Consider the following 115,343-nt stretch of genomic DNA (forward strand, 5'->3'; position numbering starts at 1 on the left):
GCTCTCCTGATTGGTTTGCATATCGATTACTTTTTCACGTGCGATTGGTTTATTTCTTGGGTATGATTTTATTTCATCAACTGGATCGATACGTTCGGTAACCTCACTCTTCAAAGCTTCCTGTATGAGAGGCCAAACATCTTTCCTTCTTACAAAATTCCATAAATTTCTTTTCCAACTTTTTGTGTTAAAGATATTTTTAATTTCTTGATGATATTGCGTAGGTAAATTGTTTACCAATAAACGGTAGAGTTCTTGTGGGGTTTGTTTGAAAAGATTTTCCACAATATTCTTCGCATTTAGAGATGACAAACTGGTATCTTTTAATATAGGACGCTGCGTGTTCGTTCTTTGGCTCTGAGAAGAGTTTCGAATAGGTTTCGAAGCATCAGTCCTTCGACGTTGACTCGCTTGTATCCCCCTCTATTCATAGACTGGGGGCGTTCATTTTTTTTCTGTTGTTGCGTACTTCTTTTTTTATTTGAACCACCTATTATATTCTTTATGAAACTAAACCAAGCCAACCCCGCTAAAATAACAATTAAAATTTGAAATAAAATCGGTATGATGACTATGATCAGATTCATTCAGAATCACTTCTATCGTAATTTTGCCCAGAAAGCGAATTACGCATATCAGTATCTGCATTAATATTTTTCATTTTATAGTAATCCATCACACCAATGTTTCCATTACGCAAAGCTTCTGCTAGTGCTAGAGGTACTTTTGCTTCTGCTTCTACAACTTTAGCACGTTGTCTTTGTACTTCAGCAATCATTTCTTGTTCTTCAGCAATCGCAAACGAACGTCTTTCTTCTGCTTTTGCTTGTGCTACACGTTTGTCTGCTTCTGCTTGTTCTGCTTGTAGTTTTGCACCAATATTACGACCTACATCCACATCAGCGATATCAATGGATAGAATTTCAAAAGCAGTACCAGAGTCTAAACCTTTGCGCAAAATCGTGCGAGAGATTGAGTCCGGGTTTTCCATTACTACTGAGTGAGTCGCTGATGAACCAACAGTAGTAACAATCCCTTCACCAACACGGGCGATAATTGTTTCTTCTCCAGCTCCTCCAACTAAACGTTCAATGTTTGCACGTACTGTTACTTTGGCCTTTGCTTTTACTTCGATCCCATTCATCGCAACACCGGCAATAATTGGTGTTTCAATAACTTTAGGATTAACACTTACTTGTACAGCTTCAAAAACATTTCTTCCAGCTAAATCAATTGCTGCTGCTTGCTCAAATTCTAAGTCGATATTAGCTCGTTGTGCCGCAATCAATGCATCGATAACCATATTAATATCCCCACCAGCTAAATAGTGAGCTTCTAATTCATTAATATCAATATTTAAACCTGCTTTTGTTGATTTGATCATGGGTTGAACGATAAAACTTGGTGATACTCTTCTTAAACGCATCCCAATCAAATCTGATATTTTTAGTTTAACACCTGAAAATGATGCCGTAATCCAAAGACCTACTGGTACAAAACGGAAGAATAATGATAGTACTAGTAAGACAATTACTGCAATAACGATAATTCCTATTAATCCTTCTGGTAAAGTATTCATTCTTACAACTCCTTGACTGTTATTTTAATACCTTCTACATTAATCACTTGAACGGAAGCACCTTCTGAGATAATCGGTCCATTACTTACAACATCCAAGTTTTTTCCATTGATATCTGCTTTCCCTGAAGGACGTAGAGTAGTTAATGCTGTCCCTGTTTTCCCTAAAAATAGAGTATAATCTTTTCCTGAAGAATATCCTTTTTGCTTGTTCGTGGAAGAACTCAATACAAGATTAACTTTTCCAGGTAAAAATTTATAACCTTTTTTCAGAAGGATATAAGCTGTTACAACCGCTACAACAATCGCAACGGATAAATCGAAAATACTTTCCCATAAATTTGAATAATTTAAGAAATAACCAAATCCCAGCATGGCGGCTCCGGTAATTCCTATCAGTCCAAACCCGGGTACAAAAACTTCTAAAATCATTAACAAAATTCCCACTAAAAATAATAGAAGAGTAATCCATGTTCCATTTCCCATAATGATAAAATATACGAGAAAACTGAGAACACTCAACCCTCCATATAGATAATAGGTTTTTGTAAATAACATCATGACTAAACAAATAAAACCAAATACTAAAAACAGCATCATTTCTTTTCACCTCCTGAGTGAAAGTGGTTTACTCTTTTATAGAGTACTACCTTCTCACTCTATTTTAACGCAAAATAGTTAATAATAAAAGCAGCACAAGAAGAGTACATCCTTTTTGTGCCACTCTTAACAAAACCTTCATTCTTTACTCATCTGTTTGATGGAATACCACTTTTTGATTATCCATATCTGCTTCTACTATTTGTTTTTCATAAATCGTTCCAGCAATAATTTCACGGGCCAGTTTATTTTCTATTTCATTCGTTATAAACCTTCTTAAGGGCCTTGCTCCATATTGTGGATCATACGCTTGTACTGCAATCCAATCGATGAGAGTTTCTGTTGCAGTAAAATGAATTTGTCGTTCATTCAATCGTCCTTGTAAGTCTTTTAAAATTTTACGGATAATCTGATGAATATCTTTTCTACTTAAAGGTGTAAATAAAACAGTATCATCGATCCGATTTAAAAATTCAGGTTTGAAAGTCATCTTCAACAAGTCCATCACTTGTTGGTTTGCTTCACTTGAAACTTCCCCTTGTTCATCCATACCATCTAGTAAGTATTGAGATCCCAAATTACTAGTCATAATAATAACTGTATTTTTGAAATCTACTGTTCTACCTTTGGAATCAGTCAATCTTCCATCATCCATCACTTGTAGCAGAATATTAAACACATCCGGATGAGCTTTTTCTATTTCATCTAATAGAACAATCGTGTAAGGACTTCTTCTTACAGCTTCAGTAAGTTGACCACCTTCTTCAAAACCAACATACCCCGGTGGAGCTCCTACTAAACGAGAAACAGAAAATTTCTCCATGTATTCACTCATATCAATTCGAACCATATGTTCTTCCGAATCAAACAAATTTTCAGCTAATGCTTTTGCAAGTTCTGTTTTCCCAACTCCTGTTGGTCCTAAAAACAAGAAGCTTCCAATAGGTCGATTTGTAGATTGCAAACCCGCACGGGAACGAAGTACAGCATTTGTGACACTATCTACTGCTTCATCTTGTCCAATCACTCTTTTATGCAAGGTATCCGCAAGTGTCAATAATTTTTCTCTTTCACTTTCTACTAACCTCGTTACAGGAATTCCGGTCAATCGGCCTACTACTACAGCAATTTCATTTTCAGTAACAGATTCTTGCACGAGATGTCCGTCACGCTCTTTGCGTTCCTCATTATCTTTTTCCATTACAGCTAATTCTTTTTCAATTTTTGGTATCGTTCCATGCCTTAAGACAGCAGCTCGTTCTAAATCATAGTCTCCCTCAGCTTCTTCTAATTCTCTTCTTGCCTTGTCTAAGGATTCTCGCTTAGAGCGAATAGTTTCTGCTTCTTCTTTCTCAACTTCCCATTTCATTTTTAATTCATTTGTTTGTTCTCGTAATTCAGAAAGTTCTTCTTGCAGTTGAGAAAGTCTTTTCTTACTTGTTTCATCTGTTTCTTTTTTTAATGCCGCTTCTTCAATTTCTAGTTGCATCAACTTTCGCATAACCTGATCTAACTCTGTTGGCATCGAATTCATTTCAACTTTAATACTAGCACATGCTTCATCCACTAAATCAATTGCTTTATCTGGTAAAAATCGATCTGTGATGTACCGATTAGATAAATTGGCCGCAGCGACTAGAGCATTATCATGAATATTAACGCTATGGTGGATTTCAAATCGTTCTTTCAATCCTCGTAAAATACTAATTGTATCCGCAACAGTTGGTTCATCAACGACTACCTTTTGAAATCTTCGTTCTAACGCTTTGTCCTTTTCAAAATTTTGACGATACTCCTCTAATGTGGTTGCTCCAATACAATGTAATTCTCCACGAGCAAGCATTGGTTTCAGTAAGTTTCCTGCATCCATACTTCCTTCTGTTTTCCCGGCCCCAACAATTGTATGAATCTCATCAATGAAAAGAATGATTCGTCCCTCACTCTTTTTGACTTCTTTTAGTACATTTTTGAGTCGGTCTTCAAAGTCCCCTCGATATTTAGCTCCTGCAATCAATGAGCCCATATCTAAAGAATAAATGGTTTTCCCTTTTAAGTTTTCTGGAACATCTTTTCGTAGGATTCGTTGAGCAAGACCTTCGACAATTGCTGTCTTACCTACACCTGGATCTCCAATTAAGATCGGATTATTCTTTGTTTTTCTAGATAAAATTCGAATAACATCTCGAATTTCTTCATCCCGTCCAATAATAGGATCTTGTTTTCCACTTTTCATTTGTTCTACAAGATCTACACCGTATTTACTTAATGCTTCATATTTATCTTCTTGATCGGGTGACGTCACGCTGTCTCCTCCTCTCATTTCTACAATCTTATTTTCTACTAATTTTTTACTCAATCCATGATCAACTAGAAATTTTGCTAGAGGATGTCGTGGTGAAGAAAATAAACTTAATATGAGTATTTCAGTAGATAAATACTCATCTTGAAATTGATCCATAATTTTTTCACAATCAACAAATAATTGATAGAGACTTTGTCCGAATGTTTCTCCGTATTGGATTCCGCTTCCTCTGACTTCTGATATTTTATCTAATTCTTGATCGATTTTCCCTTCAAAAGACTCTATGGAAACACTCATATTTTGATAGAAGTTGTGTGCAAAAGTATTTGGCTGTACCATCACTTTCCAGACATGAGGAATTTCAATAAATTGATGTTTTCGTATTCTTGCTACATTTTGAGCTTCGGCAACAGTCTCTTGCATCGCGGTTGTCATTTTCTCAAATTTCATAAAGGGTTCCTCCTTTATTGTCCATGTTTTTTTATTCTCTACACTTCCTATTATACGCTTTTGGTCAAATTTGGTCAAAAGAAATCGCCTTTATTTGGTAGATATTTTTATAAAAAAATACCTGTATAGACCATGATTTTCATGTCGTTTACAGGTATTCTCTATTTTTTATTCTATCATAATATTTTTATCTGGAATGAATATTACCGGATTCCTAATGCTATTCGAGCATATCGTGACATACGGTCGGTGCTCCAAGCAGGATACCACACTAATTTCACTTCTATCTCTTTTACTTCCGAAACAGTCTTTAACGCTCGGTGAATATCATCTGTAATGACATCAGCTAGCGGGCATCCCATCGTCGTTAAGGTTAAATTCACTTTACAAAATCCACTTTTATCTAAAATCACTTCATATACTAAACCTAGATTAACAATATCAATTCCTAGTTCTGGATCAATTACTTGTTCTAGGGCTGTTAAAACATTTTCCTTAATCGCTTCTAATTCTTGTTCTGTATATTCTTTATTCTCATTTTCCATTCTCAATCACCTCATGCCAATTTTTTAAAGCATATAAATTAATGACTCCCTAAAAAGTGTGCCATATTTCCAAAAATTTCATAAGGAACTTTATGTCCATGTCCTTCATTATACTCAAATTTAACATTCTCTGCATAATCATGATTTTCAATTCCTGCTACAAATGAATTAATCTGTTCAAAAGGTACACTTTGGTCGTCTGTTCCATGCCAGATGTAGAAAGGTCTCTTTGCAATTTTTTCTGGTTCTGCTTGTAAACTCATTGAATGAAAAGGAATCATCAACTCTGATACTTCTTCTTTTCCTATTGGTTCCATTCCCTCTGCCCAGTGAGAAGATAAAATCCATTCTGTAAAGCCAATCGGATCTGGTGTTCCCATGAGGCACCCCCCTGAATGGATCCAAGGATATTTTGCTAATGCCATGCAGGTTGTAATGGCTCCCATAGACAGACCTGTTACACTAACACGATTAGATGAAGCTTTCCCTTTTGAAACATATTCATCCACTAAGTAAGGGATTTCTTCCAAAGAATGCCAAACAATATTCCAAAAAGCCATTTCTTTACTACCATTATAGGATTCATCTTTTCTTTCTCCATGAAGAAAAGCATCTGGAATGACAACTCTCATTCCTTGAAGTGCCATTTCATAGCCTGGTTCTAGCCCCTTTTCTTTTTGATTTGTAATCCCATGCAGAAAAAGGGTCAGTGGCAATGATTCTTCTTCTCGATTCCGATCTACTATTTCTAAAACCGGAATATTTTGTATTACTTTTCTTTCGACAGTAATCATTTTTATCCCTCTTTATATCATTTCTCTATTCCATTTCATCTACAAATAGTGTACCACACAAGAAATTGTATGGATTCATAAATAGTTTTTATCCCTCTTTATGAATAAGGAAAAGCCCTATAAAGATTTCCTTTATAGAGCCCCATTTTATTCTGTTTCTGTTGGTGGAATTATTTTTTCTAGTTCAGCCATCACATGTTTCGCTACATTAGAGCCAACAATAAGTGTGTCGTAAACCGGACGAACATCTTCTGATGTTTTTGCCATCATTTTCATGATGATTTCGCCATCTCCTGCTAAGAATACAGTAAAATAAAAGGCAATGGTTTGGTTTAACTCATTAATTAATTCCAATACTTTTGCTTTATCATTATAGTTTGTAAGGTAAGCTAAACGCTTGAAACTAATTTGATAATCTACCAAACCTTCTCCATCCACTATAACAACTCCGAAAGGAATTTGTTTGTCTGGACGAATATTAAAAGTTCCTTGATACACATATTGATTATTTGGGATTTCTTGTTTTTTTAACGGTAATTTTTTTCTGCAAATAATTGATCAATTGCTTCTAAAACACTCATTGATATTCCCCTTCCACTCTTTAGTTCTTCTAGTATATCATATAGATTGATCCTTTTTGATATAAATATCACTTTTCCTAATGAGTTACCGTTGGTTTGTTGGAAAAGAAAAATGAGCTAAGACATTGTTGTCCTAACTCATTTTTAAATATTTTGTTTGAAATTTTAACGACGACGCTCTGGAATACGAGCTGCTTTACCATGCAATGCACGTAAGTAGTACAATTTAGCACGACGAACTTTACCGAAACGTGTAACTTCAATTTCTGCAACACGTGGAGTGTGCAATGGGAATGTACGCTCAACACCTATACCGTTTGAAATTTTACGAACTGTATAGCTTTGGCTGATTCCTGTTCCGCGACGTTTGATTACTACGCCTTCGAAAATCTGGATCCGTTCTCTTTCACCTTCTACAATACGTGCGTGTACACGAACTGTATCTCCAGGACGAAATGCCGGGATGTCAGTACGTAATTGTTCTTGAGTAATTTCTTCAATCAGATTAGCCATTTTTTCTTCTCCTTCCAACAAATATTCATACATAGCTTTCTATACAGCGGAATACCGTTTCTTAGAGTGGTTTTCCACTCACTCGTAAAATCTTACCATATAACTAAATATGTGTAAAGTCTTTTCCGTTGACAAGATGTTTTTTTAGAAAGTTTTTTCAAGTAAGGGATTCTTATGAATTTGTTTTAAATTCATCCAACCATTTTTTTTCATTTGTCGTTAACTCTCTATCTTCCAATAGGTCTGGTCGTCGGTTCCACGTTTTTCGAAGGGATTCTTTTTCTTGCCATTCAGCAATTTTAGCATGATTCCCACTGAATAACACTTCTGGAACTTCTTCTCCTCTAAAATCGCGAGGGCGAGTATATTGAGGATGTTCTAAGAGACCTGTTGAAAAAGAATCCGTTTGATTAGATAATTCATTACCTAATGTATCTGGTAGTAAACGAACAACACTATCAATCATTACCATTGCTCCTAGCTCACCACCTGTAAGAATGTAATCACCTATTGACACTTCATCTGTAATATGTGATTTAATCCTCTCGTCAAAACCTTCATAATGACCACAAATGAAGATTAAATGCTCTTCTTCTGCTAATTCTTCTGCCATTTTTTGACTAAATGTTTCTCCGGCTGGATCCATTAATATAATTCTTTTTTTAGTATCTGGCTTATTCGTTTTAATATTCTCTAATGCATCCACAATTGGCTGTGCCCTCAATAACATACCTGCTCCACCGCCAAAAGGATAATCATCAACTGTTTTATGTTTATTATCAGAAAATTCTCGGAAATTTTGAGGATGGATGGAAACAATTCCTTTTTCAACTGCTTTTCCAATAATGGACTCTGACATTGGTCCTTCAAACATAGTGGGAAATAGAGTTAAAATGTCCATTCTCATTCGTCTCGCATTCCTTCCAATAAAGTGACACGAACCATACCACTTTCTAAATCAACTTCTTTTACTACATCTTTAATATAGGGAATCAATAAATCTTTCTGCCCTTTTTTAGTAACAACCCAAACGTCATTAGATCCTAAAGGTAGTATTTCTTTAATTTTCCCCAATTCTTCATCTTGATCAGAAATCACTGATAAGCCAATAATTTCATGATAGTAGTATTCCATTTCTTCTAGTTCATGTTGTTCATCAGCAGAAACTCTTAACGTTCCACCTTTAAATGGTTCTACTTGATTAATATTATGAAATCCTTCAAACATTAGTAAATCAAAATTTTTATGTTTACGATGGCTTTTTATTGTTAATTCAATTGGGCTTTTTTGATCTTGGAAAAGCATTAGAGAATTTCCTTTCTCATACCGCTTCTCAGCAAAATCTGTAAAAGAAATGACACGTACTTCACCTTTTAAGCCTTGTGTATTAACAATTTTCCCTACATCAAAATATTTTTCCAATTTTTCACCTTCTCTTTTTATTTTTTATGAATCTTCAGCCTGATACGCCAGTATTTATTCTCAAGAAATTAATCCAAAAAAAAGGGACCATTTCAACATAAAGTATGAATGTCCGCTTTTTTATATACGATTGTTTTACAGTTCAACTGAAATTTTCACTCGCCATCTTGAATAACAAGACGAACTCGTTTTGATTTCTTTGTCTTTACACTGTATACGATTGTTCGGATTGCCCGAGCAACTCTTCCTTGTTTTCCGATGACACGCCCTACATCTTCTGGATCAATGAACAGATGATATTCAAAGAAGTCATCTGTTTCACGAATATCTAATGATACTTTGTCCTCATGTGTGACAAGGGGTTTTACGATCGCTAGAATCAATTCTGAAATATCAGGCATATAAACCATCCTTTTGGTTGAATTCAATGCTGCTGACGCCAATTCAACAATTATTTTGCTGATTTTGATTCGTGGTATTTTTGCATAATACCTTCTTGTGAAAGTAGGTTTCTAACTGTATCAGACGGTTGTGCACCGTTTGCTAACCATTTCATTATTAACTCTTCATCTAATTTTACTTCAGCTGGTTTCACAACTGGGTTATACGTTCCTACTTTTTCAATGAAACGTCCGTCACGAGGAGCACGGGAGTCAGCTACTACAATTCTGTAAAAAGGATTTCTTTTTGAACCCATACGTTTTAAACGAATTTTTACTGCCATATTTTATTACACCTCCATATTTTTTTCTCAATCTCACAAGAGATATCTTACCAGTTTACTAATCAGTTGTAAAGTGTTTTTTCTTTACAGCTCTATTTCTTTTTCTTTTTCTTCTTCTTACCCATTTTTCTTGCCATTTTCTTCATAGCTAGCTGATTCATTTTCCCTTTAGGACCATTCCCCATCATGCCTTCCATACCGGAGAAGTTTCCTTTGGACATTTTGTTCATCATTTTACGGGATTCATTAAATTGCTTAATCATACGATTTACTTCTGCTAAAGTTTGAGCAGAACCTTTAGCTATACGCTTTCTGCGACTTTGAGATAGGAGTTCTGGATTTTCTCTTTCTTCTGGAGTCATAGAAAGAACAATTGCCTTCATATGAGCCATATCTTTTGGATCCATTTTCACTTGGTCAATACCTGGTACATTACTCATACCTGGAATCATTTTAAGTAAATCCTCTATCGGTCCCATATTAGAAACTTGATCCAACTGAGCGATGAAGTCATTAAAATTAAATGTATTTTCACGAATTTTATCTGCCATCTCTGCAGCTTTTGCTTCATCAAAATCTTCTTGAGCACGCTCAATCAGAGTCATCATGTCTCCCATTCCTAAAATACGGGAAGCCATTCGTTCTGGATAGAAAGGTTCTATATCGTCTAACTTTTCACCTTGTCCAGTAAATTTGATAGGGGTTCCTGTGACTGAACGAATAGAGAGAGCTGATCCACCACGAGTATCTCCATCTAGTTTTGTAAGTACAACTCCGGTAATTCCTAGCTGTTCATTGAACGCTTTTGCCACATTCACAGCATCTTGCCCAGTCATCGCATCTACAGTAAACAGGATTTCATCAGGTTGTACAGCTGCTTTTATATCCTTTAATTCAGTCATTAATACTTCATCCACATGTAGGCGGCCGGCAGTATCAATGATAACCAAATCTCTACCATTCATTTTAGCTTCTTCTATCGCTTCTCTAGCAATTTCAACAGGATCTGCATCTACACCCTTCGCATATACAGGGAAATTTAATTGCTCTCCTATCGTTTGAAGCTGTTCAATGGCTGCTGGACGGTAAACGTCTGCTGCTACCAGTAGAGGACGTTTATGATCTTTTTTCTTTAAATAATTAGCTAATTTCCCAGCAGTCGTCGTTTTACCGGCCCCCTGTAAACCAACCATCATGACTACAGTAGGTGGTTTAGTCGCAAAATGGAACGGTTCTTGTTGCCCTCCCATTAATTCCGTTAATTCTTCATTAACAATTTTTATAACCTGTTGTGCAGGAGAAAGTGACTCTAATACATCAGAGCCAAGAGCACGTTCATTTACTTTTTTTACAAAATCTTTTACAACACGAAAGTTTACGTCAGCCTCTAGTAGTGCTAAGCGGACTTCTCGCATCATTTCTTTTAAATCAGCCTCGGTAATTCTTCCTTTTTTACCGATTTTTGTCATGGCTCCTTGTAGACGTTCTGATAAACCTTCAAATGCCATATTCTTCACATCCTTTTTTCTATTCATCATATTTCTCTACTTTGAGTATCATTTCTAATAACTTTTGGTCATCGGGATACTCTTCTGAAACGTACTCTTTTATTTGATCCAGTATATCTTGTCGTAATCTAAAGTTTTTTGCCATCTGTAATTTTTCTTCATAATCAAGTAAAATTTTTTCAGTTCTTTTAATATTATCATAAATTGCTTGTCTACTTACTCCAAACTCATCAGCAATTTCTCCCAAAGAGTAATCATCCCCATAATAAAGAGAAAGGTAGCCTCTCTGCTTCTTGGTGAGCAAGATATTATAAAACTCAAACAGTGTATTCATATCATTTGTTTTCTCTAGCTCCATGATGATTTCGCCTCCTAGCTGTATGTCAAGGTAAAGACTTTACACCATCATTAAGAGTACCGATTATCTCAAAATTAGTCAATCGTTTTTCTTCTCTCAACAACAAAGAGTTTAGCCGAAAAATTTAAGCTTTCTTCTCAACTAAATCTCTCACAAGACCATAAATGTATTGCTCTGGATCGAAGACTTGTAAATCATCCATTGCTTCACCCAAACCTACAAACTTAACAGGGATATCCATTTCTTGACGAATAGCTAATATCACTCCACCTTTTGCAGTACCATCCAACTTCGTAAGAACAAGACCTGTCACATTTGTAGTTTCTTTAAATTGTTTAGCTTGAATGAGTGCATTTTGACCTGTAGTAGCATCCAATACTAAAAGAGTTTCGGACGTTCCTCCAGGGACTTCCCTTTCAATAATCCGATTAATTTTTTCTAATTCTTTCATCAAATTGACTTTATTTTGTAATCGACCGGCAGTATCGATTAGAAGGTAATCATAATTTTCTTTTTGCCCCTTCTTCAATGCATCAAATACAACACTAGCTGGGTCGGACTTTGCAGGACTGGTAACAATATCAACTCCAACATGATTAGCCCATGAAGCTAATTGTTCAATGGCTCCTGCACGGAATGTGTCTCCTGCGGCTAGTAACACTTTTTTCCCTCTTTGTTTTAAGAGATGACTATACTTTCCAATCGTCGTAGTCTTTCCTACTCCATTAACACCAACAAATAAAATAACGGTTAATCCATTTGGATTTTCATTAATTGTAGGTAAAGAAGTTGCACCTTTTTCATAGACTTCTACCATCTTTTGAACAATTACATTTTTTACTTGTTCTCCGGTACGAACGTTTTTATTTTTTACTTCTTCACGTAAGACATCAGAAATTGCTAGTGTCATTTCAAAGCCTACATCTGCTGAAATAAGTGTTTCTTCTAAGTCATCAAAAAAGTCTTCGTCTACTTCACGGAATCCAGCAAAAAGATCATTTATCTTTTCAGAGAAACTCTTTCTTGTTTTTTCCATTCCCTTATCATATTTTTCAATAACAATACGATTTTCTTCATTTACAGGTTCTTGTGATACATCTTCTCCGGTAAAAGCTCTTTTAATTCGATCAAATAAACCCATTTCTTCACATCCCTGTTAATAGTAATTAATTCTTCTTAAAATATATATTCATTGAAAGCATGTGCTATGCCATCTTCATCATTTGACTTCGATATAAAAGTAGCTTGTTGTTTTACAAAGTCACTCGCATTTTCCATCGCTACAGCTACTCCAGCATATTGTAGCATTGCTAAGTCATTTTCTTCATCTCCACATGCCATTACTTCATCACGAGTGAACCCTAACAATTTACAAAGGGTTTCAATCCCACTGCCTTTGTCTACTTCTGGATGCATAATTTCAAATAAAAGCGGTCGTGACTTCATCATTGAATAGCGACTTTTTACTTCATCTGGAATTTGCTTAATCGCTTGGTCCAAAATAACTGGATCAATACAATATACAACTTTATTAAATTGGTGGTTGACATGAAAACTTTCAATGTTTTTGTTGATAAAAGGTAAGCTAGAACTCATTAGAGAAGGATAAAGTGATTCTCTATTTAACGGATATTCTGGTTCGTACACACTTTCTAAATCAATCATATTCATTGGAATCTGCAATGTTTGGCTGAGCTCATATAATTCTTTAATATGTTGATAGGAGAGTGTCTTTTGAGATAGAATTTCAGAAGTATTATTTTTTTGAACGAGGCCTCCATTATAAGTAATCGCGTAGTCTCCTTCTTCTAATAAACCTAATTCATCTAAATAGCGCTTGATGCCTAGGAGCGGTCTTCCCGTACAAAGAACAATTTTAACACCTTTTTCTTTCGCTCTTTTAATGGCTTTTTTATTTCCTTCACTAATATTTTTATCTGAATTTAGTAAAGTTCCATCTAAGTCTAACGCTACTAATTTAATCATTACTTTTATTCCTCCAATATATTGCAGCTACTTGGATTCCATTATACATTTTCTTTGTCATCAAATCGCACAGATGCTAATCTTGATACTCCAGAATCTTGCATGGTAACTCCGTATAAAACATCTGCTTCTTGCATGGTTCCTTTCCGATGGGTAATAATAATAAATTGAGTTTTCCCTTCAAATGAGGATACATATTTACCAAAGCGAGTTACATTTGCTTCATCAAGCGCTGCTTCTACTTCATCTAAAATACAAAAAGGTACAGACGATACTTCAATTATAGAAAATAGGAGCGCAATAGCTGTAAAAGCCTTCTCTCCACCAGAAAGTAAACTTAATTGTTGTAGTCTTTTTCCAGGTGGTTGTGCTGTAATTTCAATACCTGTTTCCAGTATATTTGTAGGATCTGTTAGCTGAATCGTTGCTTTTCCTCCTCCAAATAGTTTTGGAAAAGTAATTTCAAATTGATTTTTTATTTCATAAAACTTTTTTTCAAAGCGAGTGGAAACTTCTTGATCCATTTCATTCATGGTATTTAAAAGAATTTCCTTTGCCGTTATTAAATCATTTTGTTGTTCCGTAAGAAATTCGTACCTTTTCGAAATTCGTTCGAATTCTTCAATGGATGCTAAATTAACAATCCCTAAATGTTGTATTTCATCTTTTAAACGATGAACAGTAGCTGATGCTTCTTCTGTCGTTAAGGACAAACGGTATTCCTTTCGCGCTAATTCAAAACTTAATCCATACTCTTCACTCAAACGATTTAAATGATGATCAATAGCTACTTCATAACGCCCGGATCTACTTTCTAGCTTAGCTATCTCCGTCCAAGTGTTTTTTAATGAATATGTGAGTTCTTGCAGTTGCTTTCTATTAGACTCAACGGATCGTTCTAGCTCTTTTTTATCATTTCGCATCGTTTTTAACGACTGATTGATTTCTCTTTTTTTCTGATTTTGAATATTGAATGATTGAGTGATTTCATTCCTTGTCTGGATTTGAGAGGATTCTTCCTTCTTATTTTCTTCTAACTCATTTTGAATGCTATCAACAGCTCGTTGCTCTGTTTCAATTATATTTTTAGAGTTTTGAATGTCTATACGTATTTGTTTTTCTCGCTCAAGTAAAACCGCAAGCTTTTGTTGCGCATTCTGAAGTTCTTTTTGTATGGTATATAAGCGATTGATACGTTCTTCTTCGCTCATTGTAGAGGTTTCCATATCCGTTTTTATTTTTATAATTTCATTGGAAATAGTGTTTTTTAACTCTTTTTCTGCTGCAATTTGTTTCTCTACTTCAGATAAATTTTTAATCAGTATTTTTTCTTCATATTCAGAAGAAACTTTTTCTTCTTTTAACAGATTCAGTTTTTCTAGTTCTCTATCTTTTGAATCGTTCATTTTTTCAAGTTGAAAAAGGTATTCCTTCCACTTGGTCTGCCCTTGATCAATTTGGTTTTCAAATTGATGGATCACACGTTCTTTGGAATCAAATTCACTTTTAAGTTCCTTATAAACTTTGCTTTGTTTGTCAATCTCATTTGCTAATTTTTGTATTGTGTTTTTCCTACTGAATACAGAACTATTTTGTTGTTTTTTCGTAGCTCCTCCAGTCATCGATCCACCCGCGTGAATCACATCTCCTTCTAGAGATACGATCCGATAACGATTTTGAACCATTTTACTGATTGAAATACCACTTTGTAAATCACGAGAAATGATAGTTGTTCCTAATAAATGAGAAGCAATCTTTTCATAAGGTTCCTCATATGTTACAAGGGTATTAGCCATTCCAATAAAACCGGATACCATTTCTAAATCTTTTAAAATAGAAGCAGGCATGGACTTCCCTTTAATAACTGATAAAGGGAGAAAGGTAGCTCTTCCTAAACGATGGTTCTTCAGTATTGAAATACAGTTTGATGCGGAAGACGGATCCGATACGACAATATGTTGAATCGCGCTACCTAACGCAGTATCCATCGCTACTGAAAGTTCCTCTGACACTTGAAGTAATTCTCCAATTGGTCCACGAACACCTTTTATCGTTTCTCTTCTTTTAAGAATTTCTTTAACACCTTGATAGTAGTTCGCATAACGATCTTCCAATTCTTGCTGGCTTTCTTTACGAGCCTCTGCTTGTTGCAAATCTCTTGTTATGGTTCGTATTTTTTGTTCCAAAAGGTTTTGTTGCTTTTGTAGGTCCTCTAGTTGCTCTTTATTATTTTTGGTCTTTATTTCCAACTCTTTGATATTCTTTTCATATTCTTCTATTTGAGTTGTTTTTGTTTCAATCTCCAAAGTGCATTCTACTGTTTTTTCTTTTAATGAGAGAGCTCTTGTTTTGATCAAATTCGTTCTTTCATCAATCCGTTCTCGTTCTTTATTCAAATGTAAAAGAGTATTTTTATTTGTAGATTGAAGTTGAAGTTTTTCTATGTAAACTTCTCGTAATTGTTGAATCCATTTATTCTTATCTTCTGATAGCTGTTTTTCTTGTTTTTCAAAATCTTTTATTTGATTTTGTAATTCTACTTTTTCAAAGTGAATTCTTTACTTTTACTTGATAATGTTGTTGCATTTAATTCTTGTTCTTCGATTAATTTTACTTTATCTTGGATAATTTCCTTTTGTTGCTTTTTACTTTTAGTCGAAAAGTCAGCTTTTTGTTCTAAAATATTCTTTTGACCTTCCAATTGTTCCAATTTCTGTATTACTTGAACATGTTCTTCCTGTAATAGATCGATATCATCATTTATCTTTGCTTCTTTATGTTTTAAGATACTTAAATAATTTTGTGCTTCACTTTGATCTGTTTCTAATTTTTTTGTACGTTCTTGATATTGAATCAATTCTTTTTTACTTAATTGCCATTGTTCACTTACAGTTTCAATCTCCACTGCAATGAGTGCAATTTCAATATCGCTTAACTCTTTTTTCTTATTTTGATACTGAAGTGCCGTATTACGCTGTACTTCTAAAGGCGTTAGCTGACTAGTAATTTCATGCAAAATATCTTCTACTCGATTTAGATGTTCTTCTGTACGTTCGAGTTTACGCTCCGCACTAATTTTTCTACTCTTGTATTTCGCAATTCCAGCAGCATCCTCAAAAATACTTCTTCTTTCTTCAGGCTTATTCTGGAAGATTTGTTCTACTTTCCCTTGAGAAATCATAGAAAAAGAATCTTTACCTATTCCTGAATCCATTAACAAATCCGTAATATCTTTTAAACGACATGGTTTTTTATTGATAAAACAATTACTTTCTCCATTTCGATTCATTCGGCGAGTAATACTCACTTGTGAAAAATCGATCGGTAACGTTTGATCTTCATTATTGAACAGTAATGTTACTTCCGCAATATTAACTGGTTTCCGTGATTCTGAACCAGCAAACACAATATCATCCATTTTCTTACCACGAAGGTTTTTTGCAGATTGTTCTCCCAAGACCCAACGAACTGCTTCAGATAAATTGCTTTTTCCACTACCATTTGGGCCCACTACCGCAGTAACACCTTGGTCAAACTCAATTACAGTTTTATCTGCAAATGATTTAAATCCTGTCATTTCAATTTTCTCGAGATGCAAATAAAACATCCTTCCTTAACGAACTTTATAATTATTTAACTCTTTTTTGTAAAGCCATTTTTGCAGCGCTTTGTTCCGCTGCTTTCTTACTACTACCTACACCAGTTCCCATTACTTGATTATCGGCTCGTACTTCCACTTCAAAGTGTTTTGCATGTGAAGGCCCCTCTTCTGTCAAAGTAATGTAACGAATAGCAATATCACCATTCTTTTGAAGTTCCTCTTGCAGTAATGTCTTATAATCCATCGCATGTGAAAAAGCATCCTCTTTAATCTTCGGCATGACAATTTTCATTATAAACCGTCTTGCCTCTTCAATCCCTTGATCCAAGTACACTGCTCCTATAAATGCTTCAAAAAGATCACAGAGTAAAGCAGGACGATTTCGACCGTTCATATTTTCTTCACCTTTTCCAAGACGAATATATTGGTCAAACTCACACTTCTTAGCAAATTCTGCCAGACTAGGTTCACAAACGATTTGTGCTCTCAAACGAGTTAAACGTCCTTCTTGCCATTCGTGATAATAGTGAAACAAATAATCTGAAACAACAATTTCTAAAACAGCATCCCCTAAAAATTCCAATCTTTCATTGTTCTTCCAATTTTTTTGACGATGCTCATTCACATAAGATGAATGGGTAAATGCTTCCCATAGTAATTCTTTATTCTGGAAGGTAATCCCATATTTTTCTTTTACCATCTTTTCTAATTCTTTCATATTCGTTCCTCCTTCCTATAGATATCTTAGGTTCTCTAAGTAGATACTTCCTTATTATACGCTAAAAACATCATTCTTGCATCCCATTCCAAATTGAAAAAAAGGAAGCAAAGTTTTTCAACTTTACTTCCTTTTATCATTCTATTTACTAACGTTTAATTAAACGTTTAGGTTAGTAGAAATACTTAGTATGGTGAGTCTGAAGTTAATTCTACAGCTTCCCATCCATCAGTAGTTCCGTAAGTAATGTCATAATTTTTCACGCGGTTATTAACTGCGAATACTTCACTACGCCATAGAGTTGGAATTACAGGAACATTCTCAAACATGTGCTCTTGCCAATCTCTAAATGCTTGGAACTTGAACTCTGGGTCAAATGATTCTGCAGAGTTAATTTTATCCAATAGTTCTGTATTCTCATCATTTACATAACGAAGATAGTTGTAAGCCGCTGTTTCACCGTAAAGACCTGTTGGGTTTGGATCACTACCAGTTCCCCAAGCTCCTTGATAGATATCAATTTCCTCATTATCAGCTTCAAGCATGTCATAGAATGATTGGAATTCGATTAAACGACCAGTAGATAAGGTTACGTTTAGACCAATTTCGTTCCATTGCTGCATGTAGTATTGAGCGATTGGTTCAGCAGTCGCTCCACCTGACATAGAAGCAAATTTGATTTCAAGTGGATTTCCTTCTGTATCTTCACGGAATCCATCACCATCAACGTCTTCATAACCAGCGTCATCCAAGATTTGCTCTGCTTTTTCTAAATCAAGGTAGAAACCTTCGATATCTTCATTAACAAAGTCAGCAAATACTGGTGGAATCATCGCTTTTGCATTTTCACGTAGCCCTTGATAGAACTCAACAGCAATTTCATTATTATCGATTGCGTAAGCCATAGCTTTACGTAGATTTACGTCAGCCATTTTTGCATCAGGGTTTAAAACGTTACGTGCAGGTGTAACTATATTCCCAGCATCATCTTTTACAGCAGGTTCCCAGTTACCAAGTTTAAATCCAAGGTACGTATATGCTAATTGTTCACGACCAAGAAGAGTTAGGTTGTCTAAATCTTTGTATGTATCATACAAATCTGTAGGCATGGAAGCAACATCATAACGACCGTTCTCTACTTCAGAAACCACTGTTTCTGGTGATACTACGTCAGCTACTACGCCATCTAGTTTAGGAGCGCCTTTCCAGTAATACTCATTTGCTTCATATTCAACAGACTCACCTGGTGTAATTGATTTAACACGGAAAGGTCCTGCGCCAACTGGATTTTTACGTACTTCATCAGAAGCAGCCATATCAGCAATAGCAACATTTTCCAATTGGTGTTTCGGCATTGGATAACTCCAAATTCCTCCACCAGATTGTAGAATAGAAGGATTTACTTCCATATATTCAATACTAATGTTTTGGTCATCGATTACTTTAATTCCAGAAATTGTATCAGAATTTCCAGTATGATAATCTTCCATACCAACAATATTTGTAAAGTCTGCACCGTAACGAACTCCAGTATAATCTGCAGAACCAATTACTTCATAAGAGAATAATACGTCTTCGGTTGTGATAGGCTCGCCGTCAGACCATTTTAAATCATCTTTTAATGTAATATTGATGGTTGCAGCTTCTTGATCAAATTCAAAAGTAGCCATTCCATCTTGAGAAAGCATGAAGTTTTCATCAACGGAGAACATTGCTTCGTGTGTAAAGCCCATCAATTCAGAGTCATAAGCATCTTCATAAAACTCAGGACTAAAAACCCCTTGGAATGGTGAACTTGCTACAAGAGCATAATTTAAGACGCCACCTTCAATAGAATCTTCATCATTACCCATAACTGTATCAAATGTTGGGATTCCTGCTTCTGATCCATTATCTCCTGAAGTAGATTCAGATACACCTGTATCCGTTCCTCCACTCTCTGTTGTTGCATCGTTGTCATTCTGACATGCAGCTAGTGTTAATGTAAGAGCTGCAAAAGAAACCAAACCTAATTTTTTCTTTAACATATTTCTTCCTCCCTTTTCTTTTACCCTAATCTTTGTTTTGAGTCTGCCGCACGCTGCAACGCTTGGCCGACATAGTTTATGCTCAACATCAATACCAAAATCAATAGTGATGCTGGCAGCCAAACCCATGTTTTATTTTCTATGACATCTGGGGATGTCGCATACCCAATGAGAGTACCTAAACTTGGTGTGGATGGAGGTAGACCGAATCCTAAGAAACTTAATCCAGTTTCTATTCCAATATTTCCAGCAAAGTTCAAAGTTGAGTTAACAATAATCAACGAACTTAAGTTTGGCATCACTTCGCGAAACATAATTTTAAAATCACTTGTTCCTAACGTCTTAGACGCATTGACATAATCCCTAGCACTTTCAGATAAGGAACGACTCCGGAAAATCCGGGCTTTCCCTACCCAACTAAAGGCACTCATAATGAGTACAAAAGTGAAACGATTATATGTCGAAACAATTGATACAAAAACAATTATTATCATATTAATTGGTAGGACCATGATGAAGTCAACAATTCTCATAATGATGTTATCAATGATTCCACCATAATATCCAGAAATGATCCCTAAACCAATACCAATGATACCGGTAAGAATCGTAACGCTGAATCCAATAATAATGGAGTTGCGTCCTCCAATAAACAATTGACCCAGAACATCACGTCCACCCTCATCAGCACCAAGGAAATATTCTACTCCAGGTGCTTCATAACGATTGAAGATATGAACTCTCATAACTTCTGCTTGATCAAAAAATAAATAGGAACCAACAAAAATTACTACAAGCATAGTAATCAATAACGTCAAGGAAAACATAGCTAATTTATCTTTTTTAAACTCTCTAGCAATTACTTGGAAGCCAACAACAGCCGCTGCTTCATCATCTGTTTCTGATAGTATATCCAGACTTGAGTCAGTATGGTCCATCTTTTCAATATCAGATGCCACTTCTTCCAATTTTCCAGCTTTTTTTCTTCTTCAGAATTCATTTTAGTTTACCTCCTTTTTCTCGTTTACTCAATACGGATTCGCGGATCGACAATGCTCATGATAATATCAGAAAGCAATGTACCGAAAAGTGCGGTCAGTCCGAAGAGTAAGATTAATGCAGTAATAACACTATAGTCACGGGCTCCTAGTGAATCAATAAACAGTCTTCCCATACCTGGGAAAGAGAATATCCGTTCAATAAAGATTGATCCACCGATAAGTCCGGTAATGTCATATCCTACAAAGGAAGCAATAGGTAAAATGGAATTACGGAAAATATGTTTGGAGTATACTCGTTTTTCAGGAACTCCTTTTGATCGTGCCGTTTTAACATAATCTTCTTGTTTTGCATCGATAACTCCAGTTCGTAAATATTGAATCGTACTAGTAGTCGCTAACAAGGCATAAGAAAGAGCTGGTAAAATCAAGTGGTAGAATCGATCCCAAACATAGGCAAAAGTACCTGATTCAAGTCCACTTTGAACGGTTCCTCTTGTTGGGAACCAATCTAATGTAAAACCAAAAATCCAAATCAATAGTAATGCAAAAACGAAAGTTGGAATAGCGAAACTAAAGTAATTATAGAAACTGATTGCTTTATCTCCCCATGAACCATTGTAACGTCCTGCATACATACCAAGTGGGATTGCAATTAGATAAGTAAAGATAAGCGATACAATGGACAACCAGATTGTATTACCAACTCGTTGACCAATGATCTCAGAAACTTGGATTTTGTATGTATAACTCTTCCCAAAATCACCTTGTAAGGCATTGGTTACCCAATCCCAATATTGAACGTACCATGGATTATTTAATCCAGCAGCTTCTTTTAACGCTTCTATAACAGCAGGATCTGTATCTGGTGTTATGAGACCTGTAAATGGATCTCCAGGCATCGCCTTTGCCATCAAGAATACGAAAAGACTAAGAATGATTATTTGAGGAATCATTAGTAAAACTCGTCTAAGAATTGTTTTCCACATTTTTAATTACCCCCTTTTAATAGATCTGGTCTCGATGCTACTAAATGTGTATTAGACAAAGGGGTTAAATCATGAACCCGACCATTTTTATCGTAATATTTCTCTTGATTCAATTGATATTCTTCTTCTACAGCGATACGTTCTAGCTTATGAGCTTTTCTATTGATTGGATCAATCGTAGGAATAGCAGAAAGCAAACGTTTCGTATAGATGTGTTGCGGATCGTTATAAATATCTTTTTTATTACCATATTCTACAAACCGGCCGCGATACATAATTGCCAAATCATCACACATATGTTTAACCACACCTAAATCATGTGAGATAAATAGATAGGAAACATTATACTCTTCTTGAATTCGTTTCATAAAGTTCAGTACTTGTGCTTGAACAGATAAATCCAATGCTGAGACAGGTTCGTCGGCAATAATTAACTTGGGATTCGTTGCTACAGCACGAGCAACACCAATCCGTTGTCTTTGACCTCCTGAGAATTCATGCGCATATTTATAAAGTGCATCTTCTGGCATCCCAACAATATCTAATAATTCCATTACACGACGCTTTGTTTCATCAGGAGAAAATCTCTCAAAGTTATCCAAAGGCTCTGATATAATATCAATCACTCGTTTACGTGGGTTTAAGCTAGACATGGAATCTTGGAAAATCATTTGTACGTTTCGGTTATAATTTGAAGTACGTTTACGTGCTTTATTTGTAACGTCTTCTCCTTCATAAAAAACTTTCCCTGAAGTAATTCTTTCTAGGCCAACAACTGCTTTACCAACTGTTGATTTTCCTGATCCAGACTCTCCTACAAGACCGTACGTTTTTCCTTCTTCAATCTCTAAATTTACCCCATCAACCGCATAAACATGGTCCGTTACCCGGTTCCAGAAACCACTTCTGATTGGATAGTGTATTTTTAAATCTTTAATTTGCATAAAACTCATTTATTCGTCCTCCCCTTCAAAGTGGAAGTGTTTGTAGCAAGTACACCTTACAAAATGATCGGGTGACACTTCGTGTAAAGTTGGATTTTCTTCATGAGCTTCTGCTGCTGTCCAAGGAATTCGTGCAGCAAAACGACATCCTACTCTAGGTAAATTCTTTAATGAAGGAACGGTTCCTTTAATTACATGTAATTCTTCAAAATCACCATCTAAATCCTCTGATTGAGGAATAGAATGAAGTAAAGATCTTGTGTAAGGATGTTTAGGGTTAGTAAACAATTCCTCAGCAGAAGCCATCTCAACAATTTGACCCGCGTACATTACTGCAACTCGATCTGCTGTTTCAGCAACAACTCCCAAGTCATGTGTTATTAAGATGATTCCTGCTTCTGTTTCATCTTGCAAATCATTCAATAAATCAAGAATTTGTGCTTGTATCGTAACATCTAGTGCCGTTGTTGGTTCATCAGCTATAATAATTGGCGGCTTACAAGATAATGCAATGGCAATAACAATTCTTTGTCTCATACCACCAGATAACTCATGAGGGTATTGTTTCGCTACTCGTTCAGGTTTAGGAATTCCCACTTGATCCAATAGTTCAAATACACGTGCACTTCTTTCTTCACGGGTCATTTTTGTGTGATAAATGAGTGCTTCTTCTATTTGAGCTTCTACAGTCATAAGTGGATTTAATGCAGATAGTGGATCTTGGAAAATCATCCCAATATCATTTCCACGAATTCGATTATATAAAGTTTCATTCAAATCGATTAAGTTTAAATCTTGATAAACTACTTCACCAGTAATTCTCGTATTTGCTTTATTGTGTAATCCTACAATCGTAGTTGCTAAAGTACTTTTCCCACAACCGGATTCTCCAACAATTGCTAATATCTCATTTTTTTCTAATGTTAAGGAAACATCATCCACCGCGTCATAGTAGTGGTCTTTAATACGAAAACCAGTGTGAAGATGGTTAATTTCTAGTAGTGGTTTCCCCGTTGACATGGGATACCCTCCTTCTGTTCATTGCATTATTCGGAAATAACTCAATAATTAGTTTTTTTTCAACATATTTTGGTTAAATAACATTTAATTCTTATCATTAACATAGTGTCGTACTATTGTTAACATTTCTAATTATACTCACTAAAGATTAGAAAGGCAACCTATTATTCATCGTTTTTTAATTTAATTCTACAAAATCTTACACAAAGCTCATATTTGTTTAATAAAAAGCAACATTGTCTATATATTTCAAGGCAATGTTGCTTCCTATACTATTTTTTTGTCTTCTTTTTATTTATCTGAATCGATATAATCGACAGCATCGCCAATTGTTTGAATCTTTTCAGCATCTTCATCGGAAATTTGAACATTAAAAACATCTTCTAATTCCATTATTAATTCAACGACATCTAATGAATCTGCACCTAAATCTTCTTGAAAAGTCAATTCACGAGTTATTTTTTGTTCATCAACACCAAAACGCTCTACAATCATTTTTGAAATTTTATCAAAAGTTACTTGTTCAGCCAAAGAAATACACCTCCAGTGAATTGATATAATAGTCAATCTCATTCAGACAACTGTTTGAAATTACATCTATTATTCTACCGTTCTCTTATTGCTTTGTCCATTACTTTTTTGGTTCTTCTACGACTGCTTTGTCGTCTTCTTTTTCAAAATGAGTAACGAGATCATTAATTACCTGAGAAGAAATAATTTTTCTGATCTGCTTAATCGTATAGTAAACAGCAGTTTTGTCAGCTGAACCATGGGTTTTTACTACCGGTGCTCTTAATCCAAATAAAACAGCCCCGCCATGTTTGGAATAATCTAGAGTATCTTTAACTTCTCCTAAAGCGCCCTTAATCATCATTCCACCAACTTTTGTTTGAATTCCACCATTTAAAATACTGCTCTTCAACATTTTCATTATTCCTAGAGCGGTTCCTTCTATTGTTTTTAAAACAGCATTACCAGTAAAACCATCTGTAATAACTACATCAGCATCACCACTTAGAAGTTCTCTTGCTTCTGTGTTTCCAACAAAATTTATAGAAGAATCTTCTGCTAGAAGCGAATAAGCTTTCTTTGTTAATTCATTTCCTTTTCCTTCTTCTGATCCATTGTTCAACAATGCAACTCTCGGGGATTTAACACCTAATACAAATTCAGAATAATAAGAGCCCAATATACCAAACTGATGTAAGTTTTCTGGTTTTGAATCCGAATTAGCTCCTACATCCATTAAAATAAATTGTTCATCGCCTCTTCCAATAACAGGTAGCACGGGCATCAATCCAGGACGGTCAATCCCTTTAATTCGTCCAATAATTAAAAGACCTGCTGTTAGCAATGCTCCGGTATTCCCTGCAGAGAACAAGGCATCTGCTTCACCGTTTTTAACTGCTCTTGCTGCTAATACCATAGAAGCATTCCGTTTTGAGCGAATGGCTCGAACGGGTTCATCTGTACCGGTAATTTTTTCGTCTGTATGAACCAGATGGATTTTCTCTTTGTTATACCCTTCACCTAAAATTGGGTTGATTAGATTCTCATCTCCATAAAGATTAAATTCTAAATCTGAAAATTCTTTTTGTGCTAATAATATTCCTTCTACAATTGCTTGTGGAGCATTGTCTCCACCCATAGCATCAACTGCTATCCGCATATAAAACCCTCATTTCATTTTGTTGTACTATTATATAATAAATCTGCACTAGATGCTCTTTTTAAGAGTTTTATTGTAACCTAGTTGAGTGTCCACGTTCTTCTTTTAAAAAATGAAGAAGTGGCTGATAAATAGATGAAGATGGGAATCCCTCATCACTCACCATCATAACAGCATCTGTGTGGGCTACTTCTAGGATGTTGGCATTTCGGATGATATCTCCATATTTAAATGCAGGCATCCCTGATTGTTTAATCCCAAATAAGTCTCCCGAACCTCTCAACTCTAAATCCTTTTGACTTAAATAAAAGCCATCCGTTGATTCTGTCATGATTTTCATCCGTTCCTTACCATTATCTGTCTTTGGATTTGCTAATAAAATACAAAAAGACTCTGAGCTTCCTCTTCCTACTCTTCCTCTTAATTGATGAAGTTGGGATAAGCCGAATCGTTCTGCATCTTGGATCACCATCACAGTGGCATTCGGAACATTAAGTCCCACTTCAATAACCGTAGTGGAAACAAGTACTTGATACTCATTATCTTTAAATGCTCTCATCATTTTTTCTTTTTCATCTGCTTTTTGTCTTCCATGTAATAACCCTATTTGCCATTTCCCTTGATAGTACTCCATAACTTTCTGATAGACATCTTCAGCATTTTTTAAATCTAACACCTCAGATTTTTCAATTAATGGAGTAATAATATAAGCTTGCCGATTCATTTCCAATTGTTTACTTATAAAGTCTAGTGAACCTTCTAATTTACTCGATTTACTCCATATCGTTCGAATCGGAATACGCCCTGCAGGTAACTGGTCCAGGATTGAAACATCCATTTCTCCCATTACTGTAATAGCTAAGGTTCGTGGAATTGGGGTTGCTGTCATATATAAAACATTAGGGTTTTCCCCTTTTTCATTTAACGTTTTTCGTTGATTTACTCCAAATCGATGTTGTTCATCAGTAACTACCAACGCAAGATTATGAAATAAGACATCTTCTTGAATTAAAGCGTGCGTTCCGATGACTAGATCTAATTTCCCACTAGCCAATTCTTCTAAAATCGTTTTTCTTACTTTAGGTTTAGTACTACCGGTTAAAAGGGATACTGTAAAAGGAGTTCCTTTAAATAATTGATGAAGGGTCTCATAGTGCTGTTCGGCTAATATTTCTGTTGGAACCATAAAGGCACCTTGATAGCCTTCCAATATCGTCGCCACAAAAGCAATAACGGCAACAATCGTTTTTCCACTCCCCACATCACCTTGTAAGAGCCGATTCATTACATACGGTTCCCTTAGATCACGACATATCTCATTTACAACTCGCTTTTGTCCATCCGTTAGTTCAAAAGGAAGTTTTTGAATAAACTCTTTTAACTGTTCTACATTGTAGGGAATAGAAATTCCTTTTGCTTGATTCTTTCGAGAGTCACGAACTAATTGTAGCTTCATTTGATAAACTAAAAACTCTTGATAAATAACTTGTCGACTCGCCTGTTGAAATTCCGTTTCTGATTTTGGAAAGTGCATCGCTCGAATCGCATCTTTATGACTTTGTAAATGATAGCGAATAGATAACTCCTCTGGAATAATTTCAGGTATCAACGAGTAATATTCCTCTAAAGCAGATTTAATAATCGATACGACTGTTTTTTGTTTGATGTGTTTATTTACATGATAAACAGACTCAAAATCGTTTGCTCCATTATTCTTGGAAGAACCTAATATCTTAAATCCTGCTAAACTCTGACGTAAAGCATCCCATTTACCAAAAACCATGATTTCTTCTTCTAATTGTATTTTATCTTTTAAATACGGCTGATTAAAAAAAGTAATCATAACAATGGCATCTTCAATGGCCATTTTAAAAGACAATCTACTTTTCTTAAAGCCATAATGATGAACGGTTGCAGGAGTTACCACGGTTCCTTTTAAGGTAACTTTATCTTGATCATCGATTTCTTCTAAATTTTTAACCTGAATATCTTCATATCGAAAAGGAAAATGCGTAAGTAAATCATAGACTGTATCAATTCCAAGAGTATGCAATGCTTCTAATCGTTTAGGACCAACTCCAGGTAGTACGTCAATGGAATCATAGATTGATTTTATTTTTTTCATTTTTATTACTTCCCAACTGATTCCATCTCCTATCCCTATTTACAGTTAAAAATATTATTTACTCTTGATAATAAAAATGAAGCTGAAAGGCAAATGCCCCAGCCCCATCATCAATTCCTATTCTACCGATATTAAATAGCTATATACAGGTTGATTTCCAGCTTGTATATCTACTTCAATATCTTTGTATTCTTTAGATAGAACTTCAGAAATTTTTTCACTTTCAGTCTGATTCGTATCTTCTCCAAAAATAAGGGTAATAATTTCACTATCTTCATCAATCATTGCACGAAGTGTATTTAAGACAGTAGTTACTCTATCAGAATGAGAGGTTACAATCTTATCATCCACAATCCCCATGTAATCATCTTTTTTGATAGAAATACCATCAATTGCTGTATCGCGAACTGCGTTTGTTACTTGACCACTCTTCACATTCGCCAATTCATCAGTCATATTATTTTTATTGGTTATCAAATCAAATTGATCATCAAATGCAAGCATCGCTGTCAGTCCTTGAGAAACTGTTTTCGAAGGTACAACTACAACATCTTTTTCAGAAACTTGAGCAGCTTGTTCAGCAGCCATAAATATATTTTTATTATTCGGAAGAATAATGGTTTTATCTGAATTTGATGCTTCAATTGCTTTAAGGATATCTTCTGTACTAGGATTCATCGTTTGTCCACCACTAATAATAGAAGAAACTCCTAGACTTCTAAAGAGATTATGTACTCCTTCTCCCGCTGCAACCGCAATGACACCATAAGGTTTTGTTTCCTCTTTTTTAGGTGTAGAAGTTCCACTACCTTTACCGAGGACCTCATCGTGTTGCATACGCATGTTATCCACTTTTACTTTCACGAGAGAACCAAATTTTTGTCCATAATTCATGACAACTCCTGGTTCTTCTGTATGAACGTGAACTTTTACGATCTCGTCATCTGCTACAACTAACAGTGAATCTCCAATTTCATTGAGGTAGTTACGAAACGTATCATAATCAAATTCATCCGTTACCGTTTTACCTTCACCAATTCGTACCATGATTTCTGTACAATACCCAAACTCAATATCTTGGCTAGTAATGGAATGTGCAATGTTTCCAAAATTTTCTTGATGAGCAATTTCTGTAACATCTGCTTTTTCGATTGTCGTATTTTTTATAGAAACTTTTTTCCAGTCAATGACTCAAGAAATCCTTGGTATATATAGAGAAGACCTTGTCCACCACTATCTACTACCCCTACTTCTTTTAGAACAGCTAAAAGATTTGGTGTATTATCTAAACTAATCTTTGCAGACGATACAACGGTCTCCATAATTTCAATAATATTATCCGTTTCTAATGCTTTTTCTGATGCTGCTTTTGCTGATTCTCTTGCAACTGTCAAAATAGTACCTTCGACAGGCTTCATTACTGCTTTATAGGCAGTCTCCACTCCATTTGAAAAAGCTTCTGCAAATGTCTTTGCATCTAGAGCCACTTTCCCATCCATTGCTTTCGAGAACCCTCTGAAAAGTTGAGATAGAATAACACCCGAATTTCCACGAGCTCCCATCAGTAATCCTTTTGCTAATTCTTTACCTAATTGATCGATATTTGTAGTATCCGCTAGAGATACACGTTCTGTTCCTGAAGAAAAAGATAAGTTCATATTTGTTCCTGTATCACCATCTGGTACTGGAAACACATTTAGAGAGTTCACATATTCTGCATTTTCACTCAAACGCTCTTGTGCGACCTCCACCATCGCTTTAAAATCACTTGCAGTCAGTTCCGTTTTTTTCACCTTAAATATCCTCCTTCACCATGTGGAATGGTGATCTTTCTAGATTAATCATTTAGTACTCGAACACCTTGTACAAAAACATTTACTGTTCCCGCTGCAAACCCGAGCATTGTTTCTAAATTATATTTCACCTGAATTTGAACATTTCGACATATTTCAGAAATTTTTGTTCCGTAAAGGACGATAATGTACACATCAACTGCTACACTTTCTCCTTCTTGTCGAACAATTACACCTTTTGAAAAATTTTCTCTTTTTAAAATCTCGCTAATGTTGTCTCGGATTTGGCTTTTACTAGCCATTCCTACAACACCATAATTATCAGTAGCTGCTCCTCCAACAACAGTTGCAATCACTTCATTGGTTAAGCTAATCTCACCGTATTCTGTTTGGATTTTTACTGCCATGTTCAATAGCCTCCTTAGTATAAATGGAACAAATTCTAATCACAAACTATGATAGCATAATTCCCAGTAAAAAAATAACTTCTACAAATATTATTATAACAAAGAAAGAGGGTATAAGGGAACGGGAAACAGATGAGATTTCATCTTTTTTTCATCATTATTAGAAAAATGATGGTTATTTACATCATTTTTATGTAACTTTCATTATTTTGAGCAATAAAACTTCTTTTATAATGATTGGTATAATCATAAAAATAGTTTTGAATCGAATATTTAATTTTACTGTCAAGTATTTTTGCTTTAAAAGAGTTGCAATAACCTCGGAATTATGATAAATTATTCAAGTGTATGAGATTAGATGAAGATTGCCCCAAAATTAGCACTTCTGAAAGAATTAAAGGAGGTAAAGACATGTCAAAAGTATGTTATGTGACAGGACGTAAAAGCCGCTCTGGTAATAACCGTTCTCACGCTCTGAACTATACAAAACGCACTTTCAAACCTAACTTACAAAAGGTTCGTATTATGGTTGATGGAAAACCTAAAAGAGTTTGGGTATCAGCACGAGCTTTGAAATCTGGAAAAGTAGCACGAGTATAATTTAAAAAAGGCTGCCGGATGCATCTACATGTATCCGGCAGCCTTTTTGTATATCAATTTTTTGTTTTATCTCGACTCTGTATTACTGCCATCAAACCCTCTTCAAAAGAAAATTCCATGATCTCGTCTAAAAATTCATTACTAATTAACCCAATTGGGTACAAATAATCTTTTCCATCTAATGGATACTTAACATTCTTCAATCTGACACTTTTCAGAGGCGATAGTCCAATAAAAGAAAGATATGTTTTATTGGCTTCTTTTTTTAAACAGTACGTTCCTGGCAAATAAAATTGAAGTGTATTTTGTTGATCAACAATAGATATTTTTTTTAGTAAATCTTGATATTCAGGATGATACGCAATCCATAAATTACTAATCATGTGATCAACTCGTCCTCCAAGCAGTCCAAACATTTTAATTTTTTCTACCTCTACGTTTTTTCGCACATAGTCTAAAGCCGCTTCTGTATCCGTCTTCTCTTTTTCAGCTGGAAGCTCTATCACTTCTTTTGATTTTTTCTTGAGTACACCTAGTTCACTTGGGGAGATAGAATCAAAATCGCCAATGGATAGATCAATGGGCACTCCCATCTTTAATAACGCCATAGCTCCTCCATCTACTCCAATTATGAATTGGTCAGACTTCTTTTTCCAATTAAATCTTTGAGATTTTCTTTTCCACCGCCTGCTACAATTAAAACTTCTTTAAACATTCTTAGCTGCTTCTTTTAACTTTTCTATCGCTTTTCCTTCGTCACTAGAACCAAATATATACGATCCAGCAACAAAAACATCTGCTCCTGCTTCTTTACACATCCCAATGGTTTCATCTGTAATTCCACCATCTACCTCAATCTCAAAATGATATCCTTTTTCTTTTCGAATATGTGCTAGTGTTTTAATTTTATCTACTGCACTTTCAATGAAACTTTGACCACCAAATCCAGGATTCACAGTCATCACCAAAACTAAATCAACATCACCTAAAACAGGAACAATCGTTTCGACTGATGTTCCCGGATTAATGACAACACCTGCAGAAACCTTTTCATTTTTGATCATTTGTAATGCACCATGAATATGGTGGGTTGCTTCAACATGAATCGAAATAATGTCAGCACCCGCTTTTGCAAAAGCAGGTATAAATTTTTCTGGATTCGAAATCATTAAATGACAATCCAAAGGTAATTTTGTATGAGGACGAATTGCTTGAACGATATTAGGTCCTAATGTCAAATTATCTACAAACTGACCATCCATTGCATCTACATGAATATAAGAAGCACCTGCTTTTTCAACCATTTTAATATCACGTTCTAAATTTGCAAAATCTGCACTTAAAATTGACGGGGCTATTTTTATCATCATTTCACGCTCACTTTTTATTTTTTTGATACATCGGTTTTCTCTTTTGTATTTCTTCTAAAAATTGTAAATAATGATCGTATCGATATTGCTTGATTTCTCCAGATAAAACCAATTCTTTTATGCGACAATTAGGTTCATTCAAATGCATACATCCTGCAAAACGACAGTCATCACGATGAGCTACAAAATCTGGAAAAAGAAGGGGTAATTGAGACTCTTCAATTGCTTTTAGTTCTACACTACTAAATCCAGGTGTATCAGCAATTAATGCGCCCTCTACTGGAATAAGTTCCACGTGTCTTGTAGTATGTTTCCCTCGTCCTAAAGCTGTTGAGATGGCTCCTGTTTCGATTTCTAAACCTGGGACAAGTAAATTGAGTAAAGTTGATTTCCCTACTCCCGATTGCCCAATGAACACCGTAGAGCGTTCTCCTATATATTGAAGTAAACGTTCTAAAGATGATTGCTCATGAAACTTAGATAAGATCACTTGATAGCCAAGCAATTCATAATCTTTTTTATATTCAGACATTTCATTTAACAGACCTTCGTCTAGTAAGTCTGTCTTGGTTATATAAATAATGGGAGTTATATGATGTGCCTCTAAATAAACCAAAAAACGATCTAATAAATAGGTAGAAAAAGTTGGCTCAACAGCAGACATTACAATCACGGCACTGTCTAAATTGGCAATAGGCGGCCGAACTAATTCGTTTTTACGTGGTTCAACTGAAAGTAGCACTCCTTCTTTTAGATTGTCACTTTCAAATTCTACAAAATCTCCTACTAGTGGATTTGTGTTACGTACACGAAAATTCCCTCTTCCTCTTGTTTGAAACGTCTGTCCTTTTGAATATACATAATAAAAACCGCTAAGAGCTTTTCTAATTTGTCCTTTCAATAAAACTCCTCCTTTACTTTTTTCTTTTATTTTTACGTACGTTTTTTTCAATGAAAGGGAGTTCGCTTTCATTAATGGACTCTAAATCTATCATAGCGTATTATTCACAAAAACGACAACGAATTCGTTGTCGTTTTTATATTTATTTCGTTAGCTCTTTTTCTTCAAGTATAATTTCTCCATCACGTTCTACTTGATAAGCTCCTTTTTCACCTTCGATAATTCTAAAATTTAAAGTAATTTCTTGGTCTTTTGATATATCAAATTCTCTAAATATTTCATCGATCTGATGATCTGCATCTTGCATAGAAACTACGATATGATTTGATTTAGGAATGGACTGAGCAGAATTGGCATCATCTTTGTTACTTTCATTGGATTCCGAGCTTGACTCTTTTTTGTCACTACTCTCTTTTTCAATAGCAGCATCATAAGGAATCGTAATGGTTTTTGAAAATAAGACATATTCTGCTTGGGCAACTCCTGTCGACAAAGTAACGGTAATCGTTTCTCCACGAGTAAAATTACTTTGTGGACTGATGGATTGAGAGATAACTAATCCTTCCGCAATTTCATCTGAAGCCTCTTCTATGAAGTCAACATCTAATCCATATTGGTCTACATAATCCTGTACACTTACTTTCGTATATCCTTTTAAATCAGCCATCGTGAATGCTTCTTTTCCCATACTTACGGTTAGGGTAATCATTTCACCATCGGCTACAATATCAGTTCCATCTTCAATACTTTGACCAATAATAACTCCTGCTTCTTCTTGCTCATCATAGCGATCTAATCTTTCAACGACAAAACCTAATTCTTTCAAACGGTCTCGCACATCACTATAACTTTCTCCAAGATAACTTTCTACAGTAGTTGGTTTTTTTCCTAAGCTGATGAACAAATCTACTTCACTTTGAAAAGGTACGGAACTACCTACAGCTGGTTCTGTGCGAATGGTAAAGGTTTCTGAAATCGTATCATCATATTCTTCAAATACCTCACCTACTATTAAATTCTCTTGTTCCAATAAACGTTTAGCCGTATCTTCATTTACATTTACAATATCAGGAACCATCACTGGTTCTGGTTCTCGATTATTCCAAACCATATAAGAAATAACAAAAACTGCTAGAAATAAAAAAGAAAATAACAGAAAAAGAGGACCTCTTTTTTTCTTTTTCTGATTATTAACAGAACTTTCTTTTTTATTTTCAGAAGAACTACTCGAATAAATAGGTGTTTTTTCTTCTGTTGGAATCATTTCTTCTTTTTTCAATGGTGGAGTAATCGGCTGCATGACTTTCGTTTCATTCAACATGGAGGCCGGTATAAAGGCTACCTCATTTTCTCGACTAGGATCTAAAGCTGTATCTAAGTCAGCCAACATCTCTTCACAAGTTTGATAACGGTCAATCGGTTCTTTTGCTGTAGCCTTTAATATTATATTTTCTAAACTTTGAGGAATTTCTGGATGTTCCTTTCGAATAGAAGGCATTTCTTCTTGAAAATGTTTCAAAGCGACTGAAACAGCTGATTCTCCATCAAAAGGCACTTTTCCACTTAATAATTCGTAGAGCACAATTCCTAAAGCATAAACATCTGATTTAGTTGTTGCCATCCCACCTCTTGCTTGCTCTGGAGAGAGATAGTGGACAGAACCCAACAATGTATTCGTTTGTGTGATAGATGTATCCGAAAGAGCTATTGCAATACCAAAGTCAGTTACTTTTACATGATTATCTTCATCAATTAAAATATTTTGAGGCTTTATATCTCTATGAATAATCCGATTTTGATGGGCAAGAGCCATCGCTGACAAAACTTGATTCATAATATGAATCGAATTTTGCGGACTTACCTTGCCACTATTTTCAATATACTTTTTTAAATCTGTACCTTTTACATATTCCATAACAATGTATTGAAGTCCGTTTTCCTCATCTACATCATAAACACTAACAATATTCTGATGAACTAGTTGTGTAGCAGAAAGGGCTTCTCTTTGGAATCGTCTTAGAGCGTCCGTGTTATTCTGAAAATCAAAGCGTAAAACTTTCACAGCAACATCTCGGTCCAAAATTAAATCATGTCCCAAATAGACATTAGCCATCCCACCTGTTCCAATTAAACGAATAACTTTATAACGCTGTCCGATTTTCTTTCCGATCTCTAGCAAGTTCCCCCTCCTCCTCTTCTCCAAATTCTGTTAACAATACTGTTATATTATCTAAACCACCCTCATGATTGGAGAGTTCAATTAACTGGTCCGTTTTCTTTTCAAGAGGAAGCGATTCTTTCAAAATTTGTTTTATTTCTTCTTCTGGAATCATATTTGTTAATCCATCTGTACATAACATGAGTACATCTTTTGGACGCACTGGAAATGCTACTAAATCAACTTGAACCATTTTTCTAGATCCAACAGAACGAGTAACAATATTTTTTTGCGGATGATGTTGTGCATCTTCTAATGTAATTTCACCTGATTTTACAAACTCATTCACTAAGGAATGATCTTCGGTCAGTTGTTTTAATTGATCATCTCTAAAAAGATAGGCACGACTATCTCCTACATTTGCGATTAGTACTTCCTCTTTTACAAAAGTAGTTGCAACCAAAGTTGTTCCCATACCATCTAGATCTATAAAATCTAATGATTTTTGAAAAATAAGACTATTAATTTTTTGGATGGAATCTAGAAGCCAACTAGACAAGCGATCAATATCTTGAAAGGACGTTTGTTTCCATGCTTGTCCCAGATGAGATACGGCCATTTCACTAGCAACGTCTCCGGCCTTATGTCCTCCCATCCCATCACAAACAATCATAAGCGGTTGATCATCTTTATTTTTAAACCAGCTTACATAATCCTGATTTACACTTCTTTTTTTACCAATGTCACTTCGATAGGCAATTTGCATATTGTCACTCTTCTCCTCTGGTTGTCTTTTCCATTGCACAAATAAAGAATCCATCTGTACCAAAATCATCCGGATAAATTTCTACATACCCTTCTGGCGTGATAACCGTGCTTGGTAATTCTATTTCTGGACTGAACGCTGATTTTGAATCTGCTGGAATAACCTTCATATTCGGATGTTCCTTTAAGAACGTTTGAACGGTTTCTTGATTTTCTTCTTGTACGATTGTACAGGTACTATAAATGAGTCTTCCATCGGTTTTCAGAAGTGGCTCTACAGCATTTAATATTTCTTGTTGCTGTTTTTGAAGTTCATGAATATCCGTATCTTTTAAAGAATATTTAATTTCTGGTTTTCTTCTCATTAATCCCATACCAGAACAAGGAGCATCTACAAAAATGACATCAAAACTTTTGGGATCAAATCGTTCACTAGATTTTTTTGCATCCAGAAGATGAGTAATTACTTCATCCGTAACGTGCAGTCTTTTTGTATTCTCTTCAATGAGTTTTATTTTGTGTTCATGGATATCCAGTGCATGAACTTCGCCTTCTACTGCTTTGTCTAAAAAGCTAGCTATGTGAACTGTTTTCCCTCCAGGAGCAGCACAGGCATCCAAAACTTTATCGGTAGGTTTTAAGGAGCCAAATAGGGCTACTAATTGACTAGACTCATCTTGAATGGTTATGATTCCATTTTTAAATAATTCCGACTTAACGACACGTCCAGAATGAACACGTAATCCATATGGAGAGATGGGACTAGCTTCTGCTTTGATATGATCTTCTAACAAACGCTGACGTACCTCATCTATCGAAACTGTTCGATCTTGAATGCGAATAGATAGATAAGGAGCTATTTGTAAAGAATGAGCCAAGCTTTCTGCTTTTTCATTTCCCAATTGATTTATTAGTTTCTTTATAATCCAAACCGGTACACTAGAGCCTATGCTCATTCTTTCAATCGGATCGGTTATTTCTTTCCAATCTTTTAAGCCATTTCGTTGAACATTGCGTAAGATTCCATTCACCAATTTTGAAATTCCCGTATGCCCTTTAAACTTTGCAATCTCAACGGCATCGTAAAGAATAGCATGATCAGGAATCTTATCTAAGTAAACCATTTGATAAGCTGACAAACGTAATAAATTACGAACCCAACTTTCTAATTTTTTAGGAGAACGGACATACGGAGTTAACCCATAATCTAATGTTAATTTTCTTTGGGTAACACCATATACTAATTCTGTCAGAAGTCCCGCATCTTTTTCGCTTAACTTATGTTGATCAATCATTTTGTTCAATAAAATATTTGAATAAGCACCTTCAGATTCAATTGCTTCTAGTATTTCATTTGCTAGATATCGGACAGAATGAATGATTTTATTTTTTGCCATATTATTCAAATCCTATTCTTTGGATGGAATGGATGTCAACGCCATTTATAAAACTTGCAGCCGACATCTTCTTTTTTCCTGCTGGTTGTAATTCTGTTACTTTTAATACGGATTGACTTCCACAAGCAAGATAAAGGGCATCTTTATCCCATTCAATGAGTGAGCCAGGTTCAAGTGACGTTTCATCATCTACTTTTTCTGCTTCCCAAATTTTACATCGTTCCCCATTCAAGAGTGCATGAGCTACGGGCCAAGGACGCATCCCTCTAATTTTATTGGCAATCTGTTCTGCTGATTGATTCCAATCGATTCTTTCTTCTTCTCTTTTGATGTTCGGTGAAAAAGTCACTTTAGACTCCTCTTGTGCAGTAGAAGTGATTTTCCCTTCAAATACATCTGGAAGTGTACGCATTAATAGATCTCTTCCTAGCAGGCTTAATTTATCAAACATCGTTCCAACATCATCGTGGTTCTCAATACGGATTTTCTCCTGAGAAAGGATATCACCAGCATCCATTTTTCTCTCCATATAGATAATGGAAATACCTGTTTCTTTTTCTCCTTCAATAATAGCATAATGAACCGGTGCTCCACCACGATATTTTGGCAAAAGAGAGGCATGGACATTAATAGAACGATAGGCTGGTGCATGAATTAATTTAGTTGGTAAAAACTGTCCATATGCGGCTGTGACAATTAAATCTGCTTTCAAGGCGAGTAGTTCTTCCATTTCTTTTGATCCTGATATTTTTTCAGGTTGAAACAAAGGAATATTATGCTTTACAGCGACTTCTTTTATTGGTGAAGGTGTCAAAACTTTCTTTCTTCCTACCGGGCGATCGGGTTGTGTAACAACGGCTACTACCTCATATTTACTGTTAATAAGTTCTTCTAAAATAGGAACTGAAAAAGCTGGTGTTCCCATAAAAATAATTCGTTTCATTTAAGCGGCTTTATTTTATAGTTCACTATAAAATGTACCTTCTCCCCTCTCTTTTTGAACCTATTTTCATTTTTTTTGATTAGAAAAAATGAACAGGATCAATGTCTATTGAAATATACAATCCTTTTGCATTATCTTTTTGTGAATCATTTAAAATTTGATCTAAAACCTCATGTAATCGAGGTGAGTTTTTATATTTAATAAGTAACTGAAAATAATAACGATTATTCATTTTCGCAATGGAACTCTTAGAAGGACCTAAAATAATTGTTTCAGTTCCTAATTGATTCCGCATTTTTGCATTAATTTCATATATTTTTTGTTGTGCTTTTTTCTCATCTTTATCGTTTACTGTAATTTGAGCAGTAAAGAAATAAGGTGGATAGCCACTTTGATGCCTTAAAGCCATCTCTTGTCTATAAAAACCATCATAATTATGGTTTTGCGCATATCGAATTGCATAATGTTCGGGGTTAAACGTTTGTACAATCACTTCCCCCTTTAAGTGTGACCTTCCTGCTCGACCACTTACTTGCGTTAGCAACTGGAATGTTTTTTCAGATGAACGGAAATCAGGAAGACTCAAAGAGGTATCGGCATTGATTACCCCTACTAATGTAATACCTGGGAAATCAAGACCTTTTGCAATCATTTGTGTGCCTAATAAAATATCTGCTTCTCCATTTCCGAAAGCAGAAAGCAATCGTTCATGCGAACCTTTTTTCCTAGTCGTATCTACGTCCATTCTAATGATCTTTGATTCTGGAAAAAGAGTTTGTAATTCGGTCTCAATTTTTTGAGTTCCGGTTCCATAGTAACGGAAATGACGGCCATTGCACTTGGGGCAGGCTTCAGGAACTCTTTCTTCATGCCCACAATAGTGACATTTCATTCCTTTGGTATCCATATGAAAGGTAAGACTAATATCACAGTTCGGACATTCTAGAACAAATCCGCAGTCTCTACACATAATAAAAGAAGAATATCCTCTACGGTTCAGCAGTAATACAATTTGTTCCTTTTTTTCTAGGCGGTCAGCTATTTTAGTTTGTAGGACTCTAGAAAAATTACTGCGATTATTCTGTTGAAATTCTTCTCTCATATCTACAATCTCTACTTCTGGCAGTTCTTCTTGATTTGCTCTTTCTGTTAGCTCTAGTAACGTATATACATTCTTATGTGCACGAGCACGTGACTCTAAAGAAGGGGTTGCACTTCCTAGCACAACCGGACAATGATGGTAAGCTCCTCTTTGAATCGCAACTTTTTTTGCATGATACTTCGGATTATCTTCTTGCTTATACGTTGTTTCATGTTCTTCATCCACAATAATCATTCCAATATTTTTCACTGGTGCAAAAATAGAAGATCGAGCACCAACTACAACATTTGCTTCTCCATTTTTAATTTTACGCCACTCATCATATTTTTCTCCTGCTGACAGACGACTATGTAAAACAGCTACCTCTTCTCCGAATCTACCTTTAAACTGATTTACCATTTGTGGTGTCAAAGCAATTTCCGGAACAAGCATCAGGGCTGTTTTCCCTTTTTGTAATACTTCACCAATTAGCTGCATATATACTTCTGTTTTTCCGCTTCCTGTAATTCCTTTTAATAAATAGACTTTATGCTCTTTTTTTCTATGGAATGGTTCACTTCTTGAAAAGCATGTAATTGTTCTCGATTCAGTTTTTTAGCTGTCGTTTTCGGAAATACTTTATTCTTTAACGGGTCACGATAAATTTCTTTATCATTTTGAAGCAACCAGCCTTTTTTCACTCCCGTCTGAAGTGTTTGAGTAGAGAGGTCATACTGCTCCATAAATTGTTTACTTGAGTAAGAAAGGTCTTCTAGTTCCAAAAGAGCAACCAAAAGAGCTTTTTGCTTTGTTGCATTCTTAGGTAGGTCTTCTAACTCCTCTTCTATTTGTTGAAAACTTAGGTTTGATTGATATACCTTTATCATTTTTGCTTTTGCCTTATTTTTGACAATATAATTAATATCGACAATTCCTTTTTTATTCCAATCTAATAATAATGGCAAAACTTCTTTCTCCACGGCTTTCTCCCATGATAAACGGTCACTTCCCTCAAAAATATCATTCCAGGAATCCTCATCAATTTCATCTGTCAAAATAAATTCTTTTTGGTAACTGGCTTTCAACATGGTCGGAAGCATCGTTTGATAGCAGTGAATGAGAAAAGAGAATACTTCTTCAGAAATTTTCATTCCTAACTGTAATAATTCTTCATTTAAAACAGGTTCTAAGTCCAGTGGGCGAATAATTTCTTTGAGTTCTCCTTCGTAGCTAGACGAATCAACAATATCGACGATAAAACCTTGAATACTTCTAGGACCAAAAGGAACTTCTACTCTCATCCCTTTTTCAAGTTTCTTCTCCAAGGAAAGAGGAATAACATAATCAAATGGTCTATTCGTTTGCATTGCAGGTACATCTACAATGACTTTTGCAATTTGCCTCAAGCTATTTCCTCCTATTCTTAGTGATCACTATTCATTTTACTAAACAACGACTCCATTGTCTTGTTTATTTTAAAAATGAAATGAAAAAGACTACTGTATTGGGAATCCAAAAACAGCAGTCTCTATTCAAATTATATTTCTAATCTTTTTATTTCTTTGGAGTGTCTGTTCCGATGATTAATTCACCGTTTGCGATTTCTTCCAGTGCTCGTCCTACATTTTTATAAGAATGATACTCTTCCAGTAGTGGTTCTGCTTTAGCATGAAGTTCATGCGCACGCTTTGCAGCAATCGTAACCATTGAGTATTTTGAGTCCACTTGTTCTAATAATTTATCAATTGAAGGGTAAAGCATCATAATGGGTTACTCCTTTTCATCTGTTAGTTGATTTTCTAAGAATCTAGAAACCTTTAAATGTTCACTTTGTATAATTGCCAAAATGTTTTTCACTGCATTTTGAACGGTATCGTTTTCGACTGCATAGTCATAGTAACGGATTAAGTTCAATTCTTCAACTGCCTTTTCCATTCGCTGCTGAATAATTGGAGATTCATCCGTTCCTCTATTTAAAATACGTGATTCTAGTTCAGTTAAATCTGGTGGTGTCAGGAAAATAAATATTCCTTCTGGCATCCGCTCTTTTACCTGCATGGCACCTTGAACTTCAATTTCAAGAAAAATATCATTTCCTTCGTTTAGAGTTTTCTTCACATAATCAATGGGTGTTCCATAGTAATTACCAACATACTCGGTATATTCCAATAATTGATTATTTTTGATCATAGACTCAAATTCTTCTCTACTTTTAAAAAAATAATCCTCGCTGTCTACTTCCCCAACTCTTTGTTTTCGAGTGGTAGCAGATATAGAATACATGAAGTCTCTTTCTCCTTGAGAAAAAATTGCTTGTCTCACTGTACCCTTTCCTACACCAGAGGGTCCTGACAATACAATCAACAATCCCTTTTCAGTCATTTATTTATCCACCATCCATTTTAAATACTTGCAGTCCAATTATTTGAAGATGACTACTTTATTATTTCTCACTAGTGTAACACAAACATTAGCTAGAGAAAACATTCTATACACTTTTAAATTATTTTCTAATAAATGTACAAAAATTAGTTATGAAAAAGCCAGGAAATTTAATTCCTGACTTTCTCCTTCGTTCATTTCTATTTGTTTCCCATGTCTTTTACTTTCATCATACGAACAATAGAAGCACGTTCATTTTCTTCAAGCTTCATTTGAATGTAACGAATGGTTTCTTGTAACTGTGGAATCATACGATACTCCAATGCATTTACACGTCTTCTGGTTTTTTCAATCTCATCTGCCATTAGTTGACAGGTTTTCTCGATTTCACTTAATTTCAGAAGTTTAGGAAGAATAGTTTCGATTTTTTCAATAGCTTTATCTAGTTCACTGCTGGAATTTAAATATCCATATTGAATATCCGTAGATTTTTCCTTCTCTTGAACCGTAAAGTCCATTTGAGGAACCATCACACTCATGATATTCTTTTCATAAATATTTAATTCAACAGAAGTTTCTGTCCCAACAAATAATTCTTCGATAAAAGCTTCATTTATTAAGGATTTTGCTACTACGAATTCTTGCATCGCACTGGTTAACTCTGCTTCAACTTCGTCTCGCAAAACATTATTCTCCTTAATCAATACAATGAATTGTCTCATGAGTTCATCTTGCTTATCCTTCAAAAGTTTGTGTCCACGCGTGGATAAATTTAGACGATCTTTTAATTTAGCTAATTCCATCCGAGTTGGTTTGACATTTAATCTTGCCACGGGATCACTCTCCTTCCGGCATAAACTCTTCGATCATTTCATTCTTAATTCGTTTTAATTCAGTCTTCGGCAAGATCGATAACAGTTCCCAACCTAAATCAAGTGATTCTTGAATGGTACGGTTGTTATAAAATCCTTGGTTTACATATTCTTTTTCAAATCTGTCTGTAAATTCTAAATACAATTTATCAGTGTTCGATAAGGCAGACTCTCCTAAGATAACTGCTAGTTCTTTTGCTTCTTTTCCTTCAGCATACGCTGCAAAGAGTTGGTTCATCGTTGGTGCATGGTCTTTACGTGTTTTACCTTCACCGGTACCTTTATCTTTCAAACGTGACAAAGATGGTAACACATCAATTGGTGGCTTAATATTAGCGTTATTCAATTCACGAGAAAGGATGATTTGTCCTTCTGTGATGTAACCTGTTAAGTCAGGAATTGGATGCGTGATATCATCTTCCGGCATAGATAAAATAGGTATCTGAGTAACTGATCCTTTTTTACCAATTAATCTTCCGGCACGTTCATACAAAGTAGATAAGTTTGTATAAAGGTAACCAGGATATCCACGACGACCTGGTACTTCACGACGAGCTGCAGAGATTTCACGTAAAGCCTCACAGTAGTTCGTCATATCCGTCATAATTACTAATACGTGCATATCTTTTTCAAATGCAAGGTATTCAGCAGTAGTCAAGGCCATCTTAGGAGTAGCAATCCGTTCGATAGCTGGATCATCCGCTAAGTTGATAAACATAACCGAACGATCAATCGCTCCTGTTTTACGGAAGTCTTCCATGAAATATTCTGCTTCTTCAAAGGTAATCCCCATTGCTGCAAATACAACCGCAAATTTCTCGTCACTGTTTAAAACAGTCGCTTGTCTTGCGATTTGAGCAGCTAGTTCTTTATGTGGAAGACCTGATCCAGAGAACACAGGTAATTTTTGGCCACGAACCAATGTATTTAAGTGGTCAATAGCAGAAATCCCTGTTTGGATAAACTCATCAGGATAGTCTCTTGCAACTGGATTAATCGCTTGTCCATTGATATCCAAAGATTTTTCAGGAATAATTTCTGGACCATTATCAATCGGACGGCCCATTCCATCAAACACTCTACCAACCATATCTTCCGAAACATCAATAGAAAGTGGTTTACCACGGAAACGAACTTTTGTATCCTTGATATTAATCCCACTTGGTCCTTCAAAAATCTGGACCATTGCTTTATCTTCTGACACTTCCAATACTTGTCCGGTACGAATTTCTCCATCTTGCATTTGAATTTCAACTAATTCATCAAACTTAATGCCTTCGATCTGTTCTACTACCATTAGGGGTCCGACGACTTCTGTAACTGTTTTGTATTCTTTAAGCATTTCTCGTCATTCCTCCTTCAGCTAAAATAGTACGAACCGTTTCTTTCATATCTATTTCTATTTGTTTCATATCAGCTAATTTATCTTCAGGAATAAACTTACTTCTGGCAATACGGTCACGAACATCTACCGTACCATCCATAATTTCTTGGAAATAAGCACCCAATCTCATTGCTTCACGGGCTTCATCTTCAAACCCTAGAATCAGTTGGAGCATTTGGTATTGTTTTTCACGTGAAGTATACGTATCTACATCATCAAAAGCATTTTGTTGTAAATAATCTTCACGAATAGATTCAGCAATTGCCATGGTTAGTCGATCTCGCTCGGATAGAGATTCAATCCCTACTAATCGCACAATCTCTTCTAATTCAGACTCTTCTTGTAGCAAGTCCATTGCATGTTGAACTCTTTCAGCCCAATTTGAATTCATCTTTTCATCCATATATATTCCAACTTCATCATCATACAATGAATAAGAAGTTAGCCAGTTTACAGATGGGAAGTGACGTCTTTGTGCTAAAGAAGAATCCAGTGCCCAATAAACTTTTACAACACGTAATGTATTTTGAGTAACCGGCTCTGAAGTATCTCCTCCTGGAGGTGATACAGCTCCTATTGCTGAAATACTTCCTTCTCTTCCTACTGTTCCTAATGAAAGAGTACGACCTGCACGCTCATAATACTCAGCAATACGGCTTCCTAGATAAGCAGGATACCCTTCATCACCAGGCATTTCTTCTAAACGTCCAGACATTTCACGTAGAGCTTCTGCCCAACGAGAAGTAGAGTCTGCCATTACTGCCACATTGTATCCCATATCACGGAAATACTCAGCAATCGTAATTCCTGTGTAAATAGAAGCTTCACGTGCTGCTACGGGCATGTTTGATGTGTTTGCAATTAGGATTGTACGTTCCATCAAAGATTCTCCTGTATTAGGGTCAACTAATTCTGGAAATTCATTTAAAACGTCTGTCATTTCATTTCCACGTTCTCCACAACCTACGTAGACAACTAAATCCACATCACTAAATTTAGCGATTTGGTGTTGAACAACCGTCTTTCCTGCTCCAAATGGTCCAGGAACAGCGGCTGAACCACCTTTTGTAATCGGGAAGAATGTATCAATAACACGTTGTCCAGTAATCATAGGAACGTTTGGGTTCAATTTCTTTTGAACCGGACGTCCCTTTCTAACTGGCCATGTTTGCATCATTGTAAATTCTTTTAGACCTTCTTCAGTTTCTAAAGTATACACGGTATCTTCCAGAGTATACGTTCCACTTTGAATCGTCTTAATCGTTCCCTCTACACCATAAGGAATCATGATGCGATGTTCAATTACTTTAGTTTCTGGCACAGTCCCAACAATATCACCGGCTATTACTTTTTGCCTAACCTCTACGGTAGCTGTAAATTCCCACGTTTTTTTGCGGTCCAAAGAGTCAACATGAACTCCACGTACCAAATAATTACTGTCTGTTGCTTCTTTAAATGTATTTAAAGGTCGTTGAATTCCGTCGAACATCTGTGAAACAACACCTGGGCCTAATTCAACCGAAAGTGCTTCCCCAGTGGTAACGACAGGTTCACCTGGTCCAACTCCTGAAGTCTCTTCGTAGACCTGAATGGAGGCAATATCATTACGCATTTCAATAATTTCGCCGATTAGACCTAAATCTCCAACCCGACAGATATCTTGAATGTTTGCTTCCTCCATACCTTTTGCCATGACTAAAGGACCGGAAACTTTTATTATTTTACCATTTTTCAAACAAGTTCCCTCCTAATTATAAAATATTTTGCCCAACCGCTTTTTCAACATTATCCTGAATCCGTTGTTTTCCTATCCCTAATGAACCACTGTAATTGGGAATGAGAATAATCGCTGGAGTCAAGATTGCATCATACCTTTTAATGGTATCTGGAATTTTTTCTGCCAGTGCTTCTGTCAGATAAATAATCCCGTAATTTTGTACGGCCAAACGGTCAATGGTTTCTCTAGCTTGTGCTGCACTACTACTAGCAAAAACTGAAAAACCTAAAATTTTAAATGGGAGGATGGAATCTTTATCGCCGACAACTGCTATATTATGAGCCATAAACGTGTCGCACCCTCTTTCTTAATTCTTCTTCTGCAATACCATTATCTTTTCCTACTAATAACAGACGTAAATTAGTTACTTCTATTTCCTTCGCATAAATATACCCTAGCAAAGCTAGTGGTCCAAAAGGCTGATAGATCCCTTCAGAAACAATATTATGAGTAATGGTATCTACCAACATATCTAGTTTTAACGTATTAATCGTATTATCCTCTTCAATGACTGTCTCAAGCAAATCACCATAGGATTTTTCCGCATATAATTTTTTCAAGACCGTTACAGGTCCATTTACCGACTCATCAATGATTTCCTGTTTTGGAATAGTTCCTGACGAGGATAACATCGTATGCAAGTGGCTTCTTGGTTTTTTCTGATTTAAACTTCTTACAAGAGAAGAAAGGTTATATAAATCAATTTTTGTATCCACAATATTTGTAATTGCTTCAAAATTTTCTTTACTTGCAATGGCACGTAAATGACGGAAATAATAAGTATCCATAAATACAGTTACTGTTTCTATCAGACCTGACTCAGAATAATCATTTTTCGCTTGTTGAACTGCTTCAACCATAATTGGATTAGCTTCATCACTTTCACCGGTATCAACCAAGTTTTTTAGAGAATCTAAAGATAACTTGCCGATTGGAATTAAAAGTTCTTCTAAATCTTGTTCCAAAAAGTACTGTTTTAAAAATACTTTTAAATTATGGTAAGAGTATTGTAACGTAAACAATTCAATCAACTCTGGATCAGGGGCAATGGAAAACAGTTCTTGGTAAACATCCCCAAGATGTCGCATAAGAATGTCGTTGAAGTTTTTTGTCTGAAGGATTTCTTCTTCATCAAAGTCGTAGTCCGTTCCCTTCAACACATCAAGCGCTGTTTTCAAGTCGCTAGCTTTTAACATTCTTTCGATCTCATCTGTTTTCAGTAATCGGAGCTCATAGGTCCGGATTAATGTATTGATACCTTTATAATCAGTATCTTTCATTCATGCTTCACCCCTTCTTCATTTTTTTTGAAATGCCAAGGAGGCTAATTTCGGCGAAAAATCTTTTTTAATTTCCGCTATCATTTGATCAAAGAAAAAGTTGTAGTCTATTCCACCTTTTTCTACAATAAAGCCTGCTCTATTTGGGATAGCTGAAGAAGATATTTTCAAACCTGGATAGTCTTTCTTCAGTTGTTCTACAAATTCCTCAGTAAATTGTCCACGTGTTTTTTCACCAGGAACTAATTGAAGAGTGTTGGAATCGAATTGATTTAGTACATTTTCAACAAATTTCCGGAATGTTTCCGTGTCCCAAACAGTCATCTTTTTAGCTGCTTCTGCATAAATTTCATTTAATATAATTTGCTTTTCAGCTAAAATACGATTTCTTTTATCATTAATGAGCGATTGTTCTTTACGATCAAGCTCATTTTTAACTTTTGTTTGAATGGATGACTTACGAGTTTTTTGACTTTCTACTAATCGTTGAAGGTCATCTTCCATTTTTTAGCCAATTCACGTTCTTTTTCAACAACGTTTTTCTGACCTTGCTCTTTTGTTCGTTCCATTATTTGATTCGACAATACTTCTAATTCTTTCATCTACACTTCATCCTCCTCGTACGTGATTAGCTATTTAGAACTAATAAGAAGGAAATAACAAAGCCAAGGATAGCGTACGTTTCTACCATCGCAGAATAAATGATCCCTTTTGTATTGTGTTCCTCTCTTTTAGCCAAAATTTGTATTGCCGCTGTTGAAACGCGTCCTTGTGCAATACCGGAAGTTAAACCAGTGAAAGCAATTGGTAATCCAGCCATCAACATGTAGATTCCCTCTTGCAAAGGCATATCTGGAGTCATATTTAAGTAAATCAAGAAACCAATAACAAATCCGTATAAACCTTGTGTACCTGGTAGCAATTCTAGAATTAAAGATTTACCAAATTTTTCTGGTTGTTCTTTAATTAGAGCAGCTGCCGCTTCACCGGTCATACCTACACCTTTTGCAGACCCCATACCTGAAAAGATAACTGCCAAACCAATTCCAAGTGCCGCAAAAATAAATCCACCGTCATTTTCCATTAAAAATTGTAACCAAGTAAGTTTTTCCATAAGTAAATTCCTCCATTATTCTGTTTCTAAATTATTTTTTAAATCAATATATTCTTCTGATGTTTTTAGTGGGTTGAGTGCTTTTCCGCCACCATCATAAAACTTACCAAAGAACTCTACAAAGATTAGTCGAGCTCCGTGTACATAGGCACTTAAAGCAGAAAGTCCAAAGTTAACTGCATGAAGGATTAAAAACAGTACGATTCCTACTGTAAATCTTGCACCTGTTGGTAAAAATCCTACGATCATATTAAAAGCCAAAGCGATACTCCCACCTGACACACCTAGCGCCATTAAACGAGTGTAACTCACTACATCACCAATATAACCAGTAATTCCGTAGAGGTTGTATAAACCAGCTCCAGCTCCTAATGCTTTATTATCAGATCCTAATGAAGAAGCGACAATAATTGAGACAGCTCCCAATATAGCAACAACTGCTCCAGCTGTATTTAAGACAGGGCTTGGTATAACTAAATTCCCTAGTACGATTAGAATGATACCCACAAAAATGGCAATCCAACCAATACCATCTGAAATAGCTCCATATATATCTTTAACCCTTAATTGAAGGTAGGTTTTGACGCTAAGACCAACCAACATTTGAATGACACCAAAGATTACCGACATCAAGAGAATCGTATTTACATCCTCCGTAGTAGATAAAAGAACAATTGGCAAAGCAGCACCAAAGAACGATCCATATATTAATCCCCAACCCATTGTTGCATAAGAAAGAAGATTAAAGAAACGCATATTCTTTTTCATACCTTTATCTAAATGGAAGAACTTCAATGCAACCATCGTTGCTGCCCACATCAATAATCCATACCCTAAATCAGCCAGCATCATTCCAAAGAAGATGAGGTAAAAAGGTGTTAAAAATGGTGTAGGATCAATCTCATTGTATTTAGGCAAACTATACATCGCCGTAATATTTTCAAAAGGAGAAACAAAACGATTGTTTTTTAAAACAATAGGTACCTTGTCTATTTCCTCTTCTTTCACATCTTCAGTTAAAATCGCATAATCTTCTTGCGATAAATGTTCTGCCATTTCTTCTTGGAAATATTGGAGTTTAGAATCTTCCATCCAACCTTCCAAAATAAATAGATGTCTTTCATCTAACAAAAGTAGTTGACCATATAATCGCTGTAGCTTTGCATAAATGGTCTCATTGATTAGCATGAGTTCCCATTCTGTTTTTTTCATATCAGCTAACTTCGTTTTGATTTCACTAAGTTCTTGCTTCATGACGTCTCTATCTTTTCTAATCCTCACCAATTCTTCTTCTGGTGGAGAATCAAATAAATAGCTGAGTTTAAAGAAATAATTTTCTTCAAGGAAGTCTTTTACTTCTTCTTCTACTTGACGATCAAAATATATGGAAACTCCATATTCTTCTCTTGCTTGATAAACTTCTTCCACAAAGATAAGAGGATTTTCATTTAGAGCTCTTATGTAGTCATCCGACTTTGTTTGAGGAATCGTTCCTGTTAAAGACAAAACAAATTTATTGTCCGACAAAGTTTCAGGATTAAAAGATAATTTCTTCCATTTCAAAAGAAATGTTTCATCCTCATTATGTTTCTTAATAGTTTCTTCTATCTTTTTTATTCTTTTTCTCAATACATCTACTTCTTGAAGAATTTTTTCTTGATTTAGTTGACTAGCTTCTCCCTCTATTGACTGAATAGTCATTTTCTTTCGAGGTTCTCGCATTTTTTCTAGCATCGTTGGTTGAGGAAGGTATGATTTCAAAAAAATTAGTGCATCTTTGTAATCTTCCTGTTTTCCTTCTAACACTTTAATACTATTATTGAGAACATCTCTCTTAGGGGAATCCGCTGGCGCCGATTGCTCATACTCTTCAGTCATATCAATTAATTCTACACTCTGCATTCCTTGGATCGCTTGCATGATAGAATCTTTTTGATCCTGTAACGAGATGAGTTTTATCTTTTTCATTTTAGCTATTGCCATACTGTTTCATCACCTCTTCAATCACAATATTGACAAGCTTATCCTTACTGCTTTTGTATTGTTTTTTTATTGAGTCAATTTCTTGTGTTGTTTCTTGGTCTAATTTTTCTTTTATACCGATTAACTTTTTACGGTTACTCTCAAGTTGTTCTTCATGGTAATCATTTATATCTTTATCAATGTCTTGTTTCATTTCCCGAACTTTAGAATCAGCATTTTTTTCCATTTCGGAAATTTTTTGTTTGAAGGAAATTTCCAATTCCTCAGCTCGTTTTTCTATATTTCTGACCTCATCGATTGTATTCATATTCATCACCTCCAAAAAAAAATAAGATAGTAAATTTTTCCAATGAATTCATTATAACCTCAAATTGAGTTGGCTTCAAACCCTTTGGATATTAATTATAAATAATTTATAAGTACTTATAATAGGAAGAAACATTACAAAAATATGTTAAAAATATTTTCCACTTGCTTTTTAGAACAGATGTTCTATAATAAGGATACACAAACAAACGTTCGGAGGAAAACTAATGGAAACCTATGATACCTCTTATTCCTTGTTCCCTGCTAAAGTTGATTCAAGAGCCTCTAAAAATAATAGTGATCACTCAAAAAAAGAACTCTTTGATAGAACGATGCCTTTACACCAAGTTATTCTCTTTGCTAATCAAGCAGCAATCAGAAAAGAAATCGTTTGCATCCAGATAGAGAAAGAAGTGAGTAAACGAAGGTTCGTACGTTTCAACATGGAAGGTGTTTTTCGAAAAAGTGTCAACCAAAACAGACAAATTATTTTTGAGTCTAGTGACAAAAAAACACTACATCTTCTTCCAATTGAATGCATTCTCTCCATTCAACTTACCTCTTCATAATAGCATGATACGAATCTAATTACTAAAATAAAAAACTATATGACCTTTTATACTACTTTTTAATAGAAATGCATTCTGAAATAATATGAATTCATTATAAATAGAGACTCCATTAAAAGTTTTTTAACTTTCTAAGTGGAGTCTCTATTTTCAAAAATCCTATAAAATTGGTGAGAGCATTCTAGAAAAGTATTGTTTGAATTTTTTCCAATTAGATTGTTTTTCAAAATATTCTAGCGTAACTTCTTTACATCTCTCTTGATCTTTTTGAAAATTACTAATCAATTCTTGAGCAATGATTGGGTCATAGATAAAAGCATTCATTTCAAAATTTAATTTAAAGCTGCGAACGTCCATATTGGCTGTTCCAACAGAAGTTACTTCCTCATCAACCACCAAAACTTTTGAGTGAAGAAAACCATTCTGATAAATAAAGACATTCGCTCCATACTTCATGATATCATTCGCAAAGAATTCAGTCGCTCGATAAACAAACGGGTGATCTGGCTTAGAAGGAATCATAATATTTACTTCTATACCTGATAGCGCTGCTATCTTCAATGATTCATGCACACTTTCATCTGGAATAAAGTAAGGAGTTTGAATATAAATAGATTTTTTCGCCTGACTAATCATTTTGATAAAGCCCATTTTAATGGCTTGAATATCATTATCAGGTCCACTAGCTACAATTTGCATAGCGGTATTTCCTACTTGTGGAGAAATTGGAAAATAAATATCTTCATATTCTTTTTTGTGTTTCTCATCAGAAACCGCATTCCAGTCCATTAAGAATCTACTTTGTAGAGTTAAGACAGCATTTCCTTCAATACGAATATGTGTATCTCTCCAATATCCTAACGGACCTTTTCCTAAGTACTCATTTCCGATATTAAATCCACCTAAATACCCTACTTTACCATCTACCACTAATATTTTTCTGTGATTCCGATAGTTCATTCGTAGATTTACAAATGGAATTCGAGAACCAAAGAATACTAGTGTTTTCCCACCTAGTTTTTCTAGATTCTTAAAAAAGTTTCGTTCAATACCTCGACATCCCAATGCATCAAACACAACTAAAACTTCTACTCCAGCTGCTGCTCGTTCTTCTAATGCTGCTAATACTCTTTTTCCTAAAGAATCAGATCGAAACGTATAATACAAGAGATGAACATGCTTTTTAGCTTTACTAATATCTTCAATGAATCGATTGAATTTTGTCTTTCCATCAGAAATAACTTCCACTTTATTACCACGCGTTAAAATGGATTCATTACTTTCTAAAAATAATAGCACGGTGTTAATAGAATACTCATCCTCTGATTCGTTTCCTGTAGCTTCATTTTCTTCTAGTAACTCGATTTGAACTTCCGCTAACTGAGACATCCCTAAACTTTTTTGAGTTTTTAAATCATATATTTGATTTTCGTTCATCTTCTTACCTATAAACAAATAAATAATAAATCCAAATCCCGGTAACAGAATCAATGTAAGTAACCACGCCCAGGTGACCCCTACGTCTCGATTATCATGAAAAACTGTGTATATTGCACCAACAGTATTAATAATAAAGAAGAGCAAGATAAGAAATTGCCATATATTCATGAGACACTCTCCGATTGAGTTTTAGTATATTTTTTATAAGAAGAAGGGGTGAGACAAAAGTCACACCCCTTCTTGTTTTTTCAATCAACTACGTACATTTTAGTCGTTTAACAAACGTGACTTTTCTTTTCTACTAAGAAATGATGTATCTCTTGGAATAAAGAGTTTAGGAGCGAATTTAGCCAAAAGAAGTAGCACAACTGCTGTACCTACAACGGACAATAAAAATGATAGTCCATACATGCTAAAAAGATTACTTTCACTTGATGACACTTCCGTTGTGAAAAATAGTGATCCTACAATTACCCATACGAAATACAAAAGCATACCAATAAAAGAAGCAGTTACAATGTTTAACGCTGCATTAGAATATCGTTTGTTGTTCAATGTTCTTTGGGTATACTTTGCAAACAATCCTGTAATCCCAATAAAAGCTAATGGGCCGAACTGAGTCACAATATTCTCTGACAAATCTGGACTTCCTTCTTTGAATAAAAGAAATAAAATCCCTGCTAAACCTCCAGCAATTAAGCCTTGCAAAAGTCCTCTGCGTAAACTGATAAAAATTAAAGGTAGTCCTGCTAAAACGAGACTGTATTCTCCAATTGTTACTGGAAAAAAAGAAATTACTGTTGCTACTACTGCAAAAACAACTACTTCCATCCAGCCTCTTAAACTATTTGAACCCATTTACAAAATCGCTCCCTTAATCAGGTTTTAAATCTATTTATTATTTTTTTCCGTAACTAGATGCTTCCATAATGATTGGAAGAATAACTGGTCTACGTTTCGTTTTTTCAAAGAGATATCGGCTTAACGTTTCTCTTATTTCTTGTTTTAATTTAGACCATTCAAAATCTTTATCTTCTAAATTATCTTGGACTACTTTCGTTACTAATTTTTGACTTTCCTCAATCAAATCCTCACTTGCTTTCATATACACAAAACCACGTGAAATGATTTCTGGACCGGACAAGATTTTACTTTGACGTCTAGATATTGTTACGACAGCTATAAATATACCGTCTTCTGAAAGAAGTTTCCGATCTCGTAACACAATACTACCAATATCACCGACACCAATTCCATCAATCAACACATTCCCAGCAGGTACCTGACCCGATACACGCATGCGATCTTTGCTATATTCAATTACATCTCCTTTACCAGGAATGAATATATTTTTGTAAGGAATCCCTACTTGATTAGCTAAATCAGCATGAGCCGCTAGTAGACGATATTCTCCTTGAACAGGAATAAAGTATTTTGGTTTTAAAAGATTAATCATTAACTTTAAATCATTCGGAGTAGCATGTCCCGACGATTGGAATGTATCTGATATTTCTTTTACTGTTGCGCCTGCGCGGTATAGCATATTTTTAGTTTTTGCTACGGTCGTTTCCATCATTGTAGAAGGTGTAGTCGTAATATATACCAAGTCACCTTCCTTAATATTTACTTGACGATGTTTTTGAGTAGACATACGCTGTAAGGATTCGATCGGCTCTCCACTCAGTCCTGTTTCTAAAATAACTAGTTCATCATCACGATAACGCTCTAATTCTTTTTCCGTTACAATCACGTCTTTAGAAGGAAGAACTAATTTCCCTAATTTGATTGCTGTATCTACAATTTGAACTAGTTTGGGACCCGTTAAAAATACTTTTCTTTTTGTTTGGTGAGCTGCATCAAATGCTTGTTGAATCCGCATAATATTACTAGCTACGGCAGAAATAATTACTCGCCCATTTGCGTTATGAAGTGTGTCAATCATTTCCTCTGCAACTTTCAAATCACTTACATTTTCAACATCAGATTCCGCATCACTTGAATCGCTTAACAATGCCAAAACATTTCCGCTTCCAATTTCTGCGATTTTAGCAAAATCGGTTTGATACATGGAAGTAGCACTTTGATCAAATTTAAAATCGCCCGTGTAAATGATTGCCCCATCTGTTGTTTGAATACTGATTCCTACAGAGTCCGGGATGGAGTGAGTCGTACGGAAAAACTTCACTACGACATTTTCAAATTCAATTTCTGCTTTTTCGTTAATAACATGATAGTTATCATATCCTGGATGTAATCCAGTATTTTCTACTGATAATTTTGCAAGTTCAATCGTAAGTTCCGTACCAAAAACAGGTGCATCAATATTTTCTAAAAAGTATGGCAATGCTCCAACAGCATCTTCATGACCATGTGTTAGAAAAATCCCTGCAATTCGATTCTTATTCTGTTCTAAATAAGTAAAATCAGGAATCACAACATCTATACCCAGCATTTCACTTTCTGGATACTGTAATCCACAATCTAAAACAAAAATTAACTCATCTACTTCCACGACATACATATTTTTGCCGCTTTCCCTTACTCCCCCTAAGGGAATAATTTTAATATTACTCATTCTTCCACCTCTTCTATTCTTCACAATTTTCTTAAGAACAAAATAATTTCCTTTTTTTGAATAAAAAGAAAAAATTTCATCATCGAATCTATTATCTACCGGAAAGACTCATTCATGCTGAATAATTACCTTTACATGCTACGGATAGAAATATGAAGGTATTTATCTGCATTTTTGGTAGTCATTTTTCCTTTCAAATTCCCATATATCAACAAAAAGAAGGGAACAACCTCCTGTTCTATTGCTACTATGAATTCTTATAAATACTAAACCGAATTTTCTTCTTTCCCTATTATACCGTATAGTAGAAAATTGTGTACCGAAAAGGGTAAAAAAGAAAAGATAACTGTAAAAGAATGTTTAACTACATAAAAAATTAGATGTTTTAAAAAAACTATTCAACTATTTTTTTCTAAAATTGTCTCTGCAATTTGGATAGAGTTCCAAGCTGCTCCCTTTACAAGGTTATCCGATACAACCCACATATGGAACCCACGAGAATGATCCGGATCTTTTCTAACCCTACCTACAAAGACACCTTTTTTCCCTTCTGTCTCTAATGCTGTTGGATAATCTTGTTGAGCTGGATCATCTTGAAGGATCACTCCTGGTGCATTTCTTAACACATCTTTCATATCTGCCACACTTACACCTTCTTGATCTACTTCTACATAGATAGATTCCGAATGTCCATACTTAACGGGAATCCGTACGCAGGTTGCTGATATATTTAATTCAGGCATCTGCATAATCTTTTTCGTTTCATTGATCATTTTCCACTCTTCTAATGTATATCCTTCTTCACCAAATACATCAATTTGTGGAATTGTATTTCCAGCAATCATGGAGTGCTTTTCTTTAGGATCTACTGGAACAGAACTTTTTAGTTGTTGTTCTAGCTTTTCCAATGCTTGCAGACCTGCTCCACTAACAGCTTGATATGTTGAAACGATAATACGAGATAATCCATACTGTCTACGAATGGGTTCTAAGGCTACTACCATCTGGATTGTAGAACAATTCGGGTTAGCAATGAGGCCCTCATTTTGGGCTAGTGCACCTGGATTTACTTCTGGAACGACCAATGGCGTTTTCTCATCCATTCGATAGGCACTTGTATTATCAATAACGATTGCCCCACTTTTTATGGCAAATGAGGCATATTTTTTTGTAATAGACCCTCCTGCACTAAAAAAAACGAAGTCCATTCCTGTAAAACTATTTTCAGTGGTTTCTTCAATCACTATTTTCTGATTTTGAAAAATAATTTCTTTACCAGCTGAACGGGCAGATGCTAGTAATTTTAATTCTTCTACAGGGATTTTTGAATCTTCTAAAAATTCAATCATCTTTTGCCCAACGGCTCCAGATGCTCCCACAATAGCTACCTTATATCTTTTCATCCTGAACATCCCTTTCGCTACACGTTCTATTCATTACTTCTAGTTATCTATATTATTTGAGTAGATTCATTTTAACATAGAATGAGAGGATATTTAATCTTTCTAGCTATTTTTTCATAATATGAAAAAAATGGCAGATACACTTGGTATCTACCATCTTTCTATTATTTATTTTGAATTTTCTGTTTTTTCTACTTTACTTAACAAAGCTTTACGAGAAAGATTAATTCTTCCTTGCTTATCAATCTCTAAAACTTTCACTTGAACTTTATCTCCGACAGCTACTACATCTTCGACTTCACGTACGCGCTCATTTGCAAGTTCAGATATATGAACCAAACCATCTTTTCCTTTAGTAATTTCTACAAAGGCACCAAATTTTTCAACACGTTTTACAGTTCCTTCATAAACTTCACCAGCTTTTACATCATGAGTCAACTCTTCAATAATCTTTTTGGCTTTTTCAATCATTGTTTTATCAGAGGAAGCAATGCTGACATTTCCATCTTGATCAATGTCGATTTTCACGCCAGTTTCTTCAATGATTCCATTGATGGTGTCTCCGCCTTTACCAATGACTACTTTAATTTTTTCAGGTTTAATTTTAATCATTTCAATCTTAGGTGCATATGCAGAAAGTTCTGTTTTGGGTTCTGAAAGAACAGAATTCAAGTGCTCTAAAATTTCTAAACGTGCTTTACGTGCTTGGATAAGGGCTTCTTCCAAAATTTCTTTTGTAATTCCCTGGATTTTGATATCCATTTGTAAAGCCGTAATTCCTTCACTTGTACCTGCAACTTTAAAGTCCATGTCTCCCAAATGATCTTCCATACCTTGGATATCCGTTAGAATTGCATAATCTTCGCCATCTTTTACAAGCCCCATCGCGATACCTGCTACGTGAGCCTTAATAGGTACCCCTGCGTCCATTAGTGCCAAACTACCCGCACATATGCTTGCCTGTGAAGAAGAGCCGTTAGACTCCAATACATCGGCTACAAGACGAATGGTGTATGGGAATGTCTCTTCATCTGGAATAACTTGTTTCAATGCACGTTCACCTAATGCACCATGACCAATTTCACGTCTTCCTGGGGACATTGCACGTCCTGTACTTCCAACTGAGTATTGTGGGAAATTATAATGGTGGATGAATCGTTTTCCTTCTTCTAATCCTAATCCATCTAAGATTTGGTGTTCCCCTAGAGGAGCTAGTGTACAAGCTGAAATAGCTTGTGTTTGTCCTCTTGTAAATAAACCAGATCCATGAACACGAGGAAGTAAGCCAACTTGAGAATCTAGTGAACGGATTTCATCTACTTTACGGAAATCAGGACGAATTTTATCTTCTGTAATCAAACGACGAACTTGATTTTTCTCAATATCTTCTGTAATTTGTTTTACTTCTTTGATAATTTTCACGAAATCTTCTGATTCCATATATTTTTCAGTGAAGAAATCTAAAATTTCTGTTTTAACTGCATCGATATGATCATTTCGTTCTTTTTTATCTTTTGTTAAAATAGCCGTTTTCATTTTTTCACTAAAATTCTCTTCAGCAATGGAAACTAATTCTGCATCATTGGAAAGTAAAGTTACTTCCATTTTTTCTTTACCAATTTCAGCAATAATTTTTTCTTGGAAAGCACATAATTCTTTAACGGCATCATGTCCAAACATCAATGCTGCTAACATGTCCTCTTCTCCAACAACTTGGGCGCTACTTTCTACCATATTGATAGCATCTTTTGTTCCAGCAACCGTTAATTCAATATCAGACTTTTCTTTTTGTTCAGGAGTTGGATTCAAAATGAATTCTCCATCTACTCGTCCTACATGAACACCAGCAATTGGGCCAGCGAATGGGATATCTGAAACAGAAATAGATAAGGAAGATCCTAGCATTGCTGACATTTCAGGAGTACATTCTTGATCGACAGACATCACTACGTTTGTAACTTGTACTTCATTACGAAATCCATCAGCAAACATTGGGCGAATCGGACGGTCAATTAAACGTGCGGTTAATGTTGCATGTTCACTTGGGCGACCTTCTCTTTTAATAAATCCACCTGGGATTTTCCCTACTGCATACATTTTTTCTTCATAATTAATAGTTAGTGGGAAGAAATTAGTATCCTTTGGTTCTTTACTTCCAACAGCCGCACTAAGAACAACGGTGTCACCATATCTAACTAAAACAGCACCATTAGCTTGTTTAGCCATTTGGCCTATTTCTACTTGCAATGGACGTCCTGCCCAATCCATTTGGAATACTTTTTTCTCTGTCATTCTTTCATTCTCCTTTATTATATGCTTCCTATCGCTGACTACTAAACAAATGTCAAATCACTTTCTAATGACCTCACATTTGTATAGTAGTGCCAAGCTTCAGGAGCCTTTCTCTATTATAGAGGAAACCACATGTCTTTTACATATATATTTATTAATTCATCTGAAACTCACTTAGAATGTCTTCACAAATGGAACACACACTCATTTCTTGAATAAATTGATATAAAAAAGAGGAACTGAGATTACTCTCAGCTCCTCCAAATACAATTTTATCGATTAACGACGTAGACCTAATTTTTGAATCAAATCGCGGTAACGAACGACGTCTTTGTTACGCAAATATGCTAACAAGTTACGACGGTGACCTACTTTTTTCATCAAACCACGGTAAGAGTGGTGATCCTTTTTGTGTGTACGTGCGTGTTCATTCAAGTGATTGATTTCTTCCGTTAGTACAGCAATTTGTACTTCTGGAGAACCAGTGTCTCCTTCATGAATAGCATACTCTGTAATAATTTCGTTTTTACGTTCTTTTGACATTGCCATTCTTCTTCACCTCTTCTTTATAATTCCTAGCTCTTAGTGAAACGTTGGTGATTCGTCAAACCAAGAGAAAGGTAGTGTCTCTAACACAGGAATAAGATTACTATATATTTTTTAAAAAAGCAAGAATTATATTCTTATTTTTAAATAAATATAGTAATAAAAATAGAAAAGCTATTTAGATAGCTTTTATAAACCTTTATATTCTGCTTTCAATTCTAGAACTAAATCTCTAATTTCAGCTGCTTTTTCAAAGTTTAAATCTTTTGCAGCTTGACGCATCTCTAGGTTCATTTGATCAAGTGAGGCTCTTCTTTGTTCCATTGTCATATGTTTATAAACTTCAGAAAGTTTTGCGTCTTCTGGAATACCTTCTGCTGCATGAGTAATTCGAATTAAATCACGAACTTCTTTGATAATGGTTTTAGGTGTTATCCCATGTTTTTCATTATACTCTTCCTGGATGCTTCGTCTACGGTCTGTTTCTCCAATTGCTTTTTCCATGGAATCAGTTATACGATCCGCATACATAATCACTCTTCCATGCTCATTTCGAGCTGCTCGCCCAATCGTCTGGATTAAAGAGCGTTCACTTCTCAGGAACCCTTCTTTATCTGCGTCTAAAATAGCTACTAGAGAAACTTCTGGTACATCTAGCCCTTCTCTTAAAAGGTTAATTCCTATTAAAACATCAAATTCACCTAATCGTAAATCTCTTATAATTTCTGTTCTCTCTAGCGTCTTAATATCACTATGAAGGTACTTAACTTTGATTCCAACTTCTCTTAAGTAGTCTGTTAAATCTTCTGACATTTTTTTCGTTAACGTTGTTATAAATACTCGTTCATTTTTCTCGGTGCGAATATTAATCTCACTAATTAAGTCATCAATCTGACCCTTAATCGGACGAACTTCTAAAATTGGATCCAATAGCCCGGTTGGACGAATAATCTGTTGAGCCATTCGTGTGCTATCCTCATACTCATAAGGACCTGGAGTGGCAGAAATATAAATAATTTGATTTACACGCTCTTCAAATTCATCCAATCGCAAAGGCCGGTTGTCCAAAGCAGATGGCAATCGGAATCCATATTCAATCAGACGTTCTTTACGAGCACGGTCTCCATTATGCATTCCTCTAATCTGAGACATGGTGATGTGTGACTCATCAATAACGGTTAAATAATCATCAGGGAAAAAATCCAACAACGTATAAGGTGATTCACCTGGACTTCGACCATCCATATGCCGGGAATAGTTTTCAATCCCATTACAATAACCCATCTCTAGCAACATTTCCATATCATAGTTTGTTCGCTGTTCTAATCGTTGTGCTTCAATCAACTTATCTTCACTTCGAAGGAGAGTTAACTGTTTTTTTAACTCTTCACGAATTGTGTCAACCGCATGTAAAGTTTGTTCTTCGTTTGCAATAAAGTGAGTAGCTGGGAAAATAGGGAAATGTTCCACGTCATTTTTAATTTCACCTGTTAAAACATCTACTTCGCGGATTCGTTCAATCTCATCGCCAAAAAATTCGACTCGAATCGCTTCACTATCACGGGACGCTAAAAATATTTCTACTACATCGCCACGTACCCGAAATCTTCCTCGTTGAAAATCAATATCATTTCTCTCAAATTGCATATCGACTAGTTTGCGTAGTAAGTCGTTCCGTTCCATTTTCATATTCTGACGAATCGATAAAACGTGGTCTTTATAATCTACCGGGTTAACTAATCCATAGATACACGACACAGATGCAACTACAATTACATCGCGACGTTCTAGTAAGGCACTCGTTGCCGAGTGTCTCAATTTATCAATTTCATCATTAACACTAGATTCTTTTTCAATATAGGTATCACTGGATGGTACATAAGCTTCTGGCTGATAATAGTCATAGTAGCTCACAAAATATTCCACAGCATTGTTAGGGAAAAATTCTTTTAGTTCACCATACAATTGACCAGCTAGCGTTTTATTGTGGGCAACTACAAGAGTTGGTTTATTTACCTCTTGAATAACATTTGCAATTGTAAAGGTTTTTCCGGTACCTGTTGCTCCAAGAAGTGTCTGTGCTCTTGTTTTCTCATTTAATCCTTCTACTAAGTCTTGAATCGCGACTGGTTGATCTCCGTCGGGTTTATATTGCGAAATTAATTCAAATTGATTTTCCATCATTGGTTTTCTCCTTATATATAACACCAGTCATAAAATCGGGGTTTACGAATATTTTCTCTTCCTCTTTTCATATTTTAACACCCCATTCTAGTTAAACCAAATAACTAGAATCCTACTTATTTTGAAAAGAGTTCTCTGCTTTAACAGTTTATATTGCATAAAAGCTTAGATGTCTGTATAATATTTGATGTTGGCAATAAATGACTGACATTTAGAAGAAATACTGAAAGAGGGGTGAACCCAATGCCAAATATCGATTCAGCAATTAAACGTGTTCGTACAAGCGAAAAAACAAACCTATTGAATAACGCTCAAAAGAGCGCTATGCGTACTGCAATCAAAAAGTTTGAAGACGCAGTAGCAGAAGGTGCAGATAATAGCGTAGAGTTATTCAAAGCAGCTTCAAAAGCTATTGACACAGCAGCATCTAAAGGATTAATCCACAACAACAAAGCATCTCGTGATAAATCTCGTCTAGCTAAGAAATTAGTTAAATAATTCTGGCTAGTAAAAAAGTACTCCTTTCTTTTGAAAGGAGTACTTTTTTAGATTTCTGCATACTTTAACATAAACATCTCAAATTGAACTTCTCTCAAACCAGCACCTGTTTTTAGATTCCGTTCTGTTTCGACAAGGCCTGTATAAGCATTTTGAAGAATGGTTTCGGATAAATTCCTTACTTGTTGGTTTGCTAACTTTACTCTATAAGGATGGACCTTGAGAACTTTTGCCATATCTGGTTGCTGGTAACCCAATTTAGCAAGTACCTTTACTTGTAAAAGCAAACGGAATTGTCCTAACAATATCGCATTTATTTTAATAGGCTCTTCTTTTTGAAGGAGCAAATCTCGATAAATATCTATCGCACGTTCCGTATCTTTTTTTAGTACATAGGTTACTAACTCAAAAATATTTTGTTCTAATGTGTGTGCTACTAAATCCTGAACCATTTTTCTCGTGATATTTTTATCTTCAAGAGCTGCTAAAAACAGTTTCTCTAATTCTTGCATCCCTCTAGAGAGATTATCTTCGATTTTCTCAAAAAAGAATTGCAAGGTGTTTCTTTCCATTTGGTATCCTTGGTTTTTGATAAAGCCATTTAAAAACTTACGCGTTTCATTCGAGTCTAACGCCGATACGTCTACTGTCATCGCTTTCTTCTTAAGTGTCTTACTAATTTTTTTTCGGTTGTCTAACTTCTCATAAGGAGCAAAAAAAACAAGTATAGTTGATTCAGAAGGATGATTTAAGTACCCTTCTAACCATTCCAAATCATGATCCAGATTACTTTTATTTTTTTCTCCAGTAAGAAAATAGGGATTCTCCACAATTACTAATCTACGTTCTCCAAAAAAAGGCATAGACTCTGCATCTTCTAAAGCACTGCCTAAAGGAACCTCTTCCATATTGTAAATTCCTACATTCAACTCTTTATCTGCTTCTTCCATGGAAAAGTTCAGTAACGTTTCTCTTGCTTCTTGGTTAAAGTAACTTTCTTTTCCAAGGAAAAGATAAACAGGGCTGAATTCACCCTTTTTCATTTTTGCTATTTCTGTTGCATAATTCCTCATTTATCATCATGCCAATCCCCTAAATTTTCTAATCACTTCTTGCTTATGCTCTTTATTGTAACACATGTAACCAGTTTTTTTGATTGCCTTTATAAACAAAATGAATGGCTCCTTGTTGGTCTGTGCGAAATATATGTGTATCTCTTTCTACTAACCTTTCTAACACATCAGGATGAGGATGCCCATATCGATTATTTTTACCTGATGAAATAATTGCAGTGGATGGATTTAATTGTTTCAAAAATTTTTCTGTAGTGGAAGTATTGCTGCCGTGGTGTCCAATTTTAAGTACATCACAAGATAGATTAGGATACATCCGTAGAAGAGTCTCTTCTCCTTTCGCCTCTAAATCACCAGTAAATAGCCAAACCAAGCCTCCTATTTTTGATAACAAAACAACCGAATCATTATTCTCCCCTTTTCCAACTTTATTTGGCCAAAGAACTTCGAAATTTAATACCCCATGAATAATTTTATCAGTAGTCCCTACAGGATGTAAATTGGTCTTTAAATTCTTTCCCTCTAATAAAAAACGATCTAAAATCCCTTCATTTTCTGAACCAGAAGGAAAATAAAGATGATTAATTTGAATTTCCTGAGAAAGAAACGGTAAAGATCCTGTATGATCAAAATCATTATGCGTTAAGATGACTGCATCTAGTTCACGAATCCCCAATGCTTTCAATGCAGACACTAATTTTTTGTCATGTGATAAAAGAAAATCTTTTTTGTCATCTTCAGATTCACCAAAGATTACTCTCCCACCCGTATCAATTAAAACCGTTTTTTGGTGAAAAGGAGGAATAAATAAAACAGCATCCCCTTGGCCAACATCCAGAGTGACAATTTTTCCAACAGGATTTAACGTTGTTATAAAGTGAAAAATAAAAAAAGAAACAAATCCAAGCGCAATCGGAACAAACAAACTTTTCTTCTGCTCAAAAAGAATCAAAAAAACAACAATTAATATACAAACTACTAGATAATAAAAAAAGCTTTTTCTACCGGTAACAAACAAAGACCATTGAACTTCCGCTAGTTTTTCACTAAACCGTTCTGTAATTTCTAGTACTTTTTGAAGAGGAATACTTATCCAAAAGAGGACTCCAGAAGAAAAGGGAACAATTGCAAGCAGGGTTACTAACCAAAAAACTGGGAAAAGATATCCAGAAAAGAAATAAGAAAATAAAATATTTACAAACATACTCAATCCATTGATTTCAAAAAAGTGATAACTAAGAAAAGGGAAAGAAACAATCGTCATAATACATGCAAGAATCCCCACTTGAAGAAGCTTGAACGTATGAATTTCCTTTAGTCGAGGGGCAATCATATATAGCACTCCAGATAAAGCGTAACTTAATTGAAATGAGATACTGAAGAGAAGATAAGGATTGAACCAGATTGTGAATAACATCGTGAATGCAAAGGCATCTTTAGGATCAATCTTTCTTTTGAATATTTCACCCACTAAGAGAATGCTATTGATACAGATGGCTCTAAAAATACCGACACTTCCTCCTGTTAAAAAACCATACAAAATAACCCCTAACAGGAGGAAAGGATTGATTGTCTCTCGTGTAATTCCTAAAAAGAGAAGCATTCGTTTCAAATAGGTTATCAAAAATTGAATATGCATTCCTGAAATTGAAAAAAGATGAATCACTCCAATTTTTCGATAAGAATCCATCACTTCTGTTTCTATTCCATTTACTTGGTTGAATAGCATGGCTTGTATATATTGAAGTAGTTTTCCATTTGGAATTTTATTATGTAGTAATTGCAAAAAATTCATGCGTATTTCAGATGTTTTATTTAAAAACATATCATGGTTTTCGATAGACTTGATTTCTTTTACTTGGACACTCCAGTGGATTCCTTTATAAAATAAATAATCTTGATAATCAAACTGATACAGATTTCTAGCTTTCTCTGGTACCTTTAACACTACATTTGCATGAAGAATACTACTCTTTTTCAGTTGTAAAAACTGCTTTTCTTCTTGAGGGGAACGAATCGGATAATAGAAAACAATTTTTTCATAGGTAAAGTTCCCCGTTTGTACTTTCCCAGCACCTGATAAAAGATTTTCATTAATTTTTAAATGATTGGGATCAATTATTATTTCCATGGAAGGAGTGTCCATAGACAACTGGGTGTAGTTGTTTCCTATGTAACTCTTCGTCAGGAACCCTGTTATAACCATAATTACTATGGAAAAAAAGAGTAATGATTTCTTTTTAAATCGTATGATTCGAATCATAAAAATTATAAATAACCCCCAAGCATATAAATTCTTTGGGGAAAGAATTAATAGTACGAGGGGGATCGTACTTAAAACAGATAGAAGATAATACCCTTTATTCTCTCCTAACAGTTTTATTAGTACTTGCCTATTTTTCGCCTTTTTCATGGCTTTCCTCCATTACTTTATCAATGGGATAAAGGAGGGATTTCCGTTAATGACTTAAAATATTCAGGATTCAACATCACTTGTTCGTATGGAATTTGCATCGTATCTAATAACTGGATAGCATATGGATCGTTTCGATAATCTTCTAAATAATAGATTTTTTTAATTCCTGCTTGGAGAATCATTTTCATACAGGGTAAACACGGAAAATGAGTAACATATATTTCTGAACCTTGTGTTTGGATTCCAAATTTTGCACACTGAAGAATGGCGTTCATTTCTGCATGAATCGTCCGAACACAATGCCCATCAACAACGTAACATCCTTCATCAATACAGTGAACATCTCCAGATACGGAACCATTATATCCACCTGCAATAATTCTTTTATCTCGCACAATCGTTGCGCCCACATCTAATCGGCTGCACGTACTTCGTAAACTTAATAGCACGGCTTGTGCCATAAAATATTGATTCCATGGAATTCTTTCCTGCATGTAGCTTTCATCTCCTTTTAATCCATCATACACTATTCATCCAATTTTTCCATTTGTTTTTTGATGGAGTATTTGAGTAGAAACATAATCTTAGTAATGTTTCTATACATAAATCCTGCTTCTTCATTATCAAGGAGATACCGTTACCTTATCCTTTATTGTTTCAAAAGTTTTCTCACCAATCCCGCTGACTTCCATCAATTCTTCGATACTTTTAAATAAACCATTCTCTTCTCGATAACTAATGATTTTTTCTGCTTTCATCTCTCCTATTCCATTTAGTTGCTGAAGATCTGCTGAAGGCGCTGTATTGATATTAATTAAATTTTCTTTATTCGTTTCCATCACAGGAGTTTGTACGACTAGTGTTTCTTCATCAATCATTTGATCCTTTTGATGAAATACATGAATCACCATTTGATCTTGCACCAACTGAGCAAGGTTTAAACTACCAATATCTGCATCAGAAGATAATCCTCCTGCCATAAAAATAACATCATTGATACGCATATCCTGATCTACTTCATAAATTCCGGGAAATTGAACTTCTCCTTTTATATCTACCATCCATTTTTTAGTAGTCTCTTCAGTCTCCACCATATCTGATACTGAAACTAGTTCGGAGGACGAAGGAACTAAGCTTCCAACTAATAGATTAGGATCTATCTCATGATTATTCGCACTCAAATAAGTACCCATCATCCATTTCCCTAAAATAAATATGATAACGAAAAATTGAACAATGATTATCCCCAATCTAATTAACTGTTTATGTTCAGATATTCTACTTCGCCACTCACCCATCATTCTCTCTCCTCTCACTGTATAAATCCGCAAGAAGATCAATTTTACATTTTTTATTCTAAATATATTTCAGCTTTTATTTATAGCGATAGTTTATATACTTTTCACAAAAAAACACACGTAAACAGGTTTTGCACCTACTTACATGTGTTCATCATCACTCATATCTTGATATTTCTTTATAATTGCTTGGTTGACTACTGAAGGAACAAATTCAGAGATATCTCCACCAAACATAGCAACTTCTTTAATTAGACTGGAACTGAGAAAACGATATTTTTCAGAAGCCATTAAAATCACTGTTTCTATTTTCGGGTTCTGCGAGCGATTCATCATTGCGATGCTTTCTTCATATTCGTAATCCTTCATATTCCGGATTCCTCTTAACATTGCGCTCACATGTAGTTCTTCAGCCATATCGACTGTAAGTCCTCCCGTATGGCGAACTACTTTTGTTCCAGGAACATCTTTTAAAACTTCTTTTGCTAAAGCAATCCGTTCCTCACCATTAAACAATGACTTTTTTGTTGTATTGGTTGAAACGGCAACAATCACTTCATCGAATATATTTGTGGCCCGTTCAATTGTATCCAGATGACCATTCGTTAGTGGGTCAAAACTTCCTGGAAATAAAGCGATCTTCTTCAAATTTGGTCACTTCCTCTACCTACTTCAAATATTTCCACTGCCATTGTTCCATATTCTGATCTTCTTATTTTTTGAAAATCCATAATTTCTTCTGGAAGTGTATGTGTTTTATCCATTTCACACACAATGGTTGTCTCATCATTGATCAATTTTTCTTGTATGAGCATGAGAATATCTTTTTCCATCTTTTCACCTTGATACGGTGGATCTAAAAAAACTAGTCGAAATTGTATGTCAGGATGACTCTGAGATATTTTTTTTAGATTATGATGGGAATCACCCGGAAATAATGTAAAGTCTTCTTCTTTTTTAGTCATTTGAATATTCTCACGAATCACTTGCAATGCTTTTCTATTTTTTTCGGAAAGAAAAGCGTGCTCTACTCCTCGTGAAACTGCTTCGATAGCTAATGATCCGCTGCCAGAATACATATCTAAGCAATATCCCCCATCAAAAAAAGGCCCAATGATATTAAACATAGATTCTTTTACCTTATCTGTAGTCGGTCGGGTACGATCTCCAGGTACTGCTTTTAATTTTCTACCTTTAAATTCTCCAGCAATTACACGCAATTACGTTCACCTCTTCGTTCTAAAATGAATATGTTTTTTCTGCATAAGGTTCATAAGATGACAGACCATCTTTTGTTTCTGTTTTATTTTTTTCAGGAAGAGCATTTTCAAAAGTCATATCAATGTCTCTTCGCTTGGATACTTCTACTTTACGCACATAGTGGAGTTTACTCAATTGTTCCACTTTCTTTTCTACGTCTACTTGATCTACATACATCACTATATATTTCATTCGATTAGAAACGTAATGGATATATCCAAATCTTTTTAAGTTTTTTAATTGACGAAGAGAATAGACCCATATTGCAATTCCTTGTCTTTCTTTTAATTTAAAGTTCAATGTCTTTCCTCTTTTCTAAATGAATTTCACACGCTGATGGTAATCCTATAACTGAAAGAGAGAATGGATCTCCTGCAGAAACCAATATATTTTCTGATATAGAAGAAGCTATTTTTTTTGCAATCAAATCTAATTGACTTTGTAAGACTCGTTCAGCAACTCTATATTGATATACATCTTCATCAATATCTACGATCCGTTTCGCTTTGTATACTTCTTGTCTAAATTCACAATAATCTGGAGCGTATTCACCGTATTCTTCAATAGATTCAAACTTTTCTTTTGCTTTTTTAAAGATATTTATTTTCTTTTGCGCACTTGAAGAAATGGCAAGAGATTCTTTTGAACGTTCATATTCTTTCATTGCTTTACTTGTCTTAATTTTTTCAATCAATTGTGTGCATTGCTTTTCTATTTCAAATAATTCTTCATTAATAATCAACTTCACTCTCGCTCCATTTCATCCAGTGTACATTAAAAAATGAACCCTCTATAATTTTAATTAAAAAGAATTACAAAATCATCTTCCATTGCCTTTATACTTAATTCTTTCCACGCCTCATTTAATAGTAATTCACGGTTATGTGAATCTCTCATAAAGATACCAAATTGTATAGGAGTATCAAAGACTCCATGCCCATTCACATATTCTACCTCTTTTGCTTTATCGTGTCTGTCTAGTTCTTCAATAGATTGAATGGATTCACTCATCTCTTTTTCAGAAGAAAAATAATTTTCCATATTGATTTGGGGCGTACTTTCATCTGGTTGTTCCATTTGGGCTACTTGAGACAATGATGCTGCTCCACTTTGCTGTCTCATTATTGAAAACAAAGCCAGTAGTTGTTCTTCCTTCTCAGACAAGACTAATTTATTTTTTTCGTTTGTTAGGGGATAAATAAAAGAAGGATCTTCTTCTTCAGACATTATTGAATAATAATTAGTTTGTAACAGTGCTTCTGCAGAAAGATACCTCAATCCATAAACGTTATCTCTTTCTGGATGAAAGAATAACATGACAAAACTGTTATTTTCAAAATAAATCAATGGAAATACTTCTAAATCATCTTTCGTTAAGGATAACTCATACTCAATCCCCTCTGACTGAAAAGAAAAATAATCAGTTAACTCCGTTTCATCATAAATATTTTCCTGAGTCATACCGATTCGGATTGGACCCGTATTTACATCTTCCCCCATCACAAAAATACTTCGAACGATTCCATTTTTTACTTCTATCTGTACATATTCTTCTGGGTGAACAGCAAAGGTCCACCATTCAGCTCCAAAGTTGCTTGGACCTGTCCGTAAAGGGGGACCGTGTCGTTCTACATAATCCTCTATCGGAAGGCCAATGTAGTGTTCGAATCCTGTTACAGGCAAAGGATGAACATCATCCTCTTCTTTCTGAGTCATTTCTGTACTAAGTTGCTTTGTTTCTTGTAATGGATTCTTCAATACTTCATCATATACAATGGGGAAATAGTATAGAACAAATAAAAAGAAAATGGATAGAACAAAAACAATTTTCTTCACATGAACAATCCTTCTCTCTTTTTTTGGCGAAAAAGGAAGCATACATTCGCTTCCTTTTATTGTTTCTTATCTAATTTTTTAGTTTTCTTATCATTAATATAGATGTTGTTAATAATTGCGATCGCAATCGAAGATACAAGCATGCTAGAGCCACCGTAGCTAACAAAAGGGAACGTTACCCCCGTTAGTGGCAAAACGCCAACAGCACCACCTACGTTAATCGTTCCTTGTATAAAGAACATACTCGCTACTCCAATACAAACGAGTTGACCAAAAGGATCGCGAATCCGCATACTCATACGGAAAATTCGGTAGACTAAGAAAAAGAAAACGGCAAGTACTCCCACAACAAAAAACAAACCTAATTCTTCGCCCATAATCGGAATAATAAAATCTGTATGTGACTCTGGTAAATAACCAGTTTTTTGAACACTTTCTCCAATTCCAACACCAAAAAATCCGCCTCTTGAAAGAGCATAGAATGAATTGACTAGTTGATAGGAAGATTTTTGAACATCACTAAATGGATCTAAGAAAGCAGTAAACCGTTCAACCATATAAGTAGGTAGAAAAGGAATATTTCCCCATAGTTTAAATACACCTACAATGATGGAATAAAACAAACCCATACCACCTAATGCCAGAAGTCCATATTTAAACGATAAGCCACTTAAAAAAAGCATAATAAAACAAATGAAACCTACAATAATGACCGTTCCCATATCTGGCTGTAATATGACCAATCCTAGAAAAACGATTGTAATCAGAACAGGTTTTTTTAAAATATTCCACAAATGAGAAAATAGTTGTTTTATTCTACCATTTTTCCCACTCGTTTGATCAAAACACTCATCGATTGTTGCTAATTTTGTTTGTGTATTAGAAAAGAATGCACTCAAATATAGAATAAGAGCCATTTTTAAAAATTCAGTAGGCTGCAGTCCGAAGGTTCCAATATTTAACCATCCACTTGCACCATTCGTTGTATTTTCTCCGCCTGTGGCAATTCTAACAATGATTAAATACAAGAGCATAGAGAAAACAACCGTTAGACTGAATAGAATCATTTTTTTTGATTTCAATAATCGATTATTAATAACCGATATAAATGCTACAATACCAAATCCTAATACTGAAAAGATGAGCTGTCTAATAAAGAAACGCTCTGAATCACTATAGACAGTCATCGCGAAGTAGCTACTTGAACTATAAACCATAAAAATTCCAATACCCGTTAGGATGAGATACGGAATAATTAATTTCCAATCGCTCATCTTTATTTTTTCTATAATTGTATTTTTTATCAATTTCACTGTTTCCATGGTTCTTTTATTCCCCCTTTGCTTGGGGTGCATTGGTCTGTTGATAATATGAAGAATACATGTCATTCAATGAATACTCTAGTTCACTAATTATTTGATATCCTTCATCCTTTTCTAAAACACCCAATTTTATCGCAAATTCAATTTGTTTTGAAAGACCAAAAAGTTGCGTATCAACAACTTCATCAAATGCCGGACAAGTTGCAAAACAAAGATGTTCTTTTTGACTATCAATTAATGTATATATTTTTTGTGTATCTTCTTTTAAAATTTTCATTACTATATCTTTACTGACCATTTCCATCTAGATTTCCTCCTCGAATAACTTCTGGAAGTCCTGTTCATTATAGCATAGAAAATCATGGCTTTGATAGATGGTTTTATCATTTATAATCACGTTCATTACGTATTTTAAACAAAATAAAAAAGCATATCCAGTTAATTGGATATGCTTTTCGGAAATTCTATTTTACTTTAAGAATGTGGAAGGTTTATTCTTCTACTTTCTTACTACGTTTTGCTGCTTTTTCTCGTTCGCTCTTATCAAGAATTTGTTTACGCAAACGAACATTCAAAGGTGTTATCTCACAATATTCATCGTCTGCCAAAAATTGTAAGGATTCTTCTAATGTTAATTGACGTGGACGTTTAATAACATTTGTCTGGTCTTTATTAGCAGACCGAACGTTTGTCATTTGTTTTGCTCGAGTAATATTAACAGCAATATCATTATCTCGTGCATTTTCTCCCACAATCATTCCTTCATAAATATCTACACCAGGTTCAATGAAGATAGTTCCACGATCTTCTATTCCCATAATTCCGTAAGTAGTTGTTTTTCCTGTTTCTGTCGAAACAAGTGCTCCATGACGACGTCCACCAATTTTACCTTTTAGTTCTGGTAAATAAGCTTCAAAAGTATGAGACATGATTCCATATCCACGAGTGATCGATAGGAATTCAGTAGAATATCCAATTAAACCACGAGAAGGAATAAGGAAAATTAAGCGAACTTGACCATTTCCACTATTATGCATATCTTGCATTTCTGCTTTTCGTTGACTAATTGATTCAATAACAGAACCCATATACTCTTCAGGGGTATCAATTTGAACTCTTTCAAACGGTTCACAGCGTACTCCATCAAAACTCTTGATAATTACTTCTGGACGAGAAGTTTGTAATTCATAACCTTCACGACGCATATTTTCAATCAAGATAGAAAGGTGAAGTTCTCCACGACCAGACACAATCCATGCATCTGGAGAAGAGGTATTATCAACACGAAGAGAAACATCTGTGTGCAACTCTTTAGCTAAACGTTCTTCTAGCTTACGAGACGTTACATATTTTCCTTCTCTTCCAGCAAATGGAGAGTTGTTTGTTAGGAACGTCATTTGTAAAGTTGGCTCATCAATATGCAGAATGGGAAGTGCTTCTTGATGATTAATTGGTGTAATTGTTTCTCCAACGAAAATATCTTCCATTCCAGAAACAGCTATTAAATCACCAGCAACCGCCTCATCAATTTCTACACGTGCAAGTCCAAAGAATCCTAGCAACTTGGTGATACGGAAGTTTTTAACTGTACCATCCAGTTTCAATAATGAAACTTGGTCTCCTACTTTTATCGTTCCACGGAATACGCGTCCAATTCCAATACGTCCTACGAAATCATTGTAGTCAAGTAATGCAACTTGAAATTGTAAAGGCTCATCAGAATTATCAATAGGTGCTGGAATTTTCTTTAGAATCGTATCAAAAACAAAGTCCATTGTTTCTGCTTGATTAGCAGGATCATCAGACAAACTAGATGTTCCATTAATTGCGGAAGCATATACAACTGGGAATTCAATTGCTCATCATCTGCACCTAATTCGATAAATAGTTCTAGAACTTCATCTACAACCTCTTCAGGGCGTGCAGTTGGTTTATCAATTTTGTTTACTACTACGATTGGGGTAAGTTTTTGTTCCAAAGCTTTTTTCAATACAAAACGAGTTTGTGGCATAGTACCTTCATAGGCATCTACTACCAATACAACTCCGTCAACCATCTTCATGATTCGCTCTACTTCGCCACCGAAGTCCGCGTGTCCTGGAGTATCCATAATGTTGATACGAGTTCCTTTGTAATCAACAGCAGTATTTTTTGCTAGGATTGTTATTCCACGTTCTTTTTCGATGTCGTTTGAGTCCATAGCACGTTCTGCTAAGCTCACTCGAGCGTTCAATGTGTCTGATTGTTTTAATAGTTCATCAACCAATGTGGTTTTACCATGGTCAACGTGGGCGATAATTGCTACGTTTCTAATATCATTTCTTACTTTCATCTTGTTCCTCCAAATGTTTATTGCTATAAAGAAAGGCCCTTACTTCATTTAGTTAAAGGGCCAATCGAGTGATTTTGTGATTAATTGCTAGTGCAATATTTAAACTCTTTACTCTATCCATTTTCAACTTTTAAATTTTAACATACATCATTCAATTTGGAAAGGAAAAAGCTTGTAATAAAAAAATATTGTTTTTAATTGACGAATTTATCTACAATTTGTTTGTGCGCAGTTTGATTAGCTATTACGATGGGGTTCTTTTCCATTAATTTAATTGGACTACCATCTGGTCTTGAAAATTCTAACCCTAATTCTTTTGCTAACATGTAACCTGCAGCAATATCCCACGTGGCTAACGGGGTTGTTATATAGGCAGATACGCGATTTTTTAGGACTTGAATCATTTCTAAACCAGCTGAACCTATCAAACGGATTCCCAAAGCGTCATCCATTAATTCTTTTACACCCGACGGAACATTCATAACCATTTTAGTATTAATCGCCAAGAGCCCTTCTTCTACTTTATGGTCTGAAGCCTTCTCTAATCGCTGATCGTTGCAATATACCCCTTCACCTTTAACACCAGAGTAACACTCTTCATGAAGAACATCATCAATAACCGCTAAGACCCCTTCACCATCTTTAAAAAGGGCAATCATCGAACAAAAATTACTTTCTTGTTTTACATAATTGAGAGTTCCGTCAATTGGATCGATAATCCAAATATATCCATCCAGACTATCGATTTCATCATAAGTTCCCTCTTCCCCAAATATTTTATGTTCTGGAAAATGTTCTCTGATTTTCTTTACATAGAAGGCCTCAATCCCCTTATCCATATCCGTAACTAAATCGCTAGCATTCGTTTTTTCTGAAACGTTTATTGATTCATCCCCCAAGGATTCACGTAACATGAAGCCTGCTTCTTTTACCCATTCGTTTACCAATACACTCATTTCTTTATATTCGCTCATCTCTTCCCCTTCTTCCTTATTATTTTGTATATTCCATTCGAACAATTTTTTTTTCTGTTGTTTTTGCTACTTGTAATACTCGGTATAAAGAATAGCCTGATCTCTTTTCAAAGATTGCACTATATCTTTTTTCTTCTCCTTTAGAAGGAATTACTTTTTTAAAATTTCGATAGGCTATCAAAAAAACTTCTTTTTCGACTCCTTGCTCGTACGCTAACTCCACCGCATTCCAAAGAGAAACTACCATTTTCATTTCATCATGACTCCAAGTGAGTTCAATCGGGTATTCGTAGTTATGCATGCTTCACTCTCCCATTTCATTCCCTATCTATAGAATAGAAAAAAGAGGCCATGAAAACAAGTTTCATGACCTCCCCTCTGTCAGTATACCGACATTTTTTAGTTTATACTGGTTTAGATATGAATAGGCATACCTAATGCTAACTCCGCTGTATCCATAACTGCTTCAGCTAGAGATGGATGAGAGTGAATAGTCAAAGCAATATCTTCGGCATTCATGCCAGCTTCTAAAGCTAAGCCCAACTCTGCAATAACATCACTTGCATTAACTCCAGCAACCTGAGCACCTACGATAACATTATCTTCCTTAGTGGTAACTAAGCGTACAAAGCCTTCTGTTTGGTCCAGAGACAACGCACGTCCATTACCAGAAAGTGGGAATTTAGATGCTTTAACATCCAATCCTTTTTCTTTTGCTTCTTTTTCGGTTAAACCGACAGTAGCAAGTTCAGGATCTGTAAAGGCAACCCAAGGCATACCAACATAGTCAATTGCTACTGGTTGGCCAGCAATTGCTTCAGCAGCAACTTTTGCTTCATAGCTTGCTTTATGAGCTAAAGCAGCTCCAGGTGTAATATCACCAATTGCATAGATATTGTCAACGTTTGTACGGCCTTGATTATCAACCTTAACAATACCACGATCAGTCATATCTACGCCTACAACGTCCAGACCCATATCATCTGTGTTAGGACGGCGACCTACAGTAACCATTACGTAATCTGCTTCGATTTTTTCTTCTTTACCATTTGCTTCATAAGTAACGGTTACGCTATCTCCATTATCAACAGCTTCTTTAGCCATTGCATCGGTTACAACTTTCACGCCTTTTTTCTTGAAGCTATCTTCTACAAGTTTTACCATATCTTTTTCATATAAAGGTAGAATTTGTGGTGATCCTTCTAAAATCGTAACTTCAGAACCTAAATTAGCATATGCTGCACCTAGTTCTGTACCAATTACACCGCCACCAATAATAACGAATTTCTTAGGAACTTCAGTCAAGTTCAGACCACCTGTGGAATCTAACACACGTTTTCCAAATTTGAATCCTTTGATTTCAATTGGTCGACTTCCTGTTGCAACAATCGCATTTTTGTATGTATACGTTTGTGCAGCATCATCACTGAATACGCGAAGTGTATGGTCATCATTGAAAAATGCTGTTCCACGGATGATTTCTACTTTATTTTTTTCAGTAGATATTCTACTCCGCCAGTTAATGTTTTAACAACTTTGTTATCTTTCCAATCTTGGGTTTTTGCAAAATCTAACGTAACGTTTTCAGCAGTAACACCAAATGTATCAGAATTCAAAGCTTGTTGGTAACGATGTCCAGCAGAAATCAATGCTTTAGAAGGAATACATCCTACGTTCAAGCAAACTCCACCAATAAACTCTCGTTCAACAATCGCTACTTTTTGGCCTAGTTGTGCAGCCCGGATGGCAGCTACATAGCCACCAGGTCCGGATCCAACAACAACTGTATCTAAATCTATTGCGAAATCACCTACTACCATTTTTAAATCATCCTTCCATCAATAAAAGTTCTGGATCAGCTAACAAACGTTTGATGTTGTTCATAGCTTTTTGAGCAGTTGCTCCATCTACGATACGGTGATCGAAACTCAAGGATAGTTTCATCATACGCCCTACAGCTAGTTCGCCTTCATCATTTACAACTGGTTGTTGTTTGATGGTTCCTACTCCAAGAATAGCAACTTCAGGGTAGTTGATAACTGGTGTGAACCAGCCGCCACCTACTGAACCAATATTACTGATTGTAATCGATCCATTTCTCATATCAGCTGCAGCTAATTTACCTTCAATTGCTTGGGCAGCTTTCGTATTGATTTCATCGGCAATATCAAACATACCTTTAGAATCAGCATTTTTTACGTTTGGTACATAGAGACCGTGATCTGTATCTGTTGCAATTCCAATATTGTAGTAGTTTTTATAAACAATCTCATTAGTAGCATCATCAATAGAACCATTAATAACTGGGAATTTGCGTGCTGTCGCAACTAATGCTTTTACTACATATGGTAGGAAAGTTAGTTTTGTATCTCGTTCAGCTGCAACTTCTTTAAATTTCTTACGGTGATCCCATAGTTTAGAAACTTCTACGTCATCATGTAACGTTACATGTGGAGCAGTATGTTTACTAGTTACCATTGCTTTTGCAATTGCTTTACGGGTAGCTGTCATTTTTTCTCTAGTTTCCATTTCTCCAAAGTTAGAAGTAAATGGTTGTGCAGGTACTGCAGGTTTCGCTGCTGGCTGTACATCTGATGCTACAGTTGCAGTTTCTTGTGTAGCCGCTGCTTGTGTTGCTTGTGTAGGTGCTGCTTGTCCATCAAAGTTGTCGATATCTGCTTTCAAGACTCTACCGTTTTTAGCAGTACCAGTGACTTGAGTGATATCTACACCTTTTTCACGTGCGTATTTACGAACAGATGGCATAGCCAAAACACGTTTATTTGAATCTACAGGAGCATCTACAGTTGCTTTTGTACCAGAAGATACAGGTGCGCTAACTGGAGAAGTTGATTCAACTGGTTTATCAGCAGGTGCTGAAGATGTTGCACCATTATGTCCAGGTGCATCGATTTCTACTAACACATCACCAATTGTTGCTACTGTACCGACTGGTGCTACGATTTTTGTAATGGTTCCTGATACTGGTGATGGGATTTCTTCAACAGATTTATCATTTTGAATTTCTACTAATGTATCATCTTCGTTGATTGTATCGCCAACATTTACAGGCCATGAAGAAATTTCTCCCTCCATAATTCCTTCACCAAGTGCAGGTAGCTTGAATTGGAAAACTGATCCAGTAGAAGCTTCTGTACTTGCAGTTGTTGGACTTTCAGAAGTAGCAACTGGTGCTTCTTCCTCATCATCATTATGTCCAGGTGAATCAATTTCTACTAATACATCGCCAATAGTTGCTACTGTACCGACTGGTGCTACAATTTTTGTAATTGTTCCTGATACTGGTGATGGGATTTCTTCAACAGATTTATCATTTTGAATTTCTACTAATGTATCATCTTCGTTGATTGTATCGCCAACTTTTACGGGCCATGAAGAAATTTCTCCTTCCATGATCCCTTCACCGAGTGCAGGCAATTTAAATTTAAAAGCCATTTTTTAACTTCCCTTCATCGAGTTCTTACGTTCTCTGTTATTTACATATAGAAATATACATCGTTCCAATTAGAAGTTGTATGTTTCTCTTACTTTCTCTTCAATGTCATTAGCATTTGGCAACCATGAGTTTTCTGCTTGTCCAAATGGGAAAACAGTATCAGGAGCTGCAACGCGTCCGATAGGAGCCTCCAAAGAAAGGATAGAGCGTTCTGAAATTTCAGACATAACCATTGCTCCAACACCTGCTTGACGCTGTGCTTCTTGAACAACAACTACGCGACCTGTTTTCTCAACAGATGCAATAATAGTTTCAATGTCTAATGGGGAAACCGTACGTAAATCTACTATTTCTACAGAAATTCCGTCTTTTTCAAGATTCTCTGCAGCTTTAATTGCTTCACGAACCATTGCGCCGTATGTAATTACAGAAACATCAGTACCTTCTTTTGTGATTGCTGCTTTTCCTAGTGGAACTGTGTACGCTTCATCAGGAACTTCATCACGGAAAGAACGGTATAGTTTCATATGTTCTAAATAAATAACCGGGTCATTATCACGAATAGCAGAGATCAAAAGACCTTTTGCATCGTATGGATTGGATGGGATAACTACTTTAATACCAGGTGATTGTGCCATCAATCCTTCTAAGTTATCAGAGTGTAATTCTGGTGTGTGAACTCCTCCACCAAATGGAGAACGAATCACAACAGGAATATTTCGTGTGCTACCCATACGGTAACGAGTACGAGCCATTTGTCCTACAACAGAGTCCATTACTTCAAATATGAAGCCAAAGAATTGAATTTCAGGAACCGGACGGAATCCTTCCATTGCTAAGCCAAAAGCCAAACCGCCTATACCGGATTCTGCTAAAGGAGTATCAAATACACGGTCTTCACCGAAACGCTCTTGGAGTCCTTGAGTAGCTCGGAATACACCTCCGTTTTTACCAACGTCCTCACCAAAAATCAGGACATTTGGATCACTTTCAAGTTCGTGTGCAAGTGCATCTGTGATTGCTTGAATCATTGTTTTTTGAGCCATGATTATTTATTCTCCTTTGCTTCGAAAGTTTTAATTTGTTCTGCGATTGTTTGGTTTGGTTCTTCAAACATATTTTTCAAGAAATCAGAAACTTTTTGTTTTGGAGCTTTGTCAGCTTCCTTAACTGCTTCTTTAACCTCTTCTTTTGTTGCTTCAATTACTTCATTTTCTTTTTCTTCAGACCATAATCCTTTTTCAGTTAGATATTTACGCATACGGATTAGTGGATCTTTTGCTTGCCATCCTTCTAATTCTGCGTTATCACGGTAGCTAGTTGGATCATCACCAGATAAGGTATGTGGTCCGAAACGGTAACAAATTGTTTCAATTAGTACAGGACCATTTCCAGCCAATGCATACTCACGTGCTTTTTTAGTAATTGCATAAACAGCTAAAATATCCATTCCATCTACTTGAATTCCTGGGATACCTGCTGCAACTGCTTTTTGAGCCAATGTAGGTGCTGCTGTTTGTACGTGGCGTGGAGTTGAAATTGCCCAACCATTATTTTGTACAATGAAAACCGCAGGTGCTTTGTATGCTCCAGCAAAGTTAATTCCTTCATAGAAATCTCCTTGTGAAGTTCCACCGTCACCTGTATAAGTAACTGCAATGTTTTTGTTTCCACGTTTTTTAAGTCCCAAAGCAACTCCAGCAGTTTGTACGTACTGTGCTCCGATGATAATTTGTGGAGGCAATGCTTTCAAATCTTCAGGGTAGTTATTTCCTTCTGCATGTCCACGTGACCATAAGAAAGCTTGAGTAAGTGGTAGACCATGTTTGATTAGTTGAGGAACATCACGATATCCAGGAAGAAGTACATCTTCTTTCTCAATTGCAGCGATACTTCCTAATTGACTTGCTTCTTGTCCAGCTGTTGGAGCGTAGAAGCCTAGTCTTCCTTGACGATTCAATGCAGTAGAACGTTCGTGAAGAATACGGGACCAAACCATATCACTCATAAATTGTACTAACTCTTCGTCCGTTACATCTGGCATTAAATCTGGGTTAACAACTACTCCATTTTCATCCAGAATTTGAACCATTCGAAAATCTGTATTCGAAGGATTCAGTAATGCGTCAAGATCAAACTTTGTTTTCTTTGTAGCCATGCTAACACATTCCTCTCTTTTCCTTTTAGGATTTCATTTTGTCAAAGATTTTCATACAGTTTTTTCAAGCTGTATTATTCTTCTTAATATCACCATTTAAATGTACCACGGTCCCATACCAATTGCAACAGAATGGTTTTACTTTTTATTTTTCTGTTTGATGTGTAAGGGATGAAATCGGTTTTATCATCTTCTTTGTGTATAAAATAACGAACAATGAAAGTCACTTTCTAGACTCCATTAAATTTAGACAACTCACGGAAAATCTCTTTTTCAGACTCTCTGTTCTATTTCAACTTTCAAACTGTTACAAAATAATCTTTAAAAAGCTTGTAAATTTAACAAAATATTCCTGTAACAGTTTTTTTCACTTATTTTTAAGTATAACTTCCTTTCTTTTATTTGATTAATCTATGATCATTATATAATAATCATTCTATTAAAAATAGATTGTTTGTGTTTCTAATCACATTTACAGATTAGAAAATTCTAATTTAAACTAGTTTATTCATTTTGTAGTTTTATCTTTATTTAAAAAACTGAAAAAAAGAACTGAAAACTGACAATGCAGTTCTCAATCCTCTTAAATAGTACAGTTTTTATGTGTTTCTATTGATTTATAGAAGTTATTTTTAAACAACACCTTGGCTTATCATCGCTTCTGCTACTGTTAAGAAAGAGTGGATGTTTACACCTGCTAAATAATTTCTACCTAGATCATATTCTACACAAGTGTCTTCTACTTGCTTGAAAATATTAATCATAATTTTTTTCAGTTCTACATCTACTTGTTCAAAGCTCCAATGGCTGTGTTGAGCATTTTGTGCCATTTCCAATGTACTGGTAGCTACTCCACCTGCATTTGCAGCTTTAGATGGTCCATAAAGAAGATTATTTTCTTGGTATAATTCAATTGCTTCTATTGAACTGGGCATATTTGCTCCCTCACTTACACAATACACTCCATTTTTTATTAGCGTAGCTGCCTGATAGCGATCAATTTCATTTTGTGTGGCACAAGGCAGAGCAATGTCATAGGCTGTTTCTAAATCCCATACACTACCTTCTTGATAGGTTGATAACTCTTTTTCCTTTGCATATTCTGTAAGACGCCCCCGTCTCACTTCTTTTATTTCTTTCAATAACAATAGATCAATACCATTTGAATCATATATGTATCCATTGGAATCGGAAACAGCCACTACTGTAGCTCCATACTCCTGTGCTTTCATTGCAGCATAGATTGCTACATTTCCACTTCCAGAAATAACAACCTGCTGTCCCTGAAAAGATTTTCCATTTGCTTGTAACATTTCTTCTGTGTAATAAATCAATCCATACCCAGTTGCTTCCGTTCTTGCTAAGCTTCCATTTAATAGAATGGGTTTTCCGGTTAAAACTCCTGAGTGTGCGCCATTCAAACGTTTGTATTGTCCATAGAGATATCCAATTTCTCTTTTCCCTACTCCAATATCTCCTGCTGGAATATCTGTCGCTGGTCCAATATACTTTTGAAGTTCGGTCATATAGGATTGGCAAAAACGCATGATTTCTGTTTCTGATTTCCCTTTAGGATCAAAATCTGCTCCACCTTTCCCACCACCAATCGGTAATCCAGTTAAACTATTTTTAAAGGTCTGCTCAAAACCTAAGAATTTTAAAATACTTTCATTGACTGTAGGATGAAAACGGAGTCCACCTTTATACGGGCCCATCGCTGAATTAAATTGAACACGAAACCCTTTATTTACTTGAACGTTTTGTTGATCATCTAGCCAAGGAACACGAAAAGAAAAAATTCTCTCTGGTTCTACTATTTGTTCTAATAGATTCCACTTGATGATTTCCGGATTTTTCTCTATTGCGGGCTGAATCGTATTAAAGAATTCTTTTATTGCTTGTAGAAATTCTTTTTGATGTGAATCTCTTTTTTCTAATTTTTGATAGACACTCTCAATATATTCAATTGATGACATCATCTGATCCCTTCTTTCCATTCAATCATCGATTTTTAATCTTTTTACCATTTTACAGTTCTTTTTGATAAATAACAACGACTTTTCTTTTCGCTTTTTATCTAGGAATGTAGTATTATGAATAAATGAAAAAAACAGTTGTCATTGTATTCATAATAAAAATGAAAAGGAGAATTGATAGATATGATTAAAATGGACGATGTTGTCCGCGAGGGTCACTCCGCATTACGCACAAAAGCGGAAGAAATTAGCTTTCCATTAACGGAAGAGAATCAAAAGCTTGCTGCAGACATGATGGAATTTTTAGAAAATAGTCAAGATGATGAACTTGCAGAAAAATATGAGTTGCGTGCCGGTGTTGGTTTGGCTGCTCCTCAGTTGGCTCTTTCAAAACGAATGATTGCTTTACTAATCCCTGGAGAATATGAAGATGATCCTCCTGCTTTGAAGCAAGTCATGATTAATCCTAAAGTGATTAGCCATTCTGTTGAAAGTGCTTGTCTAAAAGATGGGGAAGGTTGCTTATCCGTAGACCGAGAAATTCCTGGATTTGTTGTACGTCACAGCCGAATTACCGTTACTTACTTTGACGTAAATGGAACGTCCTATAAAAAACGTTTTAAAGGTTATCCTGCAATTGTTTTACAACATGAAATTGATCACTTGAACGGAGTAATGTTTTACGATTACATCAACGAAAAAGATCCTTTTGCTTTAAAAGACGAAGTTACCATTATAGAATAATCTTTATTCTCTTGTTTCCTTTTAGGGCAAGAGAATTTTCTTATTTACAAAAAGAACGTATGTTCCTATAATGGAGAGAAGGAGGAATGACTATGTTCTATATTGATTATTCAAATGAACCATCGCGCGATATTCTTTGTATTGATATCAAATCCTTTTTTTCTTCTGTAGAGGCGGTCAAACGAAACATTCATCCATTAGACGCTTATATAGCAGTAATTAGTCGTCAGGAAAATGCAGGCGGTCTTATTTTAGCTGCTTCTCCACTTGTTAAAAAAAATTATGGAATTAAAACAGGATCCAGGCGATACGAAATTCCTCCTTCCACAAACATCCATGCTGTTTCTCCTCATATGTCTCAATATTTAGAAATGAATCAAAAGATTAATCATTTGTACCGGAATTTTGTAACCGATGATGATTTACATATCTATAGTATTGATGAATCATTCTTAGACGTTAGTTACTCTCATGGTTTATATGGAAGCACTTTTCAGATTGCTGAAAAAATTCAAAAAGCAATCCATGATCAATTCGGTTTAGTTGCTACAATTGGAATTGGAGAAAATCCTCTTTTGACCAAATTAGCTCTTGACCATGAAGCAAAAAATAAGGAACCATATATTGCAGAGTGGCGGTACAAAGATGTCATCGAAAAAGTTTGGACAATACCAAAACTGTCAGGAATGTGGGGAATAGGAAGTCGTTTAGAAAAAAGTTTATTTGAGTTAGGAATTTCTTCTGTTTATTCACTCTCTCAAGCGGACTTGCCTACTTTGCGGAAACGATACGGAGTAATCGGTGAACAACTTTTCTTCCATTCACATGGAATCGATAGGAGTAGACTATCTACACGATTCCTTCCTTCTTCTAAGGCGTTCAGTAAGAGTCAAGTTTTACACCGAGTATACGTAGATGCTTACGAGTTAGAAGTAGTAATCAGAGAGATGGCCGATCAAGTCGCTGCTCGTCTTCGTAGTCATAACCTAGAAACTAATGTCATTCATCTCAGCATTGGATTTTCTAAAGAAATAATGCAAAAAGGGTTCTCTCATCAAATAAAAGTTTACCCCACTTCCAATAGTAAACTTATTGTAGAGACTTGTTTATCTATCTTTAGAACCTACTATCAGGGCGAACCGGTCCAAACGATTGGAATTAGTTGCGGGAAAATTGCTCCAAAATCACTTTTACAATTTAATCTTTTCGAACCTCCTGAATCTACACTTGTACAGGAAGAGTTGGAGCTTACTATCGACCGAATTAGAAAACGATATGGCTATCCTTCCCTTGTCCATGCAAGTAGCCTTACTAAGGGAGGAACTGCAATCAAAAGAGCTACTTTGGTTGGTGGTCATGAAGGTGGTCAAGATTCATAACAAAAAAAGCTTATACAACAAGAATTAATTCCTGTGTATAAGCTTTAAACGATGATGGAGACAATGGGGCTTAGGGTACTGTTTTCTAGTGCTTTTCATTGGTTGATAAAGCCACCTATATATAGAAGAAATACGTTTCTAATATCCTGTAGATATCTAGTAATTTATCATAAACGTATTCAATAACGTATTCATTTTATATTCCACGCCAAGGATTGAGAGTAAATCTTCTATGCAAAATAGATTAGTTCGGTTGAATGGATAGTTTTTATAAACTGCTATTATTTACTTTCTAATTTTCAAAATGTTAATAATCAAACAACTTTTTACATCCAATTTAACCACATCATAGAAGAATTAGGTCTGCGTAAAATTCCGCAACCTCTCTTAACCACATCCATATCATTTAAACATATTATCATAGTACAGCCGAAAATTAGGCTCTACTATTTAGCTCATTTCTCAAATCATATAAAGTAAGAAGTTTTTCTATTATTTAGCTATGTTTTAAAGTATACCTGTTATAACGATTCGTTAGGTCATTAAAAAATATCTGTTTTTCCTGCGGTACTGTTTCTGTACGTTAGCCCTTACCTTCATACCTTCCATTTTGGAGGGTATGAATATTAACCTTTAATACATTTAGGAGGAAAAGACACGTTCCCACTTTATGACCTGGTAAACTACCACCCTATAAAAATAGATCTCCCCAATTTTGGAGAGATGTTTATACTCACTGCGGAAAATTCCGCAACGATAAATAATATAGATGTCCTCAATTTTGAGAAAATGTTTATAGGACAGCCATATTTTTAACCGCCCTCTCTTAGGAGATAAGCTGCGTACCCAAATTGAGGACAGAGGGTAGCCATATTTCCAATAATCCTCTCTTTACAAGAATAGTATAATCATTTCTATTAATTCATTACAATCTTTTCTATTCAATCTTCAAAAATACTATTTTAATAAATACCATCTTAATTTAAATTAAGAGAAAAAAGCCGTTAATTCGTCAAAATTCATATCTATTCTTTAAAAAACTAGCTAAATACTCAATAATGGTAAAAAACACTATTATTTAATAGATTTTGAATTAATGTTCTAAGATATGGGAAATTTTTCCCACATCTCTATTTATAGTCTTTTATTAATTAAGTTGACTTACCTGGTGTGTCCAAAATTGGACACACCTTTTAGATTCTATATCAAAAATCAATCGGTCGAAAATTCGGCTCATTACCTGCAGTCGTGTTTCACGACGTTAGATAAGGGGTAGCAAAACGCGACACCCTGTAACGCACTGATTCAGTGCGTCAGCTTATCTTCTTGTTAAAAAGGACATAACGATTCGTTCCCCCTTTAGCATGACCTCGCAAATCGCTAGGTCATCTAATGGATACAGATCCATCTATTGATTAGACGTGTCTACCCTCTTGAAGGTTAAGGACAAAAAAGTCTACCACTAATTATAGAAATAAGCATAAAAATACCTGAATGGCTTTATTCATTCTTTAGCGGTACTTCTCTTTTTGCTATGTTTATACAAGTTGATTCTAAGGTAAGTTACGGATAACTATACATGAATCATTCTAGAACAGCCTTAGAATGCGTTTCTACAATATAGTTTTACGTATTAAAAAAGCTACCTTATAAAAAGGTAACTTCATTAATCAAACATTCTCTTATTCTCTAAATAAAGTTTTATATCTTTTGAGTTGCGCTTATTCTTTTCAAAGTTTTCATTTAACTGAGTAAGTTTATCTTTTCCTTTATGTTGTGAAGAAATAACTAAGTGGTACGGATCAATAAAAAGAACTGAATGTCTATGAATATTATTTAAACCATCAACTTGATATAAATAAAATACTCTAAATGCAGTTGTTCCGCCTAATGAATCTGTAAAATTTACCTTAAACACAAAATCAGTATACATAGGATCAATTTCACTTTCTACATAACTGCTTATTATTTCTCTAAGTCGTTTATTTCCTTCTACACCATGAACAAGATAATATGGTTTTTGGTTTAAACAGTTTAAATCGTTTTTTATTTCATCTAACCTTATTTCTTCTTCTCCACCTAAACTTTTTTGTGGCAAAAAATTAGTAAATTTTAAATCTTCGTCACAAATAGAACCTCTTGACTCTTCTGCGTACCATTCAAAAAATCTATCTTTTGGTTTTTCAAAATTATTTGTTTTAAATCTATTTTCTAAAGGCTTGAGAATAGGCTTTATATCTCGTTTAGTTGGTTTAAGAAACGAATCTTTATCAAATGAGAAATTCATATTACAAATATTCTTTTCTATACTCTTCGATAATTAAATCTTTATCCATAATTTGTGATTCTTTATTGTCTGATTCGTATCTTGAATACGGTTCTCTCCATGCTTCATCAAGATGACTTCTCTCTACAAGTCCAAAATCACTTATTTCATTTAGTTGTTTAAAAATTTCATTGATATAAGAGAGGACTTCTTTTTCTTTATTATCTTTAGGAGTATACTCTTTAGCCTCATATTGATTAAACTTATTTTCTGCGTAAACACTAGAGACCACAGGACCATACTTCCATGCCTCAAAATCCTCCTTAAACAAATATTTAGGGTAGACTTCTGCTTGTTCAATTTTGTTATTATCATCTAAATCTTTTTTTATTGATCCATAAGTTGCTCCGTAATAAGCAAAAAGAAAGTATAATCCTTTTTGTAATTTAATAGGAGAAAGACTTCTTTCTAAACTAAATAAATGCTTTATTAAATCCTCTATATTGGTGAAAATATAATCGCTTTTTATGGTTACTTCCATTTTAAAAGCCCCTTTTTGTTTATTTCTCTTAACTTAACTATATGTTTTGCCATCTCTTCTGTCAAGTTACATTACTTAACGCCATAAATGGGTTAAAGCCTATTAGAACACCTACTTAAAGTGATGTGAGGTTGATTATAAGGTAGGCTGTCGTTGAACAAATGGCTTTATCAAGGTTTAACTCATGCGACACTTTAAGTATCTTAAAACGCTTATTTACGCCCTTCTACACCTTCCATATAAATAAAAAGCCCCTAACCAATTACGGTTAAGGGCTACTTCGTGTTATTCATCAAACTTAATACTTTTTCTTTTCTCTTCTCATACCATTCTACTTTTTTTATATCTTCTATTGAATAGTAATCTTATCAATTTTATTTCTAATACGTTCTTTTTTATCTTGGCGTGTTTCTTTTTTACCATATTCAAACTTTGCTAACAAGGATCCCATATAAACATCTTCATCAACTTGATTATCTTTTGTATGTTGATTGTTCAATCTAACTTCTATTAATTCTTTAGCCATTTGTCTCACCACCTTTTAATTTAAATATCATCCATTTCCATGAGCATCATTTTTAATTTTAGCCTTTGTCTTTTTCTTTCGGTAATGCTTTTATTTTTATCTTCTTTTCTGGAAGATTTAGCATTTATAGAAGTTTGATCGTTAGCTGGTATACTAACTGCCGATACATCATATACCTTTTTTATGCGCTTAATGATTCGTGTACGTTTTTCTTTGTCATACTCTTCTTCGGCAACTGTAAATGCCCAAGACATTTTAGTAACTAATCCACTTTTTATATCTTCATGAAGTTCCCTACCAGCACTACTTTTACTTAAGTCGGCTTTTATAAGTAAACCATAATCATTAGGTACAACAGATAAGGTATCATTTGATTTTCGAGCTACAACTCGCCCTGTGTGATCGTACTGCATGATAATATCAGACATATCAGCGCCATTAAAAGAGTTACGCTCAATCTTTTCATAAAATTTCACGCCATCTATTTCATATAGTTCATACGGTTCAAAAGTGGTTGCATATCCTTCAACTAAAAAATCTTTATTTGGTTCTAATGTTGTTTGTATCGAGGATACATTTCTGTATTCTTTTTTATTTTCTACTATCAGTTTTATCACTCCTTAAATATTTATTAATATCTGAAATAAGATTGTTTTATGAACATCAATTAGAATTACGTTTATTTAAGAGGTCTTCGAAACCGTCATCTTCTTCTACCCCTGTTTTATCAATCAAATCAGCTAGCTGCTTAATGATGTCACTTTTTTTAAAAATATATAATTGTAATCTTATGCTTGGAGCGTTTCCGAACCCCTCTAGTTACCTTTAGATAACTTTTCCAATAATCGAGTTAATCGTTGTATTTCCTCGTTAATATTCTTTTATAAGGATAAATCAATCTAAATATCTGTAACTATTGTCATGTATCAAACCTTTTTTGCATTCTACTTATTTAGGGGTAGGGGGCTTGTAAAAATGACTTGTGCGTTCTTCTAAGCTCCCCCCACCGGTCCCAGAGCTTTCACGTTTCAAAATAAATATGGGGGCTATCCCCTTACTGCCAAGTAAATAGTCCTCCCACTTGGTTACCATGCTTATCAAACTCTAAAGTTTTTTTCGTTTTGTTTTGTTCTGCTTCTACTCGCTCAGCTTGTTCTCGCTTAGCGTTCTCTTTGTTTCGCATATCTGATTGTAAACTGTAGTACTTAATGAAAGGATGTAAATTATTTCTAGCATGAAAGAGTTCTTGTTTCTTATCCTCTAGTTCCTGTTCTGCTTCCTCTACTATTCGCATTACCATGCCATCATATGCCCTGTACTCGCTACTTGCTTGCTCTCCTAACTCATATAACTTATTCAGCTTCTTAACCTTGTACGCTTCAATATTCATTGGTGCAAAGAGTTCCAACTCGTCCAGTTGTTCTTGTAGTTCTCGCTTATTCTTCAATAGTTTTTTACGTTCTGTTTCATTGGTTAAAATATCTACATCTGTGACAAGGTTCTGCATTTCCTTTTTAATGAGTGGAATTTGTTGCAAGGCTTCTGCTTTCTTCTCCTGTAATTGCTTGACTTCTGCTACTACCTTTTCTACTTCTTCAGCAAATTTATAAGAGTTCTTTTGTCCTTTTAGTGTTAGTTCTTTCTCAAAGTATTGTTTAGTCATTGAATCCCTACCCGAAAACTAGACACTCAAAAAAAGAGTGTTCTCGTTTTCGGGTTATTTTTTATCTGTTTTTTCGTTATACTCTAATGGAACAGTTTGGAATCGGAGGTCACCACATGAGCAAAAAAATATATACGGAACAAGAAATTGAAATACTGGAGAGAAATCTAAATATAAAAAGTGTTTCTTCTAAAAGTATTACCTACTCATCAGCATTCAAAATCAAAGCCATAGAACAAAGTAAAACGGGCATGACCTCAACGGTCATTTTTGAAGAGGCGGGGCTTCCAGCATCGCTAATCGGGGAGGGAAAGGCTCATCAGTCGTTGGGACGTTGGAAGAAAAGCATGGCGAAGCAAGGTCAGGATGGCTTTCTTCAAGAGACGCGTGGTAAGGGGCCGGGGCCAATCGGGAGCCAAGGGGTATCCCTGGAAGATAAATTAGCAAAAGCTAACGCTCGCATCGCCTATCTTGAAGGAAACCTCACACTAGTAAAAAAATTAGAGCTTCACGAAAGGAGCGTGAAAAACGGGACAAAGGCCGTCCTAAAGACCAATGAGCGGTATACACTGATCAATCACATCATTCGTGAGTATCAACTCAAAAACATGGTGAAACATCTTTGCGAAATTGCCGAAGTCAGTCGGAGTGGATATTACTATTGGCTAAAAACTGAAGTAAATCGCATGGAGAAGTACGAAAACGATTGGGCTGACTACAAACTACTTTATCACGTATTTCTTGATAAGAAAAAATGCGGAATCGAAGAGATTAAAATGACTCTGGAAAATGAGTATAACCTGGTAATGAATCACAAGAAAATCCGGAGGATTCTACGCATGAACGGCATTATTTCTCCAATCAGAAAAGCAAAACCTTACCGAAAAATCATGAAAGCTACGCAGGAGCACAAAACCAAGAAAAACTTGGTGAATCGGCATTTTGACTGCGGAACTCCATATAAAGTGCTCCTGACAGATATCACCTATCTTCCATACGGGAACGGTCAAACAGCCTATCTTTCCGCTGTCAAAGACGGTGCAACGGGAGAAATCGTTGCCCATCACTTTTCTACAAGCTTGAAAATGGGGTTGGTATATCAGACGTTGGAAAAACTGCCCAAAGTGATCCAACAAGATATTCTAGAAACAGAACGATACTTTCACTCGGACCAAGGTGTCCATTATACACACCCAACCTTTCAGAAAAAGGTTGAAGAAATGGGCTTGACGCAGTCCATGTCCCGGAGGGGCAACTGCTGGGATAACGCTCCTATGGAATCCTTTTTTGGTCATATGAAGGATATCGTCCTATCTGAAAAACAAGAGACACTTCAGGACCTGTGGTATGCCGTAGAAGAATATATTGAATTTTACAATCATCGCCGCTACCAAAAAAATTAAAGAAGATGACCCCGATTGCTTATCGAGACCATCTTCTATGGGCAGTATGAACCTGTTTTTTTAGGTGTCTAGTTTAGAGGTAGGGATTCACATGTTAGTTTTCTCCCTTTTTTTCTTTTATTTTTTTTAAGTCATAAACTTTAATCATGTTATTTAAATAGGTACGCCCTGCACCATTTTCTCTATACTTCCCATATAGCTTTAGTCTTAATTCATAGGGTTCATTCAGAATGATTTTCTTAACATCCTCTTTATAAACACTAACGTATAAATGTCCTGCTTTTCCTAGATCAAGTATATATATATCTTCGTTTTTTCCACTGTGCTTATGTTCTATAAACTGCCCCTGCATAATGAAAGCTATTCGTGTGTTTTCCTCAATTTTTCGTTCCATACTATTCCACCTTTAGTTCTTTTATTTCTAAATAATATTTTACTTCCTGCAATAACAATCTAATGCAGCACCCCTCTTATGGTTCTATTCCATAAGCCCTAAACTTCTACATAATGTTTTTAAGCATTGCTCTTCACTAATTCTTATGAAGGCTATAGTCACTCCTAACTCTTTTACTACCGCATTCTGATTTAGATTCTCGAAGTAACGTTTCTTTATAATCGTTTGCATAGTTGGTTGTAATTGATTGATAGATTCCTCGATAGCTTCCTTATGTCGTTCATACATAAGAATTTCTTTATCATCCACAATCTTTATTCCTACTGTCTCCACAGGGTTACTTATGAATGAACCTTTGCCACCACCTACATTTTCATCCTGTTTTCTCACATCTGGATAGAAGAAAGTTTCTTTTCTCTTCGCTATTGTTCTATCAAATGAAGGATATTCTTTTAACAATGATCTCAAGTAGCTTCGTGTATATTTTTTCATCTTTGCCTCCAATTATTATCTATATTTCTTTAAAGATTCTTACTCAACTGTAAACCTGTAACACATCATCTATTGGTGTAGATTCTCTTATTGCCTATCTTAGGTTTGTTATGCTACCTCACTCCTTACCGTCCAAAGTAGGAGAATGAGTTTGTTTTGTTAAGTGCCACTTTCTTCTTTGCCGGGGAGAGGGCGCTTTTATTTTTAATTCTATCTTTATCAATTTTTCCTTTTTTTATTTAATAATGATCTCCTTATTTTTTCTGGAAAATTAAGTAACTGATCTGTTACCTCTTTTTTATAAATATTGTATCCAGCTGCTTCTTCAATCTCTAAAATTTCGCTTATTATAAAATCATCCAACAACTGGTCTTTATCCTCTGGTTTACCCTTTGTGCTATCAAAACGTAAAGAGTAGTATTCCTTCATAGTGTCAGTAAGAGTTCCCCAAAAGCGGTTAAAATGCTTCTGTTTGAATTCTAATTCCTCTACCCTTCTATCTAATGTATAAAGGTATTCAACATGATTAACTACTTCTGTTTCAACTCTAAAAGCAATGGTTTGCGTTTCATCAAAACGTTCTCCTATACGAGTATAAAAATTCTGATCATAAAAATGTACTCCTGCTAGTTCTTTCCTTAATTTTGTATCTTTAATACACTTAGATAAGTTAAAGTAATGAATGATTTGCCCCTTATCTATTGGTCTTTTTTCTACAACCGCCACCCTTACACCCTCTATCTTTTAAAAGTGAAATTACATCTCATTCAAATGATTTTCAATTCTGTTAATATCTATCAAAGAAGAAAATCTTTGATATTTATTTCGCCATACATACTTAGCTACCCTATTTAAAAGAAATTAGGTCTCTTATCCGTTATACCATCAAAGTCTATAACAGATAGGTTTTGTGATAGCCTGGATGAAATTCTAGGATCATACGCTTTTTTAAAGTCATCATAGGATAAATTAGAAGTGAGAATGGTGCTTTTTATACCGTCTCTAGCGTTTATGACCTTGAATAGGGTTTTAACTGTATGGTCGCTTGCACCTCGTGAGGTGTCCATTTTGCCTATATCTGTACCAATATCATCTATGTATAGAACATCTACCTCTTTCATTAGTTTGAGATAGTAGGCATCTGTTTTCTTGTCAGTTGCTTTATTGTTATACGATTCAATAATTAATTCTAGTAAGGTTGTAAAATCTACAAACATACAAGATAGCTGTCTTGAATATTGTTCTGATTTAGTACTGATATTACTTGCTGAAGCATGTGCTAACATACTTTTCCCTGTACCAGGGTTACCGGAGAAGAAAGAATTTTTTATTTCTCCTTCTGAAATTTGTCTCGTAAGAGTTGAAACGCTTGCTTTTACATCTCGTTCTCTTTGTGTAGGTGTCTGATAGTCTTTAAACCCTTTATCAACAAATGCCTTACTTCCGTATATAGAATATCTCTTAAAGAAAGCTCTTTTTTCATCAGCATTAAAATGATGTGCCTTTTCTGATAGTAATTCTGTCATATCTTCATTCTTTTCTGCTCCTACACAACATGGACAGGTCAGTTCCTTTGTTTCGAGATTTAAAAACTTTTTATAGCTTCCTGCATGAACGTCCGTATTGTTACAGACTTCTTCTGTTAAGAGATATAAATCTCTTATAGGTTCTCCATTAAAAATATCTTTTTGAATTTTTTTTATATAATTTGTCATGGTTGAATCCTCCTAAAAGAAATCATCAAAATCTTCTGGTTTGTATTTCGCTACTTCTTTTGCTAATCGTTCTTTACTTCTTCTTACAAACTCTTTTGTTTCCTCGTCTTCTTCTGGAGTAGTTTTATTCAGTTGGTTATAAGAGTTATTTCCTTTTCTACTCTGATAGTTCTTTTCTGCTGCATCCACATCTTTTACGGTCTTATGTCCTTTGTTATTCCAATTAATGAGTACTTTTTCAGCATAAGACCATTTTCTTACATTATTGATAGCAGATAGTTCTAATGCTTTAATAATCAATTCATCTGCTTCTTGTTCTGATGATCCTTCTTGTATGAAATCTTTTGAGATAGCTTCTATCTTGTCTCGTACAATAGGTGATAAAGTTCCAAAACCATTATTTTCATAGAATGATAAAGGATTAGGTTTGTTGTCGTTGTTGTTTGTTTTGGATGATTCTTTTAATTCATTGTTTTCTGAATTCTGATTTAGACTAACCTCATCTAACCTATCCTTACCTAACCTATCCTTACCTAACCTAACCTTACCTATGCCGTCCTTTGGTTGTCCTTTGGTTGTCCATTGGTTGTCCTCGATGTTTTTTACATCTGAACGTTGCTTTCTAACCTTAATTTCTATGTCTGGTAGCATTTGTATAAGTAAATCTTTATAAATAGTATCAACTTTTCTATCTGCTCTTATCTTATTGTGTTCAGTCCAATCAGTAATGAAAGAAACTAGATCCTCATTAAGTACAACTATAAAATCTTTAGCAGCTAGAACTCTTAAATCATCTTCTGTAGCACCAGTTATTCTTAGTACCGTAAAAGCTTCTACAACACCATCATCATCTGCTTCTAAACCTAAATGAAAATATAAGTTTTGTGTGCTTGAGGGCATCCTTAGAAAACGAGCGCTTTTTGTTATTTTTTTACTAAACATCCTTCTTTGTGCCACTTTTAATCACCTCTATTAATTTTTAAAGATTTTTTTCTCGGTTATGAAGGAGGTAGCAATTCGTTACCCCCTTTACATATTTGTTTGACCTGAGGGGGCGATACACCGCATTAGGTCGTTTAGTAGCACATACCCTTAATGAGATTGTGCTTACTATTTATCAGATATACTTCACTGTTTTTCATTAACAAGTATCAGTATTCTAATTAATTAGTCGAACTCGGCTTAACTAATGTATCAATAAGCTGTTCTCTTAATTTCTCTGCTTTAATTATATTTTTTCTTAACATATGATGAATATTTGCCATGTGATCACTTGTTCTATTAAATTCATGTGCAAGCCACATAGGGGCATTTTCTTTTTGCATAGTGGTTTTCACCAGGTCCTCGTGATTCTCATCTAAAATAAATACCAATGTATCTATAAACCCATCTACCACATTCAATTCCTCAGCTATATCTTTTGCGTTTTTGATTTTCATTTCGTTTGTCATTTTAATTTCTCCCATTCATATATATTTTTTTGTTTTTTGTGCTTTTTTTGTGCTAAAATTGAAGTAGATATTTTTCTAAAGAATTTTTGCCCTTAGCTAACAATTCCTGTTGTTGCTAGGGCTTTTTTTGCGTTTTCCATGCTTATTCCTCCAAACTCTGATAAATCTTCTTTCCTATCCATTTAGTTAACAGAACGGATATCCCACCTGCTAGATAGATTAGTGTATACTCCATGTTCGTCACCTCCTTCTTTATATACATCTCGTTAAAATTAACGGTATGTTTTTCTTTACCCTTAATCCTTGGCGTGGATTTTTAGTTTTTTTGTGTATCAAGAAAATCTGCAACATCTTTCAAATCGAACATTATTTCTTTTCCTTTTGTAAAACTCTTTAACCCTTTCATTTTCCATTCTCTTATTACATCTACCCCACATTTAAAGTACTCGCATAACTGCTGCTGATTTAGATATCTTGTATTAAGAGTTACATTCTTAGTAGCTTCTTCTACCGCATACCTTGATAAGGTCAAAAAATCGTTATATACGGCCTTTTCTATGTCTGGTGGTAAATACACCGTTAAGCGTGGTGAAATGTCTAGCTCCTTTGTTTTTTCCATGTTTACACCTCATTTCCTCTTTATGTTTCTTATCCATTTAGACTCACCATTTTTAAAATGTTTTTTTATTTCCTTTACCATTTTTCAGTTTTCAACTTTAGGTACTTCTTGGCTAAAAAAAATAGTATCAATTGTTATATTGGGAAATTCCTCAGAAAAAAACTCTTTAAGGAAAATTTTTTCTTTATCAGTAAAATTTACATAACCTTTTTCTTTCCTAAAGTAAGCTTGCAATGATATATCTAGCATCACAGCTATATCAGTTTGAGTCATTCCCTTAAAACGTCTTAATTTTGCAACATTACTCATTTCTCAACTACCTCCCTTTTCAACTTTAGGTACTTCGTGTTTATAATATACCATTATCTTTAATTTTTTACAAGCAATACTTTCAACTTTAGGTACAAAGTGATATAATCTTTTTAAACACAGGAGGTGACTGCTTTGGAAATAAATAAAAATGCTTTAGGTAAAAGGATTAAAAATATTAGAGTAAATGAAAAAGATACACTAGAATCATTTGCTCAAAAAATAAACTCAAAAACTCAAGGAGCAATCAGGTCTGGAAAAAGTAACGTATCCAGATGGGAAAAAGGTGAAAATATACCAAATGATCTTACCCTGAAAACTATTGCTGAAATTGGAAATATGTCTGTTGATGAACTTTCATACGGAAGTACTGAAGATATAATAAATACCGGTATTACTGACTCATTAAAAAAAATGAATAAAGAACTTAAACAAACTGAAGAAAAAGAAGTATTTAATCAAATAAAAAGAGAAATCGACTTTTTCCCTTATAAATATACTGAATACGAAGAAATATATAATCTTTCAAAAGAAAGGCTATTAGATTATGTAGTAGGAAAAAGACAAGATGATAAAACTGTGATTCTTCAAATTATTGAAAGCATTGAAGAACTGTCAAATGATTTTTTAAAATCGAACTACTTTAAAAAAATTAATATAGACTCGGAAGAATTGACTTATAATTACTTTTTCTTATGTTTTCAAACGGATTCGCAAGTTCAATTTGAGTTGATTGATGGCATGAATGAACAAATTTATCATGAAACATTAGAAATATTGAATGAATCAATAGATGCACTTAACAATTTATATAACGCTCATTTCAAGCTACGATTTGATTCTAATGATTTAGAAATAGAGTCTAAGAAACTTATGCTTAGTCTCATAATAAAACGCTTTTACAATGAGTTACCCCTCCATCTTCAAACTAGCACTAATCGTGAATTTGTTGAAAAATATGTTCTTCAAAACGCTAAAGATATACTACCTAGTAATATAGTCATGATGAAAAAAGATAGTTTTAATACTTTAGAAGTTGAAAATATAGATGAACTTAGCACTAAGGCAAATAATTTTAGTATAGAAGTGGACCTAAATGAATTGATAGAAATTCTTGAAGGTAAAAAGCCTTTTTATATTACTTATATGGATCATGATAGTTTCCTATTAAAGAAAAAAAGAATCAAATAAATCTTATTCATCCTTTACCCTTAATCCTTGGCGTGGAATAAGAAAGGATAGATCCCATGATTAAAGAATACTTAAAAAAAGATGGCTCTAAGGCGTTTATGTTCACTGCTTACTTAGGTGTTGACCCTCTAACTGGTAAGCAAAGAAGGACTACAAGAAGAGGGTTTAGCACAAGGAAAGAAGCTTCTCTTGCAAAGTCTAGACTATTGGTAGATGTTGAAGAGAACGGTATCCAAAAACAAAATAAAACTACCTTTCAAGAGCTTTATGTTCTTTGGTATGAATCTGCATATAAAGACACCGTAAAAGAATCTACCAGGGTTAAAACAAAAGAATTGTTTGACTTGCACATCTTACCTGCTTTTGGAACATCTAAAATAGATAAAATCAGTATTAAAGCGTGTCAGTTAGTTGTTAATCAATGGTGTAAACGTTTTGTGAAGTATCGTTCTATGAAGGCGTACACCTCTAAAGTATTAGACTATGCGGTCACGTTGGAGATGATACGAGATAATCCTATGAAAAAGATTGTAATGCCTAAGAAGATAGAGGAAGTAGACGAGGAAGTAATAGAAAACTATTATACGAAAGAAGAATTACAAACGTTTTTGATCTGCTGCAAAGAAGATTTAGCTTCTGAATGGTTTACCTTCTTTCGACTACTTGCCTTCTCTGGACTTCGTAAGAGTGAGGCTTTTGCTCTTACATGGAAAGATATAGACTTTAAAGGGAAAACGGTCAGCATTTCTAAGGCGTTAGCACGTGGGGAACAAAACAGGCTTATCATCCAGTCACCTAAGAATAAAAGTAGTGTTAGAACGATTTCAATGGATGCAACCACCCTGGCCATCTTGAAAGAATGGCGTAAAGAACAAGCTATCACCATGCTAAAGTATGGCCACAATACAATGAATGATACTCAATTAGTTTTCTCTACTTCTACAAACAAGTTTATAGATCCAAATGCTAGTTTCAGACACATTGAAAAAGTAATTCAATTAAATGGTTTATCTAAAATTACTACTCATGGTTTACGACATACTCACTGTAGTCTACTCTTTGAATCGGATGCTCCTATTCAGGTAGTAAAAGAACGACTTGGCCACTCTGATATTCAAACTACTATGAATATTTATACGCATGTCACAGAAAAATCAAAGGAAGATACGGCTGAAAAGTTCGCTCAATATGTCAATTTTTAACAAAGCGTATTCAATAACGTATTCAAAACAAAAAAGAAGTCTTGAAGCATTACAGGGAACACCGCCCTATCAACGTTTCAAGACTTCACTATTAATTTATGATGGAGACAATGGGTATCTTGTTTTGAAAGTGGATAGAGTTCACTATGTGTTATAAGCCTTGCTGTATCAAGAAAATTAACTTTTAATGTTTCACTACTAATCAATCAGTTTAAAGTAAAAGATGTTCAATTAGATGTTCAATTAAAATAATAAGTGGGCGCATATAATATATTTTTTTAACGGTGGAAATGTTCAAATACACTTACATAGTATTTACTTTCATAACTTAATTCTTCCAGTAATTCATAAAAGAGATCATCTTCATTTAAATGCGAAACTATTTTCATAATTTTTTCTTTAAAATCAGATTGGCTAACCCTCTGTTCAAAATGAATCAATCTAGAATATTCTTTCATTAAATCATCTAATAAATGCCATTGCTCTGTGGTAATATCAAATTCAAAAAATAAGCGGTCTACTGGCGTGTTACTGTATAATAGTTGTACTTGGTGCTTCAGTTGTTTAATCTCATTTTCTACGTTCATAAGCAATCTCCCAAAACATTTATTTAACTCATTCTATAAATTATACCAAACCTATATTGAATGGATAGCTAATATTTTTGATTTAAAATAGAAAATCACAATTGACGGAAGTAGAAGCTATTTTGTGTTCACTTTTTAAAGTAGAATGAAGTAGTGTGATAAAATAGGCGGCAAATTGAACGACTGTGAACATTTAGGAATGTTCTGATGTATTTATATACAATTCATGTAGAAGCCCTTAAATCGCTTGTATGGTCGTTATTTAACGATTACACTAAAAAGCCACCGTTTCGGATAGCTCGTTTGTCTTCTTCTAATCGGTTGCACTAGTCCTTGTATGCCATAATTTTGCTCTGGAATTACCTTTACATAAGATAAGCCTGTGTATGTGTCTACCTTTCGAGAAAGCACTTCAAGGTGTGAGGGAGCATTTCCCTAAATACCAAAAACGTATAGCTCGTCTTTCTCACTTAGGTAAGGTTGTACGGCTTTAACAAACTCACTCATATCTTTCTCTACTTGCTTATCATACTCTTTGATTTCATCAAAAAAGGAGCGTCAATGTGATCTCTTACCTTCCCTCTATCAATCGTACCTTATGAGCCTCTGCCTTTTTTAAAAGAGGATTGGTAAAGGTGTAACTCACTAGAAAGCACCTTGTTCTTTCAGTTGCTTCAACCTCACTATTTAACTACTTTATTTCTTCTACTTTAAAATTAGATTGGCAATTTCATAAAGTATTAGCTATTTCATTTCTGTTATTATTCTAGCCCTCCTTCTACGCCTTTGTGTTACAATTCTACATCGTTACCCTCATAGCGTTGTCTACTGCTTCATTTAACGCTTGGTTATCAGTCAATCGTACCAGTTTTGCTAGCCCCTCGTATGGCTCTTTATATCCTGCTGTTTTCCATATTTAACATTCTTCTTTTCTGATTGGATTATTACACCGTTTGTGTAGCTCTTAGAATACCAGTAGAGAAAGGCAAGTTTTTTTGTCTGTAAACGTATGCCACTAGTTTATCTTTTCGCGTTGTTCCGTACTTCTTTCTCTAAAGAAAGAGATTGGTTATTGCGTTCTTGAAGAAATACATTTTCCTCCTCATACGGTGGATAAGTTTACGCACATACCCCTGTAATAACCGTATATAAGGCAACCCTAAAGCTTTCAGCTTCAATTACATATACTTTGTTCATTAAACCTTAAAAGCTCTCTAATCACGTTTATTTCGTCTTTTTAAAATGAAACGATTGATATTCTAAACATTTCCACCTTACCCCGCTTATACTTTGGTTTATATTTTGTAGCGGTTGTTTCTTATCTCTCATTTTAGGATATATACAGAAAACGATTCTAACGAAAGTTATGGATAACTATACATGAATTAATTTGAAATGACCTTAGAATGCGTTTCTACGATAGCGTAAAATAAAAAAACTGCCTAAATTAAAGGCAGCCATTTGTTAATCAAACATTCTATTATTCTCTAAGTATATTTTTATATCTTTTTTGTTATGTTTATTTTTTTCAAAATTTTCATTTAGTTGAGTAAGTTTGTCTTTACCTTTATGTGATGAAGATATTACTAAGTGATAAGGATCAATAAAAAGAATAGAATGTTTATATTTATTTTCTAGTCCATCAACTTCATATAGATAGAATACTCTAAAGGCGGTAGTTCTCCCAAGTAAATCTGTAAAATTAATCTTGTATATAAAATCTAAATAATTTTGGTCGATACCACTTTCAACATAACTACTTATCAACGTTCTAAGTCTTTCATTATTCTTTACGTTAGTAACATGATTATAAGGTTTCATTCTCAAACAATGTAAATCATTTTTTAATTCATCTAATCTTAGTTCTTCTTCTCCATTCAAACTAGTGTCTGGCAAGTAATTTGTAAATTTTAACTCTTCATTCATAATGGAGCTTTTTGATTCTTCTGAATACCACTCGAAAAATCTTTCTTTCGGTTCTTCAAACTTCTTCGTTTTAAACCTATTTTTTATTGGCTTAAGAATAGGTTTTATATCACGACTACGTGGCTTAAGAAATTCTTCTTTACTAAATGAAAAAGTCATATTATAAGTATTCGTTTCTATATTCTTCAATAATGATTTCATTATTCATAGTCTGTGATTCAGTTTGTCTTGCTTTATACTTTGAATACGGTTCTTTCCAAGCCATATCAAGATGACTTCTTTCCACAAGTCCAAAATCGCTTATCTCATTCAACTGTTGAAAAATCTCATTGATATAGGAAAGGACTTCTTCCTCTTTATTATCTTTAGGAGTATATGCTTTACCCTCATAGGTATTTTGTTTGTTCTCTTTGTATACGCTTGAAATAACTGGACCATACTTCCATGCTTCAAAACAATCATTAAATAGATACTTCGGATAGCTTTCTGTTTGTTCTATTTTATTTTCATTCGCTATATCTGTTTGAACTGATCCATACGTTGCACCATAGTATGCGAAAAGAAAATACAACGCTTTTTGTAATTTGATTGGAGAAAGTTTACCTTCTAACCTAAAAAGATGTTTTACTAAGTCATTCACATCATCAAAAAAATATTGTTTGTTCGTGGTTGCTTCACTCATTTTGTAAGCCTCCTGCTTCGTTCTACCTTAGCCATAACTATACTAAGTTGACTTAACTCCTGTCAAGTTAATTTGCTTCACATTTCTGCATACCTAGTAAGATAAAATATATTTCCTTATGCTTACTGTTTATATAAAAAGTACCTCCAACCTTTTACGGTTAAGAGGCACTATAATATATATGCTTATGATTGGTTCTAATTAATATACCACTTGCTCGGAAAGAATTTGCTCCACTTTACTTTTGAGCTGTTCTTTTCGTGCTTGTCGTATTTCATACTTACTAAAATTGAACTTGTTGAAGATATTACGCTTGTACGTTTCTTCGTCCATTTGTCCGCCTTTTGTGTGCTGTCTACTCAATCTCACTTCTATAATCTCTTTAGCCATCTAAACACCTCCTTTCATCACATTATCATTAAAAGTTTTCACGTCTTTTCAGAAAATCATCAAAGCCATCATCTTCTTCTACGTGATTTTTATCTGCTAAATCTGTTAGTTGTCGTATGATCCCCATGTGATTTTTAATCATAGAATTATAGACTTCTACCTCTGGACTGCGTTTTTTTCCCCATTGATTCGCTCCATTTTGATATGTGCTAGTCGTTCCATGCTCGGCAATGTGTTTCTCTAACTTATTCAATATAACAGTATGGAAAGAAGCACTATCAATAAGCGATTGAACAACGCCCTTCTTATCTTTTGGTATCTTTTCAAAAAACTTATTTAATCTTTTCATTTCTGCGTTTATCTTCTTTTGTGTGTCTAAATCGTTCTTAATCTCTGTAACTTTTGCCACTAGAACACCTCCTCTCCTTATCCACCTACACCCGCTCTCAGCATTTAGAATCCATTCTCTTAAGCTCCCCCACCGGCACCCAATGTATTCGTATTTACGTAGCTTATGGGGCTATATTGTAATCAACTTTATTATATATATAAATCTTTTTCTTACACTTTTTTTATTTATTAAATAATTATTTTTTTATTTATTTTTATTTATTATAGTTGCTTGTGTAGTTCATACCTGCCACCTAATGTGTGAACGATCATATGATTACAATTTATTCACGATGTAAAATTTTACCTGAAGCATTTTTCAATTCAGTAAAGACGGTCTTCTTCGATTGCTTTGCTTCTACCTCTGCCTTCTTTTTTCTTCTTCAGCTCTTATGCGACTACGTTCATTCCCTGCCAACTTATCAATGGTTGTTCTAATCGAGTTGTAAGGGTGTAAGGAGTTCCTATGTGAAAGCAATTCATGTTCTTTATCCTCCATCTCCTGCCTTGCTTCATCAACCAATACACTTACCATATTGTAATAAGCTCGGTATTCTTTCTCTGCCTCTAGTCCTAACGCTTGATGACTAGCAAGCTTTCTTTCTGAGTACCGTTCGATATTCATATTCGCAAAGAGTTCTAACTCGTTTAGTTCTTCCTGCAATGCTTTCTTTTTATCCAATACCTTCTTACGCTCCTTGTCATTCGTAATGATTTCTACATCGGTAACAAGATTATTCAACGCTTCTTTAATCGCTGGCATCTTAGCTTGAGCCTCTTCCTTTTTTGCTTTCAACTGTGAAACTTCTTGTCTGATTCCCTTAATAATTTCTGCCATTTGGTGTGTTTTCGTCTGCCCTGTAAAATCTAATTCTTTTTCATAGTAGTTTGTCATGTTTATTAATCCCCTTTTTTTTATGTTTTTGTTTTTATTTTTTTCTACTTTACCCTATACATTTGGAAAGTTTCCCTCTCGGAAAGATAATTCTTAGCCAACATTCAATCATTAAGCCATCTCTAGTCTTTCCACATGAAAATCATTGAAGCATGTATATTCTTCTCGGAAACTCTTTTTTAATTTCCCTTCAACTGATACATAGATCTCACATTGTTCATTAATTTTGATTTTTTCATAGAATGGTTTCTCTTTCACGATGGAAACAGTCCTCCAGCCATAATCTTCATCTCTAAATATAAAGCGTGCTACCCTATTCCCACTAAATGTTTTATGAACAAATTTCCCTCTTAATAAAATCAAATTTCTATTCTCCATATCTTTTTCTCCCCCTTTGTTTTTTTGTTAGTTCTCGAAAGTTCTTGAAAAGTTCCCCAATAGTTCTCGAAAATCAGCCACTTTTTACGCTACAAACCCTTATACATCAACTACTTAATTGAAAAGTTCTCGAGTTCCTGAATAAAGCCACTTTTTTTATATATATATATAAATCTAATTAATTAAATCTTTTTCATAAAGAAGTGATGTATTTGGAGAACTCGAGAACTTATGTCTACAAACCCCTATATATCAACGTTCTAAAGTTCTTGAAGGCTCTTTTTTCGAGAACCTTTCGAGAACTACGAGAACTTTTCGAGAACTTCTAACTTACTAATTCGATTCTTGTATTTATGAAGCAAGTGTATGACTTATCTTTTTCGGGTTTTTCTAAACTTTTATTCTTGTCAAATTGATTAGGAAGATATGGCTCTTTGAAGAAGTTTCCAATCTTTGCCTTCTTCTTATCCCAATCTTCATCTAGGATTCTTTCAAAAGCATTTATAAAATTTCTTGAAGTCATATACTTGTATTTGTTCTCATCACAAAAATCTAAATAGTATTGATATAGTAGATAGACTGGTATTCGTGTACTCTCGAAGTGGTCGAAAACAGACACTTTGAAATATCTGACTGGATCATTGTCAATTCGATACTGATTCATAAGTAATTCTGAAGATTTTGGTTCGATAAACTTTTCAAAATCCATATTAATGGCTTTCTGAAGTACATACTCCAGTACGCTTTTTCGTTTTATATAATCATTCTTGATATTCCAGTTATCAGAGTCGCCTTTGAAGGTCTGTTTGAACTGGACAATCAAGAAACGTCTGTATGTTCCTTCTGTTGTATTATGAACTCTAGGAAGTCCATTCGTGGATTGGATAACGGTCATATTAAATTCAGTAGAATAAGCTGGCTTGTTCTTTTGTTCGATTCGTACAGCGTCTCCTGTGATTACACTATTGAAATTACTTGAATCATCAATGTAAACGTGAGCGGGTACATCATCGCCTATGCAACATACCTTTTCTTCTAACATAGGAAGGGCAAAACGTTCTGAAAATTGATTAACTTTTAAAGTAGCTACGTTCTTCTTGCCTACTAAGTTAGTTATCAACGCTTGAAACGTTCCCTTTCCTGTTGAGCCTTCGCCATACAGCCATATTGATTTTTTTCTTGTGAAATTACCATTCATAGAAGCACTCATTACCTGCCATAAAAGAGTGTTTAAATCATCTTCTCCGGTCGATAGGTCTTTGAGCCAATCCTCTACGTTCCAACCGTCATACGCCTCTAATTTAGCATTTTCATTATAGTTAGTAGCTATCTTTGAAGTAAAAACATAATCTGGACTGAATGGCTCTAGTTTCTTTTCTTTTAGATTAAATACGCCATTGTTGACTGGTATCAAGTACCTTGAATTAGTTTTTTCTTTCACGATTGACAAGTTAGTAATTTTATAAATCACATCTTCGGCTTGTCTCTCTGTCAATGTATCTTCAAGGTAGAATACACATCTCTTTATTAATGTTTCATTCTGCGTATAGACACCCTCGAACGGTAAATACAATGCTAAACGTGTACCTTCTTCTAGATTAAATAAACAAAAACGAAGATAACTTTTTAAAATTTTAGCAACCTCCAACTGTTCAAGTCTAGGTTTTATAGTTTGTTCGTTTTTACCCTTCCCTACGGTTTCTTCTCTAGCCTCTCTTTCTCTTATACCTAACTCGGTTAATTTTCCCTCCAAGTCTTTATAAGAAGTCGGTTGCTTTATTTTCTTCTTGCTCGTTTCTTCCTTCTGAGCTTTCTCGTACTGTTCCATTTCTGCTTTCAACTCTGCTGGAATTTCCCTCACTAATCAGCCCCTCCTTTCTGTTGTTCTCTTCTTAATATGCTTTGAAATATTTTATTGACTTCATCGTCATGCAAAGGTGGTCTAACAAAATTTTGATTCACGATATGAATGAACTCATACGTTAAATTAACGTCCATATTTTGAGCCAATGGCGTTCCTATAATGTTTGTTAGCCAATCATTCCTACCGCCTTCTTCTACCCCTTGTATGACCTTTTCTAAGTAGATAGCTGTGTACTTCTTTTCGCCATCGTTACTGCTGTAATTTTGCCCCTGTCTACTGTTTTTATACTTTGGCTGCTCGTTGGTCGTTAGTGCTTTCAGAAGGACTGGAGGCACTTCCTTTATGTCATTGAGTGAGCCAACTTTTAACTCATACATTCCTATTGATCCATCTTTTCGTTGGATTTTACTCTTTGGAGCAACCACAAAGTTTTTAATAATATCGACTGATGGTCTAAACCCTATTTTCTGTTTAATCTCAACTCCTGCTGGAGCTTTAAAAAATACATGGTATCCACCGTTTACAGTTTTAACAACCGTTACATCTTTGGGAAGTGGTTCATAGCCACATAAGTTATCAAATGACTTAATTCCTTGATGGTCTGATTGGTGGTTATCTACATCAACTACAAAGATAGGACTGTCTACAAATGATATTCCTATGTTTGCGTGTTTGTTTTCTGTAAACATTTTAAATATTGTTTCGTGGTCGGTTGTAGCGTCCTTAAATCCTTGCGTATTCTTCAATGGTATTTTTGAAAGTGGAGCTAAAGGAAATACCTTAAATCCATAACTAGCATATTCAAGGGCTTCATTTAGAAGTGATTCCATCTAAACCCCACCTTCTTGCATAAGTTTTAATAGTGTAAAGCTTATTTTTTCTGTTAGGTCATCGGCTTTTTCAATTTGTTCACTTAATAATTTATGTAATGTTTGTATGTGTATAGAATCTCGGTCAAATTCTCTTCTAAAAATCATACTGTATTCTTTTTCTGTTATGTGATAGCGTCTCATTTTCGAGTGATTATCCTCTAAAACAAAAGCCATCATTTTTATATTCTTTTGCACATTTTCCAATTCTTCGATTAAACTTCTAACCTCTATACAATCAATATACGTATGAATCAACATGCGACACCTTCTTTTTCGTTGGTAATTGTCGCTTGTTCTCTTTCGTCATAATCATCAGCCAACTTCTTGAAGCTCTGCACTAGATCATCAAGTATTCTCATTAATTCGTTTTCCATTATAATTTTCTCCTCTATATATCATTTTTTGTGATATAATTAGGTATATGATTTTTCCTAAATATATCTGCGCCTTTGGAAGTTCGAGCTTCCTTAGGCGTTTTTTTGTTGTCGTACATCTGCAATAATCTCTAAAATAAGTTTTGCCATTGATCTAATTACTACGATCGTAATCATGCCTATAACAATCCCACCGTAATATGCTTCTTCTAAACCACTCACATTTCCACCCCCTTATAAATTACATTCGAGATACTTTCTTAAAATCTCCTGTAATCTAAAAGTTTGTTTCGTTTCTTCTATATGTAAATCAATAACTTGTTCAATTTCTGAATGTGAAAAGAATGATTGATTTTTAGAGTTGTATATTTCAAAATAAATACTTGCTTCATTTAGCTTATTTAAGGTTTCTAGCCTTGAATCTTGATATTGGTATGTAATAGATCCAATCATTAATTACACCTCCTTTAATGCGCCCACATTAAATTTTATCTTTGGTGTTGTAGAATCCATTTGGAAACTTCTTCTTTTGAATATAGCTTCAATCCATCTAACGTAATGCTCGGCAACCCTTCTAATTCTAATTTCTTTAGAGTATTTACTGATATACCTAAGTAATTACTCATATGAATCTGTTTTAGAAATGGCTTATCTAGTCCAGCATTTTTTTTTGCCTGTTCGATACTCTCTTTTGTGAGTTCAAAAATGTATCTCTTTAAATCTGCGGTTTGTTCTTCATTTAATGTTACTTGTAAGTTATTCATTCTTACTCCTCCCACGTTTCATTTCTTTGTATTTCTTTGCTTTTTCATTAAAAAAATTTCTCCTATCGTTATATCTGGAAATGCTATTTTTACCATATCTCTAAAAACTATTTTCTCTTTATCAGAAAATGGTGTATATCCTTTCTCTTTTCGATAGTAAGCTTGTCTCGATATTCCAAAAATTTCAGCAATCTCTTTTTGTGTGTAGCCTAAATACTTTCTGTACTTTACTATTCCATTCATTTTTATACCTCCTTTTTCTTAGTATTTCTTTGTGATTAAAGTATACCGTAATGTTTTACAAATTACAAGTATAACTTTGCAATTCTTTGTGTTTTAGGTTAATATTGTATTTAATAAGAATATTTTCATTTAAAAGGAGGTTTTTTTTTGAATAACAGTCCAAAAGAAGTGGGATTAAGAATCCGCAGTATCAGAAAAAAATTAGGATTAAGTATGACAGAATTTGCTAAAAGGATTGATGACAAATCAAAAAGTGGAACTGTAAGTAACTGGGAGACAGGTAAAAACTTACCCAACAATGAACGATTGAAAAAGATTGCTGAATTAGGAGAAATAGAGATAAATGAATTAATTTACGGTTCGTTAGAAAACTATCTAATTAACACTACAAAAAAATATTTCGAACATTCCAAAGATATTGAATTACAAATTGAATCTGCAGAAAAAATTACAAATGAAGTTGTCCAACAATCTATGAAAAACCCTCTTATTAATACATTCTATGAAGATGGAAATCAAAAAATGTTGGATAGTTCAGTTAATGAAGAAATAGGCAAAGCACTCACAAGACATTTTTCCAAATCTGATTTTACAAATAAAGGATTTATTGTTTTTATACAAATGCAATTAGAAAAACTAAAAAATGAAAATAAACCTTATTTAGAAAATGGTGTGAATAGTGAATTATACAAAGAAATTACTGATATAATAGATAACTCCTCAAAAGAAATTAATAAATTAAAAGGTAAATACGATAATAATTAACTCCTATATGCGCCCACATAACAAGGAGAAAATAAAAATGGCAACGATAAAAAAGTACACAAAAAAAGACGGTTCTACTGCTTATATGTTTAATGCTTATTTAGGAGTAGATCCAACAACTGGAAAAAAGAAGTACACAACAAAAAGAGGCTTTCCTACTAGGAAGGAAGCCCAACTCACATTATCACGTTTACAAGTAGAAATAGAAGAACATGGCTTTAAGAAACAATCAGTAAATACTTTTGCTGAAATGTATGAACTATGGTTAGAATCAGTTTATATACATAAGGTAAAAGAATCTACTTTAGTAAAAACAAAAGAGTTATTTCAAAACCATATCTTACCTGCTTTTGGTTCTTATAGAATAGACAAAATTACGATTAAACAATGCCAACGTGTCGTAAATGATTGGAGCAAAACACTTCAAAAATACCGCACTATGAAGAATTACACTTCTAATGTCTTAGACTATGCGGTTACCATAGAAGCGCTTAGAGATAACCCTATGAAGAAAATAAGTGTACCGCGTTTAATGGAGAAAGTTCATGAAGATAAATTTGAAAATTTTTATAGTAAAGAAGAATTACAGCACTTCCTAAAATGTATTCATGATGAACTTTCCTTCAAATGGTACGCCCTCTTTCGCTTATTAGCCTTTACTGGCTTCCGCAAAGGGGAATCTTTAGCATTGGAATGGAAAGATGTAGACTTTAAAAAAAGACTGTGAGCGTGTCTAAGACTCTTACACGTGGGGAAAATAACAAGTTGATTATTCAACCACCAAAAACTAAAGCAGGAGTACGTATTATTTCTATTGATGAACATACGTTAAAAATATTGAAGCAATGGAAAAAACAACAATTAGAAGATTATTTTAAACTCGGCTTTAACACCAATAAAGGAAGCCAATTAATTTTTAGTACATTAGAGAATGAATATATTCAGCAAGCGGTTGTCAATAATGCTATTGTAAAAACAATAGAACGACACGGTTTGAAGAAAATTACTACTCATGGTTTACGCCATACTCATTGTAGTTTATTGTTTGAAGCAGGCGCTCCTATTCAAGTAGTAAAAGAAAGGCTCGGTCATTCTGATATTCAAACCACCATGAATATATACACTCATGTAACAGAAAGAGCCAAAGAAGATACCGCTAAAATGTTTGCTGAATATGTGAATTTTTAGAATTAGATGTTCAATTAGATGTTCACTACAAAAAAAGAAGCCTCAAAACGCTTAGGGAATACCGCCCTTATCACGTTTCAAGACTTATTTTAAAATATACAATGGAGACAATGGGGCTCGAACCCACGACCTTTTGACTGCCAGTCAAACACTCTCCCAACTGAGCTATGCCCCCATGCGTAAGATTCCTATCTGAATCTCTTTAACTATTAAACCACATGGGAGTTTTTTTTGCAAGAGTGTTTGTGAGGCTCTTTCATTCCTTTTTTTACTCTGAATCACTTTGGAATTGGCTATTATATAGTTCATAATAGAAACCATTTTGACTAATTAGATTATCGTGTGTTCCTTGTTCAATAATCTCTCCTTTGTCCATCACGAGAATTAAATCTGCATCTCGAATCGTTGAAAGACGGTGGGCAATCACGAAGCTTGTTCTCCCTTTCATGATTTTCTCCATTGCTTTCTGAATCAGAACCTCCAGACGAGTATCTACAGAACTAGTTGCTTCATCCAAAATAAGAATTTTAGGATCAGCAATAAAAGTTCGTGCAATTGTTAGAAGCTGTTTTTGGCCTAGAGAGATATTAGATGCTTCTTGATTGATTGTAGTCTCATACCCTTCACCTAATGTTTGGATAAAGTGATCCACATTAGCCGCTCTAGCCGCTTCCCTAACTTCTTCATCAGAAGCTTCTAAATTACCAAAACGAATATTTTCTTGAATCGTGTCTTGATACAACCAAGCGTCTTGCAAAACCATTCCAAACTGTGAACGATAATCGGCTCTAGTGAAGTTGCGAATATCATGTCCGTCTAATTTAATAGCACCTGACTCAACATCATAGAATCGCATCAGCAAATTAATCATAGTTGTTTTTCCTGCACCAGTTGGACCAACGATTGCTACCGTTTCTCCACTTTTTACGTGTACGTTAAAGTTTTTGATAAGTGGTTGGTTCTCACTATAGCTAAAACAAACATTTTCAAAAGTAACATCCCCGTGAATCTCTTTTGGTAAAGAAACTGCTTCTTGCTGGACAAGTTCTTCTTCATCTAGAAATTCAAATATTCGTTGAGTAGAGGCAGTTGCTGCTTGAATAACTGCCGATAATTGAGTAATAACCGAGATTGGTTGATTAATTTGCCAAACATATTGAGCTGCAGCTTGCACGTTCCCGAGAGTAATTTTTCCAGCTATCACTTCTAAAATACCAAGAACAGCTACTACAATATACCCTGCATTGGAAACTACTGCGGTTAATGGATTCATCATTCCCGAAATAAAAGCAGCTTTAAAACCACTCTCTCTTAAAGACTCATTGATGCTTTGGAACTCTTCCACGGAATCTTCTTCTTTACCGTATAGTTTAATCACTGAGAAACCTGTTAAACTTTCTTGTACAAAAGCATTCAACAGACCTAAGTATTTTGCTTGTCTTCTAAAATGCGGTTGGGAAATTTGAGATACTTTTCGAGAAATTAAGTACGCGATAGGTATCATAAAAATAGCAATAACAGCTAGTTTCCAACTGATAAAGATCAACATAAATAAAGCAAAAGAGATACCTAGGAATGCATTAATAATTTGAAGGAGAGATTGTTGCAAAGCATTCGATACAGAGTCTACATCATTCGTTACTCTGCTAAGAATATCTCCAAATGGATGACTATCAAAATAGGAGATAGGCACATGATTTAATTTATTGTCTAAATCTCTTCGCAAATCTCGCATTGAATTCTGAACAACGTTTGCCATCAGGATTTGTGAATAGTAAGTTGTAAATTGGAATATAAGAGCTCGGACAAAATAAATAACAAGTATTTTAAATAAATATTCATAATTGATCCCAGCTCCTGGTATGTTTTTCAACATATCTGCAACATTATTACCTAGTTCTGTAATAGCCAAACCAAGCACATACGGTTCAAGAACACTGACGATGCTCATCACAATAGTTAAGAAAAGTGCACTGAAAAATTGTATCTTATACACGTTCAGATACTTCCAAAGTCTGAGTAATTCATTTTTTTCTTTTATAATCTTCATGCTAACTCCTCCTCTCTCATTTGGGAAGAAGCAATGTCATAATAGATTTGACTAGTTTTTAAAAGTTCCTTATGGGTTCCTTCAGCAACCTTTTCTCCTTTATTCATTACAATAATTTTGTCTGCATGAAGGATGGTACTCACTCTTTGCGCAACAATAATTACCGTAGAATTTCCTGTTTCTTTTTTCAGGTGTGTTCGTAGTTTGATATCGGTTTGATAATCTAATGCTGAAAAACTATCATCAAATATATATACATCTGGTTTTCTTACAACAGCACGAGCGATTGAAAGACGCTGCTTTTGTCCACCAGAAAGATTGCTACCACCTTCTGAAAGATGCTCTTCAAATTTTTCTTCTTTTTGCTGAATAAAATCCCTTGCTTGAGAAATATCAGACGCTTTTTCCATTTCTTGAGAAGTAGCATTCCATTTACCATAACGGAGATTCTCCGCAATGGTACCCGTGAAAAGTAAAGAGGTTTGAGGGATGTAACCAATTTTTTTACGGAGTGCTTTTAGATTATAATCTCGTATATCATGTCCATCAATCATAATACGTCCTTTTGTTACATCATAAAAACGAGGAATCAGTTGCATCAGAGTTGATTTCCCACTCCCTGTACTACCAATAAAAGCAACGGTCTGCCCTGGATCAGCAGTAAACGAAATGTTCTCTATAACAGGAGTATCTTTGTTATCTGGATATGAAAAAGTGACATCTTCGAAACGGATATAACCATGTGTCTTTGTTTCTGTAATTCCTTTTTCGTTCGGTAAAATAGAACCTTTAGTTTCAAATACTTCTTTGATACGCGTAGCTGAAACGGCTGCACGAGGGTACATCATAAATACAATGGCAAAGTTCAAAAAAGAATATAGTGCAAAAAAACTGTACTCTATATAAGCAACAAGATTTCCTAGCTCTAATATCCCTGTTTCAATCTGTGAAGCTCCAAACCACATAATGGCAATAATCACTATATTTAATATGAGTGCAAAAAGTGGTTGTGTCCAAGCCATCAGATGGAATAATTTTTTGGATACTTTACTATACTGTTCATTAATTTCACCAAATCGCAGAACTTGAAAATTTTCTCTAACGAAAGCACGAATTACTCGTAGTCCGGAAAGAGACTCTCTGAGATTCATATTAATTTTATCTAAGTTTTGTTGTTGAGCTTCTGATAGAGGCTTAGATATTCTACCAATAACAATTACAGCCAAAATCATAGCTGGGAATGCTGGAATTAGAACACTAGAAAGAGATGGACTCGTTATAAAAATCATATAAAAACTTGCAAAAAGCATGAGAACCGTTGATAAGCCCATTCGTAATATCATCTGGCTAAATTGCATCAGTATAAAAGCGTCATTTGTTACTCGCGTTACTAAGGAAGAAACGCCCAATCGATCATATTCTTCATGTGAAAAACTTTGAATTTTACGATACATATCATTGCGCATATCGGCAGTCATCTTACTGGTAATGTGACTGGTAGAATAAGACACAATGGTTCTACCAACAAATCCTACTACAGCAAACATTGCCATAAATAAAGCTATTTCACTAATCATAGAACGACCCTCTCCGGCCACTGCTCCATTAATTAAACGAGCCAGCATCGTAGGCAATCCTAACTCTACAAAAATAAAACCAAACGAACCAATAATATTTAATAGTAATAACTTTTTATATCGAACGATATAACTCCATATTAAGGACATTTCATCATCTCCTTTTATCCTTTTATTTGTCTTGATTAGAATCATCAGTATAGTTTATCTAAAGTTCCTCGAAAGGTCTATAGACAAATACCGAAATGCTCACAATAATTTATTTTCCCTAACAGAAATAACTATTATTCCTTAATTTTTTTCAAGAATTAGATGTAGATAGAAATCTATGCGAAATAAAGCATACTGTGGTAAAATGATAATAGCAATTGTATAGAAAATACAATAATGGACCGGTAAGGAAATTTAATTGTTTTTTTCAATGCGAAATAAAAGAAAAAGCAGGAGTGATCACATATGTTATTTAAAGTTACATATCAACCAAATTTATTTGATGTCCCTACAAGAGAAACAACTCTTTCCTTGTATATGGAAGCAGAATCTGAAGTTGATGCACGTAAGATATTGGAAGACAACACCCCCTACAATATCGAATTTGTTCAACCGATTGAAGGAAAACATCTGGAATACGAAAAAAATAATCCCGAGTTTCAACTTACGGAGTTTTCTTAATGAAACCGAATATTCGTAATAACGAAGTAGGAGTATTCGCCCTTGGGGGTTTGGGGGAAATTGGTAAAAATATGTATGGAGTCCAATTCCAAGATGAAATTATCATTATGGACTCAGGAATCATGTTTCCTGAAGACGACTTACTTGGAATTGATTATGTCATTCCAGATTATTCATATTTAGTACAAAATAAAAGTAAAATTAAAGGGCTTTTTATTTCTCATGGTCATGAAGACCATATTGGAGGAGTACCTTTTCTATTGAAAGAACTGAATGTACCTGTTTATGCAGGTGAAATTGCACTCGCTCTGATTCGAAATAAGTTAGATGAACATGGTCTTTTGCGTGATGCAGTGCTTCATGAAATTAAAGACGATACGATTGTTAAATTCCGAAAAACAAGCGTTAGTTTTTTCCGTACTACCCATAGTATTCCTGATACAAGAGGAATTGTAGTTAAAACTCCTCCTGGAAATATTGTCTTTACAGGAGATTTCAAGTTTGACTTTACTCCTGCAGATGGATTACCTGCTGACTTACATAAAATGGCACAGTTAGGTGATGAAGGAATTCTTCTTTTAATGAGTGATAGTACAAATGCAGAAATTCCTCATTTCACTCAATCAGAACAAATTATCGGAAAATCACTTGCAAATATTATCCAAAAAGTAGAAGGTCGAATTATCTTCGCATCGTTTGCTTCGAATATTTCCAGATTACAACAAGTAGTTGAAGTTGCAATCAATACAGACAAAAAAGTGGCTGTATTTGGTAGAAGTATGGAAAACTCAATACGAACTGCCCGAGAACTAGGATATATCATAGCACCTGATGATTTATTTATAGACAGTCGTGAATTGAATAAGCATCCTGCTGATAAAGTTCTTATTTTATGTACGGGTTCACAAGGAGAGCCAATGGCTGCACTTAGCAGAATTGCAAATGGAACTCACCGCCAAATTACCATTCAACCTGGAGACACTGTTATTTTTTCTAGTTCACCTATTCCAGGAAATACTACTAGTGTAAATCGAGTTATCAATCAGCTGTTAGAGGCTGGAGCTGAAGTTATTCATGGAAAAGTGAATAATGTCCATACATCTGGTCATGGTGGTCAGCAAGAACAAAAATTAATGCTACGTTTAATGAAACCTAAATTCTTCATGCCCGTGCACGGTGAATTCCGTATGCTAAAAATTCATGCTGGTTTAGCAGAACAATGTGGAGTGCCTACTGAAAATAGTTTTATCATGGAAAATGGAGACATCCTTGCGTTGACAAGCGACACCGCTCGTCCCGCAGGTAAATTCCCTTCATCCGACGTTTATGTCGATGGCAAAGGAATCGGTGATATCGGAAATATCGTTTTACGTGATCGTCATGTTCTTTCTCAGGATGGCTTAGTTGTTGTAGTCCTCACAGTTGATTACAAACGAAAACAACTAGTAGCTGGTCCAGATATCTTATCTCGTGGTTTCATTTATATGCGAGAATCAGGAGATCTTATCAGTGAAGCACAAGGAATTATCAAAAAAGAAATAAATGCAACACTGCATTCTGAAGGAAAAATAACGGAAAAACAAATTAAAGATACTGTTTCTTCTGCTATCCAACCGTATCTGTTTGAAAAAACAGCACGGAAACCAATGATTGTACCCGTTGTTATGAGTGTTTAAACAAGATATAAATAAAAGAGGAAACTGCTTAGGCAGTTTCCTCTTTTATTTGGTTATCTATTTATCTTTATTTTCATGGAAAAAATATTCTGGCTCGCCTTGTTTTTCATCAAAGCCTACTTCTAAATCATATCCACTAAAGAACCACTCATCACCAGATTCAGCAAAGTACGGAATACCATTCACTTCAGTAATTCCCATAGGATCTGTTGGTTTATCAACATCTATAGCTAACGAGAACCCTTCATGAACCTGAGTATCCCCGTATACCTTTCCTAAAAAGCGGACCCCTTTTCCTTCAGAAATTCCTAATTCATTTTCAAACCACTTTTGAGCTTTCTCACTAATCATTATTTTCATGTATGTATTGTCGGAAATAACTCCGACTCCCCCTCTCTATATTGTTTCATAAAATAATCATAACATAGAGAAGTTTTCTAGGTTAACAATTTGTTTTAAATAACTGAAAATTAAATATTAGATTTTAATTTTTCTACTTATTCAACTAATTCATGCTTAAATGCATAAATTGTGGCTTGAGTTCGATCGCCTACTTCTAATTTATTTAGAATATTCGATAC

At 34.8% G+C, this 115,343-nt stretch carries 115 protein-coding genes, 1 tRNA gene and 5 pseudogenes (2 of these 121 running past the window's edge); 13 read left to right on the top strand and 108 right to left on the bottom strand.

Annotated features, from left to right (window positions below):
- The 29 genes and pseudogenes from LZ578_RS07785 to LZ578_RS07925 form a co-directional block, all read right to left on the bottom strand.
- On the bottom strand, window positions 1-285 hold the 5' portion of the coding sequence (locus LZ578_RS07785) for a hypothetical protein (protein ID WP_235144620.1). 219 nt of this gene lie to the left of the window's left edge; the window shows 285 of its 504 coding nt (coding positions 1-285); its start codon is at window positions 283-285; its stop codon lies beyond the left edge, outside the window.
- A gap of 298 nt (window positions 286-583) precedes the next feature.
- Window positions 584-1,579, bottom strand: coding sequence for a flotillin-like protein FloA (gene floA, locus LZ578_RS07790; RefSeq protein ID WP_235144621.1), 996 nt, complete (start codon window positions 1,577-1,579; stop codon window positions 584-586).
- A gap of 2 nt (window positions 1,580-1,581) precedes the next feature.
- Window positions 1,582-2,178, bottom strand: coding sequence for an NfeD family protein (locus LZ578_RS07795; protein WP_235144622.1), 597 nt, complete (start codon window positions 2,176-2,178; stop codon window positions 1,582-1,584).
- Between the two features lie 145 nt (window positions 2,179-2,323).
- Window positions 2,324-4,930, bottom strand: a complete 2,607-nt coding sequence (gene clpB / locus LZ578_RS07800) for an ATP-dependent chaperone ClpB (RefSeq protein WP_235144623.1) — start codon at window positions 4,928-4,930, stop codon at window positions 2,324-2,326.
- Window positions 4,931-5,133: 203 nt separating this feature from the next.
- Window positions 5,134-5,475: a metal-sulfur cluster assembly factor gene (locus LZ578_RS07805; RefSeq protein WP_235144624.1), complete on the bottom strand. Its 342-nt coding sequence runs from the start codon at window positions 5,473-5,475 to the stop codon at window positions 5,134-5,136.
- Window positions 5,476-5,513: 38 nt separating this feature from the next.
- Window positions 5,514-6,269 (bottom strand): prolyl oligopeptidase family serine peptidase, encoded by a 756-nt coding sequence (locus LZ578_RS07810; RefSeq protein ID WP_235144625.1) that lies wholly within the window; start codon window positions 6,267-6,269, stop codon window positions 5,514-5,516.
- A gap of 147 nt (window positions 6,270-6,416) precedes the next feature.
- Window positions 6,417-6,707: a hypothetical protein gene (locus LZ578_RS07815; RefSeq protein WP_235144626.1), complete on the bottom strand. Its 291-nt coding sequence runs from the start codon at window positions 6,705-6,707 to the stop codon at window positions 6,417-6,419.
- Between the two features lie 308 nt (window positions 6,708-7,015).
- Complete coding sequence (gene rplS, locus LZ578_RS07820) at window positions 7,016-7,363, bottom strand: 50S ribosomal protein L19 (RefSeq protein WP_235144627.1); 348 nt, start codon at window positions 7,361-7,363, stop codon at window positions 7,016-7,018.
- 172 nt (window positions 7,364-7,535) lie between these two features.
- Window positions 7,536-8,270 (bottom strand): tRNA (guanosine(37)-N1)-methyltransferase TrmD, encoded by a 735-nt coding sequence (gene trmD, locus LZ578_RS07825; RefSeq protein WP_235144628.1) that lies wholly within the window; start codon window positions 8,268-8,270, stop codon window positions 7,536-7,538.
- Entirely contained in the window at window positions 8,267-8,785 is a 519-nt protein-coding gene (rimM, locus tag LZ578_RS07830) for a ribosome maturation factor RimM (RefSeq protein WP_235144629.1), read from the bottom strand. The genes trmD and rimM overlap by 4 nt, the downstream gene beginning before the upstream one ends.
- A gap of 155 nt (window positions 8,786-8,940) precedes the next feature.
- Window positions 8,941-9,186: a KH domain-containing protein gene (locus tag LZ578_RS07835; protein ID WP_235144630.1), complete on the bottom strand. Its 246-nt coding sequence runs from the start codon at window positions 9,184-9,186 to the stop codon at window positions 8,941-8,943.
- Between the two features lie 50 nt (window positions 9,187-9,236).
- Complete coding sequence (rpsP, locus tag LZ578_RS07840; protein WP_235144631.1) at window positions 9,237-9,509, bottom strand: 30S ribosomal protein S16; 273 nt, start codon at window positions 9,507-9,509, stop codon at window positions 9,237-9,239.
- 92 nt (window positions 9,510-9,601) lie between these two features.
- A complete protein-coding gene (gene ffh / locus LZ578_RS07845; protein ID WP_235144632.1) occupies window positions 9,602-11,017 on the bottom strand; it encodes a signal recognition particle protein in 1,416 nt (471 codons plus the stop codon).
- A gap of 19 nt (window positions 11,018-11,036) precedes the next feature.
- Complete coding sequence (locus tag LZ578_RS07850) at window positions 11,037-11,375, bottom strand: putative DNA-binding protein (protein ID WP_235144633.1); 339 nt, start codon at window positions 11,373-11,375, stop codon at window positions 11,037-11,039.
- 124 nt (window positions 11,376-11,499) lie between these two features.
- Window positions 11,500-12,516 (bottom strand): signal recognition particle-docking protein FtsY, encoded by a 1,017-nt coding sequence (gene ftsY, locus LZ578_RS07855; RefSeq protein ID WP_235144634.1) that lies wholly within the window; start codon window positions 12,514-12,516, stop codon window positions 11,500-11,502.
- Window positions 12,517-12,551: 35 nt separating this feature from the next.
- On the bottom strand, window positions 12,552-13,361 hold the full coding sequence (gene yidA / locus LZ578_RS07860; RefSeq protein WP_235144635.1) for a sugar-phosphatase: 810 nt from the start codon (window positions 13,359-13,361) through the stop codon (window positions 12,552-12,554).
- Between the two features lie 41 nt (window positions 13,362-13,402).
- Window positions 13,403-15,916, bottom strand: a complete 2,514-nt coding sequence (gene smc, locus LZ578_RS07865; protein WP_311198616.1) for a chromosome segregation protein SMC — start codon at window positions 15,914-15,916, stop codon at window positions 13,403-13,405.
- Entirely contained in the window at window positions 15,898-16,959 is a 1,062-nt protein-coding gene (locus LZ578_RS07870; RefSeq protein WP_235144636.1) for a chromosome segregation SMC family protein, read from the bottom strand. Before LZ578_RS07870 ends, smc begins: the two co-directional genes overlap by 19 nt.
- Window positions 16,960-16,990: 31 nt before the next feature.
- On the bottom strand, window positions 16,991-17,680 hold the full coding sequence (gene rnc / locus LZ578_RS07875; protein ID WP_235144637.1) for a ribonuclease III: 690 nt from the start codon (window positions 17,678-17,680) through the stop codon (window positions 16,991-16,993).
- 185 nt (window positions 17,681-17,865) lie between these two features.
- On the bottom strand, window positions 17,866-19,707 hold the full coding sequence (locus tag LZ578_RS07880; RefSeq protein WP_235144638.1) for an oligopeptide ABC transporter substrate-binding protein: 1,842 nt from the start codon (window positions 19,705-19,707) through the stop codon (window positions 17,866-17,868).
- Between the two features lie 20 nt (window positions 19,708-19,727).
- Window positions 19,728-20,645: an ABC transporter permease gene (locus LZ578_RS07885; RefSeq protein WP_396326743.1), complete on the bottom strand. Its 918-nt coding sequence runs from the start codon at window positions 20,643-20,645 to the stop codon at window positions 19,728-19,730.
- Between the two features lie 86 nt (window positions 20,646-20,731).
- Window positions 20,732-21,694 (bottom strand): oligopeptide ABC transporter permease, encoded by a 963-nt coding sequence (gene opp4B, locus LZ578_RS07890; RefSeq protein WP_235144640.1) that lies wholly within the window; start codon window positions 21,692-21,694, stop codon window positions 20,732-20,734.
- Window positions 21,695-21,696: 2 nt separating this feature from the next.
- The gene (locus LZ578_RS07895; RefSeq protein ID WP_235144641.1) at window positions 21,697-22,647 is read right to left on the bottom strand and encodes an ATP-binding cassette domain-containing protein; all 951 of its coding nucleotides are present in this window, start codon (window positions 22,645-22,647) and stop codon (window positions 21,697-21,699) included.
- The gene (locus LZ578_RS07900; RefSeq protein ID WP_235144642.1) at window positions 22,648-23,658 is read right to left on the bottom strand and encodes an ABC transporter ATP-binding protein; all 1,011 of its coding nucleotides are present in this window, start codon (window positions 23,656-23,658) and stop codon (window positions 22,648-22,650) included. It abuts the gene before it with no gap.
- 291 nt (window positions 23,659-23,949) lie between these two features.
- Window positions 23,950-24,189, bottom strand: coding sequence for an acyl carrier protein (gene acpP, locus LZ578_RS07905; RefSeq protein WP_255763831.1), 240 nt, complete (start codon window positions 24,187-24,189; stop codon window positions 23,950-23,952).
- A 100-nt stretch (window positions 24,190-24,289) separates the two neighbouring features.
- Window positions 24,290-25,327 carry a phosphate acyltransferase PlsX gene (plsX, locus tag LZ578_RS07910; RefSeq protein WP_235144643.1) on the bottom strand — a complete coding sequence of 346 codons (1,038 nt, stop codon included), beginning with the start codon at window positions 25,325-25,327 and terminating at the stop codon, window positions 24,290-24,292.
- 70 nt (window positions 25,328-25,397) lie between these two features.
- Window positions 25,398-27,443 carry an ATP-dependent DNA helicase RecG gene (gene recG, locus LZ578_RS07915; protein ID WP_396326745.1) on the bottom strand — a complete coding sequence of 682 codons (2,046 nt, stop codon included), beginning with the start codon at window positions 27,441-27,443 and terminating at the stop codon, window positions 25,398-25,400.
- 126 nt (window positions 27,444-27,569) lie between these two features.
- Window positions 27,570-29,245 (bottom strand): annotated as a pseudogene (locus LZ578_RS07920) (DAK2 domain-containing protein).
- A gap of 44 nt (window positions 29,246-29,289) precedes the next feature.
- Window positions 29,290-29,652: an Asp23/Gls24 family envelope stress response protein gene (locus tag LZ578_RS07925; RefSeq protein ID WP_235144645.1), complete on the bottom strand. Its 363-nt coding sequence runs from the start codon at window positions 29,650-29,652 to the stop codon at window positions 29,290-29,292.
- Between the two features lie 411 nt (window positions 29,653-30,063).
- On the opposite strand from LZ578_RS07925, the gene rpmB reads away from it, so the two are divergent.
- Window positions 30,064-30,252, top strand: coding sequence for a 50S ribosomal protein L28 (gene rpmB, locus LZ578_RS07930; protein ID WP_235144646.1), 189 nt, complete (start codon window positions 30,064-30,066; stop codon window positions 30,250-30,252).
- Window positions 30,253-30,305: 53 nt separating this feature from the next.
- On the opposite strand, the pseudogene LZ578_RS07935 reads toward rpmB, so the two are convergent.
- The 20 genes and pseudogenes from LZ578_RS07935 to LZ578_RS08025 form a co-directional block, all read right to left on the bottom strand.
- Window positions 30,306-30,911, bottom strand: a pseudogene (locus tag LZ578_RS07935) (thiamine diphosphokinase); the annotation flags it as partial.
- Window positions 30,912-30,959: 48 nt separating this feature from the next.
- The gene (gene rpe, locus LZ578_RS07940; RefSeq protein ID WP_235146429.1) at window positions 30,960-31,616 is read right to left on the bottom strand and encodes a ribulose-phosphate 3-epimerase; all 657 of its coding nucleotides are present in this window, start codon (window positions 31,614-31,616) and stop codon (window positions 30,960-30,962) included.
- 13 nt (window positions 31,617-31,629) lie between these two features.
- On the bottom strand, window positions 31,630-32,523 hold the full coding sequence (gene rsgA / locus LZ578_RS07945) for a ribosome small subunit-dependent GTPase A (RefSeq protein ID WP_235144647.1): 894 nt from the start codon (window positions 32,521-32,523) through the stop codon (window positions 31,630-31,632).
- A 142-nt stretch (window positions 32,524-32,665) separates the two neighbouring features.
- On the bottom strand, window positions 32,666-34,702 hold the full coding sequence (pknB, locus tag LZ578_RS07950) for a Stk1 family PASTA domain-containing Ser/Thr kinase (RefSeq protein ID WP_235144648.1): 2,037 nt from the start codon (window positions 34,700-34,702) through the stop codon (window positions 32,666-32,668).
- Window positions 34,665-35,447 (bottom strand): Stp1/IreP family PP2C-type Ser/Thr phosphatase, encoded by a 783-nt coding sequence (locus tag LZ578_RS07955; RefSeq protein WP_235144649.1) that lies wholly within the window; start codon window positions 35,445-35,447, stop codon window positions 34,665-34,667. The genes pknB and LZ578_RS07955 overlap by 38 nt, the downstream gene beginning before the upstream one ends.
- Window positions 35,448-35,451: 4 nt before the next feature.
- Entirely contained in the window at window positions 35,452-36,843 is a 1,392-nt protein-coding gene (rsmB, locus tag LZ578_RS07960; RefSeq protein WP_235144650.1) for a 16S rRNA (cytosine(967)-C(5))-methyltransferase RsmB, read from the bottom strand.
- Between the two features lies 1 nt (window position 36,844).
- A complete protein-coding gene (fmt, locus tag LZ578_RS07965; protein ID WP_235144651.1) occupies window positions 36,845-37,786 on the bottom strand; it encodes a methionyl-tRNA formyltransferase in 942 nt (313 codons plus the stop codon).
- Between the two features lie 79 nt (window positions 37,787-37,865).
- A pseudogene (priA, locus tag LZ578_RS07970) lies at window positions 37,866-40,273 on the bottom strand (primosomal protein N').
- Window positions 40,274-40,421: 148 nt separating this feature from the next.
- On the bottom strand, window positions 40,422-40,631 hold the full coding sequence (gene rpoZ / locus LZ578_RS07975) for a DNA-directed RNA polymerase subunit omega (RefSeq protein ID WP_235144652.1): 210 nt from the start codon (window positions 40,629-40,631) through the stop codon (window positions 40,422-40,424).
- A gap of 6 nt (window positions 40,632-40,637) precedes the next feature.
- Window positions 40,638-41,249 carry a guanylate kinase gene (gene gmk / locus LZ578_RS07980; protein ID WP_235144653.1) on the bottom strand — a complete coding sequence of 204 codons (612 nt, stop codon included), beginning with the start codon at window positions 41,247-41,249 and terminating at the stop codon, window positions 40,638-40,640.
- Between the two features lie 200 nt (window positions 41,250-41,449).
- Window positions 41,450-42,082: a V-type ATP synthase subunit D gene (locus LZ578_RS07985; protein WP_235144654.1), complete on the bottom strand. Its 633-nt coding sequence runs from the start codon at window positions 42,080-42,082 to the stop codon at window positions 41,450-41,452.
- 4 nt (window positions 42,083-42,086) lie between these two features.
- The gene (locus LZ578_RS07990) at window positions 42,087-43,463 is read right to left on the bottom strand and encodes a V-type ATP synthase subunit B (protein WP_235144655.1); all 1,377 of its coding nucleotides are present in this window, start codon (window positions 43,461-43,463) and stop codon (window positions 42,087-42,089) included.
- Window positions 43,456-45,240: a V-type ATP synthase subunit A gene (locus LZ578_RS07995; protein ID WP_235144656.1), complete on the bottom strand. Its 1,785-nt coding sequence runs from the start codon at window positions 45,238-45,240 to the stop codon at window positions 43,456-43,458. The genes LZ578_RS07990 and LZ578_RS07995 overlap by 8 nt, the downstream gene beginning before the upstream one ends.
- Before the next feature lie 16 nt (window positions 45,241-45,256).
- Window positions 45,257-45,568 (bottom strand): V-type ATP synthase subunit F, encoded by a 312-nt coding sequence (locus LZ578_RS08000; RefSeq protein WP_235144657.1) that lies wholly within the window; start codon window positions 45,566-45,568, stop codon window positions 45,257-45,259.
- Entirely contained in the window at window positions 45,558-46,562 is a 1,005-nt protein-coding gene (locus LZ578_RS08005) for a V-type ATPase subunit (protein WP_235144658.1), read from the bottom strand. Before LZ578_RS08005 ends, LZ578_RS08000 begins: the two co-directional genes overlap by 11 nt.
- A gap of 18 nt (window positions 46,563-46,580) precedes the next feature.
- Window positions 46,581-47,066 (bottom strand): hypothetical protein, encoded by a 486-nt coding sequence (locus LZ578_RS08010; RefSeq protein ID WP_235144659.1) that lies wholly within the window; start codon window positions 47,064-47,066, stop codon window positions 46,581-46,583.
- A complete protein-coding gene (locus LZ578_RS12500) occupies window positions 47,042-47,164 on the bottom strand; it encodes a hypothetical protein (protein WP_255763836.1) in 123 nt (40 codons plus the stop codon). The genes LZ578_RS08010 and LZ578_RS12500 overlap by 25 nt, the downstream gene beginning before the upstream one ends.
- A gap of 26 nt (window positions 47,165-47,190) precedes the next feature.
- Entirely contained in the window at window positions 47,191-47,676 is a 486-nt protein-coding gene (locus LZ578_RS08015; protein WP_235144660.1) for a V-type ATP synthase subunit K, read from the bottom strand.
- Between the two features lie 15 nt (window positions 47,677-47,691).
- Complete coding sequence (locus LZ578_RS08020; RefSeq protein ID WP_235144661.1) at window positions 47,692-49,659, bottom strand: V-type ATP synthase subunit I; 1,968 nt, start codon at window positions 49,657-49,659, stop codon at window positions 47,692-47,694.
- Window positions 49,646-49,966: a hypothetical protein gene (locus tag LZ578_RS08025; RefSeq protein WP_235144662.1), complete on the bottom strand. Its 321-nt coding sequence runs from the start codon at window positions 49,964-49,966 to the stop codon at window positions 49,646-49,648. The genes LZ578_RS08020 and LZ578_RS08025 overlap by 14 nt, the downstream gene beginning before the upstream one ends.
- 226 nt (window positions 49,967-50,192) lie before the next feature.
- Between LZ578_RS08025 and LZ578_RS08030 the strand changes: the two genes are divergently transcribed.
- A complete protein-coding gene (locus LZ578_RS08030; RefSeq protein WP_235144663.1) occupies window positions 50,193-50,534 on the top strand; it encodes a hypothetical protein in 342 nt (113 codons plus the stop codon).
- A 159-nt stretch (window positions 50,535-50,693) separates the two neighbouring features.
- Here the strand turns inward: LZ578_RS08030 and cls are convergent, their stop codons facing one another.
- The 7 genes from cls to uvrB form a co-directional block, all read right to left on the bottom strand.
- Window positions 50,694-52,142, bottom strand: coding sequence for a cardiolipin synthase (gene cls / locus LZ578_RS08035; protein ID WP_235144664.1), 1,449 nt, complete (start codon window positions 52,140-52,142; stop codon window positions 50,694-50,696).
- A 99-nt stretch (window positions 52,143-52,241) separates the two neighbouring features.
- Window positions 52,242-52,832, bottom strand: coding sequence for an energy-coupled thiamine transporter ThiT (locus LZ578_RS08040; protein ID WP_235144665.1), 591 nt, complete (start codon window positions 52,830-52,832; stop codon window positions 52,242-52,244).
- A 40-nt stretch (window positions 52,833-52,872) separates the two neighbouring features.
- A complete protein-coding gene (locus LZ578_RS08045) occupies window positions 52,873-54,549 on the bottom strand; it encodes a ribonuclease J (protein WP_235144666.1) in 1,677 nt (558 codons plus the stop codon).
- Between the two features lie 398 nt (window positions 54,550-54,947).
- Window positions 54,948-55,952, bottom strand: coding sequence for an aspartate-semialdehyde dehydrogenase (locus tag LZ578_RS08050; protein WP_235144667.1), 1,005 nt, complete (start codon window positions 55,950-55,952; stop codon window positions 54,948-54,950).
- A gap of 168 nt (window positions 55,953-56,120) precedes the next feature.
- The gene (gene pnp / locus LZ578_RS08055; protein ID WP_235144668.1) at window positions 56,121-58,244 is read right to left on the bottom strand and encodes a polyribonucleotide nucleotidyltransferase; all 2,124 of its coding nucleotides are present in this window, start codon (window positions 58,242-58,244) and stop codon (window positions 56,121-56,123) included.
- A 279-nt stretch (window positions 58,245-58,523) separates the two neighbouring features.
- Window positions 58,524-58,793 carry a 30S ribosomal protein S15 gene (gene rpsO, locus LZ578_RS08060; protein ID WP_235144669.1) on the bottom strand — a complete coding sequence of 90 codons (270 nt, stop codon included), beginning with the start codon at window positions 58,791-58,793 and terminating at the stop codon, window positions 58,524-58,526.
- Window positions 58,794-58,979: 186 nt separating this feature from the next.
- Entirely contained in the window at window positions 58,980-60,974 is a 1,995-nt protein-coding gene (uvrB, locus tag LZ578_RS08065; protein ID WP_311198570.1) for an excinuclease ABC subunit UvrB, read from the bottom strand.
- Between the two features lie 243 nt (window positions 60,975-61,217).
- Between uvrB and rpsT the strand changes: the two genes are divergently transcribed.
- Window positions 61,218-61,472 (top strand): 30S ribosomal protein S20, encoded by a 255-nt coding sequence (gene rpsT / locus LZ578_RS08070; RefSeq protein WP_235144670.1) that lies wholly within the window; start codon window positions 61,218-61,220, stop codon window positions 61,470-61,472.
- A 47-nt stretch (window positions 61,473-61,519) separates the two neighbouring features.
- Here the strand turns inward: rpsT and holA are convergent, their stop codons facing one another.
- From holA to gdhA, 19 genes and pseudogenes are all read right to left on the bottom strand, one after another.
- On the bottom strand, window positions 61,520-62,545 hold the full coding sequence (gene holA, locus LZ578_RS08075) for a DNA polymerase III subunit delta (RefSeq protein WP_235144671.1): 1,026 nt from the start codon (window positions 62,543-62,545) through the stop codon (window positions 61,520-61,522).
- 52 nt (window positions 62,546-62,597) lie between these two features.
- Window positions 62,598-64,958 carry a DNA internalization-related competence protein ComEC/Rec2 gene (locus tag LZ578_RS08080; protein ID WP_235144672.1) on the bottom strand — a complete coding sequence of 787 codons (2,361 nt, stop codon included), beginning with the start codon at window positions 64,956-64,958 and terminating at the stop codon, window positions 62,598-62,600.
- A gap of 20 nt (window positions 64,959-64,978) precedes the next feature.
- Window positions 64,979-65,455 carry a ComE operon protein 2 gene (locus tag LZ578_RS08085; RefSeq protein ID WP_235144673.1) on the bottom strand — a complete coding sequence of 159 codons (477 nt, stop codon included), beginning with the start codon at window positions 65,453-65,455 and terminating at the stop codon, window positions 64,979-64,981.
- A gap of 129 nt (window positions 65,456-65,584) precedes the next feature.
- Window positions 65,585-66,262, bottom strand: a complete 678-nt coding sequence (locus LZ578_RS08090; RefSeq protein ID WP_235144674.1) for a helix-hairpin-helix domain-containing protein — start codon at window positions 66,260-66,262, stop codon at window positions 65,585-65,587.
- Between the two features lie 138 nt (window positions 66,263-66,400).
- Complete coding sequence (gene coaD, locus LZ578_RS08095) at window positions 66,401-66,907, bottom strand: pantetheine-phosphate adenylyltransferase (protein WP_235144675.1); 507 nt, start codon at window positions 66,905-66,907, stop codon at window positions 66,401-66,403.
- Window positions 66,904-67,479: a 16S rRNA (guanine(966)-N(2))-methyltransferase RsmD gene (rsmD, locus tag LZ578_RS08100; protein WP_235144676.1), complete on the bottom strand. Its 576-nt coding sequence runs from the start codon at window positions 67,477-67,479 to the stop codon at window positions 66,904-66,906. Before rsmD ends, coaD begins: the two co-directional genes overlap by 4 nt.
- A gap of 19 nt (window positions 67,480-67,498) precedes the next feature.
- On the bottom strand, window positions 67,499-67,819 hold the full coding sequence (locus LZ578_RS08105) for a YlbG family protein (RefSeq protein WP_235144677.1): 321 nt from the start codon (window positions 67,817-67,819) through the stop codon (window positions 67,499-67,501).
- Window positions 67,809-68,261 (bottom strand): YlbF family regulator, encoded by a 453-nt coding sequence (locus tag LZ578_RS08110; RefSeq protein ID WP_235144678.1) that lies wholly within the window; start codon window positions 68,259-68,261, stop codon window positions 67,809-67,811. Before LZ578_RS08110 ends, LZ578_RS08105 begins: the two co-directional genes overlap by 11 nt.
- A gap of 56 nt (window positions 68,262-68,317) precedes the next feature.
- On the bottom strand, window positions 68,318-69,355 hold the full coding sequence (locus LZ578_RS08115) for a CAP-associated domain-containing protein (protein ID WP_235144679.1): 1,038 nt from the start codon (window positions 69,353-69,355) through the stop codon (window positions 68,318-68,320).
- Window positions 69,356-69,411: 56 nt separating this feature from the next.
- Window positions 69,412-70,677 carry an FtsW/RodA/SpoVE family cell cycle protein gene (locus tag LZ578_RS08120; protein WP_235144680.1) on the bottom strand — a complete coding sequence of 422 codons (1,266 nt, stop codon included), beginning with the start codon at window positions 70,675-70,677 and terminating at the stop codon, window positions 69,412-69,414.
- A gap of 7 nt (window positions 70,678-70,684) precedes the next feature.
- Window positions 70,685-70,981, bottom strand: a complete 297-nt coding sequence (locus LZ578_RS08125; protein WP_235144681.1) for a DUF1507 family protein — start codon at window positions 70,979-70,981, stop codon at window positions 70,685-70,687.
- Between the two features lie 187 nt (window positions 70,982-71,168).
- Window positions 71,169-73,009, bottom strand: a pseudogene (typA, locus tag LZ578_RS08130) (translational GTPase TypA).
- Between the two features lie 194 nt (window positions 73,010-73,203).
- The gene (locus LZ578_RS08135; protein WP_235144682.1) at window positions 73,204-73,983 is read right to left on the bottom strand and encodes an inositol monophosphatase family protein; all 780 of its coding nucleotides are present in this window, start codon (window positions 73,981-73,983) and stop codon (window positions 73,204-73,206) included.
- A gap of 19 nt (window positions 73,984-74,002) precedes the next feature.
- A complete protein-coding gene (locus tag LZ578_RS08140) occupies window positions 74,003-74,284 on the bottom strand; it encodes a UPF0223 family protein (protein WP_235144683.1) in 282 nt (93 codons plus the stop codon).
- 113 nt (window positions 74,285-74,397) lie between these two features.
- Window positions 74,398-75,803, bottom strand: a pseudogene (gene lpdA, locus LZ578_RS08145) (dihydrolipoyl dehydrogenase).
- A gap of 7 nt (window positions 75,804-75,810) precedes the next feature.
- The gene (locus LZ578_RS08150) at window positions 75,811-77,439 is read right to left on the bottom strand and encodes a dihydrolipoyllysine-residue acetyltransferase (RefSeq protein WP_235144684.1); all 1,629 of its coding nucleotides are present in this window, start codon (window positions 77,437-77,439) and stop codon (window positions 75,811-75,813) included.
- A gap of 69 nt (window positions 77,440-77,508) precedes the next feature.
- The gene (locus LZ578_RS08155) at window positions 77,509-78,486 is read right to left on the bottom strand and encodes an alpha-ketoacid dehydrogenase subunit beta (protein WP_235144685.1); all 978 of its coding nucleotides are present in this window, start codon (window positions 78,484-78,486) and stop codon (window positions 77,509-77,511) included.
- Window positions 78,487-78,488: 2 nt separating this feature from the next.
- Window positions 78,489-79,598 carry a pyruvate dehydrogenase (acetyl-transferring) E1 component subunit alpha gene (gene pdhA / locus LZ578_RS08160; protein ID WP_235144686.1) on the bottom strand — a complete coding sequence of 370 codons (1,110 nt, stop codon included), beginning with the start codon at window positions 79,596-79,598 and terminating at the stop codon, window positions 78,489-78,491.
- A gap of 632 nt (window positions 79,599-80,230) precedes the next feature.
- Complete coding sequence (gene gdhA, locus LZ578_RS08165) at window positions 80,231-81,577, bottom strand: NADP-specific glutamate dehydrogenase (protein ID WP_235144687.1); 1,347 nt, start codon at window positions 81,575-81,577, stop codon at window positions 80,231-80,233.
- A gap of 180 nt (window positions 81,578-81,757) precedes the next feature.
- Here gdhA and def point away from each other — a divergent pair, with 180 nt between their 5' ends.
- Together def and LZ578_RS08175 are read left to right on the top strand one after the other, a co-directional pair.
- A complete protein-coding gene (def, locus tag LZ578_RS08170) occupies window positions 81,758-82,318 on the top strand; it encodes a peptide deformylase (protein ID WP_235144688.1) in 561 nt (186 codons plus the stop codon).
- A 92-nt stretch (window positions 82,319-82,410) separates the two neighbouring features.
- Window positions 82,411-83,697 carry a Y-family DNA polymerase gene (locus LZ578_RS08175; protein WP_235144689.1) on the top strand — a complete coding sequence of 429 codons (1,287 nt, stop codon included), beginning with the start codon at window positions 82,411-82,413 and terminating at the stop codon, window positions 83,695-83,697.
- A 1,666-nt stretch (window positions 83,698-85,363) separates the two neighbouring features.
- On the opposite strand, the gene LZ578_RS08180 is transcribed toward LZ578_RS08175, so the two are convergent.
- From LZ578_RS08180 to LZ578_RS08200, 5 genes are all read right to left on the bottom strand, one after another.
- Window positions 85,364-85,984 (bottom strand): hypothetical protein, encoded by a 621-nt coding sequence (locus tag LZ578_RS08180; protein ID WP_235144690.1) that lies wholly within the window; start codon window positions 85,982-85,984, stop codon window positions 85,364-85,366.
- Between the two features lies 1 nt (window position 85,985).
- Window positions 85,986-86,504 carry a Panacea domain-containing protein gene (locus tag LZ578_RS08185; RefSeq protein ID WP_235144691.1) on the bottom strand — a complete coding sequence of 173 codons (519 nt, stop codon included), beginning with the start codon at window positions 86,502-86,504 and terminating at the stop codon, window positions 85,986-85,988.
- A 349-nt stretch (window positions 86,505-86,853) separates the two neighbouring features.
- Window positions 86,854-87,030, bottom strand: coding sequence for a hypothetical protein (locus tag LZ578_RS08190; protein ID WP_235144692.1), 177 nt, complete (start codon window positions 87,028-87,030; stop codon window positions 86,854-86,856).
- A 20-nt stretch (window positions 87,031-87,050) separates the two neighbouring features.
- Window positions 87,051-87,647, bottom strand: a complete 597-nt coding sequence (locus tag LZ578_RS08195; protein WP_235144693.1) for an HK97 family phage prohead protease — start codon at window positions 87,645-87,647, stop codon at window positions 87,051-87,053.
- Window positions 87,648-88,084: 437 nt separating this feature from the next.
- Window positions 88,085-88,693 (bottom strand): hypothetical protein, encoded by a 609-nt coding sequence (locus tag LZ578_RS08200; protein ID WP_235144694.1) that lies wholly within the window; start codon window positions 88,691-88,693, stop codon window positions 88,085-88,087.
- 116 nt (window positions 88,694-88,809) lie between these two features.
- Between LZ578_RS08200 and LZ578_RS08205 the strand changes: the two genes are divergently transcribed.
- Window positions 88,810-90,096 (top strand): IS3 family transposase, encoded by a 1,287-nt coding sequence (locus LZ578_RS08205; protein ID WP_235144695.1) that lies wholly within the window; start codon window positions 88,810-88,812, stop codon window positions 90,094-90,096.
- Window positions 90,097-90,190: 94 nt separating this feature from the next.
- On the opposite strand, the gene LZ578_RS08210 is transcribed toward LZ578_RS08205, so the two are convergent.
- From LZ578_RS08210 to LZ578_RS08245, 8 genes are all read right to left on the bottom strand, one after another.
- Window positions 90,191-90,490, bottom strand: a complete 300-nt coding sequence (locus tag LZ578_RS08210) for a hypothetical protein (RefSeq protein WP_235144696.1) — start codon at window positions 90,488-90,490, stop codon at window positions 90,191-90,193.
- 84 nt (window positions 90,491-90,574) lie between these two features.
- Window positions 90,575-90,982, bottom strand: coding sequence for a hypothetical protein (locus tag LZ578_RS08215; protein ID WP_235144697.1), 408 nt, complete (start codon window positions 90,980-90,982; stop codon window positions 90,575-90,577).
- Between the two features lie 219 nt (window positions 90,983-91,201).
- Window positions 91,202-91,708, bottom strand: coding sequence for a hypothetical protein (locus LZ578_RS08220; protein ID WP_235144698.1), 507 nt, complete (start codon window positions 91,706-91,708; stop codon window positions 91,202-91,204).
- Window positions 91,709-91,833: 125 nt separating this feature from the next.
- Window positions 91,834-92,697, bottom strand: a complete 864-nt coding sequence (locus tag LZ578_RS08225) for an ATP-binding protein (protein WP_235144699.1) — start codon at window positions 92,695-92,697, stop codon at window positions 91,834-91,836.
- A 12-nt stretch (window positions 92,698-92,709) separates the two neighbouring features.
- Window positions 92,710-93,654, bottom strand: a complete 945-nt coding sequence (locus tag LZ578_RS08230; protein WP_235144700.1) for a DnaD domain-containing protein — start codon at window positions 93,652-93,654, stop codon at window positions 92,710-92,712.
- A gap of 206 nt (window positions 93,655-93,860) precedes the next feature.
- On the bottom strand, window positions 93,861-94,148 hold the full coding sequence (locus LZ578_RS08235) for a hypothetical protein (protein WP_235144701.1): 288 nt from the start codon (window positions 94,146-94,148) through the stop codon (window positions 93,861-93,863).
- Window positions 94,149-94,464: 316 nt separating this feature from the next.
- Complete coding sequence (locus tag LZ578_RS08240) at window positions 94,465-94,767, bottom strand: helix-turn-helix domain-containing protein (RefSeq protein WP_235144702.1); 303 nt, start codon at window positions 94,765-94,767, stop codon at window positions 94,465-94,467.
- 84 nt (window positions 94,768-94,851) lie between these two features.
- Window positions 94,852-95,076 (bottom strand): helix-turn-helix transcriptional regulator, encoded by a 225-nt coding sequence (locus LZ578_RS08245; protein WP_235144703.1) that lies wholly within the window; start codon window positions 95,074-95,076, stop codon window positions 94,852-94,854.
- Between the two features lie 135 nt (window positions 95,077-95,211).
- On the opposite strand from LZ578_RS08245, the gene LZ578_RS08250 reads away from it, so the two are divergent.
- Together LZ578_RS08250 and LZ578_RS08255 are read left to right on the top strand one after the other, a co-directional pair.
- The gene (locus tag LZ578_RS08250) at window positions 95,212-96,267 is read left to right on the top strand and encodes a helix-turn-helix domain-containing protein (protein ID WP_235144704.1); all 1,056 of its coding nucleotides are present in this window, start codon (window positions 95,212-95,214) and stop codon (window positions 96,265-96,267) included.
- Between the two features lie 56 nt (window positions 96,268-96,323).
- Complete coding sequence (locus tag LZ578_RS08255) at window positions 96,324-97,469, top strand: tyrosine-type recombinase/integrase (protein WP_235144705.1); 1,146 nt, start codon at window positions 96,324-96,326, stop codon at window positions 97,467-97,469.
- A 278-nt stretch (window positions 97,470-97,747) separates the two neighbouring features.
- Here the strand turns inward: LZ578_RS08255 and LZ578_RS08260 are convergent, their stop codons facing one another.
- From LZ578_RS08260 to LZ578_RS08320, 15 genes are all read right to left on the bottom strand, one after another.
- The gene (locus LZ578_RS08260; RefSeq protein ID WP_235144706.1) at window positions 97,748-98,056 is read right to left on the bottom strand and encodes a hypothetical protein; all 309 of its coding nucleotides are present in this window, start codon (window positions 98,054-98,056) and stop codon (window positions 97,748-97,750) included.
- A gap of 1,464 nt (window positions 98,057-99,520) precedes the next feature.
- On the bottom strand, window positions 99,521-100,183 hold the full coding sequence (locus LZ578_RS08265) for a hypothetical protein (protein ID WP_235144707.1): 663 nt from the start codon (window positions 100,181-100,183) through the stop codon (window positions 99,521-99,523).
- Entirely contained in the window at window positions 100,143-100,664 is a 522-nt protein-coding gene (locus LZ578_RS08270; protein WP_235144708.1) for a Panacea domain-containing protein, read from the bottom strand. Before LZ578_RS08270 ends, LZ578_RS08265 begins: the two co-directional genes overlap by 41 nt.
- Before the next feature lie 201 nt (window positions 100,665-100,865).
- Complete coding sequence (locus LZ578_RS08275; protein WP_235144709.1) at window positions 100,866-101,054, bottom strand: hypothetical protein; 189 nt, start codon at window positions 101,052-101,054, stop codon at window positions 100,866-100,868.
- A gap of 28 nt (window positions 101,055-101,082) precedes the next feature.
- Complete coding sequence (locus tag LZ578_RS08280; protein WP_235144710.1) at window positions 101,083-101,463, bottom strand: hypothetical protein; 381 nt, start codon at window positions 101,461-101,463, stop codon at window positions 101,083-101,085.
- A 339-nt stretch (window positions 101,464-101,802) separates the two neighbouring features.
- Entirely contained in the window at window positions 101,803-102,339 is a 537-nt protein-coding gene (locus LZ578_RS08285) for a hypothetical protein (protein ID WP_235144711.1), read from the bottom strand.
- Window positions 102,340-102,450: 111 nt separating this feature from the next.
- On the bottom strand, window positions 102,451-102,717 hold the full coding sequence (locus LZ578_RS08290) for a hypothetical protein (protein ID WP_235144712.1): 267 nt from the start codon (window positions 102,715-102,717) through the stop codon (window positions 102,451-102,453).
- A 325-nt stretch (window positions 102,718-103,042) separates the two neighbouring features.
- Window positions 103,043-104,578, bottom strand: a complete 1,536-nt coding sequence (locus LZ578_RS08295; RefSeq protein ID WP_235144713.1) for a DNA primase family protein — start codon at window positions 104,576-104,578, stop codon at window positions 103,043-103,045.
- Window positions 104,578-105,411 carry a bifunctional DNA primase/polymerase gene (locus tag LZ578_RS08300; RefSeq protein WP_235144714.1) on the bottom strand — a complete coding sequence of 278 codons (834 nt, stop codon included), beginning with the start codon at window positions 105,409-105,411 and terminating at the stop codon, window positions 104,578-104,580. Before LZ578_RS08300 ends, LZ578_RS08295 begins: the two co-directional genes overlap by 1 nt.
- Window positions 105,412-105,711: a hypothetical protein gene (locus LZ578_RS08305; protein WP_235144715.1), complete on the bottom strand. Its 300-nt coding sequence runs from the start codon at window positions 105,709-105,711 to the stop codon at window positions 105,412-105,414.
- Window positions 105,705-105,827, bottom strand: coding sequence for a hypothetical protein (locus LZ578_RS12505; RefSeq protein WP_255763838.1), 123 nt, complete (start codon window positions 105,825-105,827; stop codon window positions 105,705-105,707). Before LZ578_RS12505 ends, LZ578_RS08305 begins: the two co-directional genes overlap by 7 nt.
- Window positions 105,828-105,920: 93 nt before the next feature.
- Window positions 105,921-106,049: a hypothetical protein gene (locus tag LZ578_RS12510; RefSeq protein ID WP_255763839.1), complete on the bottom strand. Its 129-nt coding sequence runs from the start codon at window positions 106,047-106,049 to the stop codon at window positions 105,921-105,923.
- 12 nt (window positions 106,050-106,061) lie between these two features.
- Entirely contained in the window at window positions 106,062-106,280 is a 219-nt protein-coding gene (locus tag LZ578_RS08310; RefSeq protein ID WP_235144716.1) for a hypothetical protein, read from the bottom strand.
- Window positions 106,281-106,315: 35 nt separating this feature from the next.
- The gene (locus LZ578_RS08315) at window positions 106,316-106,591 is read right to left on the bottom strand and encodes a DNA-binding protein (protein WP_235144717.1); all 276 of its coding nucleotides are present in this window, start codon (window positions 106,589-106,591) and stop codon (window positions 106,316-106,318) included.
- A gap of 18 nt (window positions 106,592-106,609) precedes the next feature.
- Window positions 106,610-106,834, bottom strand: coding sequence for a helix-turn-helix transcriptional regulator (locus LZ578_RS08320; RefSeq protein ID WP_235144718.1), 225 nt, complete (start codon window positions 106,832-106,834; stop codon window positions 106,610-106,612).
- Between the two features lie 147 nt (window positions 106,835-106,981).
- Between LZ578_RS08320 and LZ578_RS08325 the strand changes: the two genes are divergently transcribed.
- The 3 genes from LZ578_RS08325 to LZ578_RS08335 are packed head-to-tail and all read left to right on the top strand — an operon-like array spanning window position 106,982 to window position 108,787.
- Window positions 106,982-107,599 (top strand): helix-turn-helix domain-containing protein, encoded by a 618-nt coding sequence (locus LZ578_RS08325; RefSeq protein WP_235144719.1) that lies wholly within the window; start codon window positions 106,982-106,984, stop codon window positions 107,597-107,599.
- Window positions 107,600-107,636: 37 nt separating this feature from the next.
- On the top strand, window positions 107,637-108,326 hold the full coding sequence (locus LZ578_RS08330) for a site-specific integrase (protein ID WP_235144720.1): 690 nt from the start codon (window positions 107,637-107,639) through the stop codon (window positions 108,324-108,326).
- Window positions 108,327-108,364: 38 nt separating this feature from the next.
- Window positions 108,365-108,787 (top strand): site-specific integrase, encoded by a 423-nt coding sequence (locus tag LZ578_RS08335; protein ID WP_235144721.1) that lies wholly within the window; start codon window positions 108,365-108,367, stop codon window positions 108,785-108,787.
- A 102-nt stretch (window positions 108,788-108,889) separates the two neighbouring features.
- Here the strand turns inward: LZ578_RS08335 and LZ578_RS08340 are convergent.
- From LZ578_RS08340 to LZ578_RS08350, 3 genes are all read right to left on the bottom strand, one after another.
- Window positions 108,890-108,962, bottom strand: a tRNA-Ala gene (locus tag LZ578_RS08340).
- Between the two features lie 93 nt (window positions 108,963-109,055).
- Window positions 109,056-110,828, bottom strand: a complete 1,773-nt coding sequence (locus LZ578_RS08345; protein ID WP_311198617.1) for an ABC transporter ATP-binding protein — start codon at window positions 110,826-110,828, stop codon at window positions 109,056-109,058.
- Window positions 110,829-110,833: 5 nt separating this feature from the next.
- A complete protein-coding gene (locus tag LZ578_RS08350; RefSeq protein ID WP_235144722.1) occupies window positions 110,834-112,564 on the bottom strand; it encodes an ABC transporter ATP-binding protein in 1,731 nt (576 codons plus the stop codon).
- A 306-nt stretch (window positions 112,565-112,870) separates the two neighbouring features.
- On the opposite strand from LZ578_RS08350, the gene LZ578_RS08355 reads away from it, so the two are divergent.
- Together LZ578_RS08355 and rnjA are read left to right on the top strand one after the other, a co-directional pair.
- Window positions 112,871-113,086, top strand: a complete 216-nt coding sequence (locus LZ578_RS08355) for a DNA-directed RNA polymerase subunit epsilon (protein WP_235144723.1) — start codon at window positions 112,871-112,873, stop codon at window positions 113,084-113,086.
- Complete coding sequence (gene rnjA, locus LZ578_RS08360) at window positions 113,086-114,762, top strand: ribonuclease J1 (RefSeq protein WP_235144724.1); 1,677 nt, start codon at window positions 113,086-113,088, stop codon at window positions 114,760-114,762. Before LZ578_RS08355 ends, rnjA begins: the two co-directional genes overlap by 1 nt.
- A 57-nt stretch (window positions 114,763-114,819) precedes the next feature.
- Here rnjA and LZ578_RS08365 read toward each other — a convergent pair whose 3' ends face one another.
- The gene (locus tag LZ578_RS08365) at window positions 114,820-115,113 is read right to left on the bottom strand and encodes an iron-sulfur cluster biosynthesis protein (protein ID WP_311198571.1); all 294 of its coding nucleotides are present in this window, start codon (window positions 115,111-115,113) and stop codon (window positions 114,820-114,822) included.
- Between the two features lie 146 nt (window positions 115,114-115,259).
- Window positions 115,260-115,343 carry the final stretch of a response regulator transcription factor gene (locus LZ578_RS08370; RefSeq protein ID WP_235144726.1) on the bottom strand. The gene runs 549 nt beyond the window's last position, so 84 of the gene's 633 nt are visible here — the last part of the coding sequence; its start codon lies off the right edge, out of view — the gene reads right to left on this strand; it ends in the stop codon at window positions 115,260-115,262.

This window comes from Jeotgalibaca sp. MA1X17-3, assembly GCF_021513155.1.
GTDB lineage: Bacteria > Bacillota > Bacilli > Lactobacillales > Aerococcaceae > Jeotgalibaca.

Coding starts and splice junctions, on each gene's coding strand:
- floA (WP_235144621.1), bottom strand. CDS start 1,579: ATGAATACTTTACCAGAAGGATTAATAGGAATTATCGTTATTGCAGTA.
- LZ578_RS07795 (WP_235144622.1), bottom strand. CDS start 2,178: ATGATGCTGTTTTTAGTATTTGGTTTTATTTGTTTAGTCATGATGTTA.
- clpB (WP_235144623.1), bottom strand. CDS start 4,930: ATGAAATTTGAGAAAATGACAACCGCGATGCAAGAGACTGTTGCCGAA.
- LZ578_RS07805 (WP_235144624.1), bottom strand. CDS start 5,475: ATGGAAAATGAGAATAAAGAATATACAGAACAAGAATTAGAAGCGATT.
- LZ578_RS07810 (WP_235144625.1), bottom strand. CDS start 6,269: ATGATTACTGTCGAAAGAAAAGTAATACAAAATATTCCGGTTTTAGAA.
- rplS (WP_235144627.1), bottom strand. CDS start 7,363: ATGGCTAATCTGATTGAAGAAATTACTCAAGAACAATTACGTACTGAC.
- trmD (WP_235144628.1), bottom strand. CDS start 8,270: ATGAGAATGGACATTTTAACTCTATTTCCCACTATGTTTGAAGGACCA.
- LZ578_RS07835 (WP_235144630.1), bottom strand. CDS start 9,186: ATGCCTGATATTTCAGAATTGATTCTAGCGATCGTAAAACCCCTTGTC.
- rpsP (WP_235144631.1), bottom strand. CDS start 9,509: ATGGCAGTAAAAATTCGTTTAAAACGTATGGGTTCAAAAAGAAATCCT.
- ffh (WP_235144632.1), bottom strand. CDS start 11,017: ATGGCATTTGAAGGTTTATCAGAACGTCTACAAGGAGCCATGACAAAA.
- LZ578_RS07850 (WP_235144633.1), bottom strand. CDS start 11,375: ATGGAGCTAGAGAAAACAAATGATATGAATACACTGTTTGAGTTTTAT.
- ftsY (WP_235144634.1), bottom strand. CDS start 12,516: ATGGGTTTATTTGATCGAATTAAAAGAGCTTTTACCGGAGAAGATGTA.
- yidA (WP_235144635.1), bottom strand. CDS start 13,361: ATGATTAAATTAGTAGCGTTAGACTTAGATGGAACTTTACTAAATTCA.
- rnc (WP_235144637.1), bottom strand. CDS start 17,680: ATGAAAGAATTAGAAAAGATGGTAAAAGAAAAATATGGGATTACCTTC.
- LZ578_RS07880 (WP_235144638.1), bottom strand. CDS start 19,707: ATGTTAAAGAAAAAATTAGGTTTGGTTTCTTTTGCAGCTCTTACATTA.
- LZ578_RS07885 (WP_396326743.1), bottom strand. CDS start 20,645: ATGGACCATACTGACTCAAGTCTGGATATACTATCAGAAACAGATGAT.
- opp4B (WP_235144640.1), bottom strand. CDS start 21,694: ATGTGGAAAACAATTCTTAGACGAGTTTTACTAATGATTCCTCAAATA.
- LZ578_RS07895 (WP_235144641.1), bottom strand. CDS start 22,647: ATGAGTTTTATGCAAATTAAAGATTTAAAAATACACTATCCAATCAGA.
- LZ578_RS07900 (WP_235144642.1), bottom strand. CDS start 23,658: ATGTCAACGGGGAAACCACTACTAGAAATTAACCATCTTCACACTGGT.
- plsX (WP_235144643.1), bottom strand. CDS start 25,327: ATGCGGATAGCAGTTGATGCTATGGGTGGAGACAATGCTCCACAAGCA.
- LZ578_RS07925 (WP_235144645.1), bottom strand. CDS start 29,652: ATGGCAGTAAAAATCCAAACAGAATACGGTGAGATTAGCTTAACCAAT.
- rpmB (WP_235144646.1), top strand. CDS start 30,064: ATGTCAAAAGTATGTTATGTGACAGGACGTAAAAGCCGCTCTGGTAAT.
- LZ578_RS07955 (WP_235144649.1), bottom strand. CDS start 35,447: ATGCAAATTGCCTATCGAAGTGACATTGGTAAAAAAAGAAGTGTAAAT.
- rsmB (WP_235144650.1), bottom strand. CDS start 36,843: ATGGCAAAAAATAAAATCATTCATTCTGTCCGATATCTAGCAAATGAA.
- fmt (WP_235144651.1), bottom strand. CDS start 37,786: ATGAAACGAATTATTTTTATGGGAACACCAGCTTTTTCAGTTCCTATT.
- rpoZ (WP_235144652.1), bottom strand. CDS start 40,631: ATGATGCTTTACCCTTCAATTGATAAATTATTAGAACAAGTGGACTCA.
- gmk (WP_235144653.1), bottom strand. CDS start 41,249: ATGACTGAAAAGGGATTGTTGATTGTATTGTCAGGACCCTCTGGTGTA.
- LZ578_RS07990 (WP_235144655.1), bottom strand. CDS start 43,463: ATGCTTAAAGAATACAAAACAGTTACAGAAGTCGTCGGACCCCTAATG.
- LZ578_RS08000 (WP_235144657.1), bottom strand. CDS start 45,568: ATGGCTCATAATATAGCAGTTGTCGGCGATAAAGATTCCATCCTCCCA.
- LZ578_RS08005 (WP_235144658.1), bottom strand. CDS start 46,562: ATGAAAGATACTGATTATAAAGGTATCAATACATTAATCCGGACCTAT.
- LZ578_RS08010 (WP_235144659.1), bottom strand. CDS start 47,066: ATGGAAGATGACCTTCAACGATTAGTAGAAAGTCAAAAAACTCGTAAG.
- LZ578_RS12500 (WP_255763836.1), bottom strand. CDS start 47,164: ATGAAAGAATTAGAAGTATTGTCGAATCAAATAATGGAACGAACAAAA.
- LZ578_RS08015 (WP_235144660.1), bottom strand. CDS start 47,676: ATGGAAAAACTTACTTGGTTACAATTTTTAATGGAAAATGACGGTGGA.
- LZ578_RS08020 (WP_235144661.1), bottom strand. CDS start 49,659: ATGGCAATAGCTAAAATGAAAAAGATAAAACTCATCTCGTTACAGGAT.
- LZ578_RS08025 (WP_235144662.1), bottom strand. CDS start 49,966: ATGAATACAATCGATGAGGTCAGAAATATAGAAAAACGAGCTGAGGAA.
- LZ578_RS08030 (WP_235144663.1), top strand. CDS start 50,193: ATGGAAACCTATGATACCTCTTATTCCTTGTTCCCTGCTAAAGTTGAT.
- cls (WP_235144664.1), bottom strand. CDS start 52,142: ATGAATATATGGCAATTTCTTATCTTGCTCTTCTTTATTATTAATACT.
- LZ578_RS08040 (WP_235144665.1), bottom strand. CDS start 52,832: ATGGGTTCAAATAGTTTAAGAGGCTGGATGGAAGTAGTTGTTTTTGCA.
- LZ578_RS08045 (WP_235144666.1), bottom strand. CDS start 54,549: ATGAGTAATATTAAAATTATTCCCTTAGGGGGAGTAAGGGAAAGCGGC.
- LZ578_RS08050 (WP_235144667.1), bottom strand. CDS start 55,952: ATGAAAAGATATAAGGTAGCTATTGTGGGAGCATCTGGAGCCGTTGGG.
- pnp (WP_235144668.1), bottom strand. CDS start 58,244: ATGACAGAGAAAAAAGTATTCCAAATGGATTGGGCAGGACGTCCATTG.
- rpsO (WP_235144669.1), bottom strand. CDS start 58,793: ATGGCAATGTCAAAAGAACGTAAAAACGAAATTATTACAGAGTATGCT.
- uvrB (WP_311198570.1), bottom strand. CDS start 60,974: ATGATGGAAAATCAATTTGAATTAATTTCGCAATATAAACCCGACGGA.
- rpsT (WP_235144670.1), top strand. CDS start 61,218: ATGCCAAATATCGATTCAGCAATTAAACGTGTTCGTACAAGCGAAAAA.
- holA (WP_235144671.1), bottom strand. CDS start 62,545: ATGAGGAATTATGCAACAGAAATAGCAAAAATGAAAAAGGGTGAATTC.
- LZ578_RS08080 (WP_235144672.1), bottom strand. CDS start 64,958: ATGAAAAAGGCGAAAAATAGGCAAGTACTAATAAAACTGTTAGGAGAG.
- LZ578_RS08085 (WP_235144673.1), bottom strand. CDS start 65,455: ATGCAGGAAAGAATTCCATGGAATCAATATTTTATGGCACAAGCCGTG.
- LZ578_RS08090 (WP_235144674.1), bottom strand. CDS start 66,262: ATGATGGGTGAGTGGCGAAGTAGAATATCTGAACATAAACAGTTAATT.
- LZ578_RS08120 (WP_235144680.1), bottom strand. CDS start 70,677: ATGGAAACAGTGAAATTGATAAAAAATACAATTATAGAAAAAATAAAG.
- LZ578_RS08125 (WP_235144681.1), bottom strand. CDS start 70,981: ATGGAAATGGTCAGTAAAGATATAGTAATGAAAATTTTAAAAGAAGAT.
- LZ578_RS08135 (WP_235144682.1), bottom strand. CDS start 73,983: ATGAGCGAATATAAAGAAATGAGTGTATTGGTAAACGAATGGGTAAAA.
- LZ578_RS08140 (WP_235144683.1), bottom strand. CDS start 74,284: ATGCATAACTACGAATACCCGATTGAACTCACTTGGAGTCATGATGAA.
- LZ578_RS08150 (WP_235144684.1), bottom strand. CDS start 77,439: ATGGCTTTTAAATTTAAATTGCCTGCACTCGGTGAAGGGATCATGGAA.
- LZ578_RS08155 (WP_235144685.1), bottom strand. CDS start 78,486: ATGGCTCAAAAAACAATGATTCAAGCAATCACAGATGCACTTGCACAC.
- pdhA (WP_235144686.1), bottom strand. CDS start 79,598: ATGGCTACAAAGAAAACAAAGTTTGATCTTGACGCATTACTGAATCCT.
- gdhA (WP_235144687.1), bottom strand. CDS start 81,577: ATGATGTCATCAATTGAATATATTGAGAGTGTCTATCAAAAATTAGAA.
- def (WP_235144688.1), top strand. CDS start 81,758: ATGATTAAAATGGACGATGTTGTCCGCGAGGGTCACTCCGCATTACGC.
- LZ578_RS08175 (WP_235144689.1), top strand. CDS start 82,411: ATGTTCTATATTGATTATTCAAATGAACCATCGCGCGATATTCTTTGT.
- LZ578_RS08180 (WP_235144690.1), bottom strand. CDS start 85,984: ATGAATTTCTCATTTGATAAAGATTCGTTTCTTAAACCAACTAAACGA.
- LZ578_RS08185 (WP_235144691.1), bottom strand. CDS start 86,504: ATGGAAGTAACCATAAAAAGCGATTATATTTTCACCAATATAGAGGAT.
- LZ578_RS08190 (WP_235144692.1), bottom strand. CDS start 87,030: ATGGCTAAAGAATTAATAGAAGTTAGATTGAACAATCAACATACAAAA.
- LZ578_RS08200 (WP_235144694.1), bottom strand. CDS start 88,693: ATGACTAAACAATACTTTGAGAAAGAACTAACACTAAAAGGACAAAAG.
- LZ578_RS08205 (WP_235144695.1), top strand. CDS start 88,810: ATGAGCAAAAAAATATATACGGAACAAGAAATTGAAATACTGGAGAGA.
- LZ578_RS08210 (WP_235144696.1), bottom strand. CDS start 90,490: ATGGAACGAAAAATTGAGGAAAACACACGAATAGCTTTCATTATGCAG.
- LZ578_RS08215 (WP_235144697.1), bottom strand. CDS start 90,982: ATGAAAAAATATACACGAAGCTACTTGAGATCATTGTTAAAAGAATAT.
- LZ578_RS08225 (WP_235144699.1), bottom strand. CDS start 92,697: ATGACAAATTATATAAAAAAAATTCAAAAAGATATTTTTAATGGAGAA.
- LZ578_RS08235 (WP_235144701.1), bottom strand. CDS start 94,148: ATGACAAACGAAATGAAAATCAAAAACGCAAAAGATATAGCTGAGGAA.
- LZ578_RS08240 (WP_235144702.1), bottom strand. CDS start 94,767: ATGGAAAAAACAAAGGAGCTAGACATTTCACCACGCTTAACGGTGTAT.
- LZ578_RS08245 (WP_235144703.1), bottom strand. CDS start 95,076: ATGAGTAATGTTGCAAAATTAAGACGTTTTAAGGGAATGACTCAAACT.
- LZ578_RS08255 (WP_235144705.1), top strand. CDS start 96,324: ATGATTAAAGAATACTTAAAAAAAGATGGCTCTAAGGCGTTTATGTTC.
- LZ578_RS08260 (WP_235144706.1), bottom strand. CDS start 98,056: ATGAACGTAGAAAATGAGATTAAACAACTGAAGCACCAAGTACAACTA.
- LZ578_RS08265 (WP_235144707.1), bottom strand. CDS start 100,183: ATGAAATCATTATTGAAGAATATAGAAACGAATACTTATAATATGACT.
- LZ578_RS08270 (WP_235144708.1), bottom strand. CDS start 100,664: ATGAGTGAAGCAACCACGAACAAACAATATTTTTTTGATGATGTGAAT.
- LZ578_RS08275 (WP_235144709.1), bottom strand. CDS start 101,054: ATGGCTAAAGAGATTATAGAAGTGAGATTGAGTAGACAGCACACAAAA.
- LZ578_RS08285 (WP_235144711.1), bottom strand. CDS start 102,339: ATGACAAACTACTATGAAAAAGAATTAGATTTTACAGGGCAGACGAAA.
- LZ578_RS08290 (WP_235144712.1), bottom strand. CDS start 102,717: ATGGAGAATAGAAATTTGATTTTATTAAGAGGGAAATTTGTTCATAAA.
- LZ578_RS08300 (WP_235144714.1), bottom strand. CDS start 105,411: ATGGAATCACTTCTAAATGAAGCCCTTGAATATGCTAGTTATGGATTT.
- LZ578_RS08305 (WP_235144715.1), bottom strand. CDS start 105,711: ATGTTGATTCATACGTATATTGATTGTATAGAGGTTAGAAGTTTAATC.
- LZ578_RS12505 (WP_255763838.1), bottom strand. CDS start 105,827: ATGGAAAACGAATTAATGAGAATACTTGATGATCTAGTGCAGAGCTTC.
- LZ578_RS08310 (WP_235144716.1), bottom strand. CDS start 106,280: ATGATTGGATCTATTACATACCAATATCAAGATTCAAGGCTAGAAACC.
- LZ578_RS08315 (WP_235144717.1), bottom strand. CDS start 106,591: ATGAATAACTTACAAGTAACATTAAATGAAGAACAAACCGCAGATTTA.
- LZ578_RS08320 (WP_235144718.1), bottom strand. CDS start 106,834: ATGAATGGAATAGTAAAGTACAGAAAGTATTTAGGCTACACACAAAAA.
- LZ578_RS08330 (WP_235144720.1), top strand. CDS start 107,637: ATGGCAACGATAAAAAAGTACACAAAAAAAGACGGTTCTACTGCTTAT.
- LZ578_RS08350 (WP_235144722.1), bottom strand. CDS start 112,564: ATGTCCTTAATATGGAGTTATATCGTTCGATATAAAAAGTTATTACTA.
- LZ578_RS08355 (WP_235144723.1), top strand. CDS start 112,871: ATGTTATTTAAAGTTACATATCAACCAAATTTATTTGATGTCCCTACA.
- rnjA (WP_235144724.1), top strand. CDS start 113,086: ATGAAACCGAATATTCGTAATAACGAAGTAGGAGTATTCGCCCTTGGG.
- LZ578_RS08365 (WP_311198571.1), bottom strand. CDS start 115,113: ATGATTAGTGAGAAAGCTCAAAAGTGGTTTGAAAATGAATTAGGAATT.